At 67.0% G+C, this 114745-nt stretch carries 107 protein-coding genes and 4 pseudogenes (2 of these 111 running past the window's edge); 49 read left to right on the top strand and 62 right to left on the bottom strand.

Annotated features, from left to right (window positions below):
• The 4 genes from AOA12_RS12065 to AOA12_RS12050 form a co-directional block, all read right to left on the bottom strand.
• Positions 1 to 273, bottom strand: the 5' portion of a protein-coding gene (locus AOA12_RS12065; protein WP_442922287.1) for a heavy metal translocating P-type ATPase. The gene continues 1623 nt to the left of window position 1, outside the view; 273 of the gene's 1896 nt are visible here — the first part of the coding sequence; the start codon lies at positions 271 to 273; the stop codon falls past the left edge of the window.
• Between the two features lie 5 nt (positions 274 to 278).
• A complete protein-coding gene (gene cmtR / locus AOA12_RS12060; protein WP_054687008.1) occupies positions 279 to 638 on the bottom strand; it encodes a Cd(II)/Pb(II)-sensing metalloregulatory transcriptional regulator CmtR in 360 nt (119 codons plus the stop codon).
• 162 nt (positions 639 to 800) lie between these two features.
• Entirely contained in the window at positions 801 to 2321 is a 1521-nt protein-coding gene (locus tag AOA12_RS12055; RefSeq protein WP_054683042.1) for an ATP-binding protein, read from the bottom strand.
• The gene (locus AOA12_RS12050; protein WP_054683040.1) at positions 2318 to 3148 is read right to left on the bottom strand and encodes a hypothetical protein; all 831 of its coding nucleotides are present in this window, start codon (positions 3146 to 3148) and stop codon (positions 2318 to 2320) included. The genes AOA12_RS12055 and AOA12_RS12050 overlap by 4 nt, the downstream gene beginning before the upstream one ends.
• Positions 3149 to 3191: 43 nt before the next feature.
• On the opposite strand from AOA12_RS12050, the gene AOA12_RS12045 reads away from it, so the two are divergent.
• Both AOA12_RS12045 and AOA12_RS23165 read left to right on the top strand, forming a co-directional pair.
• A complete protein-coding gene (locus AOA12_RS12045; protein ID WP_197280914.1) occupies positions 3192 to 4985 on the top strand; it encodes a hypothetical protein in 1794 nt (597 codons plus the stop codon).
• A 19-nt stretch (positions 4986 to 5004) separates the two neighbouring features.
• Entirely contained in the window at positions 5005 to 5823 is an 819-nt protein-coding gene (locus AOA12_RS23165) for a hypothetical protein (protein ID WP_156366489.1), read from the top strand.
• Positions 5824 to 5872: 49 nt separating this feature from the next.
• On the opposite strand, the gene AOA12_RS12035 is transcribed toward AOA12_RS23165, so the two are convergent.
• From AOA12_RS12035 to AOA12_RS11980, 12 genes are all read right to left on the bottom strand, one after another.
• Entirely contained in the window at positions 5873 to 7342 is a 1470-nt protein-coding gene (locus AOA12_RS12035) for a PrgI family protein (protein ID WP_054683038.1), read from the bottom strand.
• A 3-nt stretch (positions 7343 to 7345) separates the two neighbouring features.
• A complete protein-coding gene (locus AOA12_RS12030) occupies positions 7346 to 8722 on the bottom strand; it encodes a hypothetical protein (protein ID WP_054687006.1) in 1377 nt (458 codons plus the stop codon).
• A 31-nt stretch (positions 8723 to 8753) separates the two neighbouring features.
• Positions 8754 to 9050 carry a DUF6112 family protein gene (locus AOA12_RS12025; protein WP_227007205.1) on the bottom strand — a complete coding sequence of 99 codons (297 nt, stop codon included), beginning with the start codon at positions 9048 to 9050 and terminating at the stop codon, positions 8754 to 8756.
• Positions 9051 to 9219: 169 nt separating this feature from the next.
• Complete coding sequence (locus AOA12_RS12020; protein ID WP_013601305.1) at positions 9220 to 9486, bottom strand: DUF6112 family protein; 267 nt, start codon at positions 9484 to 9486, stop codon at positions 9220 to 9222.
• Between the two features lie 6 nt (positions 9487 to 9492).
• Positions 9493 to 11103: a M23 family metallopeptidase gene (locus AOA12_RS12015; protein WP_054683034.1), complete on the bottom strand. Its 1611-nt coding sequence runs from the start codon at positions 11101 to 11103 to the stop codon at positions 9493 to 9495.
• Between the two features lie 13 nt (positions 11104 to 11116).
• Positions 11117 to 11809: a hypothetical protein gene (locus tag AOA12_RS12010; protein WP_054683032.1), complete on the bottom strand. Its 693-nt coding sequence runs from the start codon at positions 11807 to 11809 to the stop codon at positions 11117 to 11119.
• Positions 11810 to 11845: 36 nt separating this feature from the next.
• Positions 11846 to 12847: a ParB N-terminal domain-containing protein gene (locus tag AOA12_RS12005; protein ID WP_054683030.1), complete on the bottom strand. Its 1002-nt coding sequence runs from the start codon at positions 12845 to 12847 to the stop codon at positions 11846 to 11848.
• Positions 12844 to 13731 carry a hypothetical protein gene (locus AOA12_RS12000; protein WP_054683028.1) on the bottom strand — a complete coding sequence of 296 codons (888 nt, stop codon included), beginning with the start codon at positions 13729 to 13731 and terminating at the stop codon, positions 12844 to 12846. Before AOA12_RS12000 ends, AOA12_RS12005 begins: the two co-directional genes overlap by 4 nt.
• Before the next feature lie 93 nt (positions 13732 to 13824).
• Positions 13825 to 14229, bottom strand: coding sequence for a hypothetical protein (locus AOA12_RS11995; RefSeq protein WP_054683026.1), 405 nt, complete (start codon positions 14227 to 14229; stop codon positions 13825 to 13827).
• Positions 14226 to 14867, bottom strand: a complete 642-nt coding sequence (locus tag AOA12_RS11990) for a DUF2637 domain-containing protein (protein WP_054683024.1) — start codon at positions 14865 to 14867, stop codon at positions 14226 to 14228. Before AOA12_RS11990 ends, AOA12_RS11995 begins: the two co-directional genes overlap by 4 nt.
• Positions 14868 to 14899: 32 nt before the next feature.
• Positions 14900 to 15832 carry a bifunctional DNA primase/polymerase gene (locus AOA12_RS11985; RefSeq protein WP_054683022.1) on the bottom strand — a complete coding sequence of 311 codons (933 nt, stop codon included), beginning with the start codon at positions 15830 to 15832 and terminating at the stop codon, positions 14900 to 14902.
• Positions 15832 to 16905 (bottom strand): ImmA/IrrE family metallo-endopeptidase, encoded by a 1074-nt coding sequence (locus AOA12_RS11980; protein ID WP_054683020.1) that lies wholly within the window; start codon positions 16903 to 16905, stop codon positions 15832 to 15834. Before AOA12_RS11980 ends, AOA12_RS11985 begins: the two co-directional genes overlap by 1 nt.
• A gap of 310 nt (positions 16906 to 17215) precedes the next feature.
• On the opposite strand from AOA12_RS11980, the gene AOA12_RS11975 reads away from it, so the two are divergent.
• The 10 genes from AOA12_RS11975 to AOA12_RS11930 all read left to right on the top strand — a co-directional run bounded on the left by AOA12_RS11975 (position 17216) and on the right by AOA12_RS11930 (position 24313).
• Positions 17216 to 17647: a hypothetical protein gene (locus AOA12_RS11975; protein WP_054683018.1), complete on the top strand. Its 432-nt coding sequence runs from the start codon at positions 17216 to 17218 to the stop codon at positions 17645 to 17647.
• A 61-nt stretch (positions 17648 to 17708) separates the two neighbouring features.
• Complete coding sequence (locus AOA12_RS11970) at positions 17709 to 18173, top strand: hypothetical protein (RefSeq protein WP_054683017.1); 465 nt, start codon at positions 17709 to 17711, stop codon at positions 18171 to 18173.
• Positions 18170 to 19180 (top strand): MAB_1171c family putative transporter, encoded by a 1011-nt coding sequence (locus AOA12_RS11965; RefSeq protein WP_054683014.1) that lies wholly within the window; start codon positions 18170 to 18172, stop codon positions 19178 to 19180. The genes AOA12_RS11970 and AOA12_RS11965 overlap by 4 nt, the downstream gene beginning before the upstream one ends.
• Positions 19177 to 20313, top strand: a complete 1137-nt coding sequence (locus tag AOA12_RS11960) for an alpha/beta hydrolase (protein WP_054683012.1) — start codon at positions 19177 to 19179, stop codon at positions 20311 to 20313. The genes AOA12_RS11965 and AOA12_RS11960 overlap by 4 nt, the downstream gene beginning before the upstream one ends.
• 135 nt (positions 20314 to 20448) lie before the next feature.
• Entirely contained in the window at positions 20449 to 20718 is a 270-nt protein-coding gene (locus AOA12_RS23620; protein ID WP_082406205.1) for a helix-turn-helix domain-containing protein, read from the top strand.
• Entirely contained in the window at positions 20705 to 20929 is a 225-nt protein-coding gene (locus AOA12_RS11950) for a hypothetical protein (RefSeq protein ID WP_054683010.1), read from the top strand. The genes AOA12_RS23620 and AOA12_RS11950 overlap by 14 nt, the downstream gene beginning before the upstream one ends.
• Positions 20930 to 21205: 276 nt before the next feature.
• Positions 21206 to 22353, top strand: a protein-coding gene (locus AOA12_RS11940) for an IS3 family transposase (RefSeq protein WP_143003726.1) whose coding sequence is annotated in 2 segments (ribosomal slippage) — positions 21206 to 21476 and positions 21476 to 22353 — 1149 coding nt in all. Because the reading frame shifts where the segments join, the coding sequence is not laid out codon by codon here.
• 114 nt (positions 22354 to 22467) lie between these two features.
• Positions 22468 to 22749 (top strand): hypothetical protein, encoded by a 282-nt coding sequence (locus tag AOA12_RS23155; protein ID WP_156366488.1) that lies wholly within the window; start codon positions 22468 to 22470, stop codon positions 22747 to 22749.
• Positions 22750 to 22968: 219 nt separating this feature from the next.
• Entirely contained in the window at positions 22969 to 24039 is a 1071-nt protein-coding gene (locus AOA12_RS11935) for an IS110 family transposase (RefSeq protein WP_054683009.1), read from the top strand.
• 22 nt (positions 24040 to 24061) lie between these two features.
• Entirely contained in the window at positions 24062 to 24313 is a 252-nt protein-coding gene (locus tag AOA12_RS11930; RefSeq protein WP_054683006.1) for an IS3 family transposase, read from the top strand.
• A gap of 170 nt (positions 24314 to 24483) precedes the next feature.
• On the opposite strand, the gene AOA12_RS11925 is transcribed toward AOA12_RS11930, so the two are convergent.
• Positions 24484 to 26436, bottom strand: coding sequence for a heavy metal translocating P-type ATPase (locus AOA12_RS11925; RefSeq protein ID WP_054683004.1), 1953 nt, complete (start codon positions 26434 to 26436; stop codon positions 24484 to 24486).
• 30 nt (positions 26437 to 26466) lie between these two features.
• Here AOA12_RS11925 and AOA12_RS24175 point away from each other — a divergent pair, with 30 nt between their 5' ends.
• Complete coding sequence (locus AOA12_RS24175) at positions 26467 to 26709, top strand: hypothetical protein (RefSeq protein ID WP_054683002.1); 243 nt, start codon at positions 26467 to 26469, stop codon at positions 26707 to 26709.
• Between the two features lie 217 nt (positions 26710 to 26926).
• Here AOA12_RS24175 and AOA12_RS11915 read toward each other — a convergent pair whose 3' ends face one another.
• The 4 genes from AOA12_RS11915 to AOA12_RS11900 form a co-directional block, all read right to left on the bottom strand.
• Positions 26927 to 27832 (bottom strand): NADP-dependent oxidoreductase, encoded by a 906-nt coding sequence (locus AOA12_RS11915; RefSeq protein WP_054683000.1) that lies wholly within the window; start codon positions 27830 to 27832, stop codon positions 26927 to 26929.
• 76 nt (positions 27833 to 27908) lie between these two features.
• The gene (locus AOA12_RS11910; protein WP_054682998.1) at positions 27909 to 28334 is read right to left on the bottom strand and encodes a cupin domain-containing protein; all 426 of its coding nucleotides are present in this window, start codon (positions 28332 to 28334) and stop codon (positions 27909 to 27911) included.
• A gap of 105 nt (positions 28335 to 28439) precedes the next feature.
• A complete protein-coding gene (locus tag AOA12_RS11905; RefSeq protein WP_054682996.1) occupies positions 28440 to 30443 on the bottom strand; it encodes a heavy metal translocating P-type ATPase in 2004 nt (667 codons plus the stop codon).
• Between the two features lie 94 nt (positions 30444 to 30537).
• On the bottom strand, positions 30538 to 30783 hold the full coding sequence (locus AOA12_RS11900; protein ID WP_054682994.1) for a heavy-metal-associated domain-containing protein: 246 nt from the start codon (positions 30781 to 30783) through the stop codon (positions 30538 to 30540).
• 182 nt (positions 30784 to 30965) lie between these two features.
• On the opposite strand from AOA12_RS11900, the gene AOA12_RS11895 reads away from it, so the two are divergent.
• Positions 30966 to 31649, top strand: coding sequence for a Crp/Fnr family transcriptional regulator (locus AOA12_RS11895; RefSeq protein ID WP_054682993.1), 684 nt, complete (start codon positions 30966 to 30968; stop codon positions 31647 to 31649).
• 84 nt (positions 31650 to 31733) lie between these two features.
• Here AOA12_RS11895 and AOA12_RS24095 read toward each other — a convergent pair whose 3' ends face one another.
• Positions 31734 to 32537 (bottom strand): ZIP family metal transporter, encoded by an 804-nt coding sequence (locus AOA12_RS24095; RefSeq protein WP_335337377.1) that lies wholly within the window; start codon positions 32535 to 32537, stop codon positions 31734 to 31736.
• Positions 32432 to 32962 (bottom strand): annotated as a pseudogene (locus AOA12_RS24090) (DDE-type integrase/transposase/recombinase); the annotation flags it as partial. The pseudogene AOA12_RS24090 and the gene AOA12_RS24095, both read right to left, overlap by 106 nt.
• Before the next feature lie 95 nt (positions 32963 to 33057).
• Between AOA12_RS24090 and AOA12_RS11875 the strand changes: the two are divergent.
• Positions 33058 to 34139, top strand: a pseudogene (locus tag AOA12_RS11875) (IS3 family transposase); the annotation flags it as partial.
• Here the strand turns inward: AOA12_RS11875 and AOA12_RS22655 are convergent.
• From AOA12_RS22655 to AOA12_RS11815, 12 genes are all read right to left on the bottom strand, one after another.
• The gene (locus tag AOA12_RS22655) at positions 34136 to 34429 is read right to left on the bottom strand and encodes a hypothetical protein (RefSeq protein WP_231637072.1); all 294 of its coding nucleotides are present in this window, start codon (positions 34427 to 34429) and stop codon (positions 34136 to 34138) included. The pseudogene AOA12_RS11875 and the gene AOA12_RS22655 overlap by 4 nt on opposite strands.
• Positions 34429 to 36447, bottom strand: coding sequence for an AAA family ATPase (locus tag AOA12_RS11870; RefSeq protein ID WP_054682989.1), 2019 nt, complete (start codon positions 36445 to 36447; stop codon positions 34429 to 34431). The genes AOA12_RS22655 and AOA12_RS11870 overlap by 1 nt, the downstream gene beginning before the upstream one ends.
• Before the next feature lie 68 nt (positions 36448 to 36515).
• Entirely contained in the window at positions 36516 to 39905 is a 3390-nt protein-coding gene (locus tag AOA12_RS11865) for a DUF499 domain-containing protein (protein ID WP_054682987.1), read from the bottom strand.
• Positions 39906 to 39910: 5 nt separating this feature from the next.
• Positions 39911 to 40390, bottom strand: a complete 480-nt coding sequence (locus AOA12_RS23150; protein WP_197280912.1) for a hypothetical protein — start codon at positions 40388 to 40390, stop codon at positions 39911 to 39913.
• A gap of 73 nt (positions 40391 to 40463) precedes the next feature.
• Positions 40464 to 41611 (bottom strand): IS3 family transposase gene (locus AOA12_RS11855; RefSeq protein ID WP_143003726.1). Its coding sequence is split into 2 segments (ribosomal slippage): positions 40464 to 41341 and positions 41341 to 41611, totalling 1149 coding nucleotides; the frame shifts between segments, so codons are not numbered across the junction.
• Between the two features lie 75 nt (positions 41612 to 41686).
• Complete coding sequence (locus AOA12_RS22650; protein ID WP_082406203.1) at positions 41687 to 43951, bottom strand: DUF1156 domain-containing protein; 2265 nt, start codon at positions 43949 to 43951, stop codon at positions 41687 to 41689.
• A gap of 41 nt (positions 43952 to 43992) precedes the next feature.
• The gene (locus AOA12_RS11840; RefSeq protein ID WP_082406201.1) at positions 43993 to 47646 is read right to left on the bottom strand and encodes a helicase-related protein; all 3654 of its coding nucleotides are present in this window, start codon (positions 47644 to 47646) and stop codon (positions 43993 to 43995) included.
• Positions 47647 to 47660: 14 nt separating this feature from the next.
• Entirely contained in the window at positions 47661 to 47843 is a 183-nt protein-coding gene (locus AOA12_RS11835) for a helix-turn-helix domain-containing protein (protein ID WP_054682976.1), read from the bottom strand.
• A 48-nt stretch (positions 47844 to 47891) separates the two neighbouring features.
• Positions 47892 to 48701 (bottom strand): hypothetical protein, encoded by an 810-nt coding sequence (locus AOA12_RS11830; protein WP_054682974.1) that lies wholly within the window; start codon positions 48699 to 48701, stop codon positions 47892 to 47894.
• Positions 48694 to 49101: a hypothetical protein gene (locus AOA12_RS11825; protein ID WP_054682972.1), complete on the bottom strand. Its 408-nt coding sequence runs from the start codon at positions 49099 to 49101 to the stop codon at positions 48694 to 48696. The genes AOA12_RS11830 and AOA12_RS11825 overlap by 8 nt, the downstream gene beginning before the upstream one ends.
• A gap of 31 nt (positions 49102 to 49132) precedes the next feature.
• Positions 49133 to 49528 carry a hypothetical protein gene (locus tag AOA12_RS11820; protein WP_054682970.1) on the bottom strand — a complete coding sequence of 132 codons (396 nt, stop codon included), beginning with the start codon at positions 49526 to 49528 and terminating at the stop codon, positions 49133 to 49135.
• Positions 49529 to 49601: 73 nt separating this feature from the next.
• Positions 49602 to 49883 carry a helix-turn-helix domain-containing protein gene (locus tag AOA12_RS11815; RefSeq protein WP_054682968.1) on the bottom strand — a complete coding sequence of 94 codons (282 nt, stop codon included), beginning with the start codon at positions 49881 to 49883 and terminating at the stop codon, positions 49602 to 49604.
• A 210-nt stretch (positions 49884 to 50093) separates the two neighbouring features.
• Here AOA12_RS11815 and AOA12_RS11810 point away from each other — a divergent pair, with 210 nt between their 5' ends.
• On the top strand, positions 50094 to 50735 hold the full coding sequence (locus AOA12_RS11810; protein WP_054682966.1) for an NYN domain-containing protein: 642 nt from the start codon (positions 50094 to 50096) through the stop codon (positions 50733 to 50735).
• A gap of 8 nt (positions 50736 to 50743) precedes the next feature.
• Here AOA12_RS11810 and AOA12_RS11805 read toward each other — a convergent pair whose 3' ends face one another.
• The 4 genes from AOA12_RS11805 to AOA12_RS11790 are packed head-to-tail and all read right to left on the bottom strand — an operon-like array spanning position 50744 to position 56604.
• Positions 50744 to 51160, bottom strand: coding sequence for a hypothetical protein (locus AOA12_RS11805; protein WP_054682963.1), 417 nt, complete (start codon positions 51158 to 51160; stop codon positions 50744 to 50746).
• Complete coding sequence (locus tag AOA12_RS11800) at positions 51153 to 53261, bottom strand: hypothetical protein (RefSeq protein ID WP_054682961.1); 2109 nt, start codon at positions 53259 to 53261, stop codon at positions 51153 to 51155. Before AOA12_RS11800 ends, AOA12_RS11805 begins: the two co-directional genes overlap by 8 nt.
• On the bottom strand, positions 53258 to 55066 hold the full coding sequence (locus tag AOA12_RS11795; RefSeq protein ID WP_054682959.1) for a hypothetical protein: 1809 nt from the start codon (positions 55064 to 55066) through the stop codon (positions 53258 to 53260). The genes AOA12_RS11800 and AOA12_RS11795 overlap by 4 nt, the downstream gene beginning before the upstream one ends.
• Positions 55063 to 56604 (bottom strand): tyrosine-type recombinase/integrase, encoded by a 1542-nt coding sequence (locus tag AOA12_RS11790; RefSeq protein WP_156366485.1) that lies wholly within the window; start codon positions 56602 to 56604, stop codon positions 55063 to 55065. The genes AOA12_RS11795 and AOA12_RS11790 overlap by 4 nt, the downstream gene beginning before the upstream one ends.
• Positions 56605 to 56649: 45 nt before the next feature.
• On the opposite strand from AOA12_RS11790, the gene AOA12_RS11785 reads away from it, so the two are divergent.
• The 7 genes from AOA12_RS11785 (at position 56650) to istB (ending at position 67620) form a co-directional block, all read left to right on the top strand.
• The gene (locus tag AOA12_RS11785) at positions 56650 to 57030 is read left to right on the top strand and encodes a hypothetical protein (protein WP_197280911.1); all 381 of its coding nucleotides are present in this window, start codon (positions 56650 to 56652) and stop codon (positions 57028 to 57030) included.
• The gene (locus AOA12_RS11780; protein WP_054682954.1) at positions 57027 to 58700 is read left to right on the top strand and encodes an Eco57I restriction-modification methylase domain-containing protein; all 1674 of its coding nucleotides are present in this window, start codon (positions 57027 to 57029) and stop codon (positions 58698 to 58700) included. The genes AOA12_RS11785 and AOA12_RS11780 overlap by 4 nt, the downstream gene beginning before the upstream one ends.
• A gap of 124 nt (positions 58701 to 58824) precedes the next feature.
• Positions 58825 to 61263 carry a DEAD/DEAH box helicase family protein gene (locus AOA12_RS11775; protein WP_231637071.1) on the top strand — a complete coding sequence of 813 codons (2439 nt, stop codon included), beginning with the start codon at positions 58825 to 58827 and terminating at the stop codon, positions 61261 to 61263.
• A gap of 30 nt (positions 61264 to 61293) precedes the next feature.
• Positions 61294 to 63072, top strand: a complete 1779-nt coding sequence (locus AOA12_RS11770; RefSeq protein WP_054682948.1) for a DUF262 domain-containing protein — start codon at positions 61294 to 61296, stop codon at positions 63070 to 63072.
• A gap of 604 nt (positions 63073 to 63676) precedes the next feature.
• Positions 63677 to 64978 (top strand): ISL3 family transposase, encoded by a 1302-nt coding sequence (locus AOA12_RS11765; protein ID WP_054678531.1) that lies wholly within the window; start codon positions 63677 to 63679, stop codon positions 64976 to 64978.
• A gap of 150 nt (positions 64979 to 65128) precedes the next feature.
• On the top strand, positions 65129 to 66823 hold the full coding sequence (gene istA / locus AOA12_RS11760) for an IS21 family transposase (RefSeq protein ID WP_054686999.1): 1695 nt from the start codon (positions 65129 to 65131) through the stop codon (positions 66821 to 66823).
• Positions 66820 to 67620 (top strand): IS21-like element helper ATPase IstB, encoded by an 801-nt coding sequence (gene istB, locus AOA12_RS11755; RefSeq protein ID WP_054682946.1) that lies wholly within the window; start codon positions 66820 to 66822, stop codon positions 67618 to 67620. The genes istA and istB overlap by 4 nt, the downstream gene beginning before the upstream one ends.
• A gap of 14 nt (positions 67621 to 67634) precedes the next feature.
• On the opposite strand, the gene AOA12_RS11750 is transcribed toward istB, so the two are convergent.
• Positions 67635 to 68024: a heavy metal-responsive transcriptional regulator gene (locus tag AOA12_RS11750; RefSeq protein ID WP_054682943.1), complete on the bottom strand. Its 390-nt coding sequence runs from the start codon at positions 68022 to 68024 to the stop codon at positions 67635 to 67637.
• Between the two features lie 99 nt (positions 68025 to 68123).
• Between AOA12_RS11750 and merA the strand changes: the two genes are divergently transcribed.
• On the top strand, positions 68124 to 69500 hold the full coding sequence (gene merA / locus AOA12_RS11745; RefSeq protein WP_054682941.1) for a mercury(II) reductase: 1377 nt from the start codon (positions 68124 to 68126) through the stop codon (positions 69498 to 69500).
• A gap of 84 nt (positions 69501 to 69584) precedes the next feature.
• On the opposite strand, the gene AOA12_RS11740 is transcribed toward merA, so the two are convergent.
• On the bottom strand, positions 69585 to 70049 hold the full coding sequence (locus tag AOA12_RS11740; RefSeq protein ID WP_156366484.1) for a hypothetical protein: 465 nt from the start codon (positions 70047 to 70049) through the stop codon (positions 69585 to 69587).
• A gap of 137 nt (positions 70050 to 70186) precedes the next feature.
• Between AOA12_RS11740 and AOA12_RS11735 the strand changes: the two genes are divergently transcribed.
• From AOA12_RS11735 to AOA12_RS11710, 6 genes are all read left to right on the top strand, one after another.
• Positions 70187 to 71968 (top strand): multicopper oxidase family protein, encoded by a 1782-nt coding sequence (locus tag AOA12_RS11735; RefSeq protein WP_054682937.1) that lies wholly within the window; start codon positions 70187 to 70189, stop codon positions 71966 to 71968.
• A 158-nt stretch (positions 71969 to 72126) separates the two neighbouring features.
• Complete coding sequence (locus tag AOA12_RS11730; RefSeq protein WP_025104939.1) at positions 72127 to 72912, top strand: acetoin reductase; 786 nt, start codon at positions 72127 to 72129, stop codon at positions 72910 to 72912.
• Positions 72913 to 73289: 377 nt separating this feature from the next.
• Positions 73290 to 73841, top strand: a complete 552-nt coding sequence (locus AOA12_RS11725) for a hypothetical protein (RefSeq protein ID WP_156366483.1) — start codon at positions 73290 to 73292, stop codon at positions 73839 to 73841.
• 42 nt (positions 73842 to 73883) lie between these two features.
• A complete protein-coding gene (locus tag AOA12_RS11720; RefSeq protein ID WP_025104937.1) occupies positions 73884 to 74363 on the top strand; it encodes a cupin domain-containing protein in 480 nt (159 codons plus the stop codon).
• A gap of 553 nt (positions 74364 to 74916) precedes the next feature.
• Complete coding sequence (locus tag AOA12_RS22640; protein WP_058631432.1) at positions 74917 to 75249, top strand: cupin domain-containing protein; 333 nt, start codon at positions 74917 to 74919, stop codon at positions 75247 to 75249.
• A gap of 19 nt (positions 75250 to 75268) precedes the next feature.
• Positions 75269 to 75880, top strand: coding sequence for a uracil-DNA glycosylase family protein (locus tag AOA12_RS11710; protein ID WP_054682934.1), 612 nt, complete (start codon positions 75269 to 75271; stop codon positions 75878 to 75880).
• 330 nt (positions 75881 to 76210) lie between these two features.
• Here the strand turns inward: AOA12_RS11710 and AOA12_RS24170 are convergent, their stop codons facing one another.
• Together AOA12_RS24170 and AOA12_RS11705 are read right to left on the bottom strand one after the other, a co-directional pair.
• A complete protein-coding gene (locus AOA12_RS24170) occupies positions 76211 to 76360 on the bottom strand; it encodes a DUF7882 family protein (RefSeq protein ID WP_442922239.1) in 150 nt (49 codons plus the stop codon).
• Positions 76357 to 77235: pseudogene (locus tag AOA12_RS11705) on the bottom strand (IS3 family transposase); the annotation flags it as partial. The gene AOA12_RS24170 and the pseudogene AOA12_RS11705, both read right to left, overlap by 4 nt.
• Before the next feature lie 109 nt (positions 77236 to 77344).
• Here AOA12_RS11705 and AOA12_RS11700 point away from each other — a divergent pair.
• Positions 77345 to 78646: an ISL3 family transposase gene (locus AOA12_RS11700; RefSeq protein WP_054678531.1), complete on the top strand. Its 1302-nt coding sequence runs from the start codon at positions 77345 to 77347 to the stop codon at positions 78644 to 78646.
• 7 nt (positions 78647 to 78653) lie between these two features.
• Here the strand turns inward: AOA12_RS11700 and AOA12_RS11695 are convergent.
• Both AOA12_RS11695 and AOA12_RS23860 read right to left on the bottom strand, forming a co-directional pair.
• Positions 78654 to 78938: pseudogene (locus AOA12_RS11695) on the bottom strand (transposase); the annotation flags it as partial.
• Entirely contained in the window at positions 78892 to 79251 is a 360-nt protein-coding gene (locus AOA12_RS23860; protein WP_228177175.1) for a DNA cytosine methyltransferase, read from the bottom strand. The gene AOA12_RS23860 and the pseudogene AOA12_RS11695, both read right to left, overlap by 47 nt.
• A gap of 271 nt (positions 79252 to 79522) precedes the next feature.
• Between AOA12_RS23860 and mobF the strand changes: the two genes are divergently transcribed.
• The 3 genes from mobF to AOA12_RS11680 all read left to right on the top strand — a co-directional run bounded on the left by mobF (position 79523) and on the right by AOA12_RS11680 (position 86813).
• Positions 79523 to 83134, top strand: coding sequence for a MobF family relaxase (gene mobF, locus AOA12_RS11690; RefSeq protein ID WP_082406190.1), 3612 nt, complete (start codon positions 79523 to 79525; stop codon positions 83132 to 83134).
• A 119-nt stretch (positions 83135 to 83253) separates the two neighbouring features.
• Positions 83254 to 84210, top strand: coding sequence for an AAA family ATPase (locus tag AOA12_RS11685; RefSeq protein WP_054682932.1), 957 nt, complete (start codon positions 83254 to 83256; stop codon positions 84208 to 84210).
• Complete coding sequence (locus AOA12_RS11680; protein ID WP_054682930.1) at positions 84207 to 86813, top strand: S8 family peptidase; 2607 nt, start codon at positions 84207 to 84209, stop codon at positions 86811 to 86813. Before AOA12_RS11685 ends, AOA12_RS11680 begins: the two co-directional genes overlap by 4 nt.
• Positions 86814 to 86872: 59 nt before the next feature.
• Here AOA12_RS11680 and AOA12_RS11675 read toward each other — a convergent pair whose 3' ends face one another.
• Positions 86873 to 88135, bottom strand: coding sequence for an AlbA family DNA-binding domain-containing protein (locus AOA12_RS11675; RefSeq protein WP_054682927.1), 1263 nt, complete (start codon positions 88133 to 88135; stop codon positions 86873 to 86875).
• A gap of 66 nt (positions 88136 to 88201) precedes the next feature.
• On the bottom strand, positions 88202 to 89200 hold the full coding sequence (locus AOA12_RS11670) for a DNA-processing protein DprA (RefSeq protein WP_054682925.1): 999 nt from the start codon (positions 89198 to 89200) through the stop codon (positions 88202 to 88204).
• A gap of 196 nt (positions 89201 to 89396) precedes the next feature.
• Between AOA12_RS11670 and AOA12_RS11665 the strand changes: the two genes are divergently transcribed.
• Positions 89397 to 89768 (top strand): hypothetical protein, encoded by a 372-nt coding sequence (locus tag AOA12_RS11665; RefSeq protein ID WP_054682923.1) that lies wholly within the window; start codon positions 89397 to 89399, stop codon positions 89766 to 89768.
• Between the two features lie 2 nt (positions 89769 to 89770).
• On the opposite strand, the gene AOA12_RS11660 is transcribed toward AOA12_RS11665, so the two are convergent.
• The 4 genes from AOA12_RS11660 to AOA12_RS11640 all read right to left on the bottom strand — a co-directional run bounded on the left by AOA12_RS11660 (position 89771) and on the right by AOA12_RS11640 (position 92071).
• A complete protein-coding gene (locus AOA12_RS11660; protein WP_228176932.1) occupies positions 89771 to 90118 on the bottom strand; it encodes a hypothetical protein in 348 nt (115 codons plus the stop codon).
• A 176-nt stretch (positions 90119 to 90294) separates the two neighbouring features.
• The gene (locus AOA12_RS11655) at positions 90295 to 90705 is read right to left on the bottom strand and encodes a hypothetical protein (RefSeq protein WP_156366482.1); all 411 of its coding nucleotides are present in this window, start codon (positions 90703 to 90705) and stop codon (positions 90295 to 90297) included.
• A gap of 143 nt (positions 90706 to 90848) precedes the next feature.
• Positions 90849 to 91772: an SRPBCC domain-containing protein gene (locus AOA12_RS23855; protein WP_231637070.1), complete on the bottom strand. Its 924-nt coding sequence runs from the start codon at positions 91770 to 91772 to the stop codon at positions 90849 to 90851.
• Positions 91769 to 92071 (bottom strand): ArsR/SmtB family transcription factor, encoded by a 303-nt coding sequence (locus tag AOA12_RS11640; RefSeq protein ID WP_054682919.1) that lies wholly within the window; start codon positions 92069 to 92071, stop codon positions 91769 to 91771. Before AOA12_RS11640 ends, AOA12_RS23855 begins: the two co-directional genes overlap by 4 nt.
• A gap of 57 nt (positions 92072 to 92128) precedes the next feature.
• Here AOA12_RS11640 and AOA12_RS11635 point away from each other — a divergent pair, with 57 nt between their 5' ends.
• Together AOA12_RS11635 and AOA12_RS22630 are read left to right on the top strand one after the other, a co-directional pair.
• Positions 92129 to 92536, top strand: coding sequence for a VOC family protein (locus tag AOA12_RS11635; protein ID WP_054686989.1), 408 nt, complete (start codon positions 92129 to 92131; stop codon positions 92534 to 92536).
• 11 nt (positions 92537 to 92547) lie between these two features.
• The gene (locus AOA12_RS22630) at positions 92548 to 92985 is read left to right on the top strand and encodes a toxin-antitoxin system YwqK family antitoxin (RefSeq protein WP_082406189.1); all 438 of its coding nucleotides are present in this window, start codon (positions 92548 to 92550) and stop codon (positions 92983 to 92985) included.
• Positions 92986 to 93455: 470 nt separating this feature from the next.
• Here the strand turns inward: AOA12_RS22630 and AOA12_RS11630 are convergent, their stop codons facing one another.
• Entirely contained in the window at positions 93456 to 93947 is a 492-nt protein-coding gene (locus AOA12_RS11630) for a winged helix-turn-helix transcriptional regulator (protein WP_054682918.1), read from the bottom strand.
• A gap of 75 nt (positions 93948 to 94022) precedes the next feature.
• Here AOA12_RS11630 and AOA12_RS11625 point away from each other — a divergent pair, with 75 nt between their 5' ends.
• The 4 genes from AOA12_RS11625 (at position 94023) to AOA12_RS11610 (ending at position 96997) form a co-directional block, all read left to right on the top strand.
• Positions 94023 to 94718, top strand: coding sequence for a dihydrofolate reductase family protein (locus AOA12_RS11625; protein ID WP_054682916.1), 696 nt, complete (start codon positions 94023 to 94025; stop codon positions 94716 to 94718).
• The gene (locus AOA12_RS11620; RefSeq protein ID WP_054682914.1) at positions 94718 to 95092 is read left to right on the top strand and encodes a VOC family protein; all 375 of its coding nucleotides are present in this window, start codon (positions 94718 to 94720) and stop codon (positions 95090 to 95092) included. The genes AOA12_RS11625 and AOA12_RS11620 overlap by 1 nt, the downstream gene beginning before the upstream one ends.
• Entirely contained in the window at positions 95089 to 95664 is a 576-nt protein-coding gene (locus tag AOA12_RS11615; RefSeq protein ID WP_054682911.1) for a dihydrofolate reductase family protein, read from the top strand. Before AOA12_RS11620 ends, AOA12_RS11615 begins: the two co-directional genes overlap by 4 nt.
• A 262-nt stretch (positions 95665 to 95926) precedes the next feature.
• Positions 95927 to 96997, top strand: coding sequence for a hypothetical protein (locus AOA12_RS11610; protein ID WP_156366481.1), 1071 nt, complete (start codon positions 95927 to 95929; stop codon positions 96995 to 96997).
• Between the two features lie 28 nt (positions 96998 to 97025).
• Here the strand turns inward: AOA12_RS11610 and AOA12_RS11605 are convergent, their stop codons facing one another.
• Positions 97026 to 98168 carry an epoxide hydrolase family protein gene (locus AOA12_RS11605; RefSeq protein ID WP_054682907.1) on the bottom strand — a complete coding sequence of 381 codons (1143 nt, stop codon included), beginning with the start codon at positions 98166 to 98168 and terminating at the stop codon, positions 97026 to 97028.
• Between the two features lie 107 nt (positions 98169 to 98275).
• Between AOA12_RS11605 and AOA12_RS11600 the strand changes: the two genes are divergently transcribed.
• The 3 genes from AOA12_RS11600 (at position 98276) to AOA12_RS11590 (ending at position 100832) form a co-directional block, all read left to right on the top strand.
• Positions 98276 to 99334 (top strand): helix-turn-helix transcriptional regulator, encoded by a 1059-nt coding sequence (locus AOA12_RS11600; protein WP_054682905.1) that lies wholly within the window; start codon positions 98276 to 98278, stop codon positions 99332 to 99334.
• Positions 99335 to 99433: 99 nt separating this feature from the next.
• Positions 99434 to 100315 carry an SDR family oxidoreductase gene (locus tag AOA12_RS11595; RefSeq protein ID WP_054682904.1) on the top strand — a complete coding sequence of 294 codons (882 nt, stop codon included), beginning with the start codon at positions 99434 to 99436 and terminating at the stop codon, positions 100313 to 100315.
• Between the two features lie 34 nt (positions 100316 to 100349).
• On the top strand, positions 100350 to 100832 hold the full coding sequence (locus tag AOA12_RS11590) for an FHA domain-containing protein (RefSeq protein ID WP_054682902.1): 483 nt from the start codon (positions 100350 to 100352) through the stop codon (positions 100830 to 100832).
• Between the two features lie 56 nt (positions 100833 to 100888).
• On the opposite strand, the gene AOA12_RS11585 is transcribed toward AOA12_RS11590, so the two are convergent.
• The 4 genes from AOA12_RS11585 to AOA12_RS11570 form a co-directional block, all read right to left on the bottom strand.
• Positions 100889 to 101146 carry a DUF7218 family protein gene (locus AOA12_RS11585; RefSeq protein ID WP_054682900.1) on the bottom strand — a complete coding sequence of 86 codons (258 nt, stop codon included), beginning with the start codon at positions 101144 to 101146 and terminating at the stop codon, positions 100889 to 100891.
• A gap of 92 nt (positions 101147 to 101238) precedes the next feature.
• On the bottom strand, positions 101239 to 101577 hold the full coding sequence (locus tag AOA12_RS11580) for a DUF7882 family protein (protein ID WP_054682899.1): 339 nt from the start codon (positions 101575 to 101577) through the stop codon (positions 101239 to 101241).
• A gap of 1 nt (position 101578) precedes the next feature.
• Positions 101579 to 101902: a DUF7882 family protein gene (locus AOA12_RS11575; RefSeq protein WP_054682896.1), complete on the bottom strand. Its 324-nt coding sequence runs from the start codon at positions 101900 to 101902 to the stop codon at positions 101579 to 101581.
• A gap of 112 nt (positions 101903 to 102014) precedes the next feature.
• Positions 102015 to 103229 (bottom strand): citrate/2-methylcitrate synthase, encoded by a 1215-nt coding sequence (locus AOA12_RS11570; protein WP_054682895.1) that lies wholly within the window; start codon positions 103227 to 103229, stop codon positions 102015 to 102017.
• Positions 103230 to 103302: 73 nt separating this feature from the next.
• Between AOA12_RS11570 and AOA12_RS11565 the strand changes: the two genes are divergently transcribed.
• Complete coding sequence (locus tag AOA12_RS11565) at positions 103303 to 104697, top strand: CoA transferase (RefSeq protein WP_054682892.1); 1395 nt, start codon at positions 103303 to 103305, stop codon at positions 104695 to 104697.
• 27 nt (positions 104698 to 104724) lie between these two features.
• On the opposite strand, the gene AOA12_RS11560 is transcribed toward AOA12_RS11565, so the two are convergent.
• Entirely contained in the window at positions 104725 to 105312 is a 588-nt protein-coding gene (locus tag AOA12_RS11560; protein WP_054682890.1) for a M15 family metallopeptidase, read from the bottom strand.
• A 109-nt stretch (positions 105313 to 105421) separates the two neighbouring features.
• On the opposite strand from AOA12_RS11560, the gene AOA12_RS11555 reads away from it, so the two are divergent.
• Positions 105422 to 106525, top strand: a complete 1104-nt coding sequence (locus AOA12_RS11555) for a sensor histidine kinase (protein ID WP_054682889.1) — start codon at positions 105422 to 105424, stop codon at positions 106523 to 106525.
• A gap of 80 nt (positions 106526 to 106605) precedes the next feature.
• Positions 106606 to 108609 (top strand): N-acetylglucosamine-specific PTS transporter subunit IIBC, encoded by a 2004-nt coding sequence (nagE, locus tag AOA12_RS11550; protein WP_054682886.1) that lies wholly within the window; start codon positions 106606 to 106608, stop codon positions 108607 to 108609.
• A gap of 182 nt (positions 108610 to 108791) precedes the next feature.
• On the opposite strand, the gene AOA12_RS11545 is transcribed toward nagE, so the two are convergent.
• Genes AOA12_RS11545 through AOA12_RS11530 form a run of 4 tightly spaced genes read right to left on the bottom strand, consistent with a single transcriptional unit; the run spans position 108792 to position 112077 of the window.
• Positions 108792 to 109643 carry a hypothetical protein gene (locus AOA12_RS11545; RefSeq protein ID WP_054682884.1) on the bottom strand — a complete coding sequence of 284 codons (852 nt, stop codon included), beginning with the start codon at positions 109641 to 109643 and terminating at the stop codon, positions 108792 to 108794.
• The gene (locus tag AOA12_RS11540; protein ID WP_054682882.1) at positions 109640 to 110350 is read right to left on the bottom strand and encodes an SOS response-associated peptidase; all 711 of its coding nucleotides are present in this window, start codon (positions 110348 to 110350) and stop codon (positions 109640 to 109642) included. Before AOA12_RS11540 ends, AOA12_RS11545 begins: the two co-directional genes overlap by 4 nt.
• Before the next feature lie 19 nt (positions 110351 to 110369).
• Positions 110370 to 111401: an App1 family protein gene (locus AOA12_RS11535; protein ID WP_054682880.1), complete on the bottom strand. Its 1032-nt coding sequence runs from the start codon at positions 111399 to 111401 to the stop codon at positions 110370 to 110372.
• A 4-nt stretch (positions 111402 to 111405) separates the two neighbouring features.
• The gene (locus tag AOA12_RS11530) at positions 111406 to 112077 is read right to left on the bottom strand and encodes a DedA family protein (protein ID WP_054682878.1); all 672 of its coding nucleotides are present in this window, start codon (positions 112075 to 112077) and stop codon (positions 111406 to 111408) included.
• 35 nt (positions 112078 to 112112) lie between these two features.
• Here AOA12_RS11530 and AOA12_RS11525 point away from each other — a divergent pair, with 35 nt between their 5' ends.
• Both AOA12_RS11525 and leuS read left to right on the top strand, forming a co-directional pair.
• The gene (locus tag AOA12_RS11525) at positions 112113 to 113435 is read left to right on the top strand and encodes an anthranilate synthase component I family protein (RefSeq protein WP_054682877.1); all 1323 of its coding nucleotides are present in this window, start codon (positions 112113 to 112115) and stop codon (positions 113433 to 113435) included.
• A gap of 58 nt (positions 113436 to 113493) precedes the next feature.
• Positions 113494 to 114745, top strand: the start of a protein-coding gene (gene leuS / locus AOA12_RS11520) for a leucine--tRNA ligase (protein WP_082406187.1). 1319 nt of this gene lie beyond the right edge of the window; the window shows 1252 of its 2571 coding nt (coding positions 1-1252); it begins with the start codon at positions 113494 to 113496; the stop codon falls past the right edge of the window.

Genomic DNA, 114745 nt, shown 5'->3' with positions numbered 1-114745 from the left:
GATCGCGCTGATCGTCATCAACAGGCTGATCCCGAGTTTGCCATTGGCCAGCTTCCGGATCGCGCCGGGTGTGAACGCCGACGCGCCCGCCAGCAGGCCGATCCAGAACAGCACCAGCGCGGGAATCTCCGCCCCGGACCACTCGCAGATCAGCCCCGCGAGGAACGCGATCCCGGAGAACAGCGGCAGCAGGATCTCGCGATCCTTCCACCACGGCCCATCATGACCGTCGTCATCCTCGATCTCGATCTCGTCGACCTGCGACCTCGTCACCGCGCTCACGCGCCTGCTCCCGGCTCGCAGCAGCCCGCGACCGAGCAGGCCGGGTCGATGCACGGCGCGTTCTCATCGACCGCCAACGTCACATCAACCAGCGCGTTCAGCGCAGCGGCAAGATGCGGGTCCGCGATCTCATACCGCGTCTGGCGGCCTTCCGGCTCGGCTACCACGATCCCGCAATCCCGCAGACACGTCAGATGGTTCGACACGTTCGAGCGCGTCAGCTCCAGACTCTGCGACAGCACCGCCGGATAGCTCGGCCCCTCCAGCAGCGTCATCAGAATCCGCGACCGCGTCGGATCGGCCATCGCCCGACCCAACCGGTTCATCACATCGAGACGGGAAGTAATAGTCAGCATGCACTGACTATACAGCGGACGCTGAACGAATTGAAGCGGGCTCCGGCGCCACCTCACAGGGAACCGCTGCACGCGCGGCCGCCGTGAACCCCGGCGTCCTGCGAGGAGTCACCAGTTCCGCGAACCCGAACCCTCGACTAGCCTGAAACCAGCCGTGAGCACTCAGGTTCCCGAGATTTCCGAACGAGAAGCCCGGAACTCGTTACTTTCTCCCGCTGCGCGGCTGCTGGTGTCGAACAGCGCGAGCTCGTCGGGGTGGAGCTGGTGCTGGCAGACGAAGCTCCTGGCCTTGATCCGCCACAGGCCTTGGCCGACACCGAGGTTCGGCAAGAGCTGCTGCTCGGTGCCGGTCAGACCGAGGGCGGTCGCGGTCGGCCCGAGCTGGTCGGACTCCTGCCGGTACACGATCCTCGTCTCTGCATTCGCCAGCAGCGAGTTGGCCAGGGACCGCATGGCGGAGCCCTGGTCGCCCACGTTGTCGAGATCGGTGAGCTTGTGGAAGATCAGCATGTTCGCGATCCCGTAATGCCGCGCGAGTCGCCAGTGCGCATCCATCCGCCGCAACAGCGCCGGGTGGGACATGAGCCGCCACGCCTCGTCGTAGATCACCCACCGCTGCCCACCGTTCGGATCGAGCAACGCGGACTCCATCCACGCCGACGAGCACGTCATCAACACCGAAATCAGGGTCGAGTTCTCGGTGACCCGCGAGAGGTCGAGCGAGATCATCGGCAACGACGGATCAAACGCGACCGTCGAAGGCCCATCGAACAACCCGGCCAAGTCGCCGGCGACGAGACGGCGCAGCGCGTGACCGACGAGCCTGCCGTCCTCGGCCAGCCTGCCGTCGGCATCCGTGCTCGGGGCGAGGATGCGATCGACGACCATCGGCAGGATCGGAACGTCGTTCTCCCTCACCGTCTGGGTCAGGGCGATGTCGATCGCGGTGTGCTCCAACGGCGACAACCCCCGCGCGAGCACGGTCTCCGCGAGCGCGCCGATCAGGTCACGCCGCCGGGCCGCGACGGTCGAGGCCCACTGCTCATCCGACAGGCCGCTGGGCCGGTGGCCTTCGTCGAGCGGGTTCAGGCGCGTGTTGAGGCCGTGCCCGAGGACGATGGCTCTGCCGCCGACGGCGTTGGCGACGGCGGTGTGCTCGCCTTTCGGGTCGCCGGGCACGTACACGCGCCGCCCGAACGGCAGCGACCGCGTGTAGAGCGACTTGGCCAGCGAGGACTTCCCGGAGCCGACGATCCCGGCCAGCACCACGTTGGGCGCGGTGATGATGCCGCGCGCGTACAGCACCCACGGGTCGTAGACGAAACTCCCACCCGAGTACAGGTCTTGACCGACGAACACGCCATCGGCACCGAGCCCACCCTCGGCGACGAACGGATACGCACCCGCCAGCGTTGCCGACGTGTCTTGATGGCGCGTCAGCTGGAACCGGCCTGGCGTTCGCAACCGCGCGGCACCTGGCTCACCGGCCTTCGGGAGGTAGATCGTTGCGCGCCGCTCGGCCCGCTCCTGCTCAGCCTTCGCCTTCGCGGCAGCGAGCGCGGCCTTGCGCTGCTCGGCATGCAATCGGGCCTCTGCCCGGCGGCGCTGCTTGCGGAGCCTTCGCCGTTCCTTCGACGGCGCCACCAGAACAGCGGTGTGCAGCCGCTCCCGATCCTGGATCACAGCCCCAGCCCCCGCGCCTGCTTCACCGCGGCGATCTTCGCGGGCTCGAACCACGACCCATCCGATTTCGAGGCCGGAAGGTCGGTCCGCTTCGGCGCGCCCGGAGAGGAGTACGACACCAGTAACTCCGGGCCGTCGCGCATCGGGGGCGGTGCGGTCTGTTCGGCTTCCTGAGCCTCGGTGTCGGGTTCGGTGTAGCGGCGCAGCAGCGAGACGTAGCCGATGTGCGGGTTGACGACCAGCGCGTAGTCGCCGGAGATCGCCACCTGGTCGTTGGTGCCCTCGCCGGGCTCGTCGTAGACGTATCCGTTCTCCAGCGCGGCCTGGGTGGTCTCGTCGCCGTAGTCCCACTGCGCGAGGTAGTCCACCGTATCGACATGCCCCAGCTCGCCGCGGATGCGCAACGGCCGGTCGGCCTCCTCTCCCTGGAGGAACACCACGCTGACCCACCGCGACGGCGCGGCCTCCTCGACGGCGGGCTCGGGATGCCAAGCGATCCGCCCCGCAGCGATGAACCCCTCCGCGAGCCGGTCATACGCCCGGTCGACGAGACTCGCGGCCTGACGCAACTCCTCCGCAGTGGCGAGCGCGTCCCGCACTCCTGCCTCGTGGCTGCCGGCGTCGTTGAAGGCGTGCGCGGCCTTGCGCTCGTGAACATCAGCGATCTGGTCGAGCGCCTGCCGCAGCGACCGCATCCCGGAGGACAGGTCACCGATCACCCCGTACATCTCGGCGGGCTGATCGAAGCCCCGGCTCGCGTGGGCCAGGCCGCGCAAGGCTTCGGACGCCTCAGCGGCATCGGCAGTCGAATCGAAGAACGTGGGCATGGTCGGCCTCCTCGCAAGTCGTGTGACCAGGAGGTGTGCTGCGATGACCCAGGCGCTGTCGAAGGCGGCTGACATACTTGATGGAGGCGTCGGAGGGAGGCACGAGGCAGTCACCGGCGAGAAGGAGAGCCACATGGACGACCCGCGCGACGAGTCCGGTAATGATGACGCCGTTGGCAGGCAGACCGCAGAGGATGGTCAGGTCAGGTCCGACGCGCTTGAGCTCGCAGCGTCCACGACCCTCGTCGAGGTGACGCCAGGCGTCGCAGTCGTATTCGGCGAAGTCCCCGACGGTCTTGAACTCATCAGCCTTGACATGGTGCCGTCCTTCGACCGCGCTCAGCTCTCCACCGCTCTCGGCTCCTTCGGCAACGCAGGCACGATCGTCGGGAACGTCGCAGAGGCTGTATCGAGCGCGCAAGGCCTCTTCCGCGTCAACGATGCGACGCTGTCTCTGTTGAAGAGCGGCGGGGAGATGGCAGCAAAGGACGGCGCCAAGCTCGGGGCGATCTTCAAGAACGGTGAACTGGTCGCCCAGGCGCGATTCATCCCAGCCTCCATGACGGCCGCCACGGCGATCGCAGCTATCGGCCCGGCCGTCGCCATGATCGCGCTCCAAATGCAGCTCGGCGAGATTTCCGGCCTCGTCCGCTCCAACATCCAGCTCACGACGCAGACGCTCAAGGCCATCCGAAACGAGCAATGGGCAGAGCTTGAAGGGCTGGCGGAGTCCGTCGATGAGGCAGTCAAGGAGACCCGCGAACTCGACGCCATCACAGACTCTGTCTGGGAGCCCATCGCTCCCAGCGGTCCCAACATCCGCAAGCAATTGAAGCTATACCGCAAGAACGTGGCAGGCCATGTCCAGGAACTCGGGAAGTTGGACGGTCGCGCTCGCCGCCAGTACCTCGAATCCAACGCCGAAGCAATCGTCTTCGATACCTACGCGCTTCTCAGCTCACTCAAGACCCACGCGGAGTACCAGGCTGTCCGGGCCGCCCTCGCCAGAACACGAAGCACCAACGACGAGAGCGAAGCGCAGCTCTTCGACCGGATCGCCCGGAACACTCCCGTCGAGATCGACGAGTCGCTCTCCGAAATCCGATCGCTGACCGAGTCGCTCGTCCGCGAGTTGCGGATCATCGCCGAACTCCCCGGCCGCGCCACCGCGCCTCTCACGAAGAAGCGAAAAGACGCCAAGGCTTCTCAACTCACTTGCAGGCAGCTCCTCGAAGCGATCGACCCTTTGGCCAACATGCTCCAGCCAGCAGTCGAGATGCCAGCAGTACCAGCGGCGGTATGCGCACCCGAAGGGCTTGAACTCGATCCGTATCTGCATATCCTTCGGTGGTTCCTTGAGGATGGCGAGACGCTTCGCAGCGTGGCCTTCCCATACGAAATGGGAACTCACAACTTCGCTGGCGTCGTGCCGGCCATTCTCGCCAGAAGGGTTGATGCGACCTGGGATGCGCTCGCGCCAGGAAGAGCCAGTGCCATCGTTGAGAAGTTCGCGTCGAGCACGTTCGTAGCGGTGACTGACCGACGGATCGTCACCGCTAACCCAGGGAACCTCCTAAAGCGAGGCGAACTCGGCCCGATCTACTCCCTGGATGACGTGCGGAATGTACGCGGTCGCTCGCACCGCGGAGCGGGCGTCCGACCCACTATCGACGTGGCCACAGAGGAGCGCGACCTGCATTGGATGTTCCCCGACGCCGCGGAGCACGAGGACATCGACAGCCTGGCGGCGGCTCTCTCCGAAAGAACGCCCCACGCTGTTTCGGCCCCGACAGCGATTGAAGGACTTGCCACAGCAGACTCCGCCATCGACGCCTAGAGATTGCGCGAGTGCAGGCATGAGTGAGCAGGAAGGCTTCCGGCCGACGGGTGGGCGGGCAAAGAGCGGCAAGTGCGCGCTGTGCGGGGCCCGGGCAAGACTCACCAAGGCACACGTGCCACCGAGAGCTGCATTCAACAATGGGAGCTTCTCTTGGGGCGGCACGACAGCAGACAACCGACTTGCCCACGGGCGTCCACGACTCGGTGGCGCCAGCCTGTATGCGCATTGCGAACCTTGCCGGGCAGCCACATCCCCTTGGGATGACGAGTACATTCGGTGGGCCTACACCTTCGCAGGCAACCTGCTCCACTCCCAATGGAAGGGCGAGCGGACTCATATTGAAGGAAAGCTCAACGAGGTTCGCCCGGGCCGATTCATCCGCTCCGCGCTCGCGGGCATGACAGCGCTGACTCCGAAACTCATCGATTCACACCCTGACCTGGTCGGGGCCGTGCGGCATGGAGTCGCAGCCCCAGCGCCAAAGGGCATCCGGCTCTTGGCGGCGATCGCGCCGGACGGAGCGGCGGCGGTCCTTGAGGGAGCACACGAGGGCTTGGCCGTAAAGCTGTCGCGGGATGGTGGAAGGGACGATGAATGGACGACAACCACCACACCGACAATCTCTGCCGTGATTCACTTCCCTCCGTTCAGCTTGCTGCTCGCGGATCGCCAGCTGGTGAGCGCTTTGCCACATGCCGACTGCACGGACTGGCTAGAACTCGGCGTCGACGACCTCGCAGACGTGTCCCTGGTGCTTCCCGTGGTCGATCTGCCACGAACCCCAGACGCGCCGGTTCCTGTTTCGATGCTTCGGTTCATCGAGGCGCGAGCCTGATCCACTGCCGGAGCAAGGGTCGGGTCAAGCCGCGGCGGTGGCGGTTGACTTAGACCCGGCGGCAGAGCGGGAGCGCGGCGGCGGTGAACGCGGCGGCTTGCTGTCCGACGAGGAGCCGGGTCTCACAGGATGCCTGGATCGCGGCTTGCTCGATGGCGGCAACGGCTGCGTCGAGTTCTTCGACGGTGGGTGCGGAGACGGCGATGAGGCCGGTGTAGCGAAGGATGCCGTGTCCGGCGGTGAGGTCGGCTTCTTGTTGGAGCACGTCGTGGTACTCGGCTGTCTGGGAGGCATCATCGATCTGGCCGATCTTCGCGCGCTGGGCCTGGTCGGAGATGTGCTCGACCTTCTTCTTGCGGATGTCGCGAGCGGCAGCATCGGAGCGCATCGGGGTGCAGATCAGCGAGAACGATCGCTGGATGCCAGTGGACAGCAACACCGGCGACAGGAACCCCGGATACACCAGCGACCGCGGCCACTCGCTGACCCAGAGCACCGCATGGTGAGCGGAGTCGGTGCGCAACCTGCCCCAGGTCTCGGTGACGGCAACCGGCCCCGCAGTCGCAAGCGACTGGCCGAGCCTCCCGTGGCGTTCCAGGGTGGCCGCGATCGCCGGGTCGTAGGCAGAGCGCAGCATCACCGCGATCTGCCCCGGTGTCATCCATCCCGACGGTGAGAGGTCGGCGGAGCGGAGCGCGGCGACGAGGGTGTTCATCTCTTGCCGCAGCACGGCGGCGGCCCCGCGTATCCCGCCTCCGGCGGTCCTGATCTGCCGTGCGCTGGTTTTCATGTCCAGTGACAGCGAGAGCGTGGTGGCGTGGCGTTCGCCGGCGGGTCCGGCGCGGTCGATGAGTTCGGCGTAGGTGTCGGCTGCCCATGAGTCGTCCGGGGTGCCGTGGGTGGCCCACCATTCGGCGAGTCCGGTTCCGGAGTCGGGGAGGGTGCGTTCGAGAACCTGTAGCGCCGCGATTCGCCCGGATCGGCAGACGGTGGCCAGGACTCGGCCCCAGGAGCTGACGCGGCGTTCCTGTTCGCCGGGATCGAGGAGCACGAACGCGGGATGGGTGACCTCACACACGACGGTCAACGTGGCGGCGTGGGGGTCGTGGATCATCCCGGCGTTGGTGTCGGGATCGGTGTACTCGCGCAGCCGCGCCATGTCGCCGGGCAGGGCGAGGGTGCCGACGGGACGCGGGACGACGATCCTGCGCCGGAACAGCAGCTGCCCGCCGGTGGTGCGCCACAGCCACCAGCAGGCGATGGGCAGCCACTCCACGATGGGCCGGCCCGCGATGGGTATCCATGTCAGCGCGGCGGCGAGTACCCAGATGGGGGCGGTGTAGGCGAGCAGCATCCCGCCGCCGGCGTAGAACGCGCCGATGAGCGTGGCTCCGCCGATGGCGAGCGTGATGAGCTGGGTCAGCGACAGGCCGAGGAGGACACCGCGGCGGGTGAGGCGGGAGAACTTCACCGGCACGAGTTCGCCCGCGGTGGGCCGGTCGTTGTTCGTGCTGCTCATCGTCTACTCCTTCGGTGGGCGGGGCGCTGGCGGCGGGGGCTGCTTCGGCGGCGGTGACGGGTCGCTGCTCGGCGGTCGTGGTGCCGGACTCGACGGCGGTGCCGCAGGCGATGCGGCGGGCGGTGGCGGTGTCTGCGCGGCCGCGTCGGCGGCATGCTCGCCCTGGGCTCCCAACGCGGTTCCGGCCTTCGGCCCGGCGGTCGCGGCACCCTTGGCGACACTCGCCCCGACCACGACCCCTGCTGCGACGGGACCGGCTGCGGCTGCGCCGCCTCCACCTGCTGCGGCCCCTCCACCGGCGGCACCTCCGCCACTGGCGGCGGGTGCCGGTGCCGGGGTCTTCGGCGGTGGCGGGGCGCTGCTCCCACCGCCAGAGCCTCCACCCGCGTTCCCGCCGCCACCGCTGGTTCCGTCGAGCACCTTCTTCGGATCGCCGCCGCCTTGCGGCTTGGCCGGGACCGGGATCGGACGGTTGAGTGCGCTCTTGGCGTCCTGCTCCGAGCCGATCGCGTGGTACATGTCGAACCCGACGAACGCGATGAACTTGTACGTCAGGTACGGGGCGAACGCGGCCATCGCCATCAGCACGATCCCCGCGATGGGGTCGCTGACCGAGGCGAGGTCCGCATCGATGGGTGCCGAGACCTGGGTGATCGCGACGAGGAACATTACGACGAGCACGAGCTTGGAGCAGATCAGCGCGACGACGAACATCGCCCACTTCCCGATCCACCCCCGCGAGGCATCCCACGAGGCACCAGAGAAGGCGAGCGGCGCGAACACGACCGCGACCAGCAGGAGCGCTTTCCTGACGAGGAGGGACAGCCACACGATCGCGGCGGCGGTGATCGCGAGTCCTGCCATGAAGATCGTAATGATCGCTCCGACACCGGGGGCGGCGATGTTGATGCCGACCAGCCCTGCGGCGAGGAGCGCGATCTTGTCGCCCATCGACTCGGTGGTCTCCCCGGCGGCCTGCACGATCCCGATGCACAGCTGGTCGACGACCTCCAACAGCAACGCAGTGAGCGTGATGACCACGAACGACCCGAGGACGGACTTCGCCAGGCCAAGGGCGGCGCGGGTGAGGGCGGTGGGGTCGCGGCGGATCAGACCGGTGATGAGTTGGAGGCAGAAGAAGATCAGCATCACGAAGACCGCGATGCCGAACAGCAGGTTGTAGACGGCGATGTAGCCGGGCTTGGTGACATCCACCAGCGTCGTGGTGTCGAAGACCGACCAGACCGCCTCGAACAGCCACCCGGCGGCGGCACCCATCGCCTGGGCGAGCCAGTCGAACGGGGCCGCAACCAGAGACGCGGCTCCTTCGCCGACGGCATCGCAGACCGAGGAGATCACGGGAACGTCGCACACGCCCATCACGAACACCAGCTCTCGACGAAAGGCGGGGTCAGACGGACTGGCCGACGTTCCAGAAGAAGTTGATGAGCGTCACGCTCGCGCCGCAGATCACCGCAGCGCCGCAGGAAACGAGGACGCCGATCTTCCCGCGCGAGGCGAGGTGCGGGTTCGAGGAGTTCGCGCCGAAGCCCCACACGATCGCGGACACGATCAACGCGAGCACGCTGAGGATCAGGCCGATGGTCATCACCGCGCCGACGATGGTGCGCAGCTGGTTGATCCCTGGCAGGCCGTTGGTGTTGGGGTCGATGTTGATGTCCATCGGCACCAGCAGCGGCGCGGACATGACGTTAGCGAGCAGATCGAACACAGTAGGTCTCCTTGGCGACGGGCGACCCGCCCACGAACTCGCAGACGGGGTACACGCCACAGGTGCACCCGCAGCCCCTCGACAGCAGACACAGCGATGCCCACGTCGGCGAGGACGTGGGCATCGAGCTCAGAGAGGTTCAGAGTCAGAGTTGCTGGCCGAGGTTGAGCAGCCAGTTCATCCAGGCCACGCCGCCTCCGGCGAGGACGGCCGCGCCGACCGCGACGAGCACTCCGATTCGGCCTTTGCTGGCGGTGGCGTAGTTGCCGTGGGCCGTGGCGATCGCCCACACGATCGCGGAGACGATCAGCATGAGGACGGCGACGATCAGGACGAACGTCAGCAGCGCGCCAACCACGGCGCGGAGGTCGCCGATGCCGCCGAGCCCGTCGAAGTCTGGGAAGACACCCATCGCCGATCACCCTGCTTTGACGGTGGCGTGGAGGTGGTCGTAGTGGCTCCCGGTGATGGAGGCGGGGTCGTGCATGCCGCCGCCGTTGTAGGGTCGCCAGCCCTGGGCGTCGCGGGCGACTGACCAGATTTGGCCTTGCCAGATCAGGTACTCGACGCCGAGTACGTCGGCGTTGTCCTTCATCCAGTTGGTGACCTTCCAGCCGGCGTCGAGCTGTGTCGGGGTGGGTCGCTGGCCGATGCGGTTGCCGAAGGTGATGTCGCACGCCCTGCCGAGGGGATGCTCGGACTTTGTGCCGGGGCGCGGTGAGTAGCAGCCCCAGCCGGTGTCGGGGAACGCGGCGAGGGTCTGCTGGTAGAGGTGGAGCATGCGGGCGGTGATCTTGCCCGAGCTGGTGGGATCGTCGACGAGCCGGTCGGGGCCCCCGTCGACACCGGTCGGCGTGCCCGCAGTGGCGTTGTTGCAGGCGGCGGGTGAACCGCTGGTTGCCGTCGGCAGGTTCGCGGCCCCGTGCTCGTTGAGCCAGGCGGCGGCATCGGTGGCCTCACCGTTCGTGCCGCCGGGCCGGACCTCGAAGTGCAGATGTGCGCCGGTGCTCATACCCGAGGAGCCGACATCGCCGATGTGCTGCCCGGCGTTCACCCGGTCTCCGCGGCGGACGTGGATGCCGCTCTGCCACATATGCGCGTACGCGGTCGCGACGGTGTGGCCGTCGATGGTGTGCTCGATGACGATGAGGCCGCCGTACCCGCCGGAGAACTCCGCGACGGTGACGGTGCCGTCGGCGGCGGCGAGGATCGGGGTGCCGTCGGGCGCGGCGAAGTCGGTGCCGGTGTGCATCTTCCGTTCGCCCGTGATCGGGTGCACCCGCATCCCGAACGGCGAGGTCAGCACCCATGTGCCCTCGGGTAGCGGGAACACCACCCGCGACGACGACACGGCCGGGCCAGTCGCGCTGCCAGCGGTACTGCCGCTGCCGGTGAGGGTGGCGAGGATGCTGTCGGCGACGGACGCGTAGTTGCGGTAGCGGTCGGGATAAGCGGACACCTCGACCGCTTGGGCGGCTTCGCCGGGGTCCATCTGTTGCCAGCCCGGGATGTCGAGCAGGCCACGCGGCGAGGGGTAGTTCGGCCCGGTCGGCCCGCCGAAGAACGCTCGCGCCTGATACTGCGGGTCCATGAGCTCGGCGACCGACCCCCACCCCGATTGCGGGCGCATCTGGAACATGCCGAGGGAGTCGTGGTCGCCGCCGTCCCCATCGTTCGGGTAGTTCGCCGACTCGGGGTAGGTGCCGGTGTTGGTGAGCATCCGCAGCGTGGACTCGGTGAGCGCGGCCATCAGCGCGATCTTGATTCCCGGCCGACCCACGTCGGTGATGCCGTTGCCGACAGAGATGATCGTTGCCGCATGCGTGAGCTGCTGACGATTCAGGGTGAAGGTCTCGCCGTTCGCGGTGGTCACGGCGAGCGAGTCCGGCATCGGGCCAAGGTTCACGCTCCCGGCAGGGGCGGCGCAGTAGGCGGCAGCGGGGTTGATCAGCACCCCGATCCCGAGGAGGGCTGCGGCGGGTGCGAAGAACAGCAGCGCCAGGGCTGCGATGGCGGCTTTGCGGAACACGACGCCAACCCCTTCAGCGCAGCGGATTGTCGAGCTGCGACAGCCGCAGCAAGTGGCAGGTCGGATAGGTCGGTGCGCAGACGACGAACACGGTGAACGCGACCGGATGCTCGCTGGTGACCGGTTGGCCGTTCCAGACCCCGGCACGATGTCGAGTACCCTCGATCGTGACGGCCGTCGTGCCTGCTGTGAGCTGCCCCGGCTGGGCCTGCGCGACAGCGTCGGCCCAGGCGTTGGGGACGTACGCGGTGTCGATGGTGAGGTGCTGACGGGTGGCGTACTGCCGCAGCTCGATCCAGGCGTCACGGGTCGGCAGGTACGCGGCCACATCGGAGGCCAGCCCGGCCTGCTCGTCCCCGCTGGGGTCTCCGACTGCGAGGATCGCCGAGGTGTAGTCCAGCGGCCACAGCCCCGACGCCGTATCCCATGCGAACAGCGTGGACGCGACACCTTGCGCGAAAGTCTCAGGATCGGCCGAACGCGGAACCACTGGAACCCGCGGCGGTCGCGGCGTGCTCGGTGCCACCGTCGGCGGTGCCGTCGTGACCGGGCCGGGCTCCGGGTCGGGATCGGTGCCGGTCCTGTTACGGGGGCCGGTGAGGAGTCCGTAGACACCGACCCCGGCCAGGAGCAGCAAGACGATGCCGGCGGCGATGAGGGCGACGAGTCGGCGGCGGTTCCGAGGATCAGTAGGTGCAGGGCTCATGCCGAGCAGGTGCGCACCCGGCACCTGTGCCCGTGGTCAGAGCGCGCGGAGGCGTGGCGGCTCCGCCGACCCCTCGCGGGCGGCTCGGAGTGCGTCGGCGAACCGGACGGTGCCGTCGGCGGTGGAGAGGAAGTTCTCGAACTGCTCGTCGGTCAACTCGCCTGCGAGTGTGTCGGCGTCGTAGTGGGTCCACCAGTTCGTCAGTTCACCCCACGTCTGGACGAATGCCCGGACTGGGTAGCGGACGGGCTGCCCGTCGTCGGTGACGAGCGGCAACCGACGCGGTGGGGTGCGCTTGCCCTTCTTGATCGACTTCGCCTGGGCCACGGCTGCCTCGGCACGGGCATGCAGTTCGGCCTCGCGCCGCTCCCGCGCGCTGGCATCGGCGTCGCGGATCGCTTGGTAGATCGGATGCACCGGTTCGCCGGCCTCGATCCGTTCCAACCCGGCGGCAGCCTCCGCGCGCAACGTCTCGGGCTGAGCGGGGTTGTTGGCGATGTCTTCGAGGTAGCCGATCTTCTCCAACGTCGTGTGCGACGCACCGCCCGGAATCATCGCCGCAGCCTGCTCGCGGGCCTTCCCGAGCGGCCCGCTCGACGGTGGTGCAAAGTTTGCACCACCGTCGTTTCCCGGCTGGTTCTCGCTGCTGAACTGCGTGGCGGACTTCCGTCGGGCGGCGTCTTCGGCCATGACCTGCTTGATCTCGCGGTAGAGGCCGGCGGCTTCGAGCTGGGTGTAGGGCTTGTGCAGCATGTTGTCGTCCTGCTCGGCGAGGAGCTGCCCGAGCCGGTCGGACAGACCGCTGCGAACCCAGACGTTGACGGTGCGCCAGCCGAGCTTCTTGATCGCGGCCAGGCGTCGTGCCCCACACACAAGCACACCATCGATGGTGATCGTGACGGGTTGCAGCAGTCCGTCGCGGTCGATGGATGCCGCGAGGGCGTCAATGTCGCCGAGGTCGGCGCGGTGCCGGGTGCCGACGAGGATCGAATTGACGGCGCGGTCGAGCTGGATGCTGCCGAGTTGTTGCTCGTTCACGACGACTCACCGCCTCCACCGCTCGGAGCGGCAAGCGCGAGCGCGAGGATGAGATCGTCGTCGCGGAGCAGCAGGTCGAGAGTCTCGCCCAGCAGGAGCCGGAGCAGGATGCCGCGACCGCTGCTGGTGGCCACGTAGGCCGGGTGCGGGCTCCCGAGCAGCGCCTTCAAGAGAGCGGCCCAGGAGCGGCGCGGCAGGTCGAGCAGTGCCCGCGCGTGCCGATCGCGGCGCAGCGCCTCGTAGGCGGACTGGCGGGTGCCGGCCTTCATCAACGCCCCGCAGACGTGCTCGACCGCGGCCCGTGCGATGTCGGTGGGCCAGTCGAGCAGGCACAGCATCGCGATGGCGTCCTCGGCCGCCGATCCAGCGGACATGCACGCCTGCGCAGACCCGAGACTGTCGCGTGGTTCCGGTTCGAGGTCGCTGGGACGCAGGTCGGTGGTGTGGAACGCGGGATGGTAGTCGGCCAGCGCGGTGTCGCGTTCGGAGAACCGTTCGGGGTCGTGGAACGCCGAGAGGTGGGCGCGGCGGGCCTGGTGCACCGAGCAGAGCAGCCCTTGGGCGCGTTCCTCGTAAACGCAGGTGATCCGCACGGCGTGGGTGATGATCGCCCACGGATCATTGGCCTCGCGGGTCGAGCGGTACTGCATCGCGTCGAACGCCGCCGTGACCGCTTCCCAGGTGTCGAGCTTGTGCTTCCTCGCGAGAGCGCGGTACTTGTCGGCGGCGAACTCCATCAGGTCGCGGGCCACCGGGTCGTGAACCCAGGCATCCTCGCCGCCCTCGGCGAGACGGTTGAGCAGGGCGCGCAGGCCCTCGCCGGTGGTGAAGTCCTCAGCCTGGTCGGCCGTCGGAGCGGTACTGGTGTGGGTTGGTGTGGTCATGGTGTCGGCACCTCCTGGCAGGCAGGTGCGCGCTCGCTCCCACGAGCGCGTCCTGCATGCCGGTGCCGTCGCAGCCATGACCTCTCACCACCGTCAACTCATCGAGACCCCGGAGCGGGACATCTGCGACGCAGGTGCGGTGCTGCGCCCGAACGCCGAGATCGGCGGCAGCCGCCGGGCACGGTCCCCGAGACGACGAACACCAGCGCCAATCGGGGTGCGGGTGCGGCGTGCGAGCTCGGCCTGGAAGTCGAGGCCACGGCCGGCTGCGTGCGCCGAGTGCCGGGCGATCAGGTCGGTGGGGCGTACCCACTCCACGCCGCGGCCGGGAACGAGGGCGTGCTGCTTGTCGTCGCGGGCGACCTGCGCGGCCCGCACCGCCTCCGGCGTGCTCGTTGCCTCGACGTGCTCGGGGCGTTCCCTCGGCTCATCGGGCACCAGCCGTGCTGGATCGGGCCTTGCGGGATCGTTGCGCTGCGGGTTCTCAGTGGTGTTCATGGGGTCGTCTCCTCTCGCTCATCGACGGTGTCGGTTGTGTCAGTGAGGTGCGCGACGGCGAACCAGCGGCCCACGGTCGAGGGATGCACCCCGAGTTCGCGGGCGATCCGCTTGTTCGACCAGCCCGCCTCCCGAAGCTCCCAACCCAGCGCCCGCCGATCCGCCACAACGTCGCCCCGACGGGTCGGCTCCGCCTCGCCAGATGACAGCGCGGGCATCGACTCCGCAGTGACCGTCGGACGCGAGGCGACAGGCTGCACGCCGGGGTCGGCGGTCCGGGTGAGGATCACGGTCAGGTGCGTGATCGCAAGCAGCACGACGGGCGGAACCGCGGCGACCGAGGCCGCGAGCATCCGTGGCACGTCGGCGTCTGCGGCGACGACGGCGTGAATGGCGTTCGCTGTCACTGAGACGAGCGCGCCGCCGACCAGCAGCGCCCACGGATACCAGGCCGAGCGCTGCCCGGCGAGGGCGACGACGGCGACCGTGGCGACGACGATGATGCCGTCCACGATCAGCGGCCACGCCCACGCTTGCCCCGATCCGATCCCGGAGCGAGCGGCCAGATCGGCCAACGACGTGAACGACAGCCAGAACGCCCCGGCGGCGATGAACACCGTCCCCGCGACCGCCGTCATAGCGGCCCAGCGCCGCCCCTCCGATTCACGCCTCACAGCCCCGCCCTCCCCAGCGCTGCGGATGGTGGGCTCGCCGAACGACCGAACCAGCGACCCGCGTTCCGGCTCCGGCCGTCTGACGCGGTCTCGGATGCGGGCTGAATGGCTCGGTAGGCAGAGCGCACGGTCGTGGTGATCTCGCGATCACCCAGACCCGCCGACTGTGCCGCAGCACCCAAGGCATCGAGCGCGTCGGCGGGCGAGACGCCGTTCTCGGCGAGGCGACAGGCAGCCCAGAACAGGCCCCGGTTCCGCTCGCCCTCACCCCGCCCGGCGACCCACGCCGCCAACCGCTCAGCATCCACCTCCATCGAGCCGCTGCTGGCGCGTGGTGGTGCGACGGGGCGCGGGTCGAGAAAGTCCCGCAGCCGGGCCGCGTCCACCGTGCCGACCGAGTGCGCGGCGATGTCCGCGACCTCGTAGAGCTTCACATTGCCGTCGATGATTCGCCGGGAAGGAGGAGCGATGATGTAGCCGCCGTCGCCCCGGAAATCGACACCCGCCGTGGCTGCCTGCCACGAACGCTGCTCGCTGCCTGGTGTCGCCGGGAAGTACACGTGCGCGCCACCGGTGGGGGTGCGCACCAGCAGCCCCGCGCCATCGACGAGCCCTGCGTCGGTGGCGCGCTGGTACGCCGCGCGGCCATCGTGGGGGCCGTGGACATCGACATCCACGACGACAACGCCCGATGCCGCTCCCGTCGGGATGCCGATGTTCGCATTCGGTGTGCGCGACCACCACGCGGCAACCTGTTCCGGGTCGTTGCTCGCGTCGAGGAACCCACGGCGGGTCAGCGGACGTTTCCCCTCCACGAGGCACGGGAACACGGGCACCCCCGCCGCCGCGAGACTCCGCGCAGCCAAGGCCAGGTTTGGTGAGCGATCCACGCGAATGAGCGCCGCAAGGACATCGAATGGCTCGGGCATCACAGCCTCCGCCCCGCCAGCGCCGACGCAGCACGCGGACGATCGGTCTCTACCGCAGGCGCAGCCGTGCGGGAAGTGCGCGGACTGGGGGTGTCACGGTCGAGGCCGGGCGGGGTGCCGTCGCCGACCTGGAGCGTGTCGAGCTGGTCGAGGATCGCCAGCGCGGTCTTCCGCACCCTCTCGCCGGTGGCCTGCACCACCTGGACGGGCTCGTGGCCGTCCACTCGGGCGGCCCAGGTCGAGACGTACGGGATCGTGTACCCGGCGGTGTCCATGCCGTGCGCGGCACCGATCATCAGCGCGACGGACTCGGCTTCGACCTCGCGGATGCCGCGATGCTGCCGCGCCTCCTCGTCGTCGGGATCGTGCATCAGCACATGCGCCAACTCGTGCGCGAGGGTCTTGACCTGCGCGGCAGGGTCCATGTTCTCTCGCACCGCGACCGTGCGCGCCTCGTAGTCCGTGAGGCCGTTCGCGCCGGAGATCATCCCCTCGTGCGGCACCCGCAGCACCTCAAACCCCGCGCCGCGAATCTGCCCGGCCAGCCCCTCCCACAACCCTGACGGTGCTTCGCCTTCCAGCAGCGTCGGAGCGGGCGGCACCGGCAGCGGTTCGCCGTCGGTCTGCGAGGCGTCCCACACGTAGGCCGGGCGCGCTCCGACCATCCGCGAGCGCACCACCTCGTTGACCTTGTGCTTCTCTCGCGGCCCCAAGCGACGCCAGGAGTTCGGATCGGCAGGATTGGACGACGCGAACCGGCCCGTCACCGGCGCGAAGATCATGTACCCGGTCTGCCCTTTCATCACCTGCCGCCCGAGCCCCTGCCACTGCCGGTACCCGGCAACCAAAGTGGGGAAGGGCTCGGGCACGCGGCCCGCCTCGAACGCGGCCTCGTGCTGCACCCAGATCAGCATCGTGTTGTTGAATGACCGCGACCTGAACCGTGCGGCGAAGGCGAGCGCCTGCCGCCAGTCGTCACCCGAGACCAGCGACTCGACCGCGCCGGTCAGTTTCTCGTGCAGCTCGTCGAGCTTCGCCTCTCGCGCCGCGCGGGCGTCCTCGTTCGATGCCATGCTCCGGCCTCCTCTTCGGCGGGCCGCGCCAAGGTTGCGCGCGGCGGTACACCTGGCAGGTAGGCGCGAACACCCGCGCCCGGACCGTGAGCTGGACATCGTTCACCTCCTTGAGGCAGCCCGAGCCGAGACCGGGACGCGACATTGAGCATGCTCAAAATGTCCCGGAGTCCTGTTCTAACACCGACCGTTGAGCATGCGCAAGCCTTGATTTGTGCATGCTCAACGAGTACGGTTGAGCATGCACAACCATCCTCCGGGTGGACTACATCGATGCCTTGCCCGTCGCGAAGGGAAGGGGGTCACCGTCATGACCGAAGACGAGAGCCAGGCTGCGGCCGAAGACCTCGCCAAGCGTCTGCGGCTCCTGATGGATGTCGCTGTTGCCGAGTCCGGCACTGAGCCGACCTACTCGCAGATCGCCGACTACCTCCGCGAACGAGGCACGAACCTGTCGCGGTCGCGCTGGACGTACATGGTCAACGGCCACCGCTACGTACAGGACCCCGCCGTGTTCGAGGGGCTCGCGGAGTTCTTCGACGTGGATGCCGCGTTCCTGCTCGGCGAGGACGGTGCGGCCACTCCCGAGAAGGTCTCGGCGCAGCTCGATCTGGTTCGGTCCATGCGCGCGGCGAAGGTGAAGTCCTATGCTGCCCGCACCCTCGGCGACATCTCGCCGAAAGCACTTCATGCCATCACCAAGTTCCTGGATGAGGAAATGACACACATGCCCGAGCACTGACCGGCACCGCACGACACGGAGCCGACGCCCGTCTCTGCTCCCCACAGATAAGGGGCAAACCGTGAATATCGAACAGACCGTATCGGCGGCTCTCGCGGGCCTTCAGCTCGGCAACACCTTCACCTTCGACAACCTCCGCCACACCGTCCAAGACCGACGGCACCGGCGGCTCCGCATCGTCGAACTCGCAGACCTCGACGCCCACGACGGCCTCTGCGCGGCATTGCTCTCCACCGACGCCGGAGACTACGTGCTCCACGCCCGCAGCGACTCCGCACTCCACCGCCAGCAGTTCGTGCTCCACGAACTTGCTCACATGATCCTCGGGCACTGCGACGGCGACGACTGCGCCGTCGAGGAAGCACTACTGCCCAGCATCCCGCCGCACACCCGTGCACGCCTGCTCACTCGGCAAGACCTCGACAGCGAAACCGAGATCGCCGCCGAGTCCCTCGCCGACCGGCTCGCCGCAGGCATCCGAGGATCGGTCTTCGCCGAATCGGCCTACTCGGAGGTCTTCGGATGATCCAGACGCTCGTCGCGACGCTCATGTGGGCGCTCGTGGCGAGCCTGCTCATCTTCCGCCGCAAACGCACCGACCGCAGCATCACCTACGCCGCCCTCACCATCGCCATCGCCATGACGCTGAACGTCGATGACATCTACACGGTCGTCGATCCGCTCCTCGGCGGCACGAACATCGCGACACTGATCGCGGACGCGCTCCTGATGACAGGGCTCTTCTTCCTCGGGCGCGGCGTCATGAAGTCTGGCGAGTACCGGCCCAGGCTCGTCCGCGCCGCCGTCAGCGCACCCGTCCTGCTCGTCGCGCTGCTCGCGATCACCGCATCGTTCCTGTTCATCGACCGCGGCACCACCACGACACGATTCATGAACGACCTCGGCGCGCAACCAGCGGCAGCGGTCTATTCGATCATCAACTTCAGCTACGGAGCACTCGTCATCGCGACGATGCTCGTCCTCGCAGCCCGGCAGTATCGGCACAGCGCCGGCATCCAGCGCCTCCCCGCCGCACTGCTCAGCCTGGGATCGGCGTTCGGTGTCACGCTCTGCCTCGCCGTGATCGTCATGGACATCGCCCACGCCGCCGACCACCTCGACCTCATGCACGCCATCCAGGCCGCCTACGATCCGCTTTCTGTCCTCACTTTCGTGTTCCTCTGCGCTGGGTTCGCGGTCCAGCCCGCCGTCCGCCGCGCCCAGCACCGCTCCCGGCGTCGGCACACGATCTCGTTCACCGCGCAGTTGGAGCCGCTCTGGCTCCGAGCGACACATGCACGGCCCGGGCTGAGCCAAGCCGACCCCCTCGCCGCCAACCGCGAAGACCCCGAAGGGCACCTCCACCGAGTGATCGTCGAAATCCGCGACGCGATGATCGACCCGCGCATTACCTTCGACATCAGCACCGACGACCGCGACCTACTCGAACGCGCCGAGACCCACCTCGTCGGAAGCGATAGCGCCCTCGCAGCGACCTTGCACGTTCCCAACGTTGAGGAGCGTGGAGCGTGATCGGCCGCATCGTGCTTGGCGGCGGGATCGCGGCGGCAGCGGCTGCCGGGCTCGGGTGGACCATCGCGCGGCGACTCACGGCACCCGTCGGCCCACGCACGTTCGACCTCACCATCCGCAGCGTTGAGCACGACGACAATGGCGACCTGATCGTGCTCGACCGAACCGAGCAGACCACCGCGCACGGCATCTACAACCTCTGGTTCGAGCACGGTGGGTGGGCGCAACTCTCCACCGAGGTCATCGGTCGCGGACCCACCCGGGTCGCCCGCAGAATCACGGGCCTCACATCGGGCTCCACTCCAAAGGCCGGCGACCGGACCTCCTGGAGCGGCATCTACTACGCCACCCCAGCCGACGCCGGACTCCACGCCCGTGACATCACCATCACGACCCCCGCCGGACGATGCCCGGCCTGGCGCATCGAGGGAGACCCCTCGGTCTGGGCGATACACATCCACGGCCTCGGCAGCACCCGCGCCGGCACCCTGCGCGGCGTCCTCGCCGCAACCGAACTCGGCTACACCTCCCTCGTCGTCAGCCACCGCAACACCACAGAAGGGCCACGAGTCGGCACCGGCCGAACAGCCCTCGGCCACACCGAGACGAGCGACGTTGACGAAGCCATCGGATACGCCGTTCGACGCGGAGCGCAGCAAGTCGTGCTCTTTGGCTGGTCAATGGGGGCCGCCATCGCCCTCCAACTCGCCGACCACCCGCGACACGATGGACTGATCGCCGCGCTCGTACTCGACTCACCAGTCCTCAACTGGACCGAAGTCATCAAGACCAACTGCGTTCGCAGTGGACTGCCCGCAGCAGCCGGGCACCTTGCGATCCCGTGGCTCACCGTCGGCCCGCTGGCTTGCGCAGTTGGCTCGCCGGGCAGCATCCCGCTCCGCTCCTTCAACTGGACCGCACGAACCGCAGACCTCGCGACGCCGACCCTGATCCTCCACGGCACCCGAGACGACTCCGTACCGATCCGGCTCTCACAAGCACTCAGAGACGCCCGCCCGGACCTCGTCGAGCTGGAGACCTTCGACGCCGACCACACCCTCTGCTGGAACACCGACCCCGACCCGTGGCGGGAAGCAGTGACCGCGTGGCTCAAGGCGCGTGTCCCACGCTGATCGGCAGAAGGGAGCGATCACTCTCGGCACCCACCTCGTTCGGCCACGCCCGGAGAAACCCAACTCAAGCCGTACCTCCGCCGGTATCATCGTGAGTGTTGGCCTGCCTGGGCCATTGAGCGAGGGAGGACCAACGTGGCTGAGCCGTGGCTGTCCGCAGACGACATCGCCGCCCACCTCGGGGTCACCAAAGACACTGTCTACACCTGGATCGCCGAGAAGGCCATGCCCGCCCACAAGGTCGGACGCCTCTGGAAGTTCCAAGCCAGCGAGATCGACGACTGGGTGCGTGCGGGTGCGGCGGCCAGCGACGACGAGACCGCTCAGCAGCCCACGCGAATGTCAGCGGTCGCTCCTACGATCGTGACAACGAGTACGGGAAGGGGAGCCGATGACGCTGAGTGAAGCCCAGCGGTTGGTGAAGTCCAAGCAGCGCGTTGCCGATCACGGCGAGGTGTTCACGCCGGGGTGGATGGTCGAGGACATGCTTGATCTCGTCAAGCACGAGTCCGAGCGGATCGACGCTCGCGTGCTTGAGCCCGCGTTTATGCGCAAGTCGGATGTCTCACGAGACAACGGTCGGAACGCGCTGGAGCAAGATGGCCTGGCCGCGTAGACATCGCCTGATTCGTTCTCAACCTATCGGCGGTTCAGTGTCAGGGGACGTCTGCGGTCAGGATGCCGCGTTCGATTAGGTGCAACCGTGTCTGATCGAGACTCAGCTCAGCAGCCTTATTGCAAACACGGCGGTGCGCCCAGCGCAGATTCTCTGGGCTATCTAGCCATTCGGGCGTGAGCTTGAAGTGCACTGGGCTGACCCCGTTTCGTAGGTCCGGTTGTTATGTGAGTCGTCCTGTCGTCCGCGGTCGCGGGCAGGGAGACTGGTCAGATCATGACGAACAGCAGGAAGCGGCACACCCCGGAGCAGGTCGTCCGCAAGCTCGGGCAGGCCGACAGGATGCTCGCCGACGGCGCCGACATCGCGGCGGTGTGCCGGGACCTCGGAGTCTCCGAGCAGACGTATTACCGGTGGCGGAACCAGTACGGCGGGCTCAAGGCCGACGACGCGAAACGGCTCAAGGAGCTCGAGAAGCAGAACGCAACCTTGAAGCGGCTGCTCGCGGAGGCGGAGCTGGAGAAGGCGGCGCTCAAGGAGCTGGCTGAGGGAAACTTCTAAGCCCGGACAGACGCCGCGCCGCCGTCGCTCACCTCAAGCGCAAGCTGCAGGTGAGCGAACGGATGGCGTGCCGTCTGGTCGGGCTCTCACGCTCCGCCTACCGGCGCCCGCGCAAGGGCGACACCGTCGCGGACCCGGACCGGGCGCTCAGGGACTGGCTGCGCGCCTGGGCGAAGAGCCACCCCCGCTACGGGTACCGACGCGCGTACCACGACGCCCGCGCCGAGGGCTGGGCCGTGAACCACAAGAAGATCCAACGCCTCTGGCGCGACGAAGGGCTCCGGGTCCCGCAACGCCGTCGCCGCAAACGCGTCGGGTCCTCCACCGTCGGCCCGCCTACAGCAGACGCACCGAACGTGGTGTGGGCCGTCGACTTCCAGTTCGACGCGGACGAGCAGGGCCGCCCGATCAAGATCTGCTCGATCGTCGACGAGCACACCCGTGAGTGCATCGGCGGGCTCACCGAACGGTCGATCACCGCCGACCGCCTCACCGCCCACCTCGAGGACCTCGTCGCCGTGCGCGGCGCCCCGGCTGTGCTCAGATCGGACAACGGACCGGAGTTCATCAGCGAAGCGATGGCCGACTGGGCCGGCACCCGCACCGGGCTGTCCTACATCCCGCCCGGCTCTCCGTGGCGCAACGGGTACGTCGAGTCGTTCAACAGCCGGATCCGCGACGAGTGCCTCAACATCAACAGCTTCTACTCACTCCTGCACGCCCAGGTCGTGATCGGCGACTGGAAGAACGAGTACAACCATCACCGCCGGCACTCCTCGCTCGGCTATATCGCCCCCGCCGACTACGCTCGGGAGTGCACCCATCGAATGGAAACCGACGACTCACAGATCGCCTGGACCTAACGAAGGGGGCGGCCCAATGAATACGGTGACATACCGCCTGATTGTCGGAACCACCGCGACCCCAAGACTGGAGCCACGCCGATCGCGACGCCCGCCTCCGTCGGGAGCAAGCCGGTGCTGATCTTCGTCCAGAACTCACGCTCCTTCACTCGCGGGTGCGATGGTGCGCCGGGTGACCGCATCGGCGCTCGCCCGGTCACTTCCTTCATCCAGTTCGATGGTCTTCCCACAACACCCTCCGATCAGGTGTTGCTTCCACCGGTTGAGCCCAGTCAATACCGTGCGATTCGCTACACCGAGCGACTCGCCGAAGCCGACGCGGTCGCGTCCGTCGGAACGGTCGGCGACAGCTACGACTGTCAGTTTGTTTCTGCCGGGTCGAGACTGATTCGGTAGTCCCGGCCGGCGCGGTCTGACCCTTGCTTACGATCGGCCCGAATGGTGCCTTTGCGTTGATCTGTCGACCGTCCGGCCGGGCTTGCAGTGAGCGCTGCCGCCGGTCGGGCGTGACCTGATAGGAGCCTGGAGCAGACTTTGAGAGCGTCCCCGTGACAGTCCTGTCCACCCGCCGGCGACAACGTGATTCCACGCTAACCGGCAGAAGGACAGGACACGATGACAGATCTCACCTCGACGCGATCGGGCCATATTGTGGTCGGCGTCGACACGCACAAACACATCCACGTCGCAGCCGTGATGGACACGGTCGGTGGCATCCTCTCGACGCTCACGATCCCCACCGACACCGGTGGGTTTCGGCAGCTACTCGCTTGGGCGGAAGGGTTCGGTCGGATCCTCGCGTTCGGGATCGAAGGCACCGGGTCCTACGGGGCCACCCTGACATCGTTCCTCCGTCGGCACGACATCAAGGTGGTCGAAGCGGGCAGGCCTGACCGTCGGCTTCGGCGAGCGAACGGCAAGTCCGACACTCTCGACGCAGAGAACGCCGCGCGAAGCGTGCTCGCCGGATTCGCGACCGCGATTCCGAAAACCGCCGACGGCGCCGTCGAGATGATCCGCCAGTTGAAAGTTGTGCATGATTCCGCGGTCGTGAACCGCTCCTCGACGATGATCATGATGAAAGCGATGCTCGTCCACGGCACGGACGAGATGCGCCGCGAGACGAACAGAATGTCACGCCCGAAGCTCGCCCGACACCTCGCTGCCTCACGACCGCGGAACCTGGACACTCCCGACGACGCGCTGCGCCACTCGGTCCGCACTTTGGCGCGACGCTGGCTTGCCCTGGACGCGGAAGCCAAGGAACTCGAAGAACTCATCGAGGCCCTCGTGCGCAGCACCGCCCCGCAGCTGCTCGAGCAGTTCGGGATCGGAGTCGACACCGCCGCAGAAATCCTCATAGTCGCCGGAGACAACCCGGAACGGATCCACTCCGAAGCCGCATTCGCCAAGCTCGCTGGCATCGCCCCCGTCCCAACAGGCTCGGGCATGAGCAGCGGGAAGCATCGCATCAACCACGGAGGCCACCGCCAGCTCAACGCCGCGATCTATCGGACAGTGATCGTGAGGATGCGGTTTCATGAGCCGACCATCGCGTACGTCGCCCGACGCACCGCTGAGGGCCGAAGCAAGCGAGACATCATCCGCTGCCTCAAGCGCTATGTGATCCGCGAGGTCTACCACCTCGTCAAAGCGCACCCCACGACCGGCGAAATCGGGAGTTGACAAATATAGGAGCTTCAACGCGATGGCCGAGGCGCTGAACTCGCGGTTCAAGGCCGAGTGCATCCGCAACCCGGTCATGCGCCCCAAGGGCGGGTGGGCGTCGGTCCGCGACGTCGAGATCGCGGTCGCCGAATACGTCGACTGGTACAACCGGCGCCTGCACGGCGAGATCGGACACGTCCCGCCCGCCGAGTTCGAGGCCGCCCACTGGGCATCCCACAAGCCCGTCAGCTACGTTGGAGAACAGGTTCCCGTCGGAGCCGGTTCCAGATAACCGAGCCTCCACGAAACCCGGGGCGCTTCAGAGGTTTGAGACAGGTGCATGCGGGGCGCATCCAACCACGGCCGTTCATAACTTGACCAAGCGGTGTTTTGGTCTCGGTGGCCATCCTGTCTGCTCCTGTTTCGTGGCTTGGCGAATCTGATGTCGGTCCGGTCGGGTATTCACCCGGACGTATCGCGGTCGAGGAACCTGGAGGTGCTGTGGGCTGGAGTCAGATCTAGCCGACGCAGCAACTGGGCGTTGAGCGCGACCACCACGGTCGAGGCGGACATGAGGATCGCGCCAACGCTCATCGGCAGTACGAATCCGATCGGTGCGAGCACTCCGGCGGCCAGCGGTACGGAGATGAGGTTGTAGCCGGCGGCCCACCAGAGGTTCTGCTTCATCTTCCGGTACGAGGCCCGAGAGAGGTCGATGACCGACAGCACCGAGCGCGGGTCCGAGCTGGCCAGGATGACACCGGCGGAGGCGATGGCCACGTCGGTGCCTGCGCCGATGGCGATGCCGACATCGGCTTGGGCCAGTGCCGGGGCATCGTTGACTCCATCGCCGACCATGGCCACCTTGCGGCCCTCGCCCTGAAGTTCGGCGACCATGGCGGCCTTGTCCTCCGGCCGGACCCCGGCGAAGACTCGGTCGATGCCCAGCTCGGCGGCGACGGTGTCGGCCACGGCCTGGGCGTCGCCGGTGATCATCACGACCTGCGCACCGGCAGCGTGGAGCGCATCGATGGCGTCGCGGGACTCGGACCGGACCTCATCGGCCAACCGCAGCGCGCCGATCACCTGGCTGTCGGCAAGGATGTGCAGGATGATCGCGCCCTCGGTGCGCCACTCATCGGCGACGGCGAGTTCGTCGAGGCCATGCTGGTCCAGGAGGTGGGGGCCGCCGACCTCGACTACGGTGCCGTCCACCCTGGCCCTCACACCCACAGCGGGCGAGGAGGAGAAGTCGGTCGCCTCGGCCACGGCCAGCTCACGGGCGCGCGCCGCCCCGACCACGGCCCTTGCCAGCGGGTGCTCGCTGTCGCTCTCGGCTGCTGCGGCCAGAGCCAGCACCTCGTCTTCGGTGTGCCCTTCGATCGGTTCGATCCCGGTGACGTTGGGCTCGCCCTTGGTCAGGGTTCCGGTCTTGTCGAACAGGACGGTGTCCACCGTTCGCATCGACTCCAGCGCGAGGCGGTCCTTGACCAGCACTCCGCCGCGGGCGGCGCGTTCGGTGGCGATCGAGACCACCAGCGGGATCGCCAACCCCAGTGCGTGCGGGCAGGCGATCACCAGCACGGTGATCGTCCGTACCACCGCCGTATCCGGCATCCCTAGGAAGCTCCAGATGACGGCGGTGATCGCGGCCGCACCGAGTGCGAACCAGAACAACCAGGCCGCCGCCGTGTCGGCGATGCGCTGAGCGCGCGAGGATGATGTCTGCGCGTCGGTCACCAGCTTCTGGATACCGGCCAGGGCGGTGTCCTCGCCGATCGCGGTGACCTCGATGCGCAAGCCTGAATCGGTGGCCACCGTGCCGGCGACCACCTGCTCGCCGGTCTCGCGTCGGACGGACTTGGATTCGCCGGTGACCATGGATTCGTCCATGCTCGCCGAGCCGTCGGTGATTCTGCCGTCGGCGGGCACGGAGGCGCCGGGGCGCACGATGACGATGTCACCGACCGCGAGGTCGGCCGGAGCGACTGTGACCACGTCGTCGCCGTCGATCTTCTCGGCCTCGTCGGGCAGCAGGGCAGCCAAGGAATCGAGTGCGGAGGTGGTCTGCGCCAGGGAACGCATCTCGATCCAGTGGCCCAGCAGCATGATGACCACCAGCAAGGCCAGTTCCCACCAGAAGTTCAACTCGTGATCCAGAATTCGCAGACTCGCGCCCCAGGAGGCGATGAACGCCACGGTGATCGCCAGGCCGATGAGAAGCATCATGCCGGGTTGGCGGGCGCGGAGCTCGGAAACCGCGCCGGTCAAGAACGGCCGGCCGCCCCAGACATACATCACGGTGCCCAGAATTGGGGAGACCCACCACACCCATCCGGCATCGGGGAGCTGGTAGCCCAGGAGGTCGGCGAACATGTCGTTGAAGCCCACCACTGGCACCGCCAGAACCAGCATGATCCAGAACAGCCGCCTGAACTGCCCGACGTGGTCGCCGTGGCCTGCATGACCGCCGTGGTCCTCGTGCCCGGCGTGGTGCTGGCCGGCCTGACCGTGATCGCCATGGTGGCCGGCGTGCTCGTCACGGTGTGCTGGGTCATGATCTGGACTGCCGTAATGGAAAGGCGCGTGATGATGGTCGTGACCGCCGCCATCGGAGTGCTTGTCGCCGTGATCCGTGGCGCCCGAGTGCGTGTCGGGATGGTCTCCGTGCTGCTCAGGTGTGGGTGATTCTGGCGTTCGGTGATGATCGGGTCGCGTCATCATGCTCCTTTCTTTACCCGGTGTGGGTATGCGGCGGGCGGGCTTAAGGACACCCGGCTCGTCAGCCAATGGAAGCGGCCCAGTGCCGGTGGTCGTTCCCATGGTGGTTATCTGTTGTCATGTGTTCGTCTTCGGATTTGCCGGTTAATCACCCACGCCCCCGGTGGTGTCGGTGGAGCCAGCCTTAGGGCACCACGATGATCTTTCCAGCGGCGTGTCCGGTCTCCACTGCGGCAATCGCCTGATCTGCTTGATCAAGGGCGAACTGAGCGTCCACGTGGGGATCGACCAGTCCGTATTGGATGACCTCGGTGATCTTGGCCATGGCCTCATCCGTGCGTGCCAGGGCCAGGCCGCCCAGCTCGGCGGCGGTGTCTGGGTCCGCTGCGGAGATGATCCGGGTTCGGTCGGGCACCAGGTCCGCAACAGCACGCAGCGCATCGCCACCGACGAGATCAACAATCAGGTCGGGGCCGTCGGCACTCACCTGCCGCACCCGATCGGCCACCCCTGGACCGGATTCGATGAAGGTGGCACCAGTTGACTCGACGAGTTCCCGCTTGGTTGCGCTGGCCACGCCGATGACCGTGAACTCGTGCACGCGACCAATCTGGGTCGCCATCAGTCCCACTCCGCCGCCGGCGCCGAGCAGTAGCAGGGTCTGGCCAGGTTTGAGTTCAATCTGGTGGGTGGCGTCGTAGGCCGTGGCTGCGGCCACCGGGATGGTGGCCGCGTCGGCGAAGGAGATCTCCTCGGGCTTGGCCACAGTCGTGGAGGCGCGCAGCAGTGTGTGCTCGGCCATTCCACCCTGCCCGGGCGCCACCAGGCCGAGCACCTCGTCGCCCACGGCGAAGTCCTCGACCCCGTCGCCGACCTCAGTGACTACGCCGGCGGCTTCACGGCCCATCGGCGCCGGCAGGCTCCAGTGACGGCCCAGCTGGCCTTCCCGGATCTTCCAGTCCGCCGGATTTACACCGGCGGCTCGGACTTCGATGGCCAGTTCCCCGGGCCCGGGCGTTGGAACAGGCCCCTCGATCAGTTGCTGGGTCTCGGGTCCGCCGTAGCCGGTGAAGACATAAACCTTGGACATGAATCGAATCTCCTTCTGATCTGGACTGGGTGGCGCGTCGTCGACGTCCCGGGTGGGTCTTTCGTGGCGGTGGCGGTCAGGACCGGGGCGGTTCGTCCTCACCGGCGGCTTCGGCGGCGTCAGCCTCTTCCCGGGTGGCGAATACGGCGCCGGTAGCGTGCTCGGGTGGGCTGTAGATGGTGTACAGCACCAGCGGCTCGTCGCCGGTGTTGCGGAAGTTGTGCTGGGCACCGGCGGGTACCGCGCACTGGTCACCGGCATCGATGGGGTGGGTGTGGCCATTGAGGTCGGCTTCGCCGGTTCCGGAGACGAAGGTCAGGATCTGATCGGTGTGTTCGTGGACCTCGTCTCCGATCTCGCCACCGGGCGGAATGGTCATCACCACGATCTGGGTGTGTTCTCCGGTCCACAGCACCTTCCGGAAGTCAGGATTGTCCCTGGCCACGTCCTCGATGGTGAAATGCTCGACGTTGTCGCCAAGGGTGAAGTTCTTTTCGCTCATGGTCGGTCTCCTCTGTTTCGTGTGTTGATTTTGGTGTTCGCGTCGTTGTTTTGAGTCTTGGAGGTGCCCGGTGTCCGGGGTGGGTCCATTGCCCCGGGATGGGCGTCAGGCGGCCACCTGCTCCGCAGCTGTCCCGATGGTGCGTTCACTCTTTGGCATCGTCGTGGAGTCTCGGGTGTTTCGCAGCAGCCGCATCGCGTTGGCGATCACCACGAGCACGGAGGCTTCGTGGACGAGCATGCCGATCGACATGGTCACTCCGCCGGCGAAGACTCCGGCCAGTAGCAGCACCACGGTGATCAGGGCGATCGCGATGTTCTGCTTCATCACGTTCACGGTTCGCTTGGCCAGGCCGATGGCCTCGGGCAGCTTGAGCAGGTTGTCGCCCATCAGGGCGATGTCCGCGGTCTCCACGGCCACGGCCGAGCCTGCCGCACCCATCGCCACGCCGATGTTCGCGGTGGCGAGAGCCGGAGCGTCATTGACGCCGTCACCGACCATCGCGATCGTGTGGCCCTGGCGCTGTAGCTCGGTGACAGCGTCCAGCTTGTCCTCAGGGAGCAGGGAGGCGTGGATCTCGTCGATCCCGGTGGCTTTGCCGACGGCCTCGGCCACCAGTCGGGTGTCACCGGTGAGCATGACGACCTTCTCGACGCCGGCCCGGTGCAGTCGCGCGACCATCTCCGGTGCGTCCTGGCGGATCTGGTCCGCGACGGCGACGACGCCGATCACCCTCCCGTCAACAGCGACGATCATAGGTGTTTTCCCGGCGGCGGCCAGGTCCTGGGCGGCCTGCGCAGCCTCGGCGATGCCCGAGGCAATGCCGTACTGCTCCAGTAGCGGCGGGTTGCCGATCAGCACCTGGCGGCCATTGACGTTCGCCACGATGCCCTTGCCGGGGACCGGGGTGACGGCGCCGGGGATGCCCTGCGGGGCAACGCCCTCCTCGCGGGCGGTCTCCAGGATGGGGCGGGCCAGTGGGTGTTCGGAGCCGGCCTCAGCTGCCGCGGCCCAGCGCAACACCTCCGTACGGTCGAGCGTGGAATCCAGGATGATGACGTCGGTCAGCTGCGGTTTGCCCTCGGTGAGGGTGCCGGTCTTGTCCACGGCGACCGCCGTGATCTTCGCGGAGGTCTCCAGGAACTCGCCGCCCTTGATGAGGATGCCGTTGCGCGCGGCGCGGCCGATGCCCGCCACGATGGCGACCGGGATGGAGATCACCAGGGCGCCCGGGCAGCCGATGACCAACAGGGTCAGGGCCAGCACCACGTCTCCGCTGATAAGTCCGGCCACCAGGGCCAGGACCATGACGGCGGGGGTGTACCACGTGGAGAACCGGTCGATGAAGGCCTGGGTCTTGGCCTTGGCGTCCTGAGCCTCTTCCACACGGTGGATGATGCGGGCCAAGGTGGTATCTGCGCCGATGCCAGTGGCCAGGACCTGTAGGAAGCCGCCGCGGGAGACGGTGCCGGCGAAGACCTGCCCGCCTTTAGTTTTCTCCACCGGGATGGACTCGCCGGTGATGGAGGCCTCGTCGATGGCACCGGTGCCGGAGACGACCTGGCCGTCCACGGGGACCTTCGCACCGTTCTTGACCAGGACGATCTCGCCCATTCTCACTTGCCCGGCAGGGATCTCCTGTTGCTCGCCATCGCGCACAACGATCGCGGAATCCGGGGCGACGGCGACGAGTTCGGCCAGTGCCGAGCGGGTCTTGTTCAGGGTCGCAGCTTCCAGCGCGTGGCCGATCGCGAACAGGAACGTGACCGCCGCGGCCTCCCAGAAGTTGCCGATGATGACCGCACCGATAGCCGCAACCGACACGAGCAGGTCGATGCCGACGACCTTGGCGATCAGCGCGCGCACCGCCTTCACCACGATCCCGTAGCCGGCAACCACGGCCGCGGCGATCATGAAGACATCCCCGAGGGTGAAAGCCGCGCTGGCGTGGGTGGCGTGGGCCCCGGCGTCGAGCCACCACTGGGGGCTGACGGTGAGGTTGGCGACACCCCCGGCCAGCCACTGGATGGCGAAGGAGATGATGATGAGCACGCCGGACACGACGGGGACTGACCAGTTCCCATAGACCCATTTTTGGAGCCTGTTCACTTTCGGGTACGACCTTTCTGGGTCTCGTGCCAGCAGACCGGCAGAGTGGAATGTCGGAAGGATGTCCGCAGGCGGCCCGCGGGGGCCGTTGGCCTCAGAAGGCAGACGGTGCGGCCCTGTAGCCGGCTTTGGCGATAGCGGCGACGAGGTCATCCACGGAGATGCGCTCGGCGTCATGGTCGACCTCGATGCGGGCGGAGGCGAAGTGGACCTTCACGTTCTCGACACCCTTGAGTCGCCCGACCTGCTTCTCGATCTTCGCCACGCACGACGGGCAGGAGAATCCCTCCGCTCTCAGGACGGTGTGAGTGGTGGTGGGGGTGGAGGTGGAGGTGGCCATTGTGGACCCCTTTCGTGATGTGTTCCTTATTGGTACCTTCACGATAGGTTTGCGGCGCCCGGAACTCCTTGACATAGATCATGTTCGGTGCGCGCCTGCTACCGAGGCGTCGCTGCCGCTGCCGCTGCCGCTGCCGCTGTCCGGTCCCGCGGCGCCGATGCCGACTCCGGTAGACTTGCCACATGCCTGTGGATGATTTGTGCGTCAGCCGCGTGCCGATCTTCCAAGGACTCACCCGCGAGGAGCAGTTGCGGGTCGCGGAGTTCGTCCGCCCGGTGCATGTTGCCAAGGGAGAGACGGTCTATTCGCCAGGACAGTCGGTGTCGCGTCTGTTGGTGATGCACAGCGGACAGCTCAAGGTCAGCCATGCGGCGGCCAATGGCCAGGAACAAATCCTGCGCACGGTGACCGACGGTGATGTCGTGGGCGAACGGGCCTTCCTGACCGGCCACCTGCCCAATGACCTCGTCGTCGCGCTGGAAGACAGCCGGATGTGCGTCTTCGACCACACCGACCTCTCGGCCCTGCTGCGCGACTACCCTGATGTCGGTCTGCGGATGCTGCGGACTCTGTCCGACAGGCTCGCCTCCGTCGAGCGATTGCTGGCCGCCATCACCTCCAGCGATGTCAGTGCCCGCATCGCGGCCTACTTGCTGGATCTGCCCGGCAGCATCCGAGATGGCGTGCCCACAGTGTGGCTGCCGTTGGCGAAGTACGAAATCGCCTCCTATCTGGGCACCACGCCAGAAACTCTGAGCCGACGCCTTGCCGCGCTCTCCGCCTCCGGTGTCATCGAACTCCACGGGCGTCGTGATGTCACGATTCTCGACATTGATGGGCTCGAACGCGTAGCCACACCTCGATAGACCGGTATCGCCATGGCTTGGCTAAAGGTGGCGTGCGACCGGGCCCGTATGCGGCTTGCCCCGTCCTCGGGTGCGTAAGCATGGTCACATCAGCATCATGAGGATGAGAAATAGCAGGAAGCCGCCGGCTGCCATCGCGATGGTGCCGGTGCTCTCTTTGATTTCGTAGGCTTCGACCAACAGCTCTGCGACGGCGGTGAAAAGCAGGGCGGCGGCACCAAAGCCGAGGCCTGCGATCAGCACGGGGGCTGAGACACCGGCGAAGACGACAGCGCCGAGCACCGCGCCGATAGGCATCATGACCGCAACGAAGGCGCCGACACCGATCGCGGTGCCGAGGGAGCCGCCGCCCGCGCGCGCGGATCCCGCTGTGGAGGCGGCGACGAACAGAAGCTCGATCGACAGCGCGATCGCGATCAAGAGGGCTGCCGCCCCGCCGGCGGACAAGGCGATGCCGATGATGGCGCCGTCGATCAAGACAACGACCGCGAGGGCGACGACGAGGCGAGCAGCCCGTCGAGTTCTTGAAGGCTGTCGGGCATACGGGGCAGCCACCCGTCGGCGACCCATGCGTTCCGCGGCGAGGTCCCTAACTCGCTGTGGGTCCGGTCGTTGTAGGTGCCGATGAATTCGCCGATCGCACGATCGAGCCCTGCGAGGTCGAGGACAGGCGTTGGTGTCCGGCTGCCGGGTCCGAGGTGGCCGGGTAGCGTGGCCAGGAGTTCGGTGTTGATGGTGCCGAAGAACCTCTCGATCTTTCCTCGCCCTTGGGGTCGACCGACGGTCGAGTGGATGATCCGGGTGTGCAGGGCGAGAGCGGTCCGCTCGAGGTGGTGGCTGATGAAGTCGGAGCCGTGATCGACGTGCAGGATGTCGGGGATGCCGCACATCGCCCACGCTGGGTCTGTCTTTCGCCAGATCGCCTGCCGAAGAGCGAGGGCAGTGTTGATGGCTGAGGGGGCGCCGGTGAAGACCATGTATCCGCAGATGGCGCGGGAGTAGTCGTCCATCACCGTGGTCAGCCAGGGGCGGTCGGGTTTTCCGTCGGCGCCGACGATGAGGATGTCGAGTTCGGTGTGATCGGATTGCCAGGTTTGGTTGGGCTGTCCCGCGCGGCGGCGGAAGACGAGCTCGTGCTTGTCCCGATACGAGACCGGCCCTTCAAGTGCCAGGGTGACAAGGGCAGGATCGAGTGCTTGGACAATTTGCCGTACGGTCGCATAGGTCGGTGACGGCAGCTCGTGCGCTTGCGCATCCGCGATGGCAAGACGATGCAGCGTGGCGACACTGGGCCGTGGCCGAGTGAGCGCCAACCGCTCGACGAAAGCGACCGTCTCGGCCGAGGTTCGGCGGACACCCTTGTCTGTGCGCGCATGAGGGTCGAGGGCTGCGACGCCGCCTACTCGGTATGCTCGCCGACGGCGCCGACATCGCGGCGGTGTGCCGGGACCTCGGAGTCTCCGAGCAGACGTATTACCGGTGGCGGAACCAGTACGGCGGGCTCAAGGCCGACGACGCGAAACGGCTCAAGGAGCTCGAGAAGCAGAACGCAACCTTGAAGCGGCTGCTCGCGGAGGCGGAGCTGGAGAAGGCGGCGCTCAAGGAGCTGGCTGAGGGAAACTTCTAAGCCCGGACAGACGCCGCGCCGCCGTCGCTCACCTCAAGCGCAAGCTGCAGGTGAGCGAACGGATGGCGTGCCGTCTGGTCGGGCTCTCACGCTCCGCCTACCGGCGCCCGCGCAAGGGCGACACCGTCGCGGACCCGGACCGGGCGCTCAGGGACTGGCTGCGCGCCTGGGCGAAGAGCCACCCCCGCTACGGGTACCGACGCGCGTACCACGACGCCCGCGCCGAGGGCTGGGCCGTGAACCACAAGAAGATCCAACGCCTCTGGCGCGACGAAGGGCTCCGGGTCCCGCAACGCCGTCGCCGCAAACGCGTCGGGTCCTCCACCGTCGGCCCGCCTACAGCAGACGCACCGAACGTGGTGTGGGCCGTCGACTTCCAGTTCGACGCGGACGAGCAGGGCCGCCCGATCAAGATCTGCTCGATCGTCGACGAGCACACCCGTGAGTGCATCGGCGGGCTCACCGAACGGTCGATCACCGCCGACCGCCTCACCGCCCACCTCGAGGACCTCGTCGCCGTGCGCGGCGCCCCGGCTGTGCTCAGATCGGACAACGGACCGGAGTTCATCAGCGAAGCGATGGCCGACTGGGCCGGCACCCGCACCGGGCTGTCCTACATCCCGCCCGGCTCTCCGTGGCGCAACGGGTACGTCGAGTCGTTCAACAGCCGGATCCGCGACGAGTGCCTCAACATCAACAGCTTCTACTCACTCCTGCACGCCCAGGTCGTGATCGGCGACTGGAAGAACGAGTACAACCATCACCGCCGGCACTCCTCGCTCGGCTATATCGCCCCCGCCGACTACGCTCGGGAGTGCACCCATCGAATGGAAACCGACGACTCACAGATCGCCTGGACCTAACGAAGGGGGCGGCCCAGCACGACACCGAGTCCGAACGGAACGATGTGCGCCACCTGCAACGGATTCTCGGCCGATCCGTCTTCGCCGCAGACAGAGCACGAATTGGAGGCGGCGATCACCTTTCGAACGTAGCGAACTGGCCGTCGGCGCAGGTACGTCTGATGCTCCGCATCTGTGAGAAAGACTCGTCCATCGAAGCCGACGTTTCCACGCCTACCCATGGGCACCGCCGCAGGATCGAGTGCGCCATCGGTCGCATCATCTTCGGAACCGTCCGCACTGTCGGACATTAGGCGAGCGCCTTGTTGACCGCCGTTGACAGCGAACGCCACGCCTCACGCTCCGAATCATCGAGCGCTGCCGTCCCGTTCGCGCTCAACCACTTTGCGAAGGCGCGAGACAGCTTCCACTTGGACGCTCCAGGATGCTCGGCGACGAGAACCTCCATGAGAGGTCGAGTGGGCTGGCTCTGCACGGTCTCGACGCTGTCCCACCCGAGCTCGTCTCGAGCAATCTGAGCAAGTGTCTGACGCAGGAGATCCTCGATTTCGGCATGTTGCACGACGCTGATGTGATCACCAGTTCGGAGGATCCTCTTCGTGCTCAGAAGTTGCCACAGCGCCTCCTGTTCGGCGGCCAGATCGCCGGCAGAATCCGAGTCCAGAAGAGCCGCCACTTTGAGGCTCTGGCTGGTGAGAATCGTGCTGTAGTAGACGACCTTGCTTGCACTTCCGGCGGGAACAATTGCGATGTCGCCATCCAGCGCTGGTCCGCCGTCCGAGGAGAAGGCGGCGTTCAGTGCCTCGATGATGAGGAGGTCGGTGATGCCCTCAACCACCAGGTTCCGCTGGTGAGTGAACATGCTCTGCGCGAGGTCGTACCCGAGCGCCGCCTGGAGCGGGTAGATCGACTTTGGATCGTCGACGGCCAGGCGAGTATGGACTTTCGTCCCGACCTTGCGGTCCACCATCTCGACCACCCGAACGAGATCCAGCTCGTCCGCTCCCACCATGAAGGGGGAATGCGTCGTGTAGATGATCTGATTCCCCTCCGCCAGGGCGGACACAGTCTTGCGGAACTCTTGCTGTTTGAGCGCGTGGAGGCTGAGACCGGGCTCATCGAGTAGCAAGACTGCGTTTCGGAGATCATCCTTTGCCTGCGCATGGAAAACGACGAAAAATGAGACGAGCCAGCGGAAGCCCTCGCTTCGTTGGTCGAGTTCGACTGGAATCCCGAGTTCATCCTCGACGAGCGTCTGAAGGTATTGTCCGTCGACATCGAGCCGAAGCGTGAGGGAGTCATCGTTCCATACGCGACGAATCTCAGCCGTCAAGCGCGCACCAGCCGTCTGCAGCGCGCGCTTGCGTTCTGTGAGCCTGCGTTCGTGCGCGGCAAGAGCAGCCTTGTATCGTTCCTGCTCCTGGACATCGGTGTCATAGTTGACGCCCTTTGTAGGAGCCTCCGAGTCCATATTCGACAGCTCGCGGGCCGTGAATCCGAGAAACTTCAGCAACTGCAGGTTGCCGAAATCGTAGTCCAGGTCAATCTCGCCTGATTCCTCCCGTTCCGCGAGGCGGTTCAGGTGGATTCGTGGGCGCACCGAGAAGTAAGAGGAGAAGTAGACGAACGGTGGCAATTTCGACAGGAGGTGCTTGCCAACCTCGTCTTGTCCCTTCGCCTCTTTGACGACGGAATCCAGCGCATCCCAATAGCCTTCGGCGGCAGAACCGTCGGCGAACAGCGGCAATAGCGAATCCAGGTGGTCGCGAAGTTCATCCGCGGTTTCGCCACTGATCGGATCACTTTGGCCGCGGCTTGCCCTCCAGGCAGTCAGCCCCTGAGCGGCGGCCTTCGCGTCTTCGCTCGACTGCTTCGACATCGCACTCGTGAGGCGAACGATGCTCTTATCGACGTCTCCGAGCGAGACCGAAGGTTGCAGTCCCGTAACGCGGTAGGTGCGCTTGCCACTGAGCCAAGCCGTCATCTCAAGCCGGATGTCAGAGTCGTTCGCGAGACCAAGTCCCTCAACATCATTTGCGTCGGGCGTCAGGACGACCTTCGCAACGGCCATCCGCTCGCGATCCAGATTCCCGCGACGGATGTCATCAACCATCGGCGCGGGCGCGTCAAAAAGCCAGTCAATCTTGGGCGTGTCGGGCGTCGGACTAACGAGCTGGATCGCCTTCAGCAGCGCTGTCTTTCCTGCTTCGTTGATCCCAACCAGGATCGTCTTGTCAGCTTCAACGCCGAACTCTCCACTATCGACGATGCAGCGATAGTTGGTCACAACTGCTGATTCGATCCTCATCCCTGAGGCTCCTTCCGATTTGATTTCTTGGTCTGCGCACGCTCGGCGCAGTCGCCGCTTGCCCCTCGCTAGTTTTCAAAGCCGGAGCTCGGGTCGAACTTGAGGACGCGCGCGTTCTCGGAGATCGTGCGCACCTCGCCCTCGTCGAAGCCATCGCCCTTGCTCGCCTGGATGTCGATGGTGATCTCGAGCTTCGCGCCGGCGCCCGCAAGGCGATCGATGATCTCGCGGGTCACGTTTCCGATATCCCGTGAATAGCGATCGGGGTCGACCTTCACCGACCCGAAGTAGCGGCTCGGGCTTCGCTGTGCGGCGATGTCTTCGACCGCCGTTGTCGACTCCTCCGCTTCATCATCGACCATGACAATGTCGATCGGGCCCAGCTCTGCGGCACCCTCCTCAGATGCGCGCCGGGCGGCTTCCCGAGCGGCGGCTGCGCGGTCTGCAGATGCCTGCTCGTCTGCAATGTTCCAGTCCACGAGGAGCGTGCTATCGGTGACCTGGATCGCCACGTTGTGAGCCGGGGGCACGATCAGTCCGCGATAGCGTCTTGCGTCAGTGTCCTTCGTTGCCGCGATTGCGAACTTCTCGCCGTCGACGAGCACGGAGTTCACTGAGCGTTCGATGGCGGCGTCCAGAGTCTCTCGCCGCACGAGACGTGGCAGGTACACGTACCGTGCGAAGTAGCCCCAAAGTTCGCCGACGGTGATCTCTCCCTTGTCGCGCCACAGCTGACCGAGTTCCTGATGCAGTGTCGCGCCGAGAATTGGTGCGCCGAACTCGGTCACGAGCTGATCGTCACGGGAGAGCTTCGCGGCGACGCGCTCCGCGAGGGAGCGGCCGCTCGAGTCGGGCACTTTGTCCGTGATCAACTCGAACGGCTTGGTGGCGTCAAATTGCTCGGGGTAGACCGCCCACACGAAGGTGTCGCGGATCCGATCTGAGACGGTCCGGTCGAGACGCGTGACCCAGTCGTCTGTCTGCCTGCGCTGTTGCACCGATAGGTTGAGGCTCTCGCTGGTCGCCTGCACACGTCTCCACGCGAGGAAGCTACGAGCAGCGGCCTCGAGGCTCTCCAGTTCGCTCTTGTCGGCGACGAGGAAAACGAGCGTGTTGCGGTACACGCGCTGGCTGCCACCCTTGGCTTCGACCGCGTCACGCACCCACTGGTGGGCCGATGAGTCGGCACCGTCCGACTTGCGCCGCGAGTGGCGCGGGTGGACGATGACCAGTCGCGCGTCTTCGAGGTCGGGGATGTCAGCGCTGGATGCCGGGGCGACGTGCACTCGGTCGAATACACCGCGCGCGCGTTCCTCGATGCGGAGGCGCTCCGTGATTTCGTTCCAGACAGTCTCGACGTCTTCACGGAGCCGCTCGGCATAGTCGTTCGCGGTTTTCGTCACCGACGGCTGGGTGTCGAACCAGTAGTGACCCTGCTCCTCGTAGAAGTACGTCGAACGTTGCGCGAGCTGTTCGATCGCGCTGCCGAAGTTACCCAGCGTGTCACCGGGTGCGGCCGTGCCCAACCAGACGTACTGCTTGTCGAGGCCTTTTCGCGACGCCTTGATTCGAGGTGCCGCGCCCATGAAGATCGTGCGAGCGATGCGCTGTGTGACGAATCGCTGACCAAGGTTCGGACGATCCAGGTCGATCTGCTGCGCCATCGATCCAGGCCCGTCGATGTCGGAGTCGATGATTGGCTTCCATTGATCCTCGAGGTACTGGGTCAGATCCGTGTTGACGGTCGTGGCCTCGAGTGGCACGTTGCCGGGGAGGATCAGCGGTGAGGTGTCGTTGGATGCCCAGAGTTCGTGCACGATCGACGACACAAGCTTGAGCACGCCTCGTGTGCGCTGGAAGCGCTCGAGCGTTGACCAGTCCTCGTACAGACGGTCGAGCAACTCGGGATGCAACGGATAGGACGCACGGATGCGCTGCTCGTAGTCATCACTCGGAGCCGCGGCATCCCGCGGGAAAAGCGCCGTATTGCTCCGATAGAGCGTGACGAAGCTTCGGGCAACAGCGGAGATCGTGGTGAGGCCTTCAGCGTTGGGTGCCTGGAAGAGACGGCGTCGAACGATCTCAAAGGATTCGTCTTTGCTCGACGGACGCCACTGATCGGCGACACGGCGGATCACGTTCTGCAGACGCTCCAACGCAAGCTGACCGTTGGCGCCACCGATCTCGATGTCGCTTCCGCTCCCCGCCTCGCCGGTATCGGATGCCGGAATCGAAACGACCAGCATCGCTCCCGGCACTGACCGGACCACCTCGGTCAGCGACTGAGCGAACGTGAACTGCGTTTCGAACGATCCGGCCGGAAGCTCCTTGTCCGTCACAAGCTGCCGGGCGTATGCGACCCACTCGTCGATCAGGATCAGCGCGGGCGAGTACTTTGCGATCAGCGTGTGCAGCGCTTCGCCCGGGTTCGTGCCGGCACGGTCATCTGCCGCAATCAGGTCGTGCGCCTCGCGTCCGCCTAGCTGCCAGGCGAGCTCACCCCAGAGCGTGCGCACTTCGGTCCCGTCATCCTTGATGAGCGGCGAGCCTGCTTTCAGGTACGTTCCGACAAGCGCCACCCGCTTGGCCCCCAGCGCTACGAGATCGGGGTTGCCGTTCTCTGCGATGAGTTCTTGGAGCTCCTGCGGGAAGTCCTTCGCGGGGGTGTCACTGAAGAGGTGGTATAGCGCAAGCATCGAGTGTGTCTTGCCGCCACCGAAGTTTGTCTGCAGGTTGACGACGGGGCTCGCGTTGCCGTCACCGCTAACGCGCCGTAGCGCGCGGGACAGCAAATCTCGCAGACCCGAAGTGAGGTAGGTGCGGGTGAAGAACTCGACGGGGTCGCCGTACTCGGGGCTCGTCGCCTGACCGGTTCGGACCAAGTGCAGGTCGGCGGCGAACTCGGATGCGGTGAACTCGCCTCGCGCGACGTCGTCGTGAGGGCGAATGACCTCACGCCAGGGCCGCAACCCCGAGCCTGGGTCGAGGGAGACGATAGTGCGCTTGACCTGTTTACGAGTTTGGTCCTCGAAGACCGTGCGCTGAAGATCGATGCGGAGCTTGCGGACGTCCTCGGCGGAGTCAACCGCGCCGACCGCGTGAAGCAGGCGCTCGATCGTGTCGAGTGCCCGCGCGGCATCATCTGAACCGAACGGTTCGTTGTGAGCCCACAGATTGCGCGTCTCACGGAGCTCGGAACCGAACCCCTGCTGCGCGCGGGACAGCACGTCCTTAAACCGATAGCCCTGCTCCGTAATCGCGCGAAGCTGTACCTGAACGTCGTGCTTCGTCAGCGTTCGCGCCGGCCCACCCCGACGTTGGGCATCCTCTTGAGCCCAGGCGGCTGGCCAGTCCTGTGTGCCATAGGCCGCGGTCATCACTTCATCAACGGAGTCGAGTAGTCCTTCCGACAACAGGTCGAAAGCCTTGCCCACGCGGTCACGGTTGTTCATCGCCATCGAGCTCAGTCCCCATCCTCATCGAAGTCAAACGCTTGCTGCACTGCACGCGGCGCCCCCCCGTGCTTGCGCGCCTGCTCGTTCACGTCACCCCATGCGCTCACGAGGCCGTTGAAGAGAATGGCGTCCTTGGCGTCGTGCTTCTTCTCCGCCTCATGGAAAAGGAGAAAGCCGAGCTCCTTCACTGCGTCGAGATTCAACCGAGCCTGCACTGCCGGGAGCAACGAAGCGACCTGGTCAGCGCCGTGCTTGGCCATCACCGCAGCCAGACGTATGGTGGCCTCCCAGACGCTGACGCGCTCGTCGGTTTCAATATCCCACGAGTCCTCCAGTTGGCCGGGCGCAAGTAGTCGTGCCTTTCCGCCTTTGGTTTCGAATATTCCGCCGCGCTCGAGGGTTCCAATCGAAGTGTCTGAGGCGCGCGCCAACTGATCAGCGATGCCTGAGCTTTCCCGATCCCAGCCATACTGGCGATACCACTTCACCGCGAAGCGCGTGTCGGGGTCAAAGTCACTCTCTTGCTCGCCTAGGACCTCGTCCAGTGGGCCGCCCCCTTCGTTAGGTCCAGGCGATCTGTGAGTCGTCGGTTTCCATTCGATGGGTGCACTCCCGAGCGTAGTCGGCGGGGGCGATATAGCCGAGCGAGGAGTGCCGGCGGTGATGGTTGTACTCGTTCTTCCAGTCGCCGATCACGACCTGGGCGTGCAGGAGTGAGTAGAAGCTGTTGATGTTGAGGCACTCGTCGCGGATCCGGCTGTTGAACGACTCGACGTACCCGTTGCGCCACGGAGAGCCGGGCGGGATGTAGGACAGCCCGGTGCGGGTGCCGGCCCAGTCGGCCATCGCTTCGCTGATGAACTCCGGTCCGTTGTCCGATCTGAGCACAGCCGGGGCGCCGCGCACGGCGACGAGGTCCTCGAGGTGGGCGGTGAGGCGGTCGGCGGTGATCGACCGTTCGGTGAGCCCGCCGATGCACTCACGGGTGTGCTCGTCGACGATCGAGCAGATCTTGATCGGGCGGCCCTGCTCGTCCGCGTCGAACTGGAAGTCGACGGCCCACACCACGTTCGGTGCGTCTGCTGTAGGCGGGCCGACGGTGGAGGACCCGACGCGTTTGCGGCGACGGCGTTGCGGGACCCGGAGCCCTTCGTCGCGCCAGAGGCGTTGGATCTTCTTGTGGTTCACGGCCCAGCCCTCGGCGCGGGCGTCGTGGTACGCGCGTCGGTACCCGTAGCGGGGGTGGCTCTTCGCCCAGGCGCGCAGCCAGTCCCTGAGCGCCCGGTCCGGGTCCGCGACGGTGTCGCCCTTGCGCGGGCGCCGGTAGGCGGAGCGTGAGAGCCCGACCAGACGGCACGCCATCCGTTCGCTCACCTGCAGCTTGCGCTTGAGGTGAGCGACGGCGGCGCGGCGTCTGTCCGGGCTTAGAAGTTTCCCTCAGCCAGCTCCTTGAGCGCCGCCTTCTCCAGCTCCGCCTCCGCGAGCAGCCGCTTCAAGGTTGCGTTCTGCTTCTCGAGCTCCTTGAGCCGTTTCGCGTCGTCGGCCTTGAGCCCGCCGTACTGGTTCCGCCACCGGTAATACGTCTGCTCGGAGACTCCGAGGTCCCGGCACACCGCCGCGATGTCGGCGCCGTCGGCGAGCATCCTGTCGGCCTGCCCGAGCTTGCGGACGACCTGCTCCGGGGTGTGCCGCTTCCTGCTGTTCGTCATGATCTGACCAGTCTCCCTGCCCGCGACCGCGGACGACAGGACGACTCACATAACAACCGGACCTACGAAACGGGGTCAGCCCACCAGCGTCGCGTTGATCAAGAGCAGCGCGTCGCGAACACTCATGTCTGAGCCGTCCGACTCGCGAACTCGCGAGTAACGAGAAAACACCGCTATTCCGGGTCCGATCGCGGCTTGTGCGAGGTCAACGGGGGCAATGTCCCCTGACAGAAGGTCTCGGAGGGCGCCCGGGAGCTCGGACTTGAGAGCAGCGACGAATGCGCGGCGTGTCGTCGCCTGCGCGTCGAGCGGACGGGGCCGACACGCGAGGACAATCGAGGATGCAAGCGCGTTAGTACCTACACTCAGCATGCGTCCGCTGCGCTCGCTCCGCATCGGCCACGTTGCCGAGATTTCCCAACCCGCGCCGATCAGACCATCCAGCAGGGTGTGCCAGCCGGTCGACGATGTCCCGGCACCACGCGTGTCCTGCTGCTTGTATGCGTAGTACACGGTCATCGGCACGTCTGGGTTCGCTCCGTGTCGAATTCGCGAGAACACGCGGTTAAAGCCATCAACGAAGAACGCCGCTGCGTTGCTCTTACCATCATGACGATATTGGCTCGCGACCAATTCTTCTGACTTCGGCGTGAGAACGGTGCCGAGCGTCTTGCGATGAATGTCACCGATCGAACGCCTGAGCCAAACATAGAAGAAGTCCGAGAGATCGGCGTAGGAGATGTTGTCGTAGTAGGGCGGATCGGTGGACACGACGAGACCCTCATAAGACCTTGTCGACGCGTCGGCCTGAAGCGAGGTTCCGGGAAGGTTAGCGGAGGCCGGCATCGCCGCAACGCCAGCTGCCACCCACATCACATGAGAGAGGAAATTGCCGACAGAGTCCGAAAAAGGATTAATCTCTGCGTAGTCCCAGGCCATCGGGATCGACTGCCGAGCGAAAGTGTCGCGGACACCTTCTATGGTGTTGATCCAACTACAGGAAGTGGATGACCAGTCGGCCAACTTGCTTATCGCAAACGACAGATAGGTTGCAACTGCATCCCCATATGCAATTGCGCCGCGTCCGCCGTCTTCCAAGCGATCCCCGCGCTCCAACCCAGACGCCACTGCATCTCCGATGGCAGATGAGCGAGCCTCAGTGATGAGGTCGCTGAGGGTCGTGAGAATCGTCAACTGTCTGTTCGTGAATAGATCTGAGAAGCGGGTGAGGCCGTAGGGCGGCGTCCAAATGTTTCTCGGGTCGTACGGAAGTTCCTGGTCGGGCACGTCGGCGGGCCTCGCTACATTCGCGGCCAGGACATGCTCGGTGGTGGGGGGCAGATAGAGGCGTCCCCTCGTGCCGTCGGCGACGATCGCGATCAAATGCGCACCGAGCCGGCCAGCGGACCCTTCGGACTTGATGTAGTCGGCGGAGATGGGGGTGCCATCTGCGATGCTGACGGCACCGCGTCCGACGCGTGTGCCGTCGTCCGAACCAGTCGGCCCATGTGCATCCCGTCGGATGTCATACACCACACGGCCATCCCGGATTGAGGGGACAATGTACGCTTCTTTCCCCTTCTTCTTGCTAAGCCACCACGTAGCTACGATCGGCACCTCGATAGGGTTCGCAGGGTTGGGGTTCTGGACGGTGCGAGCCCAGATCCAGGCAATTACCTTGTGCTCCGTCCCACCGGGTGCTGTAACGGTGGGATAAGTGTCCGCCAGCCGCCGCTTCGCTTCGTCGCGAACGACTCTGCCGTATGCGCGGACGTCTTCAGCTAACCCTTCGGCGCGTTCCCATGGTGTGGCGCGGCCTTCTGCGTTCGGGCTTACGGGCGCGAGTCCCTCGAATCTGGGAGGGATCTCGATGAGCCCTTTGGTTCGGAGAACGGCCACCGGGTTCAAATCCGACGCGGAGGCATTCAGTCCGAGCCGCTGTGCTTCCAGCGGGATCGCACCACCGCCGGAGAAAGGGTCGAGAAAGGATAGCGGACTGCCAGGGTTGGACCGCTGAATCTCCTCCTTCGCCTGCGCCAGTAACTCACGGTTGTTCGAGTTCTCCCACCGAACGAGTTCTGCGAGCAGGGCGTGTAGTCGAGCACGTTCGGCATTCTGGGCTTGCTCGGTGGGGAACTCCTCCGGATGAGAGGACGGATCGTCAACGAGTTGCGAGAAGAGCACCGCTCGAGCCGTCGCGAGGGGTCGGGGAGCCCAATAGAGGTGCATCGTCGACGGGTGTCCCCGCCGAGGTACAGACTTCTCATGTTGAGCTGCATCGTTGATCGCCTTTAGGGGCAACGAGACCTCGATGAGCTTTCGCTTTGGTGCTGGTGACATTGTGTCGTTTCCGTTCCTGCCTCGAGTTCGTGCAAGTCCACTCACCGGGGGACATCTCCGCGATCCCAGTAGTCGCGCCAATCCTCGTTGTACGAGCGCGTGGTTACCGAGGGCTCGATATGAGTAAACGCGTCGAGCACGTAGCGCAACGTGTCATGCTCGGCGCCCTCTGGCGACACGCGCACGAGTGCGAGTCGGTGGCGGTCACCCTGGGTCTGGGCGAAGGTGACTTCATTCGTTGTGATGGTGAAGGTGTCCGATCCCGCGATCCGGCCTTTCACTTCGATGTAGTGGATGCGGCCCTCGGGGTCGAACGACTGGATGTCGTAGCCGGGATTGTTCCGAGGCATCTCGCGGGGACTGCGCCCGAGCGCGCGCTCAGCAGCAAGGGCAGCCTCGACCGCTCGACGTTCGACCATCTCGGTCTCGCGCGCGAAAGTGTGAGGAGCGGCATCCTTGCCCTCCGATGAGAGCTGCTGACTCGGCACGACGAGCGCTGATCCACGGACGACCGCCGGTAGCGCGACGAGTTGTGTGCTCTCGTCGAGCGCACGGAGCCGCCGATCCAGTCTCTCGTCGAGCTGCCTTGACCGCTGGAGCGCAGTCTCGGCGCGGACTCGTCCGATCGTTCCGCCGCGTTCGAGAGCTTCGAGGCGATTGTGCTCGCGATCCCAGTGGTTGATCTCAGCGAGGAGCCGATCCTTGACCTGCACGCGCGTACGGTTGACCTCCACCGCGATCCGAGCGCCGAGTTCGTCCATGCGGGGTGCAAGTCCGTCTCGGTAGGCCCACGCGCGGATGGAACGTTCGTGATCGCTCTTAACCCACTCGTCCGCGAGCACGGTGGCGATCGCCGCGGCTTCGTCCGCCTGCGGGGCGTCGTAGTCGAGGTAGGGAGGAGCCGAGGCAAGCGTTACTGTGCCAGCCGTGTCGAGGACGGGGTAATCGAAGTGGTGAGAGACAGTGTCGGCGTCAGGGGTGGCGTTCTGGATGCGCTGCTCAACCGCGTACAGCAGAGCGGTCTGGTCGGATTGCTGCTCACGACGGTCGACGAACACGGTTCCACGTTTGAGCACGGGGCCAAGGTCCTCGATGGTGAGTTCGATGACTGCTTGCAGCAGGGCATGACCGGGCGCGAGAAGCGCGGCCTGCGTCTGATGCTCGGGGCGAACGTGCGCGGTCTCGAAGGTGACCCGTTCGTATCGTTCGGATACGGGTGCCCAGCGGTTGAGCCTGCGGGCGGTGTCAATGATTCGCTGGGGCACGCGAGTGATCTCATAGCGACCCTTCTCGCGCCGACGAATGCGGCCGCCGAGGCGCTCGAAGGCCGGGATGAAGAACGCCGCGATGTACCCCGGTTGTAGCCGTCGCTCGCGGGCTTTCTCCATGCGTCCACGGATCTCCTCAAGATTCAGCGAGGAGTACATCTCTGGGTGGAGCGCGCGCTCGGCGACCATCGCGTCAAGACCGTGGGAGACGCTCGCATCGATAACGCGGTCGAGTTCGGCTTTGCGTTCAGGCTCGTCGCCATAGCGGATCGCTTCGATCAGTAGTTCGCGAAGCGACTTCTCCTGGAAGGCGTCCGCGTCGCCGAGGACGTTGAAGAGGTTGCCGTTGTATGCGATCGACATCTGATCGATCTTCGAGAGGAGTCGCGTGAACACATCGCCCTCACGCGTGTCCTTCGCGACCATGTTCCACAGGTGGCACACTTCGCGTTGACCGATGCGGTGGATGCGTCCGAATCGCTGCTCGATTCGGTTCGGGTTCCACGGCAGGTCGTAATTGACCATCAGGTGTGCGCGCTGCAGGTTGAGGCCTTCGCCGGCCGCGTCCGTCGCCAGGAGGACGACGGTGGTGTGATCGTAGGTGAACTTCTCGCGCGCTGCTTTGCGGTCTTCGCGGCGCGTCCCGCCATGGATTGTGATGACCGACTCCGGGCGGCCCAGTTGCGTTGTTATCTTCTGGCGGAGGTAGTCGAGGGTGTCTTTGTGCTCGGTGAAGATGATGATCTTGCGCGGTTCACCCGAGTCATCGTGGACCAGGAGCTGTTCGTCGAGGATGGTGCGGAGTTGCACCCACTTCTTGTCGTCGTCGAGGATTCGGACCCGGCGGGCGACTCTGATGAGGTCTTCGAGGATCGCGATCTCTGCGCGGAGCTCGCCAATCGACGCCGCAGCTGTGGCGAGATCGACGACTTCGTCGACGCGCGCCTCGAACTGGGCGCGTTCTTCTTCCGCGACCTCTTCGTCGAGGTCGTCGAATAGGTCTGGATCGAAGCTCGGTGTCGAGCCGGTCGAGTCCTCAAAGTCGAGAGCCACTCGGCCGGTCGACCACTCGTCAATCGTCGCCGTCATCGAGCTGGTGTAGCGCGCAGCGTCAGTCGCGCGCTGCCACTCGCGGAGTCGTGTCTCAAGTCGCGCTTGGCGGCGCTCAAGCGATCGGAGGATGGCTTCGGGGCTCGAGGCGAGGCGTCGCTGCAACACGGTGAGAGCGAAGCCGACGTTATTGCCGCGCTTCTTGTCGCCAGCTTGCGCGAGGCGTTCGGCGCGGCCCATCTCTGTGCGTACATAGCTGGTGACGAGCTCGTAAAGTTCGCGCTCCGGGTCACTGAGGTCGTATTCGACTGTGTAAGCGCGACGTTCCGGGAAAAGCGGCTTGCCTTCAAAGGTGAGGAGATCCTCTTTCACCATGCGCCGCATCAGACCGCGCGTGTCTGTGCGGTGCACGCCGGCCCGGAACTGGCCCTCGAAGCGGTCGCGGTCCAGCAGTGACATGAACAGCTGAAAGTCCTCTTCCTTGCCCGCGTGCGGTGTCGCTGTCATGAGGAGGAAGTTATGCGCGGTCTCGGCGAGCAGTCGACCCAGACGGAAACGCTTTGTCTCGTCGACCTGACCCGCCCACGACGAGTAGTGCGCCGACATGCGGTGCGCCTCATCAACGACGACAGCATCCCAGGTGACGTCGGAGAGCTGCTCGATCAGGTCGTCGCTGCGCGAGAGCTGGTCCATCCGCGCGATGAGGAATGGGTGCTCGGCGAACACATTTCGACCTTGCGCGTCGTCGACCATCAGGCGGTTGAAGATCTCGAACGAGAGGTCGAACTTCTGGGAGAGCTCTTCCCGCCACTGCTCTACCAGTCCGCCGGGCGCAACGATCAGTGCTCGTTCGCAGTCGGCGCGGAGGACGAGCTCCTTTAGGTACAAGCCCGCCATGATCGTCTTGCCGGCACCGGGATCGTCAGCGAGCAGGAAACGCAGCGGGATCCGCGGAAGGAGCTCCTCGTACACCGCGCGGATCTGGTGTGGCAGTGGGTCGACGTCGGAGCTGTTGACGGCAGCCATCGGGTCGTAGAGCGCGGCGTATTTGATGCGGAGCGCCTCGGCCGCGAGCCGAAACTCGTCAGGGTCGCCGTCGAACGCGGGGGCGTTGCCGAGCTCGGTGACCAGTTCGAGCTTGCCGGCATCCGCGTCGGTGATCATGCGTTCGCCAGTGCGGCCAGAGTCGTCGCGGAAGAAGATCTCGACAAGCGCATCATCCAGCGTGGTCACGCCGACAAGCGTCACCGGCTGCCCGGGCAAGACGCCGCGCAGGCGCTGCCCGGCGCGCAGTGAAGCGAGCGTCACTGTGGTTGTTTGCACGTGGTTCCTCCCGGAAAATGGCAAGTCGATCAGGATACGTCGGGCCGTCGACATCGCGGCTGGCTGAGTCAGTCCGGTGATCCAGCGTCCCCTCTACGCACCCAGGCATCAACCTCGCTCGCCTGGAACTTCCACAGACGTCCGACCTTGTGGGCCGGCATCCCCTTCTCGGCTATCCAGGCGTAGATCGTGTCTTTGGTGACGCCCAGGTGCTCGGCGATGTCGTCGGCAGAAAGCCATGGCTCGGACATTCACGCCCCCATGCGGATTGAGTCGGATTTATCCGGGTATGGCCGATCCTATCGGGACCCTGCGTCCGCGTCGCCCTTGGCGTGCCCTGTCTCGTCAACGGCCGTCAGCAGTTCCTCGAGGTGCATGTGGAGATCGTCGTACGCCTGCATGTAGAACATCGAGTCCATTTGGGATGGAGATGTGTTGTCCAGGTCGGCGAGGACTCCTCGAGCTTCGCGTATCGCTGTCTGGAGCCGGGTTTCGATCCCCGGCAGGCTCTGGATCCAGGTGTCGATCACGCTGAACGGGATCGGTGCGAAGTCATGGGCGTCGACGCCGACATGGAACTGGTGGCCGTTGGGGCCGCGGTCGCGAGCATGCGTGTGTCCGTGGAGCAGTGGGATGCCGTCGTCCCAGCGCGGGCGATGCGACGTGTGTCGATCCTGTTCCTGGCTATCGCCGCCGTAGGGATAGTGCGAGGCAATGATCCTGTACCCGTGGCGGGTTCCCTCGATGACCTCTGGGAGGATCTCCCAGCCCGCCGCTTCGTACACGGGCAGGAATCGTTCGATTGCCCGCTTCGACTGAGTCGCGGGTGAGACGCGATCGTGGTTGCCGGGTACGAGCAGCCGGCGCCCGTTGAGCTGCGCGGTGAGCGCGATAGATTCTTCGATCGGGCCGAGCGCCAAGTCACCAAGGTGGAGGACGACGCTGGCGGGCGCGACTATGTCGTTCCACCGGCGCACAAGGTCGTCGTTCATCTCGTCGACGGTGGAGTACGGACGATCGGCGAGTTCGCTGATGCGGGCGTGGCTGAAGTGGGTGTCGGAAGTCACGAAGTCGACTTGATCGAAGTCGAACCACGGGTACTCACGCACGGGGAGATTCCTCCGCTCCGGCATCGATGCCGAACGCGCTGAGCAGCGTTCGCTCGATGTCGGTCACGGGCTCTGGTGGCAGCCCGGCGATCTCGTCAGCGAGGGTCTGCATAGCGGTGTCAATCGAGTGCCGGTTTTCGTCGCGCCACGCGCGGATCGCAGGATCTCGCAGTAGTCCTGAATCTGCGCTGCCGTCGTGCCCGCGGAGGAGTTCGGTGTCGACGACAGATCCCACCACGCGGGCATCAACTGTGCTGCTAGATCTCAGAATGGTGAGGTACGTCGTGGCATCTGAGTCCGACACCTCCGCGAGGTAGCGCTGAATATCGCCGTAGTCGCTATGAGTCGTCTTCACGTGCGAGACCGTGATCGTGCGGCCGGCGATGGAGATCTCGCGCATCTTTCCTCCTCGATCACAACCGGACAACGCATCAGGTGTCGGCGTTTCGTTCAGTCTCGGGTTCGCGATGAATCCGTCCGGGCCGAACAACATCGTCGTGGCCGGGAATGAAGGCGATCGCACCGATCCGCGCCCAGTAGCTGATCAGCCAGCGCTGCAACAGCTCGACCTGCGCGCGGCGTTCGGGGAGCGTGCGAGCCGGGTCCTCGATAACCTCGTCCCACGCGATGCCCGCGAACATCGCATCCAGTAGCTCGGCGCACGAGGGACCTGTCCCGTGTCGATCCCACCACGCGATCGTCAGTCGTCCCGCCTCCGCCGCGTTGCGAGACCCAGCGGGCTCCTCGATCGTTCCTATCAGGGCGTCGAGGTACGGGTCTTCCACCGCCAAGACGAATGACTCTTGGTTCAGCTCCGCAGTGCCCATACAGTGCACAATGCCATACGCACTAGGCCTCAACTGGTAGATCGCGGCCAGTCATTTGAAGTAGGCGACCTGGTCAGCGGAAGGTGAGGTCGGGAGGCGCGGCCGGCAACAGGTCGGTGATCTGCACATCGAGCACCTGAGCCACGGCCAAGAGTGTCTTGACTGTTGGGTTCGCGGGAGTGCCCGGCCGCGATTCGCCCTTCTCAAGCTTCTGGTACGTATAACGGCTCAGGTTGGACTCGTACGCAACACGGTCCTGGCTGTAGCCAACGCGCGCTCGCTCCCGCTGGATATTCTGACCGAGTTCGCGGGCATAGCTATCCCATGTGTCGGACGAAGCTGCATGGGAGGGCACTCATCCAGAGTCGCGATCTGGCCTCCACGGAAAGGCCTAATCCGTATGGCTTTCTTCGTCATCGATGAGGAATCTGGAAACAAAGACGCCCTCCCGAGGGAGGGCGTCGGGCCACGGTTGGGATGAACAACCGGGCGGGGTGTATCCACACTATACACACGATCGCTGGTAGGAAGGTGAGCACCTCGCGTATCGATTTGGAGTCGTCTGTTGCCAGCTTTACCCGTACCTGGACCACCGCACGAGCGCCTCATCGTCTACATCGACGGCTTCAACTTCTATCACGGCATGCACGACAAGTTCGGCCGCTCGACGCTCTGGATAGACTTCGTCGCACTCGCGCAGAGCCTCCGCCCGCGCAGCCACATTGTCGCGGTGAAATACTTCACCGCGCCTGTGTTGGGCGATGCGGGGGCGGCGAGTCGCCAGGCCTACCATCAGGCTGCGGTCGCCGCGCGTCACCCCAACGTATTCAGCGTCACGCAGGGCAGGTACCAGGCGAAGACGGTGACGTGCTTCAACTGTCGCGCTACGCGTATTGCGCACGAGGAGAAAGAAACCGACGTCAACATCGCGGTTGCCCTCGTCGGCGACGCTGCCTCGAGCGCTATGGACTCGGCGCTGATCATCAGCGCCGACAGCGATCTTGCTCCCGCAGTCAGAGCGGCCAAGCAGTTCCGCCCGCACATGTTCATCGGCGCTGCTTTCCCGCCCAAGCGATTCTCGAGCGAGCTCAAGCAGCTGATGCCTGCGTCGTCACAGATCGGGCGTGACAAGATCCGCCAGGCACTCCTTCCCGAGACCTTCAGCGTCGCAGCGAGCACCTATACGCGCCCTCCGAAATGGTGCTGAAGCAGGAATCACCGGCTGCCGACTGAACCCGCCGGGCGCTTCATCGGGGTGACGTTACGGGTCGGGTCGTCGCCCCGCAGGAGTTGATTCTCTACGTGCAGCTCGGCGACGGTGGTGGCGGCGATCGTCAGATGTGCTTCGAGGTCGCTCAGTCGCTCACGGAGCTTCTTGATCTCGGCGGTACGGGCAGCAAGCGAACTTCGCAACGACTCGATCTCGCGATCACGGGGCTGGGTCCCGTCGACGCGCCGAGCCCACTCGTCCATGACTGCGGTCGCACGGTTCATGGTGGCGCGGCTGACGCCGGCTTCGCGATAAAGGTTCTCCTTGTTGATGCGGCCGTCGGTTCGGACTGCCACCCCACTGAGCAGCCGCTCCATCGCGTCGCGTAGCTTGCGTTCTGTCCCGGCAGTGATCTCAGGCATCCGTGAACTTCCTCGTGACTCGGCGAACATCCTCGAGCTCGGCTTCGAGCTGTTCGCGATTGTGTGCCGCCATCTTTCGGTCGCGAAGCTTCGCGACAAGGTCGCGTTCCTCCGCGATCCAGATCGACGCGTGCTCCTCCGTGACGACGGAGTTGCCACACGTGGTGGGCTGGCACCGATTGGGCATGACTGCACCTCCGGCGATTGCGTCGGCTGGCAGACCTTTCAAGCACGCTGCCTGGTCGGGGATGCCGAGGCAGTGATTGACGGTTCCCCACCGGAGCGTGCTGAACCGATCGCGGAGGAGCGTGCGCAGCGTGCGTTCGTCGCCGACTTTGACCGCGTTGCTCGCGACTGCATCAATCTTCTTGAGTTCGTCTCGGAACCGCTGAGCGCCCGCGCCCGCGAGCTTCATCTCGTGGTCACGGTGAGAAGACCAGGCGCCGACCAACCGCGACGCGACGGCTTCTTGGAGCTCATGCTCGAACTCCGCGGCCCATTCAGGTGTCTCGCTCGCGTACCCGGAGGTCGTGCCGTTCGCGACAGCGCGCCGAGCAGCGTGCTTGAGCTGGATGCCGAGGGCAATCTCGCCGTCTGGCTGTTGCGCGGTGATCACGGCCATCGTCCGCCGGAACATGTGCGGAGCGAGATGAAATGCGGGGATCATGTCGAGACCGGCGTCGAGGTCCTGACCATTGAGTTGCGAGATGAACTGTTTCAGCTCACTATGTCGATCGAACCTACCGGCTCCGTCTTGCGCTCGGTGTTCACGGCGAACAGAGCCGAAAACGTCGTCACCGAGAGCGAGTTTTTCGGCGACGACGATTGCCTGCGCGACGGGTTCGATGATCCACCAGTTGCGTCGCTGTGTTCCGCGTCGACCTTTTCGGAGCTGGGATGTGACAGCAGGTGCGCCGTACGACGTCGTGAGCGCCCCCTTCTTGATGCTCAGCAGCTCCGAGTCGCGCATCATCGTGAGAGCCGCGCAGAAGACGTAGCACGCGTTGCGGAGGAGCTTCAGCTGAGCGCGAATCGTCGCCGGGTCGAATCCGTCGATCCATGGTCCGACGGATCCATCGGAGCGTTCGACCGCTGTTGCCGGTGTCGTGAGACCCCCGCGGACGGTCGAGAGCGTGCCAGCGGCGATCGCCTCAATGACGTCCTGACGTCGGCGCACGATGTCAGGCCGGTCCAGTTCGGCGAAGAACTGCTTGCTGTGACCGTCTGACACGAGCAGGGACAAGAGCGTCCAATGAATCTCGCCCTCGCGGAATCGCCCATACGTCATGCGGTGCATCGGCACTGCACTCCCTGGCCTCGAGATCCACCTCGCGAGAGCCTCTTCGGGATGTTGAACTCTCGTGCGCTGGCCTCTGGGTCGGTCGAGCGCCGACCACTCTGCTGCGGCCGCGAAGATGTCGTGCGAGAACACATCGATGTACTGCCAGCACGCCCGAAGCAACGGCCACCAAACCTGCGGCGGGATCACCGGCGTGCTCAGCTCGGTGCTCGACTTGCGTCCGCTGAGCGCGATCGTCGTGATCTCACCCCACGGGCGAAACAGAACGCCGCCGCCGGTGAGGACTGTCGCGTATGTGTGGAGTTCGCGGACCGCATCGACTGATTGCCTCGTCCGCGAATGGATCCCCATCTTCTTGACATCGGTGAGGAAGCTGTCGAGGTGCGACTGGTCGAGATCGCGGAGTGGATGGCCCGGGAGGTTCTCGGCGTGCCACGCGGCGAACCTTTTCAAGCCTTCGAGCTTCGAGCGAATCGTCTTCACGTGAGCAGGCGTTGCTCGCAGGTAGATCATCTGATCGCGCAGCACGGGGTGTACAGGGTTGAGAAGTGCCATCGCGAGTTCGCGAGCACGAAGGTTCCACGCGCCGCTGAACGAGTCGAACAGCAGAACGGAGGAGTGTCGGCCGGCCGCCGGGTTCCACCCCAGCGCACCGAGCTCCCAACGATCCTCATTTCCGAACAATGGGATCGGGTAGTCATGTTCGAGTTTGCGATCAGAGACGACCGCCGTATCGCCTGCCCAGTACTCGCTCGCTGAAGGCGACAACCGTTCGGCGGAGTGCCCGCGGTCGACGGTCATAAGTGGATTCCTCTCTGGCTGAGTGGCACATGGACCGCGGCGGTCTCGTGCGCAGCCCGCGCATTCTCGAGCTCCGTCGTGGAGAACTCGTGGAGAATGCGCTCGACGTTGACCAGCTGTTGGCCGTGTACCGCCGCGAACTGGGCTGGAGGCATCTCGTTCTCGTGATTGCGGAGTATCTCTCGGTACGCGAGGACTCGCGGGAGGTGGTCGGCGAACACGATGGCATTCGGGCACGCAAAGCACATGGACGGCCGGTGCTCGCAGAGCCGGCCCGCTGGCGTGAAGGGTGATTCGTACGGTGACGTGCACTGAGTCACATTGATTCCGTGCTCGGTGGTGCTCGAGGCCAGCTCGGCTGCGGCGGCAGCAGCGAGGTCGCCCGCAGCATCGTCGACTGTGCTGGCTGCCGCATGGACGAAGAGTGGCCCTCGTGCTCGATCGAAGACCTGGTGCTGCGCCGCGTTGACGGCGATGCCTGCCAGAACGTGCACCGTCGTCGACTGCGCGTAGTGGCGTTGGTAAACGGCGATGCTGTGGTCGTTTCCCGCCGCGGCGTCTGCGCTGCGGAGCACTGCTGCCCGAACACTCTTCACTGTCTTGCGCAGCCGACGGGAGTCGTATGGCCTGGATATCTCAGGAGAGATCGACGTCAAGAGCGACGTGAACGGACGACGAGAGAATGACTCCTGGCGCGCGACGAGATGTCTGGACGTGGTTCGGTGCACAGTCAGGAACAAGGAGTCTGCGTCCGGGGCTCCCACCTCATTCGCTTCCTCCCGAGCTGCTTCGGTCACGGCGATCAGTCGAAGGATGAGATCCCCAGCTCGCCATCCGTTGCCCGACTCGGTGATGGTGCAGCGCACGGTTCGAGTCCGGTGCGCCCGTGCCTTGCGGAGTCTCACGCCGAGGGAATCGGTTGTGCGCTCGATATCCGAGAGCCGCACGCCCGACCACTCTTCCGGCGCCGCACCGCTTTCTAACTGCAGCAACGTGCGGAACGCAACGAGGTCCTCACTAGTCGGATAGAGGTGCGTCAGCAGGTGGCGCGTGATCGGACCAGCATCAGAGTGGGTCATGGACTTCTCACCTGCGAAGTCCGCGTGGAAGTCGCTGAGCACGCCAGCACCGCACGCACGGACGAGATCAGCCTCTATCGATGTACCCGGAAGTCGGCCGAGATGGCGGACGCCCCAGAGCACATCGGCGCCACGGTTCCATCCTGCGACTCGGGGGTCCTCGCCGGTGAAAAGGATCCGACGTCCGACCGCAAGACGCGTCTCCAGGTCGCGGATTCGGGCACGGCAGGCGTCACGTATGGCGAGGCGCTCCGCGTTCGAGAACTCATCCAGCGGCGTGGAGTCTCCGCCCTGGTGTAAAACGCGCGCCTGGGCCCAACGAAGCGTGGCCTCGCTAACCTCATGACCGTTGGCTGCGTGGACGCGGACGAGAGCGCGGATCTGCCTGCCGTACCTGTTCGGGATCGCGCTCTCGGGCGCGTAACTGCCAGCCAACGCAGACTCCCATAAGTGGAACGCGTCGGTGATGGCGAGACCTGGCGACGCCAAACTCGCAGTGCGCGGACACACATCAGGCATGCCGCGCAGAAGACTCATGAGAGCCCGCCGGTATTGATACGCGGTGCCATCGGACTGACCAATCGTTCGACGCATTTCGATCAAAGCATCGGAGAGCTCCGCGGCAAGTATCGGGTGCGCGAAGTCGAGCGGGGCAACCGTTCCGTCGAGCTTCGTGGTCGGCAGAACGAACGACATCCGACGCGGGGCGAGGTCGACGTTGCTCACGCGGCGTTCCGATCAGCGAGGACCGCGTCTGCGAACGTCATGGCCTCGTCGCTCCAGCTCTCGAACACGTCCTGAATGAGCGCATCAGTGTCCTCCACATACCGCAGGTAGACCATCGTCGTCGCAGGATTCGAGTGCCCGAGCAGCCGCTGGACAGTGAGTCGCGGGTTGATACTGATGTGCTCGGAGAGCGTGGACGGTCCGACGTTGCCGGCTCGTCGCTCAGCCTCGCGGGCGAGGGCGACCTCGGTCAGAGACTTCAAGAGAACGACAGCGAATGTGTGGCGCAAATCGTGCGGGGTGATCCGGACACGCCGACCGCCCATCTCTGCCTGTGCGAGATCCAGCGTGCGACGGCTCGCTGCCTCGAACGTGGCATGCCATTGCCGCCTACTGATCGGCAAACCGCCTCGGCCGACGAACAGGCCCAGCGCTTCCAGTCCCTCGTTCCGCTCCGTGACGGCAATTCGTCGCAGGCGCGGAGGGAGCTGGTGCAGCCGCCATCTCGACCGTCGGCCATCCACTCGTCCCCGCACGACGCCTGCCGACATGTCTATCTCATCAACGATGAAGAGTTCCGCGCGACGACGCCAGAGTGAGGCAGCCGACGCGCGGACGACGGCGCGGCGCTCTGTCTGGCGGTACAGGTCGACGGCACGGAGGGTCGTGAGGGGAATATGGACACGGCGGCGCTTCTGATACTTCGCGCATGCCTCGAGCAAGAGGGAGCCTCCGCTGTCGATTGACGACGGAATTTCGACATCGAGCAAAGTTGAGAACTCTCCGAGGCGCATCCCAGTTGTCACCGCAAGTTGGGCGCCCGCTTGTGAGCGCAAGCTGGTGCTACCGCGCCAGCTTTCGTCCAGGTCGCCGCTCGCAGTTCGTCCGCCGAGCCCGACCTCACGGAACGTCCGCCACTGCGATTGCGTCAGCGGTCGTATGTCCGGCTCACTCGTCCAACGCGTTCGGAGTGGCGACGACTTCCCGATGGTGATCCACGGCTCACGCTGGATCTGCCCGGTTTGCGTGAGCAGCTGGTAGATCCCACGAATGACGACGACGTCGCGCTGCCACGTCGTATGCGCAACCGGTCGCTCGGAGCCGTTCAGCCGCCATTCGCGATATGCGACGATGTCGTCACTCGTTGCATGGATCACGTCCGTTCGCCGTGCGTCGAGGAAAGCGGCGAACCGCCGTGCGTCGTATGCGTAGGCGCGAAGTGTTGCTCGGTCTGCCGACGCTGCGACGATTCGGAAGTACGTCAGCCACGGCTCAACCGGGCGCCAACCATCGTCGAGAAGGATCGGCATCCCCTCGGGTAGTGGGCGGCCGCGCGAGTAGAGGTCGCCTATGCGCTCGTCGAGGTCGGCTGTGGCGGTGAGGCGGTGGTCTACGAAACGCAGGTGCATCGTGCTCCAGGGGTGCGATCGGGTGAGTGGTTGAGACACTGACCGAACGTACACATAACCGCTTGTGGCTCGGGAAACTTCCTTGTCCCGGTCCTGGCCCGCAAGCTCGTCACTGTCCAGCTCCGTCACGGCAAGAGCGAGTTTGAGAAGCGCCACTACGCCCTGTTTGCGCTGATGTGCACGTACGGCATCGAACTCCTCGCAGACAACGCCGAAGAGTGCCGCGACAATCTAGCCGAGGTGTTCAACACGTTTCTGGGCATCAGCAGCGATGACCAGTGGGCGCAAGCGGCGCGCGCGGTCCTAGCCGTGAACATCGTCCAGGGGGATGCCTTGACCATGACCTTGGTGAGTGGCCAGCCGATCACCTTCCCTGAGTGGGGCTACCTCGGCAAAGGGAAGTTCCAGAGGCGCGACTTCCGCTACGACGATCTCACCCAGCGAGCCTCGTACGAGGGCACACTGTTCGGCGAACTGGACGACGACGACCTGTTCGTTCCCGCGCAGACCTACCCGACCATGACCGTCAATCAGATCGCCGAGGCCGCCGCGTGACCCTTGCACCCTTTACCCTCAGAGGGCACAACCCGGATGTCTTGACCTGCATCGCGAATCTCTCCAACGATGAGGTCTTCACTCCGCCGGAGTTCGCAAGCCAGATGCTCGACACGCTTGCCGCCGCCTGGGCAGACGCCAACGACCGTGCGAACATCTGGGCCAATCCTGACATCACGTTCCTCGATCCGTTCACAAAGTCCGGTGTGTTCCTCCGCGAGATCGTCCGTCGACTCACCGACGGGTTGATCTTGGTGATCCCCGACTTGGCCGAACGCGTCGATCACATCCTCACCCGCCAGGTGTTCGGCATCGGGATCACTCAACTCACCGCACTGCTGGCACGCCGCAGCGTCTACTGCTCGAAACTAGCCAACGGCCCGCACTCGATCGCCAAGTCATTCACGACTGAGGACGGCAACATCTGGTTCGGGCGCACCGAGCACACATGGGGCGGCGGCAAACGCGAGTTTCGAGCCGATCCTCTGACGAGCGAAGAGGTCGCGTTCTACACCAGTCGCAAGTGCGTCTACTGCGGGGCAGCCGAGGACGACTACGCACGTGGCGACGACCTTGAGACTCACGCCTACGCCTTCATCCATACTGACGACATCGAAGCTCGGATCGCCGAGCTGTTCGGAGACAACATGCAGTTCGACGTCATCATCGGCAACCCGCCCTACCAGCTCAGCGACGGCGGACACGGAACCAGTGCTGCGCCGATCTATCAACTGTTCGTGGAGCAAGCCAAGAAGCTTGATCCCCGCTTCCTCACGATGGTCATTCGCTCCAGATGGTTTGCCGGTGGCAAGGGATTGGAGGATTTCCGCGAGTCGATGCTCAAAGACGGACGACTTCGCTCGATAGACGACTTCCTCAGTGCGGCCGATGTCTTTCCGGGCGTTGGCCTCAAGGGCGGCGTGAACTACTTCCTCTGGGATCGCGACCATCCTGGAGAGTGCGTGGTCACGACCCACTTCAAAGGATGGGATGACTCGACCGACACCCGGCCGCTACTCGAAGAAGGCGCCGATGTCTTCATACGCTTCAATGAGGGTGTTTCCATCCTGAAGAAGATCATGAAGGTCGAGCTCGCAGGGCAGCCGAGCGTTTCCCTCCCGGCCGAGAAGAGCTTCAGCGAACTTGTAAGTTCGGCCCGTGCGTTCGGGTTGCGGACCTTCTTCAAAGCGAAGTCCGTCGCCGGCCCCGAGGATGTGAAGGTCTACCAGAACGGTGGCATCGGCTATATAGCGAGGAGCGAAGTGGCTTCTGGCAAAGCGTTGATCGACAAGTGGAAGATCTTCGTCAGTTACGCGGCTCCGGGTACCGGCAACAAGGACTCGTATCCCCACCGCGTCATCAGCACGCCATTCCTCGGCGAACCCGGGAGTATCTCCACGGAGACATACCTGGCCATCGGCCCCTTCAATTCGAAGGAGGAAGCAGAGAGTGCGCTCTCGTACCTGTCCTGCCGGTTGACGCGCTTGTTGATTCAGCTCCGAAAGGCCTCCCAGCATGTTACGAGCAGGGTCTACGGCTTCGTGCCTGTTCAAGAATGGACCAAGCAGTGGACCGACTCTGACTTGTATGCGAAGTACCGTTTGACCGATGAGGAGATCGCGTTCGTCGAGAAAGTAGTCCGTCCGATGGAGTTGGGAATCGATGAGTAGAAGTCTCGACGAGCTTCTCCCGGAGAGGCCGAAGGCGCGTCTACGCATATACGCGTGGTCGCCGAATGATCCACCCGCGGGATATACGGGACTGCTGAAGGTGGGACAGACGACCAAGACGGACGTGAACGCCCGCATCCGCGAGTCGCAGGGCCAGATGCAGCAGGCCTACACGCTCCACGTGGATGAGCTAGCCGAACGCGGCGATGGGTCGATCTTCCGCGACTCAGATGTGCGTCAACGGTTGGTCGACAAGGGCTTCGAGAACCCGATCTTCGGCTCAGCGCGAGAGTGGATGCGCTGCACCCCGGACGATGTGCGCACGGCGATCACTGAGCTTCGCACGGGCGTGAAACTTAGCGGCACCCATCATGAGACTTTCCCAATGCGCCCGGAGCAGGTCAGCGCCGTCGAGAAGGCGCAGGGCTACTTCGAGTCGATTTGGGCCGAGAATTACCACGCGGTGCCACGCTTCCTGTGGAACGCCAAGATGCGCTTCGGAAAGACCTTCGCCTCCTACCAACTCGCTAAGCGGCTCGGCGCCAAGCGCATCCTCGTGGTCACCTTCAAACCTGCGGTGGAGGACGCCTGGCAGACCGACCTGGAATCTCACGCCGACTTCGACGGCTGGCAGTACCTCTCCTCAGCGACTGGGGGTAGCCCGGACGACGCCGACAAGACTCGGCCGCTGGTCTACTTCGGATCGTTCCAGGACCTGCTCGGGCGCGACCGGAAGACCGGTCTCATCAAGGCAAAGAACGAATGGGTCCACACCACCAACTGGGACCTCGTCATCTTCGACGAGTACCACTTCGGTGCCTGGCGTGAATCCGCCAAGGAGCTGTTCGAGGGCGAGGACGAGAAGGTCAAGCAGAAGGAGTTGGCCGCCGAGTACAACGACGGCCTAGTCGCCTTCGATGAAGAGCTTGACGAGCTCGGCAACGACGAGGACGACTTCCTGCCGATCACCACCCGCGCCTACCTGTACCTGTCGGGCACGCCGTTCAAGGCGCTGGCGACTGGTGAGTTCATCGAGGAGCAAATCTTCAACTGGACCTATACCGACGAGCAGCGGGCCAAGGCTGAGTACGCGGTCGCGCACCCGAACGACTGGAACCCGTACGGGGCACTCCCGGAGATGCGCCTGTTCACCTACCAGATGCCCGACGAGCTCATCGCCGTCGCGAACCAGGGCGAGTTCGACGAGTTCGACCTCAACGAGTTCTTCGAGGCAAAGGGCATCGGCGCGGACGCCGAGTTTACGCACAAGACCGACGTTCAGAAGTGGCTCGACCTCATCCGTGGAGCTCACCTGCCCACGCAGGTCGACGCCATGCGAATGGGCACCCGCCCGCCGTTCCCGTACTCCGATGTCCGGCTCCTGCCCTACCTGCAGCACTCGTTCTGGTTCCTACCCAATGTGGCTGCCTGCCAGGCGATGGCCAACCTGCTCGCGGAGAAGCAGAACGTGTTCTGGCACGACTATAAGGTCCTCGTCGTCGCAGGCACTGGCGCGGGCATTGGCCTGGATGCCCTCCCACCGGTGCGAGCGGCGATCGGCGACGGCCACGACACGAAGACGATCACCCTGTCCTGCGGCAAGCTCACCACGGGCGTCACCGTCAAGCAGTGGTCCTCGATCCTGATGCTGCGAAACCTCAACTCGCCCGAGACCTACTTCCAGGCCGCGTTCCGTGTGCAGTCCCCATGGTCGATCAAGAACCCCGACGGGGACAATCCGAGCGCCGAAGCTGTCCTCAAGCCGGTGTGCTTCGTGTTCGACTTCGCGCCCACCCGGGCGCTGCGTCAGATCGCCGACTACGGGGCTGGTCTCTCGCCGGAGACGCCGAACCCGGAGCAGGCCGTCGAGGAGCTCGTGAAGTTCCTGCCCGTGTTGGCCTACGACGGGTCGAACATGACCCAGGTCGATGCTGGCGGCATCCTCGACATCGCCATGTCGGGCACGTCCGCGACCCTCCTGGCCCGCAAGTGGGAGTCCGCGATACTCGTCAACGTCGACAACGACACCCTGCGCAAGATCATGAACAACCCTGACGCCCTCAACGCCGTCATGAACATCGAAGGCTTCCGCGCGCTCGGCAACGACATCTTCGAGACCGTCGTGAACAAGAGCGACGCCGTGAAGAAGGCGAAGAAGGAGAAGGGCGAAGAGATCACTCCGGCGGAGAAGAAGGAACTCACGGCGGAAGAGAAGGAGTACAAATCCAAGCGGAAGCAGATTCAAGAGAAGCTGGTCAAGTTCGCCACCCGCATCCCGGCGTTCATGTATCTAACCGACTTCCGCGAGAACACCCTCCAGGACGTCATCACCAAGCTCGAACCGGGCCTGTTCCGCACCGTCACTGGACTGACCGTTGAGGACTTCCATCTGCTCGTGAACCTCGGCGTCTTCAACGCCACCCACATGAACCAGGCCGTCTTCGCCTTCCGGCGCTACGAGGACTCGTCCCTGTCCTACACCGGCATCGAGTCCCACAAGGGGCTGCGGCACTACGGCCTCTACGACACTGTCGTGGCCGTCGATGACGACGCCATCGCCTGACCATCTGCCAGCCCGACCGAGAGAATCCGCATGTCGTTCCAGACCCCGCGCAGCATCGAGGAGATGCTGACCGCTATCCACAAGCGCGAGTACCTGATGCCGGCGATCCAGCGAGAGTTCGTGTGGGGTGCCGATCAGATCACCAAGCTCGTCGATAGCCTCATGCGTGGGTACCCCGTCGGGTCGTTCCTGCTCTGGGACGTCAAGCCTGAAACTGTGCAGTCGTACACGTTCTACGAGTTCCTGACCAACTACCACGAGCGCGACAACCCCTACGCCGACAAGGCAACGGTTCCCTCCGGGAGTGGCACGACGGCGGTGCTCGATGGACAGCAGCGGCTCACCTCGTTGAACATCGCGCTGTACGGCAGCTTCGCGGAGAAGAAGAAGTACGCGTGGTGGAACAGCGCGGACGCGTTCCCCGTCAAGCGCCTCTACCTCAACCTCGTCGACGAGCCCGACGACGAGGAGCTCGGCACGAAGTACGACCTGCGGTTCCTCACCGACCGGGAGGCCTCCCCGGCGGACGGCGAGGCCGACAAGTGGTTCCGGGTCGGCGCAGTCCTCGATCTCGCCAACGCTGGCCCCGCGATCATGCGCGAGCTGGAGCAACGCGGCATCGCTGGATCGGCTGACGCGTTCCAGCGGCTCTACGACCTGTACGAGGCGGTGCGGGTTCTGAAGCCGATGAACTACTTCCTGGTCACCGATCAGGACGCCGACAAGGTGCTCGAAATCTTCGTCCGCGTCAACAGCGGCGGCACCACGCTCTCGTACTCCGACCTGCTGCTGTCGATGGCGACGAACCAGTGGCAAGAGCTGGACGCGCGCGAGGAGGTCCGCTCGCTGGTCTCCGAGATCAACAGCAACGCCGGGCGACAGTTCTCGTTCTCCAAGGATGTGGTGCTGAAGACCGCGTTGACGATCGCGGACGTGGATGTGCGGTTCAAGGTCACCAACTTCACCCAGGGGAACATGGCCAAGGTGGAGGCCGCGTGGCCGCAGATCAAGGGAGCCTTGCTGCGTGCTGCGACTTTGCTTCAGCAGTTCGGGTACAACGAACGTAACCTCACCGCGAACAGCGTGATCGTCCCGGTCGCGCACTACCTGCACCTCCGGGGCGCAGGTGACTCCTACCTCGACTCCACCGCGGACGCGGCCGACAGGCTCGCCCTTCAACGGTGGGTGACCCGCTCGCTGGTCAAGCGCGGCATCTGGGGGTCGGGACTCGACACGCTCCTCACCCGCATCCGCGATGTCCTCCGCACTAACTCGACGAATGGCTTCCCGGTCGCTGCGGTCGAGGAGGCAATGGCGGCCGTCGGCAAGAGCCTCACGTTCGACAACGCCGAGATCGACGAACTGCTCAACCTCAAGTACGCCGGCCAGCGGACGTTCTCCGTCCTCTCGGTTCTGTATCCGGGGCTGGACCTGAGCAAGAAGTTCCACGAAGACCACATCTTCCCCAAGTCCCGGTTCACCAAGAAGAAGCTCCTCGACGCCGGAGTCCCGCTCGACAGCATCGACGACTACCTGGCGGCCGTGAATCTCCTGCCGAACCTCCAGTTGCTCGCTGGCACCGCCAACATCGAGAAGCAGGACAGCCTGCCCGCGGAGTGGATTGAGACTGCCTTCCCGAGCGAGGACAAGCGAGCCACCTACCTCGCCGAGAACGACCTCGACGGCCTTCCTCTCGACCTGGCCGACTTCACGTCGTTCTTCGAGCAGCGCAAGCAGCGAATCCGGACCCGCCTACTCGCCGCTCTGGGAACAGCACCGGGCGCACCGGAGGACGCGGCTCTGCAGTAACCCACGTTCACGCGGCGAGCAGCGACAGTGCGGACACGGCCCGGAGAGGTAGCACTCCGTTGCCCAGCGCGGTGATCTGCTGGTTCTGCGTCAGGTCATCGCTGTCCGTAACCCATCCGTTCGGTAAGCCCATGAGCCATTCGACGAATGCTGGTGCTGGGCGGGGGCCGTCGGCGTCGTTCAGGAGGGCTGGCGCTGGCGCGGGGCGTCCGGTGATGTGTTCCCAGCGGGTGATGGCGTCGGCGTAGCGTCCCCAGCGTTGAAGAGTCCGTCTATCAGGGACCACAGGGTCTCCGATTCGGCTCTCCTGGTCGGTGAGCCAGCCGGTCCGTGGAGCGCGAAGTCGATGATCTGGTGTGGGCTGACCCCGTTTCGTAGGTCCAGTCGTTATGAGAGTCGTCCTGTTGTCCGCGGTCGCGGGCAGGGAGACTGGTCAGATCATGACGAACAGCAGGAAGCGTCACACCCCGGAGCAGGTCGTCCGTAAGCTATGGTGGCTCTTCGCAGTTGAGGGTGTAGTCGAGGTTCGCGGGTCGATTGCCGGATAGGCGTCGAGGTCTTCCAGGATGGAAGTTCCTACACTGCCCATCCGAAAGACCTCGACGTGCTCCAAACTACCTTCGCCGCGCCCTGCCTGACCACGTTCTGCCGTCTCGACGAGCTCGGCCTCGAGGCTGTAGGTCAACATCTCGAGGCGGATCGGGCGGTGATCGAGTGCCGCGTCGTCGAGAACGATCCCTGGTGCCGGAAGTGCGGCGCGGAAGGCGTCCCGAGAGACACCGTGGTGCGTCGGCTCGCGCATGAGCCGTTCGGGCACCGGCCCACGACACTGCTGGTCCGGGTGCGCCGCTACCGGTGCGCGCACTGCGGGAAGACGTGGCGGCAGGACACCACGAAGGCCGCCGCGCCGCGGGCGAAGATCTCGCGTGGCGGGCTCGGGTGGGCGCTGACGGCGATCGTGGTCGACCATCTCACGGTGACCCGCGCCGCGGCCGGTCTGGGGGTGTCCTGGCATACCGCGAACAGTGCGATTCTCGCCGAGGGTCGGCGTCGTCTGATCGACGCTCCCGGCCGGTTCGACGGGGTCACGACCCTGGGCGTCGATGAGCATGTCTGGCGTCACACCCGGTACGGCGACAAGTACGTGACCGTGATCATCGACCTCACGCCCGCCCGCGAGAAGACAGGCCCGGCCCAGCTGCTGGACATGGTCGAGGGCCGTTCGAAGGCCGTGTTCAAGCAGTGGCTCGCGGCACGGCCCAAGGAGTGGTCCAAGCGGATCGAGGTGGTCGCGATGGACGGGTTCAGCGGCTTCAAGACGGCCGCCGCCGAAGAGCTGCCCGACGCGGTCCCGGTGATGGATCCGTTCCATGTGGTCCGTCTCGCCGGCGATGCGCTCGATGTGTGTCGCCGCCGCGTTCAGCAGGATCTACACGGACACCGCGGGATGAAGGGCGACCCGCTCTATCAGGCGCGCCGCACCCTGCACACCGGCGACAAGCTACTCACCGACCGGCAACGCGCTCGGCTGGAGGCGCTGTTCGCGACCGAGGAGCACGTCGAGGTCGAAGCGACCTGGGGCATCTACCAGCGCATGATCGCCGCGTATCGCGAACCCGACAAGAAGAATGGCAAGCAGATGATGCAGACCCTGATCGACGCGGTCAGCACCGGGGTTCCTGCCGCGCTCGTCGAGATCCGCAAGCTCGGCCGCACCCTCAAGCAGCGCGCCGCCGACGTGCTCGCGTTCTTCGATCGGCCCGGCACCTCGAACGGCCCAACGGAGGCGATCAACGGACGACTTGAACACCTCCGCGGCTCCGCGCTCGGCTTCCGGAACCTCACGAACTACATCGCAAGAAGCCTGCTCGAAGCCGGAGGATTCAGACCCCAACTACACCCCTAATTCCGAAGAGCCGGTATGGTCCTCCCTTGGACGTCTGGCTCTGTCAGTCTGTTTTGGCCCCGGAGTGACGGCTAGGAGTGGCCCCACTTTCTGACTTGCCGGGGCGGTTCTGACGGTTTGATCTGGCCCCACCTGAGCGTGTGTTTCGTGTTGCTTCAGGATGAGCGGGCCCGGCAGGGGTCGAAAGTGGAATTGTTCGCGGATATCCGCCGCGCCTCGCGCGTCGACGGGCTATCGGTGCGCGCGTTGGCAGACAGGTTCGGGGTCCACCGTCGCACGGTGCGGCAGGCCTTGGCGTCGCCAATTCCGCCGCCGCGGAAGATACCGTCACGGATGTCTCCACGGCTGGGGCCGTACAAGGCGGTGATCGACGCGATGCTCACTCAGGATCTGGACGCGCCTCGTAAGCAGCGGCACACGGCGACAAGGGTTCTCGCGCGGCTGGTCGACGAGCACGAAGCGGCGGGACTGTCGTACTCGACGGTCCGCGACTACGTGCGCGTACGTCGTGCCCAGATCGATGCCGCAGCCGGGCGCCGCGTCGAGGTGTTCGTCCCACAGGAACACGCACCTGGTGAGGAAGCCGAAGTCGATTTCGGCGAGGTCTGGGTGATCCTTGGCGGGGTGAAAACGAAGTGCCACATGTTCACGTTCCGGCTCTCGCACTCGGGGAAGGCGGTGCACCGGGTGTACTCGACGCAATCGCAGGAAGCGTTCCTGGAAGGACATATCGACGCGTTCGACGAGATAGGTGGGATCCCGACCCGGCACATCCGGTACGACAATCTCACTGCCGCGGTACAGACGGTGCTGTATGGGAAGGGCCGTAGCCGAGTAGAGAACGACCGATGGGTACTGTTCCGCTCGCACTACGGGTTCGACTCGTTCTATTGCCAGCCCGGAATCGACGGCGCCCACGAGAAGGGTGGCGTCGAAGGCGAAGTTGGTCGGTTTCGCCGCACCTGGCTGTCGCCGATGCCGGTCATCGACTCGCTCGCCGAGTTGAACGAGCAGATCCGCCGGTGGGACGCCCGCGACAACGAGCGACGCATCAACACCCGGATCCGCACTGTCGGGCAAGACTTCATCGACGAACAAGCCCGCCTTACGCCATTGCCAGGCGAGCGGTTCGATCCTGGCCTGGTGCTCTACCCGCGGGTAGACCGCTCGAGCCTGATCACCGTGCGGATGGCGAGGTACTCCGTGCCCGCCCGTCTGATCGGGCGGAAGGTGCGGGTCTCGTTGCGGGCGTCTGAACTCGTGGTGTTCGACGGCCACGCCGAGGTCGCTCGGCACGAGCGGGTCGTGGCCCGCGGCGGGGAGTCGATCAACCTTGACCACTACCTCGAGGTCCTCAGGCGCAAGCCCGGCGCGTTGCCCGGGTCCACCGCGCTGGCCCGTGCACGCGAAGCCGGCGTGTTCACGACAGCGCATGACGCGTTCTGGCAGCAAGCGCGGAAGGTCGATGGCGACAGCGCCGGCACAAGGGCTCTGATCGATGTGCTCCTGCTCCACAGGACCATGCGAACCGTCGACGTGATCGCGGGGATCCGTGCCGCCCTCACGGTCGGGGCGGTGTCCGCCGACGTCGTCGCGGTCGAAGCCCGACTGCACGCCGCCGGGCCCGAGTCAGACCGTCATCGCGTTGAACAACCACGACGTGACGTGCAGCGAGTTGTCAGCCTGACCCAGCGTCGCCTCATGGATCCGGCCGCGGTGATCGCCGGACTCCCAGCCGACCGGCGGCCACTGCCATCCGTCGCGCACTACGACGAACTCCTTAACCGACGTTCCGAACCAGAACCGCCGGTCACCGATGAGAGAGAAGGAATCGCCGGATCATGAGCAACCCCACGAATGTCACCACGACCCTGCGTCGGCAGCGCGGGCTGACCGAAGAAGCCGCCGCGGCCGCAGTTGACCAAGCCTGCCGCAGGCTCCGTTTACCCACCATGCGGGCGGTGATGCACGAAGCGATCACGGCCGCGGAACGTGAGCAGCTGACCTACCAAGGGTTCCTTGCCGAGCTCCTCCTCGCCGAGTGCGACGACCGGGACCGCCGGTCCGTTGTCCGCCGCGTGTCGGCAGCCGGGTTCCCGAGGAACAAGTGGCTCGGGGACTTCGATTTCGACGCGAATCCGAACGTCAACCCTGCAACGATCCATACGCTCGCGAACGGGGACTGGATCCGCCGCGGCGATCCGCTGTGTCTGATCGGGGACTCCGGCACCGGGAAGTCGCATCTCCTCATCGGCCTCGGCACCGCCGCTGCAGAGAAGGGCTTCCGCGTCCGGTACACCCTGGCGACGAAGCTCGTGAACGAGCTCGTTGAAGCCGCCGACGAGAAACAACTCACCCGCACCATCAACCGGTACGGACGCGTTGACCTGCTCCTGATCGACGAGCTCGGCTACATGGAACTCGACCGACGCGGCGCCGAACTCCTGTTCCAGGTCCTCACAGAGCGGGAAGAGAAGAACTCCGTCGCGATCGCATCCAACGAGTCGTTCAGCGGGTGGACGAAGACCTTCACTGACCCGCGCCTGTGTGCGGCAATCGTCGACCGGCTCACGTTCAACGGCACCATCATCGAAACCGGCACCACCTCGTACCGCCTCAACCACACCCGTCAGCGGCAGTAGCGATCCGAAAGTCATCAGAGGTAGCGGCAGATGGACTCCGGCGTGCAGGCTTCGGACGCCGTTGCCGTCGCGTGCGCCCGAAGCTCGACGATGCTCCCTCGTAGGGCGCGCAGCTGCTCGAGCTGCTCATCAATCTCCACGAGCCGGCGGTCAAGGAGATCCAGCACGTGAGCGCACGGCGAACCACCCGTGTCGCGAACATCGAGGATCTCCGCGGTCTGCGCAAGGGTGAGCCCCGCCGCGCGAGCCCGATCGATGAACTCGAGCCGCTGCACCGTCTCGTCACCATAGCTGCGGTACCCGGCCGGGGTGCGCTCCGGCGGTTGCAGCAGCCCGCGCTCCTCGTAGTACCGCAGCGTCGACGGTCTCGTCCTCGCCTTCTCCGCGAGTTCTCCGATCCGCATCGTGACACCTCCACCGTCAGTTTGACCTTCAAGCATGCTTGAAGGTCCATTCTGTCGCATAGGGCCGCACGTGCGGCCCGGTCCACCCGAGGAGGCATCATGACTCAGCACAACGAGTTCGATCTTGCGGTGGTCGGGACGGGCGGCGCGGCGATGTCCGCGGCGATCCACGCCCGACTCGAGGGGGCGAGCGTGGTCGCCATCGAATCGGGCACGCTCGGTGGCACCTGCGTGAACGTGGGTTGCGTGCCCTCCAAGACACTCCTCGCGGCCGCGCACACCCGCCACGCCGCGCTCACGAACCCGTTCCCCGGCGCCGCCACCTCCGCTGGGGCCGTCGACCTCGGCGCGCTCGTGCAGCAGAAGGATGAGCTGGTCGGCATGCTCCGCCAGACCAAGTACGCCGACATCGCCGCCGCCTACGGGTTCGACATCCTCCCCGGCACCGCAACATTCACCGATCCCTCAACACTGCTCGTCGATGGACGACCGGTTCGCGCCAAGTCGTATCTCATCGCCACCGGCGCCGAACCGACCATCCCAACGATCCCCGGCCTCGAGCAGATCGATTACCTCACGTCGACCACGGCGATGGAACTCACCGAGCTGCCCGCTTCGCTCGTGGTGATCGGCGGCGGATTCGTCGGCCTCGAACAGGCCCAGCTGTTCGCCCGGCTCGGGGTCGAGGTCACCATCATCGGCCGGCTCGCCCCGCACGCCGAACCAGAACTCTCCTCCGAGCTCCGCCAAGCCTTCCTGACCGACGGAATCACCGTCATAGGCGACCGCGCCGCAACGATCACCCCACACGACGACCTGGTCCGAGTCCTCACCCGCACCGGGAAAGTAGCTACCGGTGAACGCGTCCTCGTCGCCACCGGCCGCACCCCCCGCACCGACGGGCTCGGCCTCGCCACTGCGGGCATCGCGACCGACACCCGCGGCTTCATCATTGTCGACGAACAACAGCGGACCACGAACCCGGCGGTGTTCGCCGCCGGCGACGTCACCGACGTGCCCCAGTATGTGTACGTCGCCGCGAGGACCGGGAAGATCGCCGCACACAACGCCCTCGGTCACTCTGAGCAGGTCGACTACACCGGGTTGCCCTCCGTCCTGTTCACCTCACCCCAACTCGCCTCGGCCGGGATCACCGAAGCCGAAGCCATCGCCGCCGGATACAGATGCGCCTGCCGATACCTGCGACTGGCCGACGTGCCCAGAGCCATCGCCAACCACAACACCCGCGGCGGCATCAAGATCGTCGCCGACGCCGACACCGGCAAAGTCCTCGGAGTCCACGCCCTCGCCGACACCGCCGGCGAGATGATGCTCGCCGCGACCTACGCCATCAAAGCCGGATTCACCGTCACCCAACTCGCCGACACCTGGGCCCCGTACCTCACCATGGCCGAAGGCATCCGCCTCACTGCGAACCTCTTCCGCAACGAACTCCCCACTTCCTGCTGCGCCTGACAACAGACAGCCACCCACATCGACCCGCCGCCACGACGGGGCCACTTCAAACCGTCACCCCGGGGCCAAATCAGGTTGACAAAGTCAGACGTCCTTGGAGGCGATCGAGCACAGGCACCGCCCCAGCGCGAACGCCGCCAGCCCGACCAGGATCACGACCCCGGCGACCAGGCCCTGCCCGAGCGCGGCGGTTCCGGCGATCACTCCCGCCGAGGCGGCCTGCACCAGAGCGCCGGAGATGAACACCCACTTGCGGAACCGCACACGGACGATGAGTGGCGTGAGGAACGCCTGCGGGAGCATCGAGAGCGACACGCGGATCGGCACCAGTAGGACCGTCAGCGCCACGGGAACGCCGAGGGCGTTGAACAGCCACGGCAGCACGGTCGAGGCGTTGACGATCTGATCGCCCGAGGACTGGAGCGCGTTGGCGGCCACCAGTCGAAGTCCATTGGGCGCGAGATTGCGTCGCACCTCAGGATCGAGCTCCTGCTCGGCCCGCTTGTCCCGGTGCAACACCGCCGAGTAGATCCGCTCCCCAGCGCTCATACCCGGGAATCTAGACCGCGCCCGCGACATCCGCGAGACCTCTGTTCGACGCTCGCGTCTGCGCGCGGAACTCCATCCGTTATGCCCGTGTGCGCATAGTCCCACGACACGTCGGGCGGGCTGGTAGCGTGTAGCGCATGGCCGCCGCGCAGCGCATGCCTCTGACGCCGTTCGTCGACGTTCTGCCGTTGCCCGAGCGCCTGCTCGCGCGCGATCACAACGGCCGTCTGACGGTGCGGATCCGTACCGGCTCACACAGCTTCCATCGCGATCTGCCCCGGTCGCGTGTGTGGGGCTACGACGGCACGCTCCCAGGCCCGACGATCGAGGCTGAGCGCGGCCACCCGGTCCGCGTCGAGTGGCGCAACGAGCTTGACGGCGGGCTGCCCGTCATCGTAACGATGGCTGGCGACGAGGTCGACGCCGACGGTGTGCCTGTGCAGTGCAGTCCCGGTCTGAGCGGCGGCACGCCGGACCCGCACGCCGCGGCGCTGACGGGACACTCGGTCGTGCACCTGCACGGTGGCCTGACACCGGCCGTGTACGACGGCTGGACCGAGAACCTCTTCGCACCCGGCCAGCTCGCCGTATTTGACTACCCGATGGACCAACGCGCGACGCTGCTCTGGTACCACGACCACGTGATGGGCGTCACTCGGTTCGACGTATACGCCGGGCTGGCGGGACTGTGGATCATCCGCGACCAGCGCGAACGTGACCTCGGGCTGCCCGAGGGACCACCGTACGAGGTGCCGCTGCTGCTGCAGGACCGTAACTTCGGACTCGACGAGGGCGGTCGGCTGACCGGCCAGCTGGTGCACAAGACCGACCCTGGGGTGATGGAGGCCTTCGCGCCGTTCACGGTCGTCAACGGCAAAGTCTGGCCTATCCTCGACGTCCAGCCCGCCACGTACCGCTTCCGCGTGCTCAACGGCTCCAACGCCCGCACCTTCCGGCTCGTGCTGCTGCGAGACGGCGTGCCCGAATTCGATCGCATCACTCAGATCGGCACCGACTCGGGCCTACTCCGCGAGCCCGTCGCGCTGCCACCCGACGGGCTGGTCCTCGCCTCAGCCGAGCGCGCCGACCTGCTCGTCGACTTCTCGGACCTTCAACCGGGCACCGAGCTCACGCTCTACAACACCGCCGGCGCTCCGTTCGATGGCGCGCCCTTTCCCGCCGCTGATGCCGCCGATGCCGCGGATCTCGACGCGCTGCTGCCGTACCCCCAGGTCATGCGTTTCCGTGTCGTCCCGGGCCCGGTCGCGCACCGTCCGGTGCCCCGCGAACTGGCGACCGACTTCGCCCTGCCAAAACCCGAGGAGCTGGACGCGGCGCCGCGGCGTGCCATCGCGCTTGTCGAGCGCGAGTTCGAGGACGTACCCAACATGCTGACCATGCGTGAGCTCGCCGTTGTCGACGACGAGGACGAGACGACCGGTCCGCTGATCACCCTCACCGACGGCGACCACACGACGCGCTACCGCGCGGTTGCCGCCCACTTCGAGGACACCGCCACGTTCTTCCCGATGCTCGGCCAGTACGAGATCTGGCAGCTCATCAACCTCACCGATGACACGCACCCCATCCACATCCACCTCGATCCCTTCCAGGTCCTCGCGCGCCGGCCCATCGGCTGGGAGATCCCCGACGACGGCATCGGCGATCTCGACCTCAGCGCGCGGATCACTCTCGGTCGCGACCCCGACGACGAGCTCGACCACGTCATCGACGCCAACGAGCGCGGGCTCAAAGACACAGTCCGCGTCAACCCCCACGAAATCGTCGAGATCGCCGTCCGGTTCCACGCCTACAGCGGCCGCTACATGTACCACTGCCACATCCTCGAGCACGAGGATCGCGATATGATGCGGCCCTTTGTGACCATGCCTCCCGAACTCATGCCGTTCATGGCGTGACCCTGGCACGTCAGGAGCGCCAGGGAATACAAATCGATTCGCCATGTTGAAGTGGGAGACGGGCAGCCACTTCTGCTGGCCCTGCACTGTACGACGCGCCAGGCCCGCGAACATCGAATCTGCTGGGCGCCCGTTCGCGTTTGAGAAGGAGTACGAGAATGGCTATTCAGGATAAGGTCGCATTGGTCACCGGAGCCGGGCAGGGGATCGGGCGCGGCATCGCGCTTCGTCTCGCCGCCGACGGTTTTGACATCGCCGTCGCGGACATTGAGCCGCAGCGCGAGAAGGGTGATTCGGTCGTCGCCGAGATCGAGCAGCTGGGCCGAAAAGCGGTCTTCGTCGCTGCGGACGTGTCGAAGCGCGACCAGGTCGTTGCCGCTGTCGACGCAGCCGCCGAACAGCTCGGCGGGTTCGATGTGATCGTCAACAACGCCGGCATCGCCCAGATCAAGCCCGTACTCGAGATCACCGCCGAAGAGCTCGATCAGATCTTCCGGATCAACGTCGACAGCGTGGTCTGGGGCATCCAGGCGGCCGCAGCGAAGTTCGAACAGCTCGGTCACGGTGGAAAGATCATCTCCGCGGCATCCATCGCGTCGATCCAGGGGTTCCCCATCCTCAGCGCGTATTCGGCCTCGAAGTTCGCCGTTCGCGGCTTCACCCAGGCGGCCGCGCAGGAGCTCGCTCCGAAGGGCATCACGGTGAACGCTTACGCGCCCGGCATCGTCGGCACCGGCATGTGGGAACTCATCGACGCCGAGCTCAGCAAGATCAACGGCAAGCCACTCGGCCAGAACCTCAAGGAAAACGTGGAGGGCATCGCGCTCGGCCGCATCGAGACCCCCGAGGACGTCGCGAAGGTCGTGTCGTTCTTCGCCGGCCCCGACTCGGACTACGTCACCGGCCAGGTGCTTCTCGTCGACGGCGGCATGCTTTACAACTGAGTCATCACTGACCGTCTCACCACCCGCCGCGCGTCGGCGTGTGACCCTCCCGGGCGCCCTCCGGTATCGGCAGCTCAGCCCGCAGACCGAGCAGTCGGAAAGGCCTCGTGAAGATCAGACGAAGTCACGACCGGATCGTACTCACCTGCCCCTCGACGCGACCTGCGTCGGGGGGCTTTTTCGCGCCCACAAATCGGCGCCCAGTGGTGCAGCCACCTCGATACGCCTGTACTGAATTACGTATCGAACGCGTCAGCCGCAACCTCCGCGAGCTCGAGGTCAGGGCGCGCACGCACGTCCGGCGGGTTCTGCCTGCCGGGACGCTCACCGCGCGTCGAGGGCTCCCGGCGAATGTGGTGTTCGCAGCCGCCTTGTCCATGGCGTTCTTCACCGCAGACCTGTTCATTCCGCTCGCCCTTACCAGCGTGCGAGGGATCAGCGCTACACTCGCCGGGATCGTCCTGACCGCAGGCATCATCGGGTGGACCGCCGGCGCCTATGCCCCCGCCCGGCTCCTGAAGTGGGGCATGACCAAGGGGGGCATCGCGCGCCTCGGAGCGATTCTCGTCATCGCGGGTTTGACGGTGATCGGTGCCGTGATCCTCACCACCGTCCCCGTCCCCGTCGCCGCCGTGGGCTGGATCATCGCCGGGCTCGGCGCCGGTCTCGGTTTCACGATCAACTCCATCGCCGTCCTCGATGATGCCGCTGGCACGGTCGGGCGCGCCTCATCGCAGATGGAGCTCGGCAACCAGGCCGGCATCGCCATCGGCACCGGGCTCGCCGGTGCCCTGGTCGCCACCATGGGCGCCACTGCAGCCGGACTAAGCGGCGTCCTCGTCGTCGCTGGGGCCGGCGTCGTACTCGCTCTCCTCGCCTCCACGAGGTTCGCCGAAACCCACCCACCCTTGACTCCCCCCGAAAGATGATGCTGACTTGGACTCGAAGTCCGAGCACGAAAGGAGAACACAATGACCATCAACGACATCGGGCCCCGCCCGAACGCGTTCGACATCGAAGAGGCCACCCGGCGGAACGAGAACTACCGCAGCGTGGCGTGGACCGGGAAGTATTTGCAGGTCACGCTGATGTCTATCCCGGTCGGGGAGTCCATCGGCCTGGAGGTCCACCAGAACACCGATCAGTTCCTGCGCCTCGATGCCGGACAGGGCAGGGCCGTCATGGGCCCGGCCAAGGACCGGCTCGACTTCGAGCAAAACGTCTCGGATGGGTGGTCTGTCCAGGTCCCCGCCGGCACCTGGCATGACGTGATCAACACTGGCGACGAACCGCTGCGCCTCTACGCGATTTATGCCCCGGTGCACCACGCACCTGGCATCACCCAGAGAACCAGCGACAAGGCAGAACAAGACGAAGCGACCGGTAAGGACGAGCCTCCCGCATGGACCGTCCAGCCCGAGGACAGCGCGCCGGACGAGCACGCCAACTGACGTCTACTTGTGTCACCGCTCCGTAAGGATGTTGCGGACGAGGATCGTCTTGGTCCACCCCGGGCAGCGCGCCCCGCCGCCGCGTGAAGACATCGGCCGGTCTCGACCGGCCGATGTCTTCACGCTCCCGCCCCTCACGCTGGTAGGTCTGACGATCACGGATGTCGAGGACCTCGACTGGGCCTCGTGTCAGAGTGTCGGCAAGGCCGCATGGTTCCTCGGGCAGGCCAACACTGTGCCCTGTCTGCGACACCGTGCGATCACAGAACGCCGCCACAAAGCGTCAAACTCCACACGCATGGGAACGATGCATCTGGCGGCGGAGAAAGCGGGTGCCCAGAAGCCGCTGGCAAAAATTTCACCGAGCTAAGAGGACGCCCGCCGAAAACGATCGTTTTCGGTGACCAGCGTGCTGAACGAGTGGCAGGCTCGGAGAGTAAGCCGAACGGGGACAGATAATAGGTACGAGCTTGAACCAAGCTGTGTCGGCCAGCTTGGTTCCCGTAAGGCCGAGCAACCCCACGCACGATGACATTCGAACATCGGAAATGCTATGCAAAAGACCTCACTCATCGCCCTCGCGCGACACGAACTCTCTCAGGCGAAGGAAGCGTCCAGTGGTAGAAGCGCGAAGACCGTCTTCGGAGGACACGAGCATCAACTCCGACAAACGCTTATTGCTCTCAAGGCCGGCGAAAGCCTGGCTGAGCACGAAAGCTCCGGAGAGGCAACCCTGCAAGTCCTCGAGGGCCGCGTCCTGCTCAGATTCGGAGACCTGTCGTGGAACGGATCTCCCGGTGACCTCCTCATCATCCCGGACGGGCTCCACTCACTCGACGCCATCGAGGACTCAGTCATCCTCCTGACCGTCGTTAAGAAGCACTGAAGCAGGTTGCGTACGGATCGTGGGAACTCCGCAGTACGGTGCACTTGATCCTCTCGCGCTCATCCATGATGAGCTGATACACGATTCCACCAACAACGCGCTGCGAGAGCAGGGCATGGACCCCATTTACACGGTGGGTGCCGCTGCGCGCGTGGCCGTCATTGGCCAGGCGCCGGGACGCCGCGCGCAGGCAAGCGGGGTGCCGTGGGACGACGCCAGTGGTGCCACCCTCATGCAGTGGCTTGGTGTCACCGAAGGACAGTTCCGAGACCCGGACAATTTCGCTCTCTTGCCGATGGACTTCTACTACCCCGGCCCCGGTCGCAGCGGGTCGGGAGATGCGCCGCCGCGTCGAGGCTTCGCGGCCAGGTGGCATCCGCCGCTCTTCGCGTTGATGCCTGATATTCGTTTGACTTTGTTGATCGGACGCTACGCACAGCAGGCGTACTTGCCGATTGCGAAGACCGCGACGCTGACCGCGACGGTACGGAATTATCAGCAGTTTCTTCCTGAGCTGTTCCCTCTAGTGCACCCGTCGCCGCTCAACTTTCGTTGGCACGCGAGGAACCCGTGGTTCGCCGCAGACGTCGTGGAAGATCTCCGTTGGCACATCGAGACCGCGTTGCGGTGAAACCGTTTCTGGGGGTGAATCAATCGCTGATGCCCGCGCACTACATCGGGTCGCGCCGGCCCGTGATGTCCTCCGTTTGGGGGACACCCAGTGGTAATGTCTGTGTGGTAGCTGGGGCTACGCGCGGGGCGTCTGGGGCGCTGCGCCAAACGCAATGAGGCGATGTCACATTCCGTGTGACGAGCCCTCTCCGAGCCACGATTCTGGGGAACTCGACGTTCTGAGAGGGCTACTCGCTCGGCTCACGAGGTTCTCCTGGCATGAGCCGTCCGTCCTCGTGATGCCGACGCTCCCGGCAGGCCTCCGAGCACCGACCAATGCCGGCGGCGGTCATCCTGTCGGAGCTTCGAGCACTTCATCGAGAAGCGTGATGCCTCCGGAACTGTTGGCCGATTGCATGAGCGCGTGGATCCATTGCATGTTGAGGTGCGGGGGCTCGAACTCGTCGAAGGTGAATCGTAGATGAGCCGCCCCCTTCATTCGGTCCGGACGTTCTGTGAGTCGTCGGTTTCCATTTGATGGGTGCACTGTCGAGCGTACTCGGCTGGGGGTAGGTAGCCGAGCGAGGAGTGCCGGCGGTGGTGGTTGTACTCGTCCTTCCAGTCGCCGATGATGACCTGCGCGTGCAGCAGCGAGTAGAAGCTGTTGATGTTGAGGCACTCGTCGCGGATCCGGCTGTTGAACGACTCGACGTACCCGTTGCGCCACGGCGAGCCCGGAGGGATGTAGGACAGGCCGGTGCGGGTGCCGGCCCAGTCGGCCATCGCCTCGCTGATGAACTCCGGCCCGTTGTCCGACCTGAGCACCGCCGGGGCGCCCCGGGCGGCGACGAGGTCCTCGAGGTGGGCGGTGAGTCGGTCGGCGGTAATCGAGCGCTCCACGAGGCCGCCGATGCACTCCCGGGTGTGTTCGTCGACGATCGAGCAGATCTTGATCGGTCGGCCGTGCTCGTCGGCGTCGAACTGAAAGTCCACTGCCCACACCACGTTCGGCGCGTCCGCCGTCGGCGCGTCGACGGTCGAGGACCCGACGCGCTTGCGTCGACGCCGCTGCGGGACCCGGAGCCCTTCGTCACGCCACAGGCGTTGGATCTTCTTGTGGTTCACCACCCACCCCTCGGCGCGGGCGTCGTGATACGCCCGCCGGTACCCGTAGCGGGGATGGTCCTTCGCCCAGGCGCGCAGCCACTCCCTGAACGCCCGATCCGGGTCCGCGACCGTGTCGCCCTTGAGCGGTCGCCGATACGCGGAGCGGCTCAGCCCGACCAGACGGCACGCCATCCGTTCGCTCACCCGCAGCTCGCGCTTGAGGTGATCGACGGCGGCGCGGCGCCTGTCCGGGCTTAGAAGTTTCCCGGCTCTTCGCAGTTGAGGGTGTAGTCGAGGTTCGCGGGTCGATTGCCGGATAGGCGTCGAGGTCTTCCAGGATGGAAGTTCCTACACTGCCCATCCGAAAGACCTCGACGTGCTCCAAACTACCTTCGCCGCGCCCTGCCTGACCACGTTCTGCCGTCTCGACGAGCTCGGCCTCGAGGCTGTAGGTCAACATCTCGAGGCGGATCGGGCGGTGATCGAGTGCCGCGTCGTCGAGAACGATCCCTGGTGCCGGAAGTGCGGCGCGGAAGGCGTCCCGAGAGACACCGTGGTGCGTCGGCTCGCGCATGAGCCGTTCGGGCACCGGCCCACGACACTGCTGGTCCGGGTGCGCCGCTACCGGTGCGCGCACTGCGGGAAGACGTGGCGGCAGGACACCACGAAGGCCGCCGCGCCGCGGGCGAAGATCTCGCGTGGCGGGCTCGGGTGGGCGCTGACGGCGATCGTGGTCGACCATCTCACGGTGACCCGCGCCGCGGCCGGTCTGGGGGTGTCCTGGCATACCGCGAACAGTGCGATTCTCGCCGAGGGTCGGCGTCGTCTGATCGACGCTCCCGGCCGGTTCGACGGGGTCACGACCCTGGGCGTCGATGAGCATGTCTGGCGTCACACCCGGTACGGCGACAAGTACGTGACCGTGATCATCGACCTCACGCCCGCCCGCGAGAAGACAGGCCCGGCCCAGCTGCTGGACATGGTCGAGGGCCGTTCGAAGGCCGTGTTCAAGCAGTGGCTCGCGGCACGGCCCAAGGAGTGGTCCAAGCGGATCGAGGTGGTCGCGATGGACGGGTTCAGCGGCTTCAAGACGGCCGCCGCCGAAGAGCTGCCCGACGCGGTCCCGGTGATGGATCCGTTCCATGTGGTCCGTCTCGCCGGCGATGCGCTCGATGTGTGTCGCCGCCGCGTTCAGCAGGATCTACACGGACACCGCGGGATGAAGGGCGACCCGCTCTATCAGGCGCGCCGCACCCTGCACACCGGCGACAAGCTACTCACCGACCGGCAACGCGCTCGGCTGGAGGCGCTGTTCGCGACCGAGGAGCACGTCGAGGTCGAAGCGACCTGGGGCATCTACCAGCGCATGATCGCCGCGTATCGCGAACCCGACAAGAAGAATGGCAAGCAGATGATGCAGACCCTGATCGACGCGGTCAGCACCGGGGTTCCTGCCGCGCTCGTCGAGATCCGCAAGCTCGGCCGCACCCTCAAGCAGCGCGCCGCCGACGTGCTCGCGTTCTTCGATCGGCCCGGCACCTCGAACGGCCCAACGGAGGCGATCAACGGACGACTTGAACACCTCCGCGGCTCCGCGCTCGGCTTCCGGAACCTCACGAACTACATCGCAAGAAGCCTGCTCGAAGCCGGAGGATTCAGACCCCAACTACACCCCTAATTCCGAAGAGCCAGTTTCCCTCAGCCAGCTCCTTGAGCGCGGCCTTCTCCAGCTCCGCTTCCGCGAGCAGACGCTTCAGGGTCGCATTCTGCTTCTCCAGCTCCTTCAGGCGCTTTGCGTCGTCGGCCTTGAGGCCGCCGTACTGGTTCCGCCACCGGTAGTACGTCTGCTCGGACACCACGAGCTCCCGGCACACCGCCGCGACGTCCTGACCGTCGGCGAGCATCCTGTCGGCCTGCCCGAGCTTACGGACGACCTGCTCCGGGGTGTGACGCTTCCTGCTGTTCGTCATGATCTGACCAGTCTCCCTGCCCGCGACCGCGGACAACAGGACGACTCTCATAACGACTGGACCTACGAAACGGGGTCAGCCCACCTGGGTTGCGTCGTTCATGGTCGTCTCCTTCTGCGGGTGGCCGTGTCGCGGGTGAGGACAGCAGCCCGCGGACGTTCTCGATGACGACCCACTCGGGCTGGAGCGCGTCGATGGCTGCGGCCATGTGCGCCCAGAGCCCCGAGCGCGTACCTGGCGCGAGGCCGGCGCGCTTGCCGACGGTGGACACGTCTTGGCATGGGAAGCCGCCGCTGGCGTCGAGGTCGTGCATGAAGTCTGCTCCGGCGACGGACGTCCCCGGCATCCGTGCCTCATCGAGAACTGATGCCGAGCTGGTCACCTGTCAGGTGCACGACTCCGACACGCGCCCGCTGCTCAACCGAGCCCCCGCTTGCCGCCGCCCGATGCCTCCATCTCCGGCCTCGGCTCCGACCGCCATCCGAGGTCACACGCCTCTTGCAGGTCGAGGTTGAGTCGGGCATTGCCGCTTCAGAAGTCACCGGGTGCGGGTGCTCACCTGCCCGGCAGGAGCGGAGGTGGGCATGACGGTTTCGATGCGCGTGATGTCGGCAGGTGACGGCTACAAGTACCTGCTCAAGACCGTCGTGGCAGCCGACGGAGACCGACCGCTCTCGACGCCGCTTACCCGCTACTACATGGAGGACGGCACCCCGCCTGGTCGCTGGCTCGGCGCGGGCGTAGCGGCCCTCGGCAAGGGCGAGATTCAGGTGGGCGACCGAGTATCGGAACACCAACTCCAGCTCCTGATGGGCACAGGCTGTGATCCGATCACCGGCGACAAGCTCGGCCTGGGCTTCGCGGCATACAAGAGCCAGGAGCAGCGAATCGAAGCGCGGATCGCTGACCTCGAACCGACGATGACCCCCGGCGCCAAGGGAGAGGCCGTCGCGCAGATCGTTGCCGAGGAGACAGCCCGAAGTACACGGCGTGCTGTGGCGGGCTTCGACTTCACCTTCTCGATCCCGAAGTCCGCGAGCGTGTTGTGGGCAGTCGCCGACGCCGGGGTCCAGGCACTCATCGCCGAGGCGCATCATCGCGCGGTTGCGGAGGTGGTTGCGTTCATGGAACGCGAGGTTGCAGCCACGCGCACGGGCGCAACCGCCGGAGACGGCGCGGTTGCGCAGGTCGATGTCACCGGGCTCATCGCGACCGCCTTCGATCACTTCGACTCCCGCGCCGGCGACCCCCACCTCCACACGCACGTCGTCATCAGCAACAAGGCCAAGACCGTCCTCGATGGGAAGTGGCGCTCGCTCGACGGCAGACCCATGCACACCGCCGTCGTCGCGCTCTCCGAACTCCACGAAGCCGTGTTCGCCGACCACATGACGCGCACCTTCGGCGTCTCATGGGAGGCCCGAGAGATGGGCCGCGACCACAACCCTGCATGGGCGATCACTGGAGTGCCCGATGAACTGATCGCCGAGTTCTCTACCCGCGCGCGTCACATCAACGCCGAGACCGATCGCCTCATCGCCAAGTACGTTGCAGCGCACGGACGACGCCCGACACCAGCGGCGATCATGAAATTGCGAGCTCAAGCCACACTCGCGACTCGGCCCGAGAAGCAGGTTCGGTCCTTGGCTGACCTCACCGTCGAATGGCGGGAGCGCGCCACGAAGTCGTTGGGGCGGGATGCGACGACGTGGGCGCGCGAGGTGACCGACAACGACAAGCCGCTCCTGCTGCGTGCCGACGACGTACCGCTCGTTGTCATTGGCGAGATTGGGCGTTCGGTCGTCGAGGTGGTCGGTGAGAAGCGCTCGACCTGGCGACGCTGGAATCTCATGGCCGAGGCATCCCGGCAGACGATGGGCTGGCGCTTCGCCACCATGCACGACCGGGAAGCCATCGTCGCCATGGTTGCCGATGCCGCCGAGTTCGCTTCGCTTCGCTTGACCCCGCCCGAACTCGGCGCCTCGCCCGTCGTGTTCCGTCGGACCGACGGCACCTCGGTGTTCCGACCGAAGAGCTCGACCGTGTTCACCTCCGAGTCCCAGCTCGCGGCCGAGGACAGACTTCTCGAACGAGCAGCCAACCTCGGCGGGTCGACGGTGACGCTTGCCACGGTCGAGAAGATCACGCGCAGTCCCGATGCGGACGGTCGGATGCTCGGCGACGACCAAGCCGACGCCCTGACCCGGATCGCGGTGTCGGGTCGGATGCTCGACGTGCTGGTCGGTCCTGCCGGTGCGGGCAAGACCACCGCAATGAACGCGCTCCGCCGCGCCTGGGAAGCCCAGCACGGCTCCGGTTCCGTCGTCGGGCTCGCGCCGTCAGCGGTCGCCGCACAGGTCCTCGCCGACGACCTCGGAATCGCGACGGAGAACACTGCGAAGTGGTGGCAGAACCACCTGATCCACGGCACCGCGTTCGAGGCAGGCCAGCTCGTCATCATCGACGAAGCCTCCCTCGCCGGCACCCTGTCACTGGACCGCATCACCCACCTCGCCCAAGACGCTGGCGCGAAGGTGCTGCTTGTCGGCGACTACGCCCAACTGCAATCCGTAGATGCCGGCGGCGCGTTCGCGATGATCGCTAGAGACCGGGCCGACACTCCCGAACTGGTCGACGTTCACCGCTTCACCCATGCCTGGGAGAAGACCGCCTCACTCGAGCTGCGTCACGGGCGCACAGCGGCTATCGACACTTACCTCGCCCACCAGCGCATCGCCGATGGCGACGCCGAGGCCATGACCGACGCGGCTTACAACGCATGGCGCGCCGACCGCGACGCGGGACTCGTTTCTGTGCTGATCGCTGAAACCCACGACGACGTGACCGCGCTGAACGGTCGCGCCCGCGCCGACCTGATCCTCAACAAGACTCTGAATCCCGACCGCGAAGTCGAGCTGCGCGACGGCACCGCCGCTGGCGTCGGCGACACCATCATCACGCGACTCAACAAGCGCGAACTGCGCACCCTGGTCGGGCGGGACTGGGTACGCAACGGCGACATCTGGACCGTCACCGCCGTCGGCGACGACGGGACCATCACCATCGCACGCGACTACGGAACCGGCACCACCGTCGGCGACGACGGAACCATCAAGGCTCGCAGGCGTGGGCGCAGGTTCGGCGGCAGCATCGTCCTCCCGGCCTCGTATGTGGCCGAGCATGTCGATCTCGGTTACGCAGTCACCGCCTACCGCGCCCAAGGCATCACGACCGACAGTGCGCACGTGTTGGTCGAACCGACCTCGACGAGGGAGACCTTCTACGTCGCTATGACCCGAGGGCGGCACGCGAACCACGCCTACGTGACTCTCGACCGCGCCGACGACCATGCCCAGCTGCACCCTGGCGACGACCCGCATGCCACCGCGCGAAGCGTGCTGTACGGCGTTCTCCAGCACAGCGGGGCCGAACTCTCGGCGCACGAGACCATCGTCGCCGAGCAGGAACAGTGGGGCTCGATCGCCCAGCTCGCCGCCGAGTACGAGACCATCGCCGCCGCAGCCCAGCATGACCGCTGGGCTGCCCTCATCCGCTGCTCCGGGCTCTCCGACGAACAGGCCGAGAGCGCCATCGAGTCCGAGGCGTTCGGCCCCCTTGCCGCTGAACTTCGCCGCGCCGAGGCCAACCATCACAACCTTGATGCGCTCTTGCCGCGCCTCGTGGCCGCGCGAGGATTCGATGACGCCGACGACATCGCCGCCGTCCTGCACTACCGGGTCGAGCGGGCGACCGGCCGCCCCGCAGGCTCGGGCCGGACCCGCAAGCCAACGCGACTTATCGCCGGCCTCATCCCACAGGCGCACGGCGTCATCGATGTTGAGATGCGAGCGGCTCTCGACGAGCGAGAGGAGCTCATCGCGGCACGCGCCGACGCCGTACTCGACGGCGCGCTGGCCGAGAGCGTGCCGTGGACGAAGGCACTCGGCACGCGGCCCACCGAACCGCGACGGGCTGCGGCCTGGCGCAAGTCCGCGCGCGTGATCGCCGCCTACCGCGATCGTTACCGCGTCACCGACGACACGCCCCTCGGCGCGCCACCCGAGTCGGCGGTCCAGAAGATCGACGCTGCGCGGGCGCGGGCAGCCCTCGACCGAGTGCGAGTGGCCGCTGAAACCGTGGATGATGCTCACGCAGCTCGAAGCCCGTCGAGAGGTGGGCCGTCGCGGGCAATGTAGTGCCAGTGTCGACCCCAGGGGTGCGGACCCGCGAATGTCGGCGCGGCCAAGTAGCCTCAGAGCCACACGACAGTAGACTTAAACCCACATGACGACACACGGCTGAAGGAGGCGGGGCGATGGCGCGCGCTGATCTACTCCTAGACCTCGTCGAGGCCGAACGCCGCGGCGATCGGGAACGCTTCAAGGTGCTGGTTGAGTCCGTCATCGCCGAAGAACGCGCCAACCAGCATCATCTTCTCGCCGATCGGCTCTCGCAACTCATCACGACGACGGGACAGGGACCCGTCCGCGACGACCGAGCAGCAGCGATCCGCGATCTCGTGCATGAGGTCGTACCGAACCGTCGGCTGCATGAACTCGAACTTGCGCCGGTCCCGCAACGAGTCGTGACCGAACTGATCGAGGAGCAGAAGCGCGCCGAGCTTCTGCGTAGTTACGGTATTGAGCCGCGCAACCGACTTCTGCTGTCTGGCCCGCCTGGAAACGGCAAGACGAGCGTGGCGGAAGCGATCGCGGCAGAACTGATGCTTCCCTTCTACGTGATCCGCTACGAGGGAGTCATGTCGAGTTTCCTCGGCGAAACGGCCGCACGGCTGGACAACGCGTTTGAGTTCGCGCGGACCCGCCGTTGCGTGTTGTTCTTCGACGAACTGGACACCATCGCCAAGGAACGAGCAGACGAGCACGAGACCGGCGAGATCAAGCGGGTGGTTTCGACACTGCTGCTCCAAATCGACAGACTGCCACCCCACGTGATCTTCGTTGGCGCAACCAACCACGGCGAGCTGCTGGATCGGGCGGCATGGCGACGGTTCCAGATTCGGACGGAGTTGGGACCTCCTAGCCGCGCACAGGCGACGAGATTCCTCGAACGTCTTGCTGAACGCCTCGGAGGCGACCTCGGTTTCGCTCCTCGTACCCTCGCCGACAAGTTGGCCGGGGCGAGCTTCGCCGAGTTGGAAGAGTTCGCACTTGATGTGCGCCGCCGCGCGGTGCTGGAACTCCCGGATGACAACATCCGCCGGATAGTGCTAGAACGGCTTGAACACCGCCGAGGTCAGGCGGCAGGGTGACGGTTGAGCGCAAACCGCTCCTTGCGTTCGGGCCGGCGGAGGTTGTGGCGCGGCCAACCCAGACGCCGCGTGATCTTCCACGTCTGGCAAAGCCGGGCGCTGGGCGACAAGGTGAACGACTGACTCCTCAGTTCAAGGACTTGGCCGCAGCTTTCGAAGCCGAACGTGCCCGTCTGAGCGCCGACACCCCAGAGGAGATTGACCCCGCACTCGTGGTCGTATTTGATCTGGCGGGAAGCGTCAAGGACTTCCGCAACGCAATCAACCGGATCGATGGCCTGGAGTTTCTGTCGGAGCTTCTCGGGGATCAATCTGACCCCGACGACGATTTCCACATGACGGAGCGTGAAGCTGGACGGACAGACAAGCGCGTCACGCACTCGCTGTACTTGGTCATGTCCAACACCAAGGCGATCGACGAACTACTCCGGCTCTTCGCTCAATGGCAGGCCGACCCGTCCGCGTCGTTCGAGCACGGGCTAGGCAAGTTCAAGACGGCCTTCCAGCAACTGACAGCGATACGTCGGTGGGGCGCTGAGGACCGCATCCGTGAGACTGGTCTACGAGAGCGCTGGGAAGAGACTCTCAGCATGGTCGGTCAGTCAGTCAGCACCGTCCTCGTCGAAGTCGAGCTCTGGCACAGGCGTGATGCCGCCCAGCGTGCGGCTGCCGAGGCGCACGTCGAGGAAGTCATCACTTCCAGCGCCGGTCGAGTCTTGGATCGCTCGCAGATCGGAGAGATCGAGTACCACGCGCTCCTGGCTGAACTCCCGATCCAGCAGGTCCAGTCCGTGTTGACCAACGGAGCTTCGGCCATTCGGCTTCTCACGACTGATGACGTCATGTTCGTCAGCCCCTTCACCCCGATGAGCGTTGCACCAGGGACTCTTGAGCCAGTTACTCAAACCAACCTTGCTCGCAGCGACAGAGTCGAAGGCAAGCCTCGGATCGCGCTGCTCGACGGGCTGCCGTTCACCAACCACGACACGCTCCAAGGCCGGCTCTCGATCGATGACCCTGATGGGCTTGGTGAGAACTACCCCGTCGCGGCTCGCCACCACGGAACCGCCATGGCGTCACTCATCATTCACGGCGACCTCACTGATGGCGGTCCCGCGCTTGATCGTCCTCTCTACGTGCGCCCGATCCTGCAGCCCCATGAGTTCATGCCTGGGCACGAGCAGGTAGTCCCGAATCGTCTGCTCCCCGACGTCCTTCATCGTGCGATCAGACGGATTGTGAAGGGCGAGGGGAACCAGCCTGCCGCAGCGCCGAGCGTCCGGGTTGTGAACCTCTCCATAGGCGCACAGACACGAGCACTCACGCGTCGAATGAGCCCCGTTGGGCGCCTGCTGGACTGGCTCGCCCACTCGTACAATCTGCTGTTCGTCGTCAGTGCGGGTAACCACACCGACGAGTTCACGATCCCCGCCGATGCCGCGCACGACACTGACGCCGCTCGCCTGGCTGCAATGCGGGTCGGCTTCGAGACGGCGCTGCTACGCGGCATCCTTCCGCCTGGCGATGCACTGAACGCCCTCACCGTCGGTGCCACGCACTCAGACGGCCTCGGCGAGATCGCAGTTCCAGATACGGTGTGGGATATCACCAACCCGGACGCTCCTGCACACTACGGGTCGGTTGGGCCCGGTGTCGATCGGTCGGTCAAGCCGGACCTTCATCACTCCGGAGGCCGCGCCCTCTACACGCGCCCCATCGTGCTGCCCGGTCAGACTGACGTTGCCGTCGGCCTGGCTCGCACCGCCGCGACGGGACCCGGCTTGCAGGTGGCCGCTCCGGGACGCGGGGGTGCTACCAACAGCACGGTGTTCACGAACGGCACCAGTAACGCGACGGCGCTCGTCACCCGTGAAGCCAGCAGGCTGTTTGACCTCCTTGAGTCTGATAACCGCGATCCCGAAGACGCACCGCTTCCTGATCCGCAATACCACCCGCTGCTCGTGCGCGCTCTCCTTGCCCATGCAAGCAGTTGGGGCGCTTGGGAGAACAGCCTGCGCAACGATCTTGGTCTCAATGGCCAGGATGCTCGGCGGCAGTTGACGGCTCTGCTCGGCTACGGTCGCCTCGACCTCAGCAGACTCGGCGAAGCCGCGTCCAACCGAGCCGTCCTCGTCGCGGGCGGTCAAATCGCACGGAACGAGCGCCATACTTACGGATTCCCACTGCCTCCCTCGCTTCGAGCGAAAGCGGAATGGCACCGCTTCACCATCACGCTGGCATTCATGGCTCCGACGGTCGGCCAGCTCACTCGGTACCGCAGCGCGAAGGTCTACTTCAGTACACCCGACACGAGCCTCGCAGGCGGCGAGCGTTCCGATGCAGAGCACAACGCGGTTCGGAGGGGAAGCCTTCAGCACGAGATTGTGCAGGGCTCTCGCGCCATGTCTTTCGTTGATGGAGACAGCTTCCCGATTCATGTCGAGTGCATGGACGACGCCCAGCGACTCCGTGCAGGCAACACGATCCGATATGCGCTGGTTGTCTCCGCCGAGACCGCGGAGCAGACCTCCAACACCATCCATGAAGAGGTCCGTGACAGGCTACGCGCACGCGCGCGCGTCCAGGGCCGCATTCGACCGTAGACCCCGTTTTCTACCACCGTCTGGCTCGACCACTGGTGCTGGCCACAGGGCAGTGCGCGTCAAGCAGTCTCCTGCGCATCGCGGTCAGGCGGCTGGATCATCAGCACGTTCGAGATGCCGCCTTGGTTCACGCAGTCCTGGGCGAGGTCATGGACGTGCCAGTAGAAGTCCAAGTCTGCCTCGGACGCGTTAACCGTGAACTCGACTGGCGTGTACAGGTGAAGTGGGACTGAGGCTCCGTCGTAGTGATAGCCGAAGTTGTCGATCGTTGAGATGGTCAGCGGATGATCGCCAGTGAAGTCGATCCCGACGCGGATGTCGTACTCACCGCCGCCTGTCGCTTCCGCTGTCTTGCGCACCAGCGCCATGAGGTCCGCCATCGCGCATTCGATGGCTGCGGACTGGACCTGCCAGCCATCGAAGTAGCCGTCGCTGCTCATGCGGTGGCCCCCAACGGCCGCTGCGATCGTGACTGATCCATCGTGGTGAATGCTCGCCCAGGCCTCCTTCCACGCCGAGCCTTCACCTGCCGCACTGTTCACGGCCACCCATCGACGAAGGCCTGGTCGCGGGTTGTGACGGTCGACGCTCTCCAGTGGGTGAATGCCACCGCGGCCCGCGTAAAAGAGCGCAAGGCTCTCAGCCTTTGCGAGGATCTCACGGGCTTCATCGCGCGTGAGCCGACTTCCGACGCGTGGGAGGCGTGGGTGGGCAACTGCTACCAGCCAGGCGCGCGTCTCTGAATCTCGCCCGGCTGCTGCTTCCGCATACAACGTGTCCAGAACTTCGGTGGCGTGGCGGCGCTCGTCGAAGCGCGCACGGTACATCGCCTCGATCTGACGCTCCTTCATCCACACCGTGTCCGCATCGTTCCGAACGGGTGCACCGAAGTAGTCGCCCCTATAGATCAGATGCGGACCATCGACGCTGGCTGGCACCTCAACGATGACGGCACGCTCGCCTTCCGCCGAGCCCAGCCGAAACACGTTCAGGCCGAACACAGGCGGCGTGATCGCGGTGATCGCCGCGCTGCGAAGGGAGCGCTCGTACCCCTCGTCAAAGTCGCCAACGTCGGTACGCCCGGTCGCCGCCTTCTGTGACTCGTGCACGCCGAAGACGATGACGCCACCCCCACTGTTCGCCATGGCCGCAACGTCTTTCGGGAAGTCGGTCTGCGGCAATCCCTTCTGAGGTGGAAGCTCCGACTTCCAGTCCAGGTCGTCGGACTCCGTCGCACCAGCCGCGACAGCCGAATCGAGCAGTTCGTCCGTCAACGGACCGGGGCCGCGACCGAGAACGCGGTGGAGGGCAGTGAAGCTCATATGACAAGCGTAGGGATGGCCACCGACAACGCGGGGAGGGAGCAGCCCAGGTTTAGAGCTTTGCTGTCACATCTCAACGACGCTTCGCGCATCACGCGAGGCGCTGGGAGCAGGTCGGCTTCGCACCGCCGCAACGGAACCCCTGCTGCCTACCGGCTGCCTGATCATCTGTTCGAGGTCGGTCGAGCCGGCCACCAACCGGGCCTCCCCACTGTGCAGAAGCCGGTGCGGCCCGACACTCGTCGCGCTGGTGACGGGGCCGGGGACGGCACCGAGGGAGCGACCGAGTTGGTGCGCTTCCTGCGCGACCTTCATCGATCCCGATCGCGCGCCGGCCTCAACCACGACCGTTGCTGTGGACAGTGCGGCCATCAACCGTGCACGGGCGATGAACCGATGGCGGGTCGGCGTTGCGCCGGGTGCGACTTCGCTGACCAGCAGACCGTCATCAGCGACACGACCGAGCAGCTCGCTGTGGCCCGCCGGATACGCGCGATCAACTCCGTTCGCAAGGACTGCGATGGTATCGCCACCGGCCGCGAGCGCCGCGCGATGGGCAGCACCTTCGATGCCGTAGGCACCTCCGGCCACGATGATCCGCTCAGCGCAGGCGAGGTCGGAGGCAAGCTGCCCGGCCACCTGCTCGCCGTAGGATGTCGAGGCCCTCGCGCCGGTGATCGTGACGAGATCGTTGAGCGGTCGCGCGAGAAACGAGGTCATGCCACGAGTCCAGAGGACGTACGGCCGCCGGTCGCCAAGATCGTCGAGCGCGGAAGGCCAGTCTTTCTCTCCGGGAATCAGCGTGCCGGTACCGGCGCGCTCGGCTTCGACGAGGTTCTCTTCAAGTGTCCGAGTGTCTGGGCGCTGGAACTGGGCGCGCCACACTTGAGCGTCAACGGTGCTGAGCCCCGGCACCGCGTCATCACCCTCGGCGATCCGAAACAGCTCCTGTGCACCGAGCTCGCCCAGGAGGCGACCGGTGACGGCATCGTCCGGTTCGACGAGCATCGACAGCACCATCCGTGCTGTGCGCTCGTCCTGGACTATCTGGCTCAAGATCGTCATCGCCGGCTCCTCTCACTCCTACAGAGAGGTGCGCGCGGCGACGCGGGAGTCGGAGGGTTCCGTGAACGGCGACCCCGGCGTACAGTGGATGGTGAGGCAGGTTCTCCTCATATTGCGGGTCCTCCGGGACGGCCTTCGGGCACTCACACACGTTCTGCCTCCTCGACGGAGTAACACGTGTGACGAGAGGCCCGTCATGTTCCGCCTTATCTGGACGCTCAGCGTTCACACCCGCGACTATCTGCACCGCTACATGCCGAGCAACCGACTGCTCGCTGCCATCCGCACCCGCCGCGGACTCAAGTGGGGGATACCAGCGATGCTGGTCGCGCTTCCGTACATCCTGATCGGCAGCATCTGCTCTGGCGCGGCAGCCGACGGCGGCCCAGGCTGGCTCCACCTGATTGTCCTCTGGGCATGCTGGAACGCACTCAAGTTCATCATCATGGGACCCGTGAGCGTCGCTCTGCTTATCCGCGCGCGCCTGCGCGAGGCTGCGGTCCGTCGTCACCAGCGCCACGACTCGCGCGTCGAAGCGAGCCTGCGTGAGCCAGCTCTTCGTGTCTAGGCTCAACCGCCCACGGCAGTGGATGCCGTGATGCGAGAACCACAGCGCCCGCCAGGCCGGATCACGACGCCGTGGGAAGCGAGCGCTCGCCGGACAGCCTGAGGCCCCGCCCCGACCTTGATGCCGACCTCTACCAGCGTCAACCCGCTGAGGTAGAGGTCGGCTGCTTCGTGGATGCGGGAGGGATCGAACCGTCCACGGCGGATCGTCACCTCTCGCCGGGTGAGGTGGGTGGCGACCGTGCGGCGGTTCACGCCGAACACGGATGCCAGCTCCACGAGCGTTGCGCCCTCGCGGTACTGCGCTACCAGATCGTCGACCTGCTCCGGGCGAAGGAGGGTTTGAGCCATCCCAAGTGATCGCACCACTCGCCCCCTTGAGTCGGAAACGGTAGGCTCAGAGGAGCGCTGGTCGTGGTCGTAGAATCCCCGTGACCTGCGCAAAGACAAGGTTTTCAGGTGTGGGCAGGGGTTCTCAAACTCTCTACGGAGGTCCACCGTTGTGATGAGTTGCGACATAGGAGACATCAAGTGGGAGAGCCCGGCCATCGGCCGGGCTCTTTCTGTGTGTTGCGCCAGTAGGTCTTCTCGGGGTCGATCTGGTTGGTGGCGAGGATTTCGCCGGTGCGTTGGTGGACGATGGTGACGGTGTTGTCGTCGGCGATGAGCAGGACGAGTGTGCCGCGGTGGGCGACGCCGATGCCGAGGTGGTGCATGCGGGCGGCTCGGCGGAAGCTGATCTTCCCGTTGTTGCCGACGTGGTCGTAGCGGATCCGGTAGTGGACGGCGTCGGGGCGTGCTCCGGCGGGGAGGCTCGCAGGGAAGTCGGAGAACTCCGCGCGCTCACACCCGGAGAAGCCGCCGCACATATCGAGACCAAGCGCACAGCAGCAGAACAGACCAGGCAACTCGCCGCTGAGCGAGCGCGGCGACTGCACACGCAATCTGCGCCGGATGCCACTCGAAGCGATCCCTACTCCGGCCGTCCGGGGCTGGGATTCTGAGTCTCGTGACACTGATCCCTAGCTGCGACTACGGGCTACCGAGCACGATATGTGAGGGGGTCGAGCGTAGGCGCTGTTCAGGCGGTGCCGAACATGACCTTGCGACCATCCGGGTCGACCACGGTCACAACGACGTCATCGACCGCGAATGGTTCCACATCGAGATCGCGGAGGTGGGCGATGAAGGCATCGCGGTCCTCTACGCGGAAGTAGAGATGGGTGAGGTTGGAATCGCGATTGGGCGGGTAGGCGTGGTCCGCGAATGCCTGTGCGTCATGGATCGCAAGCTGCATGCCATCGCGGTCCAGCCGCCAGTAGTTGTAGCCACCCTCGCCCGCCTGCTCCGGCGGGAACCCGGCGATGTCGCGATAGAACCGCGCGGTCGCCGCAGGATCGGCGCTGGTGAGGAACACTCCTCGGAACGCTGTGCTCACGCTGCCTTCCTGTGTGCCGATCCGCTCGGAGAACTGGTCTCGGTACTTGTCGCGCAGTTCCTCCCACCCGTAGGACATCGCGCGTTGCCCGGTCGGGCGCTCTCGGTCGGTGCCGTCTTCGGCGGCCAGACGCCCCAGGCACACCTGCCATCCGGCAACAAGCATCACGGCCGCCCCATGACCCCCGGTCGCTTGTCGTAGCTCGAGCGCGGTGCCGTCGCCGTCGGGCGTGAGCGTCCAACGCAGCAGGTCGGGTCCCCAGCGGTGGACGAGTTGCCGCGGGGCGTCAGCGACAAGAACCTCGGCATCGATCGGGTCATCCCCCGGGTTCTCCCGGCAACTCGCGGGCCCCGGCTCGGTCAAAGGACGGTTCGGCACGATCGGCGACCAACGGGCCAGCCGTGCAGGCTCGGTGAGCATCGCCCACAGCTTCTGCGGGGCGTGCGGGAACCGTCGGCGCATCACGATCGTCCATCGATCCTCCTCCAGCTCCAGATCCACCTCGATCGGCGCGTGGACCTGCTCTGCGATCACCTCATCGCGCGGAGCCTGCGGGGTGTCCGTCATCGTTCCTCCTCCAGAGCCTCGGCCAGTAGGTCGAAGCTCGTGTTCCATCGCTCGATGTAGGGCGTGACCCAGGCGAGCACGTCCGGCAGCGGCCGGTCAGTGAGCCGGTAGATCCGGCGCTTGCCCGCGACCTCCGACTCCACCACACCCGCCTGCCGCAGCACCCGCAGGTGCTTGGACACCAGCGACTGCGACACCCGCAGCTCGTCCACGAGGCCGCCTACGTCGCTCTCACCGAGCCGGAGGCGATCCACGATCGCGCGCCGGGTCGGTTCAGCGATCACCGCGAAACCATCCATATGCTCAAGTATCGCCGACCATTCATGTGAATAGCAAGGCATGTTATGATCGTGGTCATGAACCCTGCCACTGTTGTCGTCTCGCTACCCGTTGCCGATCTGGAGCGCTCGTTGCGCTTCTACCGCGATGGCCTGGGCCTGCAGACGCCGGGGATCGATGAGTACATGATCGCCTTCGAGCTGCCGAACCTGTCGCTGTTTCTGATCGAGCTCAGCGAGTACGCGACCTATGTCGAACGCGCCGGTATCGCAGGCCCGGTGACTGCTCACCCCGGCGCTGTCGTCGTCTCGTGCGCGATGGGCAGCAAGAAGGAGATCGACGATGTTGTCGCCCGCGCCGCAGACGCGGGAGGCTCCGCCCAGCCAGCCGCCGAGCACGACGGCGCATACACCGCATATGTCAGCGATCCCGACGGGCACCTCTGGGAGTTGGTCTTCAACGACCGAACCGCCGCAGCAGCGTGAAGCACAGAGTCATGACACGGAACAAAGCTCACGAGCCGCGCGTAGGAGCCGCACCTGAGTCGCCCAACACGCTCGATGACCAGGGCCGGAAGACCGGCCAGTGGACCGAGCCAGACCCCCACGGCGGGGTGATGGTCGGCAACTACGACGAAAGCGAGCGCCACGGAACCTGGCGGCACTACTCCCTTGACGGCAGGCTCCGCTCCGAAGGCCCCTATGAACACGGCGTGCTGCATGGGACCTGGACCTGGTATCGCGCCAACGGTGCCCTGTTGCAACGCGGCAATATCGATCGCGATGTCAAGCACGGCCGATGGGAGCGTTGGGACGCCCAGGGCCGCCCGCTCGATGCCGGAGAATACGATCACGGCCGCAAGTCCGGCGAATGGATTGCCTACAACCCCGACGGAACCGTGAAAGCGGTGAAGCAACACAGAACGAAGCAGTGAGGGTGCCCAGCGGTTAGCGAGCCCGAGCGGGTCGACGTTGCCTCGTTCTCATCCCGCGAAAGGTGTCTGTACGCCGCGCGCTGCTGCGCGTCGGTCAGCGCGTCTTCGCCCACACCGTGCCCCGGTGAACCTCGAACCGGGGCGCCAGCGCGTTCACGCTCACGCCCTGCGCGCGGGCTGTTCGCATAGCGTCCACTTCCTCGTCAGTGAGTCGTGTTCGAGGTCGTTTACTTGGTTCCGCCGACGCCGCGATCAGCGGGTCATCGGCCCTGTCCTCGGACTCGGCACCCTCGCGGATGCCTTGATTCCACGCGGAAACCAACCTCTCGACCCGTGGTCGCCTGTTCCCGCAGCGTTCCATTGCGTCCACCGAACGACGAGAGGCCCCCGCTTGCGGGGGCCTCTCGTCGTTGTCTGCATCTGCGCGGCACCTCGTTCTGTCCTATGGCCCCTGTGTCATTGGCGGAGGCTCAGTGCTCGCTGTCGGCCGCCGCTCGATAGGCGGCGTCGAGGCGTTCGAGGGGGCCGGGACTGGTGCTGGATCGCGGCCCAGCACCGAGGTGGCGCACGCGCAGCTCGTCCATGAGTTCCTCGACGAAGTCCGGTCCCTCTGCGCGCATCAGCTCTTGCCGGGTTCGCAGCTCTGGTGTGCCGTCGCGCCAGTCGAGCCCCCAGTTGCCGAGGGCGAACAGGATCGGGACGGTCTGGATGCCCGCCTCGGTCAGGCTGTATCGGGAACGGTGCCCGCGGCCGGCGTCTTCTTTGGTGAGGATGCCGGCGGCGACGAGCTTCTTCAGTCGATCGGCGAGGATGTTGGATGCGATGCCCTCGATCGAGCCGGACAGCAGCTCGCGGAAGTACCGCCGGTCACCGAAGACCATGTCCCGCAGCACGAGGAACGACCACTGGTCGCCGAGCGCCTCGACGGCGGCGTTGATCGCACACCCTGATCGTGGGCTCATGGGTCACCTCCTTGACGCAACACCAGTCAACCATCACGATGGTAATTGCAATATGCAAGCACTAGGGAGATCGCGATGAAAGTGCACGCCGACTTGAACCTGTCGATCGACGGCTTCGGCAGCCCGTCCCACCCGACGCGGGAGGAGCCGCTGGGCGAGGATTGGTTCCGCCTGGTCGACTCCTATACGGCGACGCGGACCTTCCGCGAGCGTGTCCTCGGCGACACGTCCGGTGCCGGCACGACCGGGATCGACGACAAGTACGCGAGCGCGTACTTCGCGGAGATCGGGGCCGAGATCATGGGCGCCGGCATGTTCGGCCTCGACCTGCACCCGAACGACCCGGACTGGCGCGGATACTGGGGCGAGAACCCTCCGTTCCACGTCCCCGTCTTCGTCCTCACGCATGAGACGCGTCCCGATCTGACGCTGGAGGGCGGAAACGTGTTCCACTTCCTCTCGGCCACGCCCGCGGAGGTGCTCGGACTGGCTGCCGAGGCAGCTGAAGGTCGCGATGTGCGGATCGGGGGCGGGCCCACCGTCGTCCGCGAGTTCCTCGAAGCCGGTCTCATCGATCGGCTCCACGTCGCGGTCGCACCGATCCTGCTCGGCGGCGGCGTGCGACTCTGGGACGGGCTCCGCGGTCTCGAGTCCGCCTACGAGGTGACGACCGAGGTGGCCGAGAGCGGCACAGTGCACATGACCTTCACCCGAAGGGCCGCCGAGCCTCCCCGCACGTCTCCGTGGCGGCCCGCTGGGGACACGCTCTGATGGATATCGAGACACAGGTCTTCGCGGGGCTTCCGGTGCGCGATCTCTCTGCGGCGATCGACTGGTACTCGGTGTTCTTCGGGCGATCCCCCGATGAGGTCGTCGGCGAGGAGGCCATGTGGCACGTTGCTGCGGCGACCTGGCTCTTCGTCGCCCCCGACGAGAAGCGGGCCGGAGGCGGACTCATGACCCTGGGTGTCCCCCGTCTCGAGGCCTACCTGCCGCGATGGCGTTCGGCGGGGATGGTGCACCAGCCCGTCGAGACCTACGGCAACGGCGTGCAGCACGTCACCATCGTCGACCCCGACGGGAACAGCATCTCCCTGGCCGCCGCGCCACCGCAGGACGACGCAACGAAGGGCGAGATCTCATGAGCGGACAGACGCCGGAAGCGACGGAACAGCCGCAGCAGGGTCACGGACGCGTGCTGTGGGGCTTCATGACGTCTCTGGACGGGTTCGTCGCCGGGCCGCAGCACAGTGTGGACTGGATGGGAACCGGTGGATACCGCACGGAGCCCGGTGTCATCGAGGGCTACATCGAAGGCACCGGCGCGATCATCGCCGGACGCGACGGGTGGGACTCGCCGGTGGGACACAGCCCCTGGGGCGGTGCCTGGCAGGGGCCGATCTTCGTCCTCACGCACCATCCAGAAGACGCCGAACCCGCGGAGAACGTGACCTTCCTGCATCGCGATCCGTCCGACGTCGTTCAGTTGGCGCTGGCCGCCGCCGGAGGGAAGGACGTCATGGTGTTCTCTCCGAGCATCGGCGCCCAGCTCCTCGAACTCGGCCTGATCGACGAGATCGACTTGCACATCGCCCCTGTCCTTCTCGGCGACGGCATCCGGCTCTACAGCATGCCCGGGGGCAGACCGGTTCGACTCAGTCCACTGTCGGGCGACCCGGCCTCCACCGTGAGGGTTCGCTACCGGCCGGTGTCCTGACGCCGGCGTGCCGCCTGCCCGCGCGTCGTTCGCGAGGGTCGGGATCCTTCCCGAGGAGCGTTCTGCGCGGCATCCTCCTCGGGAACGCGCGATCTCCTCGGGAACGCGCGACCTCCCCGGATGACGTCCGGCCGCGGATACTCCCGGCCGTATCGGCGCATACACCCCCCGGTATGCGTATATACTCCCCTCAGTATCAGCGTGATCGGGTTCATCCCTGATCGGGGGGACGTCTGGCTACGGCCGGGGGAAGCAGGGGGGAATGACCAAGAGGGAGATGAGCGGCGCGGCACCGGGTCGCGTGGAGCGACGCACGGTGCTGCAGAGCGCCGCGTGGGCGATGCCCGCGCTCGCCATGACGATCGGCGTGCCGCGGGCGGCCGCGACGACATGCACCGCGACGCCGGTGTCGCACGCGACACCGGCGCTCGGCGCGGCCGTGCCGAAGTCGACGAAGAGCGACCTGACGGGCCTGGTCGTGCCGGCGGGGTTCACCAAGATGACGTTCGAGCTCGTCGGCGGCGGCTCCGACAGCGGGGGCGGCGCGCCGGCGGGCATGTACCTGCCGGGACGCGTCAAGGGCACCCTCGACGTCGGGCCGACCGCGGTCATCAAGCCCGGGGACGTGCTCGCGCTGCAGGCGGGCGGCATGGGCCTGGCCGCCGGCACCGGAGGGGACAGCTCCTACGGCAAGGGCGGCAACAGCGGCACGCTCGTGTCCGGCAAGACCGACGGCCAGCGCGGCAGCGGAGGAGGCGGCGCGTCGGCGCTGCTCGTCAACGGCATCGTCCTCGTCGTGGCCGGCGGCGCCGGTGGCGCCGGCCGGCTGCAGCCGTGGTTCATCACCGATCTCACCGCGGGCACGGGCAACGGCGCCGGGACGTCGAACGCGGGCGCCGTCGGCGTGGACGGACACCTGTACGAGCTCCTCACCTCGGGCATCTTCGGGGCGATCTACGGCACCGCCGGCGGGGGCAAGCAGGGCGGGGTCGGAACGGGCGGCGTCGCGACCTCCGGGTCGGGCACCGGATGGGGCGTCACGGACGCCAGGGTCAACGGCGGAGGCGCGAGCGGCAACAACGGCGGCACCGGCGCGAACGCCGGGTCGGTCGGCGGCTGGTGGAACGACAGCGGAAACTCCGGCGGCGGTGGAGGAGGGGGCTACGGCGGTGGCGGCGGCGGATCCTCGTTCACCCGCCGCAACGACCCGCTCTGGACGTTCCGCATCAGCGGCGGCGGGGGAGGCGGCGGCAACCTGGTGCCCGCCGGGGCGACCGCGAGCGGCGGCCCCTACGGCGCACCCGGATCGGTCACCGTCACCTTCCACTGCTGAGGGGGAGGGCGCGGCGCCCGCCCGAGCCTCAGGAGAGCCCCGTCAGCAGGGCGATCACCTCCTCGGCGAAGAAGGCGGGCGCCTCTGTCGCGCCGAAGTGGCCGCCGGACGGCGCGACCGTGAAGCGCCGCACGTCGTAGAAGCGCTCGGCGTGCTCGCGCGGCGCCGTCACGAAGTCCTTCGGGAAGAGCGTCAGGCCGGTGGGGATGCGCGGGGCCGGGGCGCCCCGGTCACCGGCGACCTCGGCCGCGTCGTCGCCGCCCCAGCCGCTCTCGTCGTCGCTCCACGCGGTGGGGTCGATCGCCTCCGCGTACAGGCCCAGCGCGGAGCGCGCGTCGTTGGCGAACCAGTGCACGCTCACCTCGGTGAGGAGCGCCGTGAGGTCGGGCTCGGCGTCGCTCCACGCGCGGATCTTCCCGCCGAGCCATGCGAGCAGCGCGACGGGCGAGTCGCTGAGGCCCGTCGCGAGCGCGGTCGGCTCGGCGGCCTGGATGCCGAAGTACGCCGCGCCCTCGAACCAGGCGTCGGTCTCGGCGAAGTACGTCTGCTCCGCCGCGGAGAGCGCCGAACGGTCGACCTGGAACGACCGCGTGAACGGCACGTCGGTCAGGTGCAGCGCCGCGACGGAGCCGGGATGCGTCGTCGCGAGGTGGTCGGCGATGCCTGCGCCCCAGTCGCCGCCCGAGACGGCGTACCGCTCATGGCCGAGGCCCGTGACGAGCGCGTGCAGCTGCTCGGCTGCGCCGGCGAGCCGCAGCGGTCCCTCGGGCTGCCCGCTGAACGCGAAGCCCGGCAGCGAGGGCACGATCACGTCGTGCCCGGCCGCGACGAGCAGCGGCACGACGTCCCGGTAGCGCAGGAACGAGTCGGGCCAGCCGTGCACGAGCAGCACGGGCAGGCCGGCGCCGCCCGCGCGGGCGTGCACGAAGTGGAGCGGCACGCCGTCGACGTCGGCGGTGAACTGCGGCAGGCGGTTGAGGGCCGCCTCGGCCGCGCGCCAGTCGAAGGCGGTGCGCCAGTGCTCCGCCGCACGGCGCAGCCAGGTCAGGCTCACGCCCCTCTCGTCGGCGTCGGCGTCGGCGACGTTCGGCCACCGCGTCGCCGCGAGACGGGTCAGGAGATCGTCGACGTCGTGCGCCGGAACGTCGACGACGAAAGGCTGGATCTGCATGGTCTGTTCCTTCGTTCAGGGGCTTCGCGGGCCCGGCGGGAGCTTCTGGCACAAGGATGGCGCGATATCAGGTCGAATCCTGTCCTGATATTCGAGATAGTGGAGGGATGGAGGATGCCGAGGCCGATCCGACCGCGCGCACGCTGCGACTGCTCGAGCTGATGACCGCGCGCCGGTTCTGGCCGGGCGCCGAGCTGGCCGATCGGCTCGGCGTCGCCGAACGCACCCTGCGCCGCGACATCGAGCGGCTCCGCACGCTCGGCTACCGGGTCGGCGCCGTCCGCGGCCGCCATGGCGGCTACCGGCTGCGCGCCGACGGGGCGCTCCCGCCGCTCGTCTTCACCGGCGACGAGGCGGTGCTCATCTCCACGGCGCTCGCGCAGGCGGCCCGATCGGGGGCGATCGGCGACAGCGAGCTCGCCCAGAACGCGCTCGCCAAGTTCGAGACCGTGCTGCCCTCGGCCGCCGCCACGCGCGCCCGCGCGATCCGTTCCGCGGCGTCGTTCACCGTCACGCCGTCGGAGCCGGTCGACCCCGGTGTCGTCGCGGTGCTCGCGATGGCTTGTCGCGACCGGGAGCGGCTGCGTCTGCGCTACTCCGCCGCGACCGCGCCCGCCGATCCCGACGCGGACCGCACGGGGCACGGCGCCCCCGCGCACGACGAGGGCCGCAGGGTCGAGCCGGCGCGGCTCGTCGCGCACGGCCGGCGCTGGTACCTGCTGGCGTGGGACCTCGACCGCGACGACTGGCGCACCTTCCGGGTCGACCGCATCCGCCGCCCCGAGCCGACGGGCGTGCGCTTCGCCGGCCGCCCCGTGCCGGGCGGCGACGCCGCCGCCTACGTCGCCGACCGCATCGACCGCCTGCAGCGCGTGCACGCCGCGACGATCCTCATCCACGCGCCGCTGGCCGAGGTGGAGGAGCACATGCGGGGCTACGCCGAGGGGTTTCGCGCCGTGCGCACCGCCGACGGCGCCGAGGCCACGGAGTGGCCGATCGCGGACGTGCGCGTCGAGGTGCTCGCGTCGTGCCTGGTCTGGCTGACCTGGCCGTTCGAGGTGCTCGACTCGCCCGAGCTCGTAGACCTGCTGCGCGCGTGCGCGCGGCGCTTCGCGGCGGCGTCGGGGAGCCCGCCGACCGAGGGCGCTCGGAGCCCGGGAGCCTGATCCCCGGCCCGGCGGGCGGTCCGCTCGTCGTGTGAGCGCTCGGGCGCGGGATTGTCAACCCCCTTCGCGTGCCCGCGCCCCGCTCGTTAGCGTGCGGGCATGACGGAGAAGATGCGCGACCCGCGAACGAAGTACCGCTCCCGCGGCTTTCCGCGAGACGACGGCAGCCAGCCCGGTCTGACCGCGGAGACGACGCCCCGCCCCGACCACGGCGAGTACTCCTACCGGGGTGCGGGGCGGCTGACGGGGAGACGCGCGCTCATCACCGGCGGCGACTCCGGCATCGGGCGCGCCGTCGCCGTCGCGTACGCCCGTGAGGGGGCCGACGTCGCGATCAACTACCTGCCCGAGGAGGCCGCCGACGCCGAGGAGACGGGCCAGCTGATCGAGGCCGAGGGCCGGGATGCCGTGCTCCTCCCCGCCGACATCCGCGACGAGCAGGCGTCGGCCGCCGTCGTGCAGCACGCCGCGCAGCAGCTCGGCGGGCTCGATCTGCTCGTGCTCAACGCGGCCTACCAGCGCCGGCGCGCCGACGACGCCGCCTTCTCGACCGCGGAGTTCGACCGGGTCATGCGCACGAACCTGTACGCCCCCTTCTGGATGGTCCGCGAGGCGCTCCCGATCCTGCCGCCGGGCGCGTCGGTGATCGTCACGACGTCGATCCAGGCGTCCTCCCCGTCGCCGGCGCTGCTCGACTACGCGATGACCAAGGCGGCGCTCGTCGCGTTCGTCCAGGCGCTCGCCGAGCAGCAGGGCCCCGCCGGCATCCGCGTGAACGGCGTCGCGCCGGGTCCCGTGTGGACGCCGCTGATCCCGGCCACGGGCTGGCCCGAGAAGCTGCCGGAGTTCGGCCAGGACACGCCCCTCGGGCGCGCCGGGCAGCCCGCCGAGCTCGCCGGGGCGTACGTGTACCTCGCCTCGGAGGACGCCTCGTACGTCTCCGGCGCCATCCTCGCCGTCACCGGCGGGCGACACCTGTGAAGAAGCGACACCCGTGAAGAAGGAGGAGAGGACGATGAACGATCAGGGAGAGACCGATCGGCGAGAGACCCCGGCCGACGGCGCCGAGCCGACCACGACCCACGCGGCCTGGGGCGCCGGCCACCCGCGGCTGCTCATCTCGTCGGAGCAGGAGCGGCTCGTGCACGAGCTGCACGAGGACAGGCTGCTCATCGGCTCGTCGACGGAGTGCGCGCTGCAGCTGCCCGGCACCGACTCGGTGCACGCGACGATCGTCCACGACGAGCGGGACGAGTACGTGCTGACGCTGCACGGCGAGGGCGAGATGAACGCCAACCCCGACGCCGCCGCGACCCATCCCGGCGACCGCAGCGAGACGCTGCGCACGGGCGCCCAGTTCACGGCCGGGCCGTGGCGGCTCGTGTTCACGCGCGAGGAGTTCGCCGACCACGGCCGTCCGTACGGCGGCCGCGAGGGCGGCGAGCTGTCGGACCAGCCCCTCCAGCCGCCGCGTCCCGACTACACGGGGCGCGGGTGAGCGCACCGAGCGCCCGCCCCCGCCCCGCCGGCGGCCTCGTCAGGCCCCGGCGGCGCTCACCCGTTGCGCAGCAGCTCGATCAGCTCGCTCTTGCGGAGCCTCGAGTACCCCGAGCGCCCGAGCTCGCGGGCCCGCGCGCGCAGCGCGTCGACGGTCCACTCCTCGTACGCGGGCGCCTCGCCGCCGCGACGGCCGACGGCCGAGCGGCCGTCGCGCGCGGCTGCGTTCGCGATGCGCGCGGCCTTCTCCTCCGACGCCCCCGACTCCCGGAGGCGCTCGTACAGCTCCTCGTCCTTGATGCTCGAACGTGGCATCCGTCTCTCCTTCCTCTCTTCCGGCTCCGGCATCCTGTCCGCCCCGGCAGGTCGTGCCGCGCGATCTCGCGTCGTCCCGCGATCGGGCGACCTCAGGGGGCGGGCCACTCCGTCTCGGCGTCGGGCGTCGTCTCGAAGTGCTCGGCGACCAGCTGGATGCCGCCCGTCGAGTGCGCGGAGCTGGCGAGCTGCTCGAGCCATTCCGTGTTGATCTGCGTGGGCTCGGGATCGTCGAACAGGAACCGCAGCGGGATCGACGGATGCAGCCAGATCGTGCTGCGCCCGCCGGACTGGCCGTCGGGATGGACCCACGAGAGCGTGAAGCTCTCGCCACGCCGCAGCTTGGTCGTCACGACGAGCTTGAGGTGCGCGAGCGCGCGATCGTCGATCTCGATCGCGCCGTGCGGCCCGCCGTAGAAGAGCACGCCCACGTCACGCCTCGACGGGCGTCGACGCGGTCTCGGCGGGCTCCGGCACCACGTGCAGCCCGCCGGACGAGTTCGCCGTATGGGTCAGCGCGTCGAGCCACGCCGGGTTCAGCGACGGGCGACGGCTCCCGTGGAACTTGTACACGAGCGGCACGGCCTGGTGCAGCCACACGCTCGTGCGGCCGCCGCCGACGCTGACGTCCTCGCGCCAGGTGAAGTAGAACGACTCGCCGCGCCGCAGCTTGGCGCCGATCACGGCCTGCAGGTGCGCGAGCGCGCGGTCCTCCACGTCGACCTTCGTCGAACCGGCATAGATGAACTTCCCCATCGGATCCTCGATTCAGGCGGAGTGCGCGCCGCATCGCGTCGCGCACGGACAGTCCCGACCCTTCCAGATGCGGACCCTCTCGGAAAGCCCCCCGGGCGTGCGCCGTGCGCGTTCAGCGCCCCGAGGCCGGGGTCGCGTGGCCGCGGAACCGGAGCGGCCGCTCGCCGTACTCCTCCCGGGCGTGCGCGATCCAGCCCGCGGTGCGCGCGACCGCGAAGATCGCGAGGGTCGCGCCGGGCGGCATCCGCGCGACGAAGGCGAGGGCCGCGAGGGCGAGGTCGACGTTCGCCGCCGCGACCTCCTCCCGCGCGAGCGCCGCGATGCGCCGCCGGTCGGCCGCGGTGGCGAGGGGCCATACGGCGTCGAGCAGCATCGACGTGCGCGGATCGGTGCGATGGATGACGTGCCCGAAGCCGGCCCGCATGCCGTCGTCGGCGCGCGGCGGATCGTCCCGGGGCGCGAGGCCGGGCGCCCGCAGGCGCTCGTGCAGCGTGACGCTCGCGCGGCCGTGCAGGTCGCCGCCGAGCGTCGCCAGGCCCGCGGCCACGCACAGCTCCGGCCGCGCGCGTGCCGAGGCCGCGACGCGGACCGCGATCGTCGAGAGGGCGAGCTCGTGCTCCGCGAGCAGCACGAGGGCGGTGTTCAGCGCGCGCACGCGGCTCGGCGTGGGGACGAGGGGCGACCACCGTCGCCACAGCGCGGTCGCGACGCCGTAGCGCGCCGCGACCGTCGTGCGGCCGGGGGAGCCAGGGGAGCCGGGAGGTCCGGCGGCGGTCGCCGCCGTCCCGACCGTCAGCATCGCGCCGATCGCCGCGCGGCCCGCCGCGCTCCAGTCGACCGACAGCGGGCGAGCGGACGACTCCGGCCTGGCATCCGGCCGCGTGCGCACGACCGCATCCATCAGGTGCGGGACGATCGAGATCGCGTCGCCGTGGGCCTCGGCGACGCCGCGGAACGCGGATGCCGGCGCCCAGCCGGCATCCCGCTCGGTCGGCGTCGCCTCCCAGAGCAGCTCCGCGACGGCCTCGAAGGAGTGCCGCCCCTCGACGAGGTCCGTGAGCCCGATGCCGCGGTAGCGCACGACGCCGTCGGCGACCGTGCTGACGCGCGTCGCGACGAGCAGGTCGATGCTGGCGGGCGCCCGCCTCTTGGTGCGCGGGCGCGAGCGCGTGGCGAGCGCCTCGACCTCGTCCGCGTCGTAGAGGCTGCTCCGGCCGTCGGGACCCGGGATGCGGCGCAGCGCTCCGCGGCTCACGTAGGCATAGAGGCTGCTCACGCTGATGCGGAGCCGCGAGGCCGCCTCGCGCGCGCCGATGAGGTCGCCCATGTGGACACGGTAGTCAACACCATTGACGAAGATCAATCTTGATCGGCGTTCCCCGAACGCGGAGCATTCCGGTATGAGCAGCATCCCCCTCTCCCTGGTCCGGCGTCTGTGGGGCGCGATCGATGACGGCATCCCCCTGCCGCCCGGTGGCCTGCTGCCCGGCGACGTCGTGCTCGACGGACCCCGCGTGACGCTGCCGGCCGGGTTCGACGTGACCGGTCTCGCCATCGGCGCGGTGGCCTGTGCGACGCTCGCCGCCGCCCAGCTCCTCGCGCTGCGGCACGGCGCCCGCGACGTCCCGGGCGTGCGCGTCGACAGCCGGGAGGCCTCGGCGGCGTTCGCCGCCGAGGGGCGCTTCACGCCCGTCGGATGGGAGCGGCCGCCGCTCTGGGACCCGATCGCCGGCAACTACCGCGCGGCGGACGGCTGGATCCGGCTGCACACCAACTATCCGTCGCACCGCGCCGCGGTCGAGCGCGTGCTCGGCGCGCGCGATCGCGCGACCGTCGAGGAGCGGGTGTCGGCGCTCGCCGCGGAGCGGCTCGAGCAGGCGGTCGTCGCCGCCGGGGGAGCCGCCGCGGCGCTGCGCACGCGCGAGCAGTGGCTCGCGACCGAGGCCGGGGCGGCGACCGCCGCGGCGCCGGCGGTCGCGACGGCCTGGACGCCCGGCGCACGCGTCGCCTCGTGGGCGCCTCGGCCGGAGCTGCCCTTCGCGGGCGTGCGCGTCCTCGACCTCACCCGGGTCATCGCGGGGCCGGTCTGCACGCGGTTCCTCGCCGGGTACGGCGCCGACGTGCTCCGCGTCGACCCGCCGGGCTTCGCGGAGGTGCCGCCGCTCCTGCCCGAGACGACCCTCGGCAAGCGCACCGCGGCCCTCGACCTCGCGACCGCCGCGGGGCGTGCGCGCCTCGACGCCCTCATCGCCGGGGCCGACGTGCTCGTCTGCGGGCTCCGTGCCGGCGCGCTCGAACGGCGGGGCTACTCCGACGAGCGGCTCCGCGCCCTGAACCCGGATCTCGTCGTCGCGCGTCTCAACGCGTACGGATGGTCGGGGCCGTGGCGCGAGCGCCGCGGCTTCGACAGCCTCGTGCAGCTGAGCTGCGGCATCTCCGCGGGCGAGACCGCTCCGGGATCCGCGCCCGGCGCCCTGCCCGTCCAGGCCCTCGACCACGCCACCGGGTGGCTGCTGGGCGCCGCCATCGCGCGGGCCCTCGCCGTGCGCCTCGCCGAACGCAGGGTCGCCACGATCCGCGCCTCGCTCGTCGGCACCGCGAATCTGCTGTTCTCGCTCCCCGTCTCCGACGAGCCGGCCGACCCGCGATCGCTCGACGACGTGCCGCTCGTCGAGCGGATGACCGCATGGGGGCCTGCCCTCGCGACGGGGCCCGCGGCCCGCATCGACGGCGCGCCGCAGGCGTGGGCGCACGAGGCCGGACCGCTCGGTCGTCACGAGGCGGAGTGGCGGTGAGGGACCGCGGCCGCTCGGCGCACCCGGCTACCGTTCGGTCGCGTCGGCGTACATCTCCGGGCAGCCGGCCTCGATGGCGTCGGGGCGGAGCTCGAAGTGCCACGGCTCGTTGGCGTAGATCTGGCAGAGGCCGTACCGCGCGCCGTACGCGATCAGCCAGGAGCTCGCCTCGGCCGGGCCGATGTCGACGGCGGCGCCCGAGACGTGCGACGACGCGCTCGGCTCGGCGACCCAGCGCGCGGCCTCGTCCGCCGATCCGTGCTCCGCGACCGCCTCGCGCAGGAGCCTCTCCTGATAGGCGACGGAACGCCAGCCGCTGTTGACCTCGAGCACGACGCCCTCGTCCGCGGCGTCGTCCGCGGCCTGCCGCAGCGCGGCGAGGAGCGCCGGGTCGAGCTTCGAGATCGCCGGGTACGCGTCGTCGAACGCCGTCACCCCCTCGGGGACGACCCCGTCGGCGGTGCCGACCGCGCGCGCCGACGCCGGCGACGTCGGCACGAGGAGGAACGCGGAGGCGCCGATCGTCAGCGCGGCCAGGCCGGCGAGGACGAGGGCGATCGGCGCGGCGGCGCCGCGCGGGCGGCCGCGGACGGGCGACGACTCGGTGTGGATCATGGCGTCCACGCAACCTGATGCCGCGTTGCCGGCCCGTATGCGGAATCCGATATGCGCGCGATACGCCGCGGTTCGTACGATGTGAGGATGCGGGACGCGGGCGGGGACGGTGGATAGGGCGCCCGGCCTGAGCGCGCGGCTCAAGCTCGCCCTCAGCTACGCGGCCGTCGTCCTCGTCACCGGCGCGCTGCTGCTCGCCGTCGTGTGGGTCTTCCTGCTGCGCTACGTGCCGCCCCACGCGGCCGAGACCGACGGGCCGTTCTTTCCCGGGCGCGACGACCTGATCCGCGCGTTCGCGCCCGCGGCGGCATGGGCGCTCGTCCTCCTCCTCGCCCTGGGACTGCTGGGCGGCTGGCTGCTCGCGGGCCGCATGCTCGCGCCGCTGCGACGGATCACCGCCGCGACGCGCGCGGCCGCGGACGGCGCGCTGTCGCACCGCATCGCGCTGCCCGGGCCGCACGACGAGTTCCGCGAGCTCGCCGACGGCTTCGACGCGATGCTGGCGCAGATCGAGGCGCACGTCGACGAGCAGCGGCGCTTCGCCGCGAACGCGTCGCACGAGCTGCGCACGCCGCTCGCGGTGACGCAGACGCTGCTCGACGTCGCCCTGCAGGACCCCGACCGCGGCGACGCCGAGCTGCTGCGCAGGCTCGCCCTCGTCAACGCGCGCGCGATCGAGCTCACCGAGGCGCTGCTGCTGCTGAGCCGGGCCGACCGCCGCGGCTTCGACCGCGAGCGGGTGGACCTCTCGCTGGTCGCCGAGGAGGCCGCCGAGACGCTGCTCCCGCTCGCGGAGCGACGCGGCGTGACCATCGAGGTGTCGGGCGAGGTCGCCGTCGCGCTCGGCTCGCCCGCGCTGCTGCAGCAGCTCGCCGCGAACCTCGTACACAACGGCATCGTGCACAACGTCTCGGCGGGCGGCACCGTGCAGGTGACGACGCACCCGGGCCGCGAGCGCGCGACGCTCACGGTCCGCAACACCGGCGAGGTGCTGAGCCCCCGGCTCGTCGCGACGCTGACCGAGCCGTTCCAGCGCGGCTCCGAGCGGATCCGCGGCGACCACGCCGGCGTCGGACTGGGGCTCGCGATCGCGAAGAGCATCGTGCGCGCGCACGACGGCACGCTCGATCTGGCGGCGCTCCCCGAGGGCGGGCTGCGGGCGACCGTGACGCTGCCCGCGGCCCCGCGGCCGGGGTCCACGGCATCCCGATGATTGCCCGGGCAGCGCGCGGCTCATAGGATGCGGAGCACCAGCGGGCTCGAAGAGGAGCCCGACGAAGAGTGGAGAATCCCATGAAGTTCTTCCAGAGACTGGGCAGATCGATCATGCTGCCCGTCGCGGTGCTGCCGGTCGCAGCGATCCTGTCCGGCATCAGCTACTGGATCAGTTCGGCCGCCGGCGGCCCGAACGTCGCGTCGGCCTTCCTCGGCGCGGCCGGCGGGGCGCTGCTCGACAACATGCCGCTGCTGTTCGCGATCGGCATCTCGATCGGCATGGCGAACAAGACCGACGGCACGTCGGCGCTCGCCGGACTCGTGTCGTGGCTCACGATGACGACGCTGCTGTCGCCCGCGACGGTGCAGGTGCTGTTCGGCATCGACGACATCTCCGAGGTCAACCCCGCGTTCGGCAAGGTCAACAACGTCTTCGTCGGCATCATCGCCGGCCTCATCGGCGCGTGGTGCTACAACCGCTTCAAGGACACCAAGCTGCCCGACGCGCTGTCGTTCTTCTCGGGCAAGCGCTCCGTGGCCATCGTGACCGCCGGCGCCTCGCTGGTCGCCGCGCTCGTGCTGCTGTTCGTGTGGCCCGTGCTCTACAGCGGCCTCGTGGCGTTCGGCGAATGGATGGTCACGCTCGGCCCCGTCGGCGCCGGCCTCTACGGGTTCTTCAACCGCCTGCTCATCCCGGTCGGCCTGCACCATGCGCTCAACTCGGTGTTCTGGTTCGACGTCGCCGGCATCAACGACCTCGTCAACTTCCAGCAGGGCTCCGCGGGTGCGGGCGTCTTCGGCGTCACGGGGCAGTACATGACCGGCTTCTTCCCCGTCATGATGTTCGGCCTGCCCGGCGCGGCGCTCGCGATGTACATGACCGCCAAGACGACGCGCAAGAAGGTCACCTACGGCATCATGCTGTCGGCCGCCGTCGCCTCGTTCTTCGTCGGCGTCACCGAGCCGCTGGAGTTCGCGTTCATGTTCGTCGCGCCGTGGCTCTACCTGATCCACGCGGTCTTCATGGGCATCTCGCTCACGATCAGCGCGATCCTGCCGACCCGCATGGGCTTCGGCTTCTCGGGCGGCTTCATCGACCTCGTGCTCGGCTGGGTCAACCCGCTCGCGCAGAACCCGTGGATGATCCCGATCATGGGCGTGGCGTGGTTCTTCATCTACTTCTTCACGTTCCGGTTCGTGATCAAGAGGTGGAACCTCAAGACCCCCGGCCGCGAGGACGACGACGGGGCGGACGCCGGAGGAGCCTCCTCGGGCAGCGACTACCACGTGACCGCCGCGGCGTTCATCGACGCCCTCGGCGGCAAGGCGAACATCCTCGACCTCGACAACTGCGCCACCCGCCTGCGCATGGAGATCGACGACCCGTCGAAGATCGACGAGGCCGCCCTGAAGCGCGCCGGAGCGGCCGGCACGATGAAGGCCGGCGGCAAGTCGGTGCAGGTGGTCTACGGGCTCAACGTGCAGTTCGTGAAGGACGCCATGGAGGACGTCATCGCGGGCCGCGTCGCGCCCGAGCGGATCGAGGCCTTCCCCGGCGCCGGGGCGGCGACGACGGGCGCGGTCGCGGGCATGGTCGCCCCGGGCGTCGGCGGGGCGCTGATCGCGGCGGGCGCCGCGCTCGAGGAGAGGGAACGGGCGGAGCAGGCGGCGTCCGGGCGCACGGTGCGGCTGCGCCAGCCCGTCGAGGGCGCCGTCGTGGCGCTCGCCGACGTGCCCGACCCGATGTTCGCGAGCGGCACGATGGGACCGGGCGTCGCGATCGATCCGAGCGGCGACACCGTCGTCGCACCGGCCGACGGCACCGTGGCATCCGTGTTCCCGACGGCCCACGCGATCGGCCTCCGGCTCGACGACGGCACCGAGCTGCTGATCCACGTGGGCATCGACACCGTCGGGCTCAAGGGCACCGGCTTCGAGACGCTCGTCGCGGCGGGGGACGAGGTGGCCGCCGGCACGCCGCTGCTGCGCTTCGACGCCGCCGCGATCCGCGCCGCCGGCCTGTCGGCCGTCACGCCCGTCATCGTGCTGAACGACGAGTCCGCCACGGTCGTCTTCGACTGAGCGTCTCGCCGGTCGGGTGCCCGCGGCTTCGCGTCGCGGGCACCCGACCGGCGAGACCGGCCGCCGTCGCTGGGCGCCCGCGTCGTGCACCGTGCAGGACGTCTTCGCGATCCCGGGCGTGTCGCCGGGCGCTCAGGCCGGCGGGCGCAGAATCTCCTGCACGGTGCACGCCCGGCGCCGTGTCAGCCCTCGACGATCTCGCGCAGCCGCGCGCGCAGCGCGGCACCGCGGTCGGCGAAGCGGCGCTGCCGGCGCACGTACTCGGCCTTGCCGTCGGCCGTCTCGACGGGCACCGGGGAGTAGCCCCAGGCGCGCAGGTCGTAGGGCGACGCGCGCATGTCGAGCTCGCGGATGTCGCGGGCCAGCTCGAACGCGTCGAGCAGCACCTCGCCGGGCACGAGCGGGCCCAGCTTGATCGCCCACTTGTACAGGTCCATGCCCGCGTGCAGGCACCCCGGCTGCTCCTGCGCGCCCTGACCGGCCCGCGTGAGGGGGAGCCGGTTGCGCGGCGCCGCCGCGGGGGTGAAGAACCGGAACGCGTCGAAGTGCGTGCACCGCAGGTCGTGCGCCTCGACCACGGCATCCGTGCCCTCCTGGCCGAGCCGCAGCGGCACGGGATGCCGGTGCTCGCCCTGGCGGTACACCATCGCCCACTCGTGCATGCCGAAGCAGCCGAACGACGCCGGCCGGGCCTGCGTGCCGCGCAGGATCGCCGCGATCTGCGCGATCGGCTCGGCCTTCTCGGCGCGCAGCGCCGCGCCGTCGACGACGAGCGACCGGGGTGCGCCGCCCGGCCGGTACCAGCGCCACGCGGCGCGCGCGTCGTCCGCGGCATCCGCCAGCTCCCGTCCCTCGCCCGGATGCCACCGGCGCAGCACCGCGGGCTTGTACGAGTAGTAGGTGAACAGGAAGTCCTCGACCGGGTGCGGCTCGCCGCGCGCCGCACGGGCGCGATGGCCCGCCGTGAGCGCGTCGGCGCGCTCCCGGTGACGGGCCTCGGCGGCACGCCAGTCGACGGCGACGACGGTGATCACGACGCCGGCTCGATGAGGTCGGGCGTGTCGTTGCGCACGTTGCCGACCGCGCTGCCGACGGCGTAGGCCTCGAGCCCCCGGGCGACGTGCGGCGCGGCGTCGGACGCGGCGTCCAGCAGTCCGGCGGCGTCGTCGGCGTGCGGATCGAGCCACGCGTCGGCGTGGTCGGGGTCGACGAACAGCGGCATCCGGTCGTGGATCGCGCCCAGGTCGCCGACCGCCGCGCGCGTGAGGATCGTGAAGCTCAGCAGCCAGCGCGAGGGATCGTCGCCCGCCTTGGCGGGATCGCGCCACCACTCGTAGAGCCCCGCGAACAGCAGCGGCGCGCCGTCGGCGGGGTGGATGTAGTGCGGCGTCTTCACGCCCTCGCTCGTGTGCCACTCGTAGTAGCCGGATGCCGGGACGATCGCGCGCCGCGAGACGAGCGCCTCGCGGAACGTCGGCTTGCCGGCGGCCTCCTCGGCGCGGGCGTTGATGGCGCGCACGCCCACCGAGACGTCCTTCGCCCACCCGGGCACGAGACCCCAGCGCGCCGCCTCGAGGCGCCGCACCGGCGGCTCGGACTTCGCCGAGTCGAGCACGATCGCGACGCGGTCGGTCGGCGCGACGTTGAACGACGGCGCCGGCAGATCGTCGGCGACGAGGTCGACGCGCAGCACGCCGACCAGCTCCGGCCCCGGCTGGGCGATGACGAACCGACCGCACATCCCTCCAGGGTAGGCGGCCTCACGCGCCGTCGACGACCCCCGCCTCGCGCAGCCGGTCGAGCAGCGCGGCCCCGTCGGGCCCGGTCACCCACGGCACCGACGCGGCGGAGTGGTCGTTGACCGACGTGCGCCCGCCCGCCAGCACGACCTGCGCGGGCGAGAGCCGGCGGATCGCGACGGCCGTGACGTTCTCGGGGAACTCGCTCGTGAACTCCGTGTACAGGTCGTCGTCGTGCTGGCCGTCGTCGCCGATGAGCAGCCACTTCACGCGCGGGAACTCGCCCGCCAGCCGGCGCAGGTTCTCGCGCTTGTGCTCGCGGCCGCTGTGGAACCAGCGATCGTGCGTCGGCCCCCAGTCGGTGAGCAGCAGCGCGCCCTTGGGGAACAGGTGCCGGCGCAGGAAGCGCTGCAGCGTCGGCGCGACGTTCCACGCGCCCGTGGAGAGGTAGATCACGGGCGTGCCGGGCCGGTCGTGCACGATCCGCTCCAGCATGACCGACATGCCGGGAACCGGCTGGCGGGCGCGCTCGTCGACGACGAACGAGTTCCACGCCGCGACGAGCGGCCGCGGGAGGGCCGTCACCATGACGGTGTCGTCGACGTCGGAGATGATGCCGAACGGAACCTCCGCGCCCACGATGAACACGCTCGTCTCGACCGGGTCGGAGCCCTCGACGGACATCGTGATCGGATGCCAGCCCGGCGACAGCCGCGCGGGCAGCACGGTGTCGATCACGCCGCCGCGATCGGCGACGACCTCGTGCACCGTGCCCTCGATGTCGACCCGCACGGGAGCGAAGCCGATCGGCACCGACGCGAAGCTGCGCCATCCGCGCACGGCCGCATCGGCCCCGCGGCGCCGGGTCGGCACGGGCGGCACGATGAGCACGCGCGCGAGCACCCGCACCCAGTCCTCGCCGCCGTAGCCGGGGAACGCGGCGACGGTCGGCCGGTGTCCGCGCCGGCGCGCACGACGTTCGCGCCAGGCATGCAGGCGGTGTTCGAGACGTGCGAGCCAGAGCACCTTGGGAGGGGTCGTCGGCGTGGCCACCGGTTCAGTCTGTCACGTCGTGGTGCTCGGCATCGGGCTCGAGGTGCATGTGCCGCGCCTCGCGCGCGATGATGAAGCGCTTCGCGAGCCACACGAACAGCAGGAACAGCGCGATGACGCCCACGAAGATGTAGCCGGCGTAGTGCAGCTGGTCGGCGAGCTCGCGGTACGTGCCGGCAGCGGCCGCGGCGACCGAGACGTACAGCACCGACCACACGACGCACGCGGGGATCGTCCACGCGAGGAACCGGCGGAACGAGAACCCGCTCATCCCGACGGTGAGCGGCACGAGCGAGTGCAGCACGGGCAGGAACCGCGAGATGAACACCGCCGGGCCTCCGCGACGCTGCAGGTAGAGCTCGGCCCGGCGCCAGTTGTCGTCGCCGATGCGGGCGCCGAGGCGCGACGCGCGGATGCGCGGCCCCAGCCACCGCCCCAGCCAGAAGCCGATGCTCTCGCCCGCGAGCGCGCCGACGACGACGGCGACGCCCAGCAGGACGCCCTCGACGGGCGACGCGACGGCGGTCGCCGCGACGATCACGATCGTGTCGCCGGGAACGATCAGGCCGACCAGGATGCTCGTCTCCAGCATCATCGCGACGCCCGCGAGGATCGTCCTCAGCACGGGATCGACGCTCTGAACGGCATCCAGGATCCAGGAGAGGAAGTCGTTCACCCGACAAGCGTACGGTGCCCGCTACTGTGAATTCCGTGTCTGCTGCACGTGAGGCCCGCCGACTGCCGTCGTGGGTCGACCCGGCGGCGGCGTTCCTGGGCGGACCGGCGCGCGAGCCCCACGCCTTCTGGCTCGACTCGGGGCGCGACGCGACCGGCGGATGGAGCTGGATGGGCGTGGGCGTGCCCGCGCCGGTGCCCCGCCACGTCGTCTGCGAGACGTCGGCAGAGCGGCGCTGGGGCGGTTTCGGCGGCGGCTGGGTCGGCTGGTGCGCCTACGACGACGCGGCCGCCCGTGCCGGGGCGCCCGCGCGGCTCGATGGGCCGGGCGACGCCGGGCTCGCCGTCGCGTGGTTCCTCGCGTTCGACCACGCCCGCCGCGAGACGTGGGTCGTCGCCCCGGCCGGCGAGCTGGACGACGCCGTGCGGCGGGCGGAGGGCTGGGCGGCATCCGCCCCGGCGTCCGCGGGCGCACCGGCGGAGGGCGGGCCCGACGGCGGTCTCACGGCGGTCGCGCGCCACGATCCGCGTGCGTACGCGGCGCTCATCGAGCGCTGCCGCGACGCGATCCGCGCCGGCGACGCCTACCAGCTGTGCCTCACGACGCGGTTCGAGGTGCCGCGGAGCGATGCGGGGGAGGCCGTCGACGCCTACCTGCGGCTGCGCGCGGCGCACCCGACCCACCACGGCGGGCTCGTCCGCGTCGGCGACCGCGTGCTGCTGAGCGCGAGCCCCGAGCGGTTCCTGCAGATCGGGGGCGGCACCGTGCGCACCTCGCCGATCAAGGGGACGCGGCCGCGCGGCACCGATCCGCAGGACGACGCGCGCCAGGCGCGCGAGCTGCTCGAGAGCGTCAAGGAGCGCGCCGAGAACGTGATGATCGTCGACCTCATGCGCAACGACCTGCAGCGCGTGTGCGCGCCCGGCAGCGTCACGGTCGAGCGGCTGCTGCACGTGGAGTCGTACCCCGCCGTGCACCAGCTCGTCAGCACCGTCGCCGGCGCCCTCCTGCCGGGCGTGCGCATCGGCGACGTGCTGGATGCCGCGTTCCCCGCCGGGAGCATGACGGGCGCCCCGAAGCGGTCGGCCATGACGATCCTGCACCGCCTGGAGGGCGCGCCGCGCGGCGTCTACGCCGGCTGCTTCGGGTGGATCGGCGACGACGGCGGCGCCGACCTGGCGATGGTGATCCGCTCGATCGTGTACGAGGCGGACTCCGTCTCGGTCGGCGCCGGCGGCGGCATCACCTGGCGCTCCGAGGCCGCCGCCGAGGTCGCCGAGGTCGCCGTCAAGGCGCGCGGACCGCTCGCCGCGATCGGCGCCCGGCTGCCTCGGGAGTGGTCAGACGGCGTCGGGTAGCCTAAAAGGGCGAGTTCTCGCGTCTCACTCTCCTCATCACGATGGGATACCCGTGTCCATGACGACCAGCGAAATCGCCGCCGAGGGCGGCGCCTTCGATCCGCACGCCATCCAGCAGAAGTGGCAGGCGCTCTGGGCCGAGCACGACCCGTTCCGCGCCGGCGGCGACGAGGACACCCGGCCGCGCAAGTACGTGCTGGCGATGTTCCCGTACCCGTCGGGCGACCTGCACATGGGCCACGCCGAGAACTACCTCTACTCCGACATCGTCGCGCGGTTCTGGCGGCACCGCGGCTACAACGTGCTCAACCCCATCGGCTGGGACAGCTTCGGCCTGCCCGCCGAGAACGCGGCGATCAAGCGCGGTGCGGACCCGCGCGAGTGGACCTACCAGAACATCGACCAGCAGAAGGCGAGCCTCAAGCAGTACGGCGTCTCGTTCGACTGGTCGCGGGTGCTGCACACGAGCGACCCGGAGTACTACCGGTGGAACCAGTGGCTGTTCCAGCGCCTCTACGACCGCGGGCTCGCCTATCGCAAGGAGAGCCCCGTCAACTGGTGCCCCGCCGACCAGACGGTGCTCGCCAACGAGCAGGTCGTCGACGGCCACTGCGAGCGCTGCGGCGCCGAGGTGACGAAGAAGAAGCTCACGCAGTGGTACTTCCGCATCACGCAGTACGCCGACCGCCTGCTCGACGACCTCAACCAGCTCGAGGGCTTCTGGCCGCACAAGGTGCTGCAGATGCAGCGCAACTGGATCGGCCGCTCGGTCGGCGCCGACATCGACTTCGAGATCGAGGGCCGGGACGAGAAGGTCACCGTGTTCTCGACGCGCCCCGACACGCTGCACGGCGCGACGTTCTTCGTCGTCGCGCCCGACAGCGACCTGGCGTCCGAGCTCGCGGCGGGCGCCTCCGCCGAGGTGCAGGAGCGCTTCCGGGGCTACCTGGAGACGGTGCAGAAGACGAGCGAGATCGACCGTCAGACCGCCGACCGCCCCAAGACGGGCGTGTTCCTCGAGCGCTACGCGGTCAACCCCATCAACGGCGAGCGGCTGCCGATCTGGGCGGCCGACTACGTGCTGGCCGACTACGGCCACGGCGCGGTCATGGCCGTGCCCGCCCACGACCAGCGCGACCTCGACTTCGCGCGCGCCTTCGGCCTGCCGGTGAAGGTCGTCGTCGACACGCTGGCGCCGCTGACCGGCGCGATCCCGGTGATCGAGCTCGACGAGAACGGCGTGCCGATCGACCCGGCATCCGCCGGCGCCGACGACGTCGACCCCGCGAAGACGGGCGTCGCGCTCACGG

This window comes from Microbacterium sp. No. 7 (assembly GCF_001314225.1).
In the GTDB taxonomy this organism is placed as follows: Bacteria; Actinomycetota; Actinomycetes; order Actinomycetales; family Microbacteriaceae; genus Microbacterium.
This window is presented reverse-complemented; position numbering and strand designations above follow the sequence as displayed.

Bases quoted from the DNA above. Each gene is read 5' to 3' on its own strand.
- cmtR (WP_054687008.1), bottom strand. From the start codon at position 638: ATGCTGACTATTACTTCCCGTCTCGATGTGATGAACCGGTTGGGTCGG.
- AOA12_RS12050 (WP_054683040.1), bottom strand. From the start codon at position 3,148: ATGCCCACGTTCTTCGATTCGACTGCCGATGCCGCTGAGGCGTCCGAA.
- AOA12_RS12045 (WP_197280914.1), top strand. From the start codon at position 3,192: ATGACCCAGGCGCTGTCGAAGGCGGCTGACATACTTGATGGAGGCGTC.
- AOA12_RS23165 (WP_156366489.1), top strand. From the start codon at position 5,005: ATGAGTGAGCAGGAAGGCTTCCGGCCGACGGGTGGGCGGGCAAAGAGC.
- AOA12_RS12035 (WP_054683038.1), bottom strand. From the start codon at position 7,342: ATGAGCAGCACGAACAACGACCGGCCCACCGCGGGCGAACTCGTGCCG.
- AOA12_RS12030 (WP_054687006.1), bottom strand. From the start codon at position 8,722: ATGGGCGTGTGCGACGTTCCCGTGATCTCCTCGGTCTGCGATGCCGTC.
- AOA12_RS12025 (WP_227007205.1), bottom strand. From the start codon at position 9,050: ATGTCCGCGCCGCTGCTGGTGCCGATGGACATCAACATCGACCCCAAC.
- AOA12_RS12020 (WP_013601305.1), bottom strand. From the start codon at position 9,486: ATGGGTGTCTTCCCAGACTTCGACGGGCTCGGCGGCATCGGCGACCTC.
- AOA12_RS12010 (WP_054683032.1), bottom strand. From the start codon at position 11,809: ATGAGCCCTGCACCTACTGATCCTCGGAACCGCCGCCGACTCGTCGCC.
- AOA12_RS12000 (WP_054683028.1), bottom strand. From the start codon at position 13,731: ATGACCACACCAACCCACACCAGTACCGCTCCGACGGCCGACCAGGCT.
- AOA12_RS11995 (WP_054683026.1), bottom strand. From the start codon at position 14,229: ATGAACACCACTGAGAACCCGCAGCGCAACGATCCCGCAAGGCCCGAT.
- AOA12_RS11990 (WP_054683024.1), bottom strand. From the start codon at position 14,867: ATGACGGCGGTCGCGGGGACGGTGTTCATCGCCGCCGGGGCGTTCTGG.
- AOA12_RS11985 (WP_054683022.1), bottom strand. From the start codon at position 15,832: ATGCCCGAGCCATTCGATGTCCTTGCGGCGCTCATTCGCGTGGATCGC.
- AOA12_RS11980 (WP_054683020.1), bottom strand. From the start codon at position 16,905: ATGGCATCGAACGAGGACGCCCGCGCGGCGCGAGAGGCGAAGCTCGAC.
- AOA12_RS11975 (WP_054683018.1), top strand. From the start codon at position 17,216: ATGACCGAAGACGAGAGCCAGGCTGCGGCCGAAGACCTCGCCAAGCGT.
- AOA12_RS11965 (WP_054683014.1), top strand. From the start codon at position 18,170: ATGATCCAGACGCTCGTCGCGACGCTCATGTGGGCGCTCGTGGCGAGC.
- AOA12_RS11950 (WP_054683010.1), top strand. From the start codon at position 20,705: ATGACGCTGAGTGAAGCCCAGCGGTTGGTGAAGTCCAAGCAGCGCGTT.
- AOA12_RS11935 (WP_054683009.1), top strand. From the start codon at position 22,969: ATGACAGATCTCACCTCGACGCGATCGGGCCATATTGTGGTCGGCGTC.
- AOA12_RS11930 (WP_054683006.1), top strand. From the start codon at position 24,062: ATGGCCGAGGCGCTGAACTCGCGGTTCAAGGCCGAGTGCATCCGCAAC.
- AOA12_RS11925 (WP_054683004.1), bottom strand. From the start codon at position 26,436: ATGCTGGTTCTGGCGGTGCCAGTGGTGGGCTTCAACGACATGTTCGCC.
- AOA12_RS11915 (WP_054683000.1), bottom strand. From the start codon at position 27,832: ATGTCCAAGGTTTATGTCTTCACCGGCTACGGCGGACCCGAGACCCAG.
- AOA12_RS11910 (WP_054682998.1), bottom strand. From the start codon at position 28,334: ATGAGCGAAAAGAACTTCACCCTTGGCGACAACGTCGAGCATTTCACC.
- AOA12_RS11900 (WP_054682994.1), bottom strand. From the start codon at position 30,783: ATGGCCACCTCCACCTCCACCCCCACCACCACTCACACCGTCCTGAGA.
- AOA12_RS11895 (WP_054682993.1), top strand. From the start codon at position 30,966: ATGCCTGTGGATGATTTGTGCGTCAGCCGCGTGCCGATCTTCCAAGGA.
- AOA12_RS22655 (WP_231637072.1), bottom strand. From the start codon at position 34,429: ATGTCCGACAGTGCGGACGGTTCCGAAGATGATGCGACCGATGGCGCA.
- AOA12_RS11870 (WP_054682989.1), bottom strand. From the start codon at position 36,447: ATGAGGATCGAATCAGCAGTTGTGACCAACTATCGCTGCATCGTCGAT.
- AOA12_RS11865 (WP_054682987.1), bottom strand. From the start codon at position 39,905: ATGGCGATGAACAACCGTGACCGCGTGGGCAAGGCTTTCGACCTGTTG.
- AOA12_RS22650 (WP_082406203.1), bottom strand. From the start codon at position 43,951: ATGTCACCAGCACCAAAGCGAAAGCTCATCGAGGTCTCGTTGCCCCTA.
- AOA12_RS11840 (WP_082406201.1), bottom strand. From the start codon at position 47,646: ATGTCGACGGCCCGACGTATCCTGATCGACTTGCCATTTTCCGGGAGG.
- AOA12_RS11835 (WP_054682976.1), bottom strand. From the start codon at position 47,843: ATGTCCGAGCCATGGCTTTCTGCCGACGACATCGCCGAGCACCTGGGC.
- AOA12_RS11825 (WP_054682972.1), bottom strand. From the start codon at position 49,101: ATGCGCGAGATCTCCATCGCCGGCCGCACGATCACGGTCTCGCACGTG.
- AOA12_RS11820 (WP_054682970.1), bottom strand. From the start codon at position 49,528: ATGGGCACTGCGGAGCTGAACCAAGAGTCATTCGTCTTGGCGGTGGAA.
- AOA12_RS11805 (WP_054682963.1), bottom strand. From the start codon at position 51,160: ATGCCTGAGATCACTGCCGGGACAGAACGCAAGCTACGCGACGCGATG.
- AOA12_RS11800 (WP_054682961.1), bottom strand. From the start codon at position 53,261: ATGACCGTCGACCGCGGGCACTCCGCCGAACGGTTGTCGCCTTCAGCG.
- AOA12_RS11785 (WP_197280911.1), top strand. From the start codon at position 56,650: ATGTGCACGTACGGCATCGAACTCCTCGCAGACAACGCCGAAGAGTGC.
- AOA12_RS11770 (WP_054682948.1), top strand. From the start codon at position 61,294: ATGTCGTTCCAGACCCCGCGCAGCATCGAGGAGATGCTGACCGCTATC.
- istB (WP_054682946.1), top strand. From the start codon at position 66,820: ATGAGCAACCCCACGAATGTCACCACGACCCTGCGTCGGCAGCGCGGG.
- AOA12_RS11750 (WP_054682943.1), bottom strand. From the start codon at position 68,024: ATGCGGATCGGAGAACTCGCGGAGAAGGCGAGGACGAGACCGTCGACG.
- merA (WP_054682941.1), top strand. From the start codon at position 68,124: ATGACTCAGCACAACGAGTTCGATCTTGCGGTGGTCGGGACGGGCGGC.
- AOA12_RS11740 (WP_156366484.1), bottom strand. From the start codon at position 70,049: ATGAGCGCTGGGGAGCGGATCTACTCGGCGGTGTTGCACCGGGACAAG.
- AOA12_RS11735 (WP_054682937.1), top strand. From the start codon at position 70,187: ATGGCCGCCGCGCAGCGCATGCCTCTGACGCCGTTCGTCGACGTTCTG.
- AOA12_RS11730 (WP_025104939.1), top strand. From the start codon at position 72,127: ATGGCTATTCAGGATAAGGTCGCATTGGTCACCGGAGCCGGGCAGGGG.
- AOA12_RS11725 (WP_156366483.1), top strand. From the start codon at position 73,290: ATGGCGTTCTTCACCGCAGACCTGTTCATTCCGCTCGCCCTTACCAGC.
- AOA12_RS11720 (WP_025104937.1), top strand. From the start codon at position 73,884: ATGACCATCAACGACATCGGGCCCCGCCCGAACGCGTTCGACATCGAA.
- AOA12_RS22640 (WP_058631432.1), top strand. From the start codon at position 74,917: ATGCAAAAGACCTCACTCATCGCCCTCGCGCGACACGAACTCTCTCAG.
- AOA12_RS24170 (WP_442922239.1), bottom strand. From the start codon at position 76,360: ATGAAGGGGGCGGCTCATCTACGATTCACCTTCGACGAGTTCGAGCCC.
- AOA12_RS23860 (WP_228177175.1), bottom strand. From the start codon at position 79,251: ATGCACGACCTCGACGCCAGCGGCGGCTTCCCATGCCAAGACGTGTCC.
- mobF (WP_082406190.1), top strand. From the start codon at position 79,523: ATGACGGTTTCGATGCGCGTGATGTCGGCAGGTGACGGCTACAAGTAC.
- AOA12_RS11685 (WP_054682932.1), top strand. From the start codon at position 83,254: ATGGCGCGCGCTGATCTACTCCTAGACCTCGTCGAGGCCGAACGCCGC.
- AOA12_RS11675 (WP_054682927.1), bottom strand. From the start codon at position 88,135: ATGAGCTTCACTGCCCTCCACCGCGTTCTCGGTCGCGGCCCCGGTCCG.
- AOA12_RS11670 (WP_054682925.1), bottom strand. From the start codon at position 89,200: ATGACGATCTTGAGCCAGATAGTCCAGGACGAGCGCACAGCACGGATG.
- AOA12_RS11665 (WP_054682923.1), top strand. From the start codon at position 89,397: ATGTTCCGCCTTATCTGGACGCTCAGCGTTCACACCCGCGACTATCTG.
- AOA12_RS11660 (WP_228176932.1), bottom strand. From the start codon at position 90,118: ATGGCTCAAACCCTCCTTCGCCCGGAGCAGGTCGACGATCTGGTAGCG.
- AOA12_RS23855 (WP_231637070.1), bottom strand. From the start codon at position 91,772: ATGACGGACACCCCGCAGGCTCCGCGCGATGAGGTGATCGCAGAGCAG.
- AOA12_RS11640 (WP_054682919.1), bottom strand. From the start codon at position 92,071: ATGGATGGTTTCGCGGTGATCGCTGAACCGACCCGGCGCGCGATCGTG.
- AOA12_RS11635 (WP_054686989.1), top strand. From the start codon at position 92,129: ATGAACCCTGCCACTGTTGTCGTCTCGCTACCCGTTGCCGATCTGGAG.
- AOA12_RS22630 (WP_082406189.1), top strand. From the start codon at position 92,548: ATGACACGGAACAAAGCTCACGAGCCGCGCGTAGGAGCCGCACCTGAG.
- AOA12_RS11630 (WP_054682918.1), bottom strand. From the start codon at position 93,947: ATGAGCCCACGATCAGGGTGTGCGATCAACGCCGCCGTCGAGGCGCTC.
- AOA12_RS11625 (WP_054682916.1), top strand. From the start codon at position 94,023: ATGAAAGTGCACGCCGACTTGAACCTGTCGATCGACGGCTTCGGCAGC.
- AOA12_RS11620 (WP_054682914.1), top strand. From the start codon at position 94,718: ATGGATATCGAGACACAGGTCTTCGCGGGGCTTCCGGTGCGCGATCTC.
- AOA12_RS11615 (WP_054682911.1), top strand. From the start codon at position 95,089: ATGAGCGGACAGACGCCGGAAGCGACGGAACAGCCGCAGCAGGGTCAC.
- AOA12_RS11610 (WP_156366481.1), top strand. From the start codon at position 95,927: ATGACCAAGAGGGAGATGAGCGGCGCGGCACCGGGTCGCGTGGAGCGA.
- AOA12_RS11605 (WP_054682907.1), bottom strand. From the start codon at position 98,168: ATGCAGATCCAGCCTTTCGTCGTCGACGTTCCGGCGCACGACGTCGAC.
- AOA12_RS11600 (WP_054682905.1), top strand. From the start codon at position 98,276: ATGGAGGATGCCGAGGCCGATCCGACCGCGCGCACGCTGCGACTGCTC.
- AOA12_RS11595 (WP_054682904.1), top strand. From the start codon at position 99,434: ATGACGGAGAAGATGCGCGACCCGCGAACGAAGTACCGCTCCCGCGGC.
- AOA12_RS11590 (WP_054682902.1), top strand. From the start codon at position 100,350: ATGAACGATCAGGGAGAGACCGATCGGCGAGAGACCCCGGCCGACGGC.
- AOA12_RS11585 (WP_054682900.1), bottom strand. From the start codon at position 101,146: ATGCCACGTTCGAGCATCAAGGACGAGGAGCTGTACGAGCGCCTCCGG.
- AOA12_RS11575 (WP_054682896.1), bottom strand. From the start codon at position 101,902: ATGGGGAAGTTCATCTATGCCGGTTCGACGAAGGTCGACGTGGAGGAC.
- AOA12_RS11570 (WP_054682895.1), bottom strand. From the start codon at position 103,229: ATGGGCGACCTCATCGGCGCGCGCGAGGCGGCCTCGCGGCTCCGCATC.
- AOA12_RS11565 (WP_054682892.1), top strand. From the start codon at position 103,303: ATGAGCAGCATCCCCCTCTCCCTGGTCCGGCGTCTGTGGGGCGCGATC.
- AOA12_RS11560 (WP_054682890.1), bottom strand. From the start codon at position 105,312: ATGATCCACACCGAGTCGTCGCCCGTCCGCGGCCGCCCGCGCGGCGCC.
- nagE (WP_054682886.1), top strand. From the start codon at position 106,606: ATGAAGTTCTTCCAGAGACTGGGCAGATCGATCATGCTGCCCGTCGCG.
- AOA12_RS11540 (WP_054682882.1), bottom strand. From the start codon at position 110,350: ATGTGCGGTCGGTTCGTCATCGCCCAGCCGGGGCCGGAGCTGGTCGGC.